Origin of the sequence: Micromonospora sp. CA-269861 (assembly GCF_050948505.1) — a bacterium.
Lineage (GTDB): Bacteria > Actinomycetota > Actinomycetes > Mycobacteriales > Micromonosporaceae > Micromonospora.
Genome location: NZ_CP192014.1, coordinates 5366339 through 5479223, shown reverse-complemented (window position 1 = coordinate 5479223; position 112885 = coordinate 5366339). Strand labels below are relative to the sequence as shown.

The following is a 112885-nucleotide window of genomic DNA, read 5'->3' as shown; positions in this document are numbered from 1 at the left end:
AGCGACAGCAGCAGGATCGCCACCGCGATGGCCAGGTAGCCCGCGGCGTTGCCGGTGACCACTGCGGTGACCAGCACCGCGCCGAGCACCAACCCGAGCGCCTGCGGGATGCCCACCCACCCCGAGACACCTCCGCGCTGCCGTACCGGAACCCGGTCCGGGATGGCGGCGGTGAGGCTGGCCAGCATCGCGTTGAAGCAGACCTGCGCGGCGACCCAGCCGAGGGCGACCCCGAGGATGGTCCGCTGCTGGGCCAGCAGCACCAGGGCCGCCGCGCCGAGCACGGCCCCGCCCGCCGTCCAGACGTGCCGGCGACCGAGTTCGCGGCCGGCGATGCGCAGGCAGGTCCGGTCGGAGAGCGCGCCCGCCAGGGGATTGGCCAGCACCGCGGCCAGCGCACCGAGGCCGGTGACCACGGCCAGCATGTTCTCCTTGTCGCCGGGGGCGATCTGCTCGATCTGCTGCGGCAGCAGCACCTGGATGGGCGTGAAGAACGCCATCCAGACGCCGAGGTTGGCCGCGAAGATCAGACCGATCCAGCCGCGCCGCACCGGCGCCGTCGGCTCGGCGAGCGCCGCCGGCAGCGACGCCGGCGTCGGGTCGAGGGTGGTCACCGCGCCGACCCCGGCCGGCTGGCCGCGATCACGTCTCGCAACCAGGTGTACGACGACTTCGGCGTACGGGTCTGGGTGGGGTAGTCGACGTGCACCAGACCGAAGCGCTTGGTGAACCCCTCGGCCCACTCCCAGTTGTCCAGCAGCGACCAGACGAAGTACCCGCGGACGTCCACCCCGTCGTCGAGGGCCGCCCGGACCGCGCGCAGGTGACCGTCGAGGTACGTGATCCGCTCCGGATCCGCCACCTGGCCGTCGGAGTCGGGTGCGTCGTCGTACGCGCAGCCGCTCTCGGTGATCTCGATGGGCGGCAGCGCGTCGCCGTACGTGTCGCGCAGCCAGCCGAGCAGTTCGCGCAGCCCGTCGGGGGCCACCGGCCAGTCGAAGGCGGTACGCGGGTAGCCGTCCAGCGCGACGAGGTCGAACGGCAGGGGTGAACCCTCCTCCGCAGCCCGTACACCTGTGGGGTTGTAGTAGTTGACCCCGAGCACGTCGATCGGGGCGGCGATCGTGTCGAGGTCGCCGGGGTGGATGACGCTCGGGTCGAAGCCGGGCAGCTCCGGGTAGCCGCGGCCGAGCAGCGGGTCGGTGAAGAGTCTGTTGTGCAGTGCCTCGTACGCCGCCCCGGCGGCCCGGTCGGCGGCACTGTCGCCGAGCACCCGCACGGGCGAGTAGTTGTTGGCGATCGCCACCGGGCTGGCGGTGTGGGCTCGCAGGGCGGCGACCGCGAGCCCGTGCCCGAGCAGTTGGTGGTGGGCGACCGGGAAGGCGTCGAACAGCAGCATCCGGCCGGGGGCGTGCACGCCCATGCCGTAGCCGAGGCTCATGTGGATGAACGGCTCGTTCAGGGTGATCCAGAGCCGGACCCGGTCGCCGAGCCGGGCGGCGGTCTTCTCGGCGTACTCGGCGAACCGGGCGGCGGTGTCGCGGTGCAGCCAGCCGCCGGCGTCCTCGAGGGGTTGCGGCAGGTCCCAGTGGTAGAGGGTGGCGACCGGGTCGACACCGGCGGCCAGCAACTCGTCCACCAGGCGGTCGTAGAAGTCCAGGCCGGCCGCGTTCGCCGGACCGGCGCCGGTGGGCTGGATCCGGGGCCAGGCGATGGAGAACCGGTACGCGGAGACGCCCAGCCCGGCCAGCAGCGCCACGTCCTCGGTGTGCCGGTGGTAGTGGTCGCAGGCCGTCTCGCCGCTGGTGCCGTCGCTGATCCGCCCGAGGGAGTGCGCGAAGGTGTCCCAGATGGACGGACCTCGGCCGTCGGCAGCGGTGGCGCCCTCGATCTGGTGGGCAGATGTGGAGACGCCCCAGCGGAAGCCGGTGGGGAACTGGGGCATCGGTGCGGTCGACATGCGCCCTCCCGGTCAACGTGAAACGTGTTCGGGACTTTAAAGCGCTCTCGATGAATGCGCCATAGGCCGGTCTGGCGCAATACGCAATGGTTGATCGGCGTGTCTTTTTCCGAACCCGTCCGGGTAAGTCCGATTTAGCGCATAGAGTGCCGATATCGTGTGATGTCCTCACCGGAGGAAAGACGGAAATGATCCTCGTGGAACGTAGTGCGCACGTGGCGGCGCCAATTGAAGTGGTCTGGGATGTCGTGCAGCGGGCCGAGCAGTTGCCGGCCTGGCTGGCCGGGGTCCGCGCGGCCGAAGTGCTCTCGGGAGAGGGCTTCGGGCGGCGACAACTGGTCCAGGCGGGGCGCGGCTCGGCGCATGAGGCCGAGGTGATCGCCTACCAGGAGCCGACGCTCATCGGCTGGCGGGAGCGGGCCAAGGGCGCCGGATCTCGGGCGGAGGCGCGCACCGAGATCTACGTCCAGCTCACCGGAGACGAGGAGGAGGGCGGGACCATCGTGCGCCTCATCGTGGTCCGCTGGCCGGCCGGCCCGGTCAAGGCGGCAATGCTGCGCCTCGGACTGCGTCGGGTCGGCGCCGACCTGGAGGACTCGCTGGCCCGGCTCACCGACCTGGCCGCCGTCGGCTGACGAGCGCCCATCCTCCCGGCGTCACCCGCGACGGCGGTGGTCCGGATCCCCGCCAGGGCCCCCGGACCACCGCCACTCCGTACACCGAAAGGGCCCGGCGCGAGTGCGCCGGGCCCTCCTCAGTGGTGCGTGATCAGCTGTCGCCGCCGGTCTCGCCGACCGGGGCGGCGTTGACGTCGTCGATCGCGTACTTCTTGGCGGCCTCGGCCGGCACCGTGGTCGCCACCGCGCCGCTGCGGGCGAGCTGCCGCAGCGTTGCCACCACGATCGACTCAGCGTCGACGTGGAAGTGCCGGCGCAGCGCGTGCCGGGTGTCCGACATGCCGAAACCGTCGGTGCCGAGCGACGTGTAGTCGCCGGGTACCCAGCGGGCGATCAGATCCGGTACCGCGCGCATGAAGTCGCTGACCGCGACCTTCGGCCCGTCCGCGTCGGCCAGCTTCTGCTGGATGTACGGAACCTTCGCCTCGGCGCCCGGGTTCAGCAGGTTGTACTCCTCGGTCTCCACCGCGTCGCGGCGCAGCTCGGTCCAGGAGGTCACCGACCACACGTTGGCGCCGACCCCCCAGTCCTGGGCGAGCAGCTGCTGAGCCTTGAGCGCCCACTGCATCCCGGTACCCGAGGCGAGCAGGTTGGCCTTCGGGCCGTCGACCTGCGGTGCCGGCGAGTAGCGGTAGATGCCCTTGAGCAGGCCCTCCACGTCCACGTCGGCCGGCTCGGCCGGCTGCAGCGTCGGCTCGTTGTAGACCGTCAGGTAGTAGAAGACGTTCTCCTGCGCGTCCCCGTACATCCGGTGCAGACCCTGCTCCAGGATGTGCGCGATCTCGTACGCGAACGCCGGGTCGTACGCGACCACCGCCGGGTTGGTGGCGGCGATCAGCAGCGAGTGCCCGTCCTCGTGCTGCAGGCCCTCACCGTTGAGCGTGGTCCGACCCGCGGTGGCGCCGAGCAGGAAGCCCCGGGCCATCTGGTCGGCCGCGGCCCACAGCCCGTCGGCGGTCCGCTGGAACCCGAACATCGAGTAGAAGATGTACATCGGGATCATCGGCTCGTCGTGCGTGGCGTACGCCGAGCCGGCCGCGGTGAACGAGGCCACCGAACCGGCCTCGTTGATCCCCTCGTGCAGGATCTGCCCGGAGGTCGACTCCTTGTACGACAGGAACAGCTCGCGGTCGACCGAGGTGTAGCGCTGGCCGTGCGGCGAGTAGATCTTCGCGGTCGGGAAGATCGAGTCGAGACCGAAGGTGCGGGCCTCGTCCGGGATGATCGGCACCCAGCGCTTGCCGAACTCCTTGTCCTTCATCACGTCCTTGAGCAGACGGACGAAGGCCTGCGTGGTGGCCACCTTCTGCTTGCCCGAGCCGCGCTTGATGTCGGCGAACCGCTCCGGACCGGGGATGGCCAGCCGCTTCGTGCTGGTCCGCCGGGACGGCAGGTACCCGCCGAGCTGCTCGCGCCGGTCCTTCAGGTACGCCAGCTCCTCGGACTTCTCGCCCGGGTGGAAGTACGGCGGCAGGTAGGGGTTGTCCTCCAGCGCCGAGTCCGGGATGTCCAGGTAGAGCCGGTCGCGGAAGGTCTTCAGGTCCTCCAGCGTCAGCTTCTTCATCTGGTGGGTCGCGTTGCGACCCTCGAAGTGCGAGCCGAGCGTCCAGCCCTTGATCGTCTTCGCCAGGATGACGGTGGGCTGACCGGTGTGCTCGGTGGCCGCCTTGTAGGCCGCGTAGAGCTTGCGGTAGTCGTGCCCACCCCGCTTGAGGTTCCAGATCTCGTCGTCGCTGAGCGGCTCGACCATCTTGCGGGTCCGAGCGTCACGGCCGAAAAAGTGCTCCCGTACGTACGCGCCCGACTCCGCCTTGTAGGTCTGGTAGTCGCCGTCGGTCGTGGTGTTCATCAGGTTGACCAACGCGCCGTCGGTGTCCGCGGCGAGCAGCGGGTCCCACTCGCGGCCCCAGACAACCTTGATCACGTTCCAGCCGGCACCCCGGAAGAACGCCTCCAGCTCCTGCATGACCTTGCCGTTGCCCCGGACCGGGCCGTCCAGCCGCTGCAGGTTGCAGTTGATCACGAAGGTGAGGTTGTCCAGTTCCTCACGGGCGGCGACGCCGATGGCGCCGAGCGTCTCCGGCTCGTCCATCTCGCCGTCGCCGAGGAACGCCCAGACGTGCTGCTGGGAGGTGTCCTTGATGCCGCGGTGCTGCAGGTACCTGTTGAACCGGGCCTGGTAGATCGCGTTCAGACCGCCGAGGCCCATCGAGACGGTGGGGAACTCCCAGAAGTCCGGCATCAGCCGAGGGTGCGGGTACGAGGGCAGCCCACCACCGGGGTGCGACAGCTCCTGGCGGAACCCGTCGAGCTGGTGCTCGCTGAGCCGTCCCTCCAGGAACGCCCGCGCGTACATGCCGGGGGAGGCATGGCCCTGGTAGAAGATCTGGTCGCCACCGCCCGGGTGGTTCTTGCCCCGGAAGAAGTGGTTGAAGCCCACCTCGTAGAGCGACGCCGAGCTGGCGAAGGTGGAGATGTGCCCGCCGACGCCGATCTCCGGGCGCTGCGCCCGGTGCACCAGCATGGCGGCGTTCCACCGGACGTACGCCCGGATCCGCCGCTCGACGTGCTCGTCACCCGGGAACCAGGGCTCGCGTTCGGACGGGATGGTGTTGATGTAATCGGTGGTGGTCAGGGGCGGAACCCCGACCTGGCGCTCACGGGCCCGCTCCAGCAGGCGCAGCATGACGTAGCGGGCGCGTTTGGCGCCGCGTTCGTCGATGACACCGTCAAGCGACTCGACCCATTCGCTTGTCTCTTCAGGGTCGATGTCCGGAAGCTGGCTCGGTAGGCCGTCGCTGATCACCGGGCGCTTGCGTTCCGTAGCCACAGGCGTTCCCTCGGTTGTGTGTGGGATAGGTCTCTAGCGCCATCCTGCCCCCTGGTGGCACCCCTCGTCACGTCTAGGTCCCCCCGACGCGATGCTGAACACAGGTACTCGTCGGTAACTTAGCGCGACGGCCGCGTGGAACCTGAGCGGTTTGACCGCCACTCCTACCGTCAGCACCATGAACAGACGCCATGTCGCGGTCGCCGCGAGCATGATCGTTGTCGGGCTGGTCGGCCTGGTCATCGGCGCGGTCGGCCTCGCCTCCGGCAGCCTGCCGATGGTGGGACTGGTGGCCCTCGGCGCCCTGTTGGCAGTGCTCGGCGCGGGCCTGCTGCGAGACGCGATCCGCGCGGCCCGTCTCGGCGGCCAGGCCGGCCGTCGTCGCCGTCCGGACACGGGCGGCGGGTACGGCCTCTACGCGATGCCCGCCGGGGACGCCGGCAGCGGGCACGTCGGCCGCCAGCGGGACGGCGACCACGACAACCCCGACGGTACGGAACCGGTCGGCGGCAGTGGCGACTCCGGGGGAGGTTGGTCCGGCTGGGGCTGGTCCAGTGGCGACTCCGGCGGAGGCTGGTCCGGCGGTGACTCCGGTGGGGGCTGGTCCGGTGGCGGCGACTCCGGTGGCGGTGGCGGCAGTTCCTGACCTCCCGCTGCGGCAGAATGCGACGTATGCGCAGCGACGTGATCACCGTCCAGACCGGGTCCCGGCCGACCGTCCGCGACATCACCGCGGAGGCCCAGCAGTTCGTCTCAGGCGAGGGCGACGGCCTGCTGCACGTCTTCGTGCCGCACGCCACCGCCGGCCTGGCGATCATCGAAACCGGGTCGGGCTCCGACGACGACCTGCTCAGCGCGCTGAACGACCTGCTCCCCACCGAGGACCGCTGGCGACACCGACACGGCTCACCCGGCCACGGTCGCGACCACGTGGTGCCGGCCTTCATCCCGCCGTACGCCACCCTGCCGGTGCTCGGCGGCCGGCTGGCGCTGGGCACCTGGCAGTCGATCTGCCTCGTCGACACCAACGGCGACAACCCGACCCGCCAGGTCCGCTTCTCCTTCCTCCCCGGCTAACCCCCCACCCCGCGCCCGCGCCTCGCGCCTCGCGCGCGCGCCTAGATCGTGCTCGATCCTGGATGTAGTGGGATCGGGGGCGCGGGAGGCCACTACATCCAGGATTCTGTGCGAGGCGGAGGGCCGTAGCCCGTCTGCCGGCTGATCGCCACCTGGCGCAGCCGTCCCCATGTCAAGATCCGCGCAACTTCCCCGAAACTGCTGCCTGAACTCGTGCTGAGGCAGCAGTTTGCCTGATGTTGGGCTGGGGACCGGTGTGGCCCGTCTGGAGGATTTGCCCGGACCTGATCGCTGAGCTGCCCGAACGGCGTGCTGCGTACGATGTGGTCGTGACGCGGCAGGTGGGTTCCGCAGTGGGCGGGCCGGTGGATCGGGCCGGTCTCGCCGTCGACGTGGTGCGGCGGATGGCGCACGTCACCGACGCTGTGCGACACCGGCAGGGCTCCGCGTTCGCCGAGCTGGGGCTCACCCCGGCGGCGGCCCGGGCGCTGCACGAGTTGGACCCGGACCGCCCGCTGCCGGCGCGGGATCTCGCCGGTCAGCTGGGTTGCGACCGGTCGAACGTGACGGTGCTTGTCGACAAGCTGGAGCAGGCCGGGCTGGTCGAGCGCCGCACCGACCCGACGGATCGGCGGCAGAAGACGCTGCTGGTGACCGAGGAGGGTCGTGTCGTGCGGGCCCGGGTGATCGAGGTGATGTCCGACTCCCGACTCCTGTCCGGGTTGAGCGACGAGGAGCTGGACATCCTTCGTGACCTGGTGTGGAAGGTGTCCGATGGTGGCTGTCCGGAGTCCTTCGGGCCGGAGTGAGCGCACCCCCGCCGGCCGTGTCCCACTGGGCGAGCAGGGCTTCCGTCGGTAATGCTGTCCGACGTGACCACCCCGCAAGATCTCGACGACCGGTTCCGGGAGACGCTGGCGGCGCTGCCTGCCGCCGAGCGGCGGCGTGACCCCGCCGACCCGGTCACCGACGACGCCCCACTGACCGGCGCACAGGTGCTGGACCTGTTCGACGCGCAGGTGACCAGCCGGCAGCTCGACCTGGCCGGCCGTTGGTTGCGCAGCTTCGGGGAGGGTTTCTACACGATCGGCTCGGCCGGGCACGAGGGCAACGCCGCGGTCGCCGCAGCGCTGCGCCCCACCGACCCGGCGCTGCTGCACTACCGCTCCGGCGCCTTCTACTGTCTCCGTGCCGCCCAAGCCGCCGTCGATCCCGCGCTGACCGCCGACCGAGCGCGGTCTGCTGACCCGGCGCTGACCGCCGACCGAGCGCGGTCCGCTGACCGAGCGCAGACCGGCGATTCAGCACTGACCGCCGACCGAGCGCCGGCCGCCGACCCGGCGCTGACCGGCTCTGAGCCGTCCGCCGACGCTGGATCGACTGTCGACGGCGCGTCGACCCGCCCCGAGCCGACCGCCGATCCGCAGATGTCCGAATCGGAGCCGTCCGGGCACGAACCGACCTCGGCAACCGTGGCCGCCAACTGGTTCGCGCCGTACGTCGACGCGGCCCGGGACGTGCTGCGCGGGATGGTCGCGTCCAGCCTTGAGCCGATCGCCGGGGGCCGGCACAAGGTGTTCGGCCGGGCTGACCTGGCGATCGTGCCGACCACCTCCACCATCGCCTCGCACCTGCCCCGCGCGGTCGGGATGGGGCTGGCCGTCGAGCGGTTGCGCCGGCTGGACAGCGCCGGACGGCGTACCGGGGCCGGGGTGCGGGTCGGCAGTGGCGCGGGCGCCGCACACGCCCCCTGGCCGCCGGACGCGATAGTGGTCTGCTCCTTCGGCGACGCCTCCGTCAACCACGCCAGCGCCACCGCCGCCTTCAACACCGCCGGGTGGTACGACCACGCCGGGCTGCGGATCCCGGTGCTGTTCGTCTGCGAGGACAACGGGTTGGGCATCAGCGTCCGTTCGCCGGAGGGCTGGGTCGAGGCGACCCTGCGGGCCAAGCCGGGCATCCGCTACTTCAGCGCGGACGGGGCCGACCCGGTGCAGACGTACGCGGTGGCGGCGGAGGCCGCGGCCTGGGTACGGCGCAACCGGCGGCCGGCCGTGCTGCACCTGCGCACCATCCGGCTGATGGGGCACGCCGGGGCGGACGCGGAGTCGGCGTACCGGAGCCCGGCCGAACTGGCCGAGGACCTGGAGCGGGACCCGGTGGCCGCCACCGCGCGGCTGCTCGTCGACGCCGGCGTGGCGACCGGCGAGGAGTTGCTGGCCCGGTACGACGAGACCGGTTGGCAGGTACGCCGGCTGGCCGAGGAGGTGCTGGGCGAGCCGAAGCTGGCGTCCGCGGCCGACGTGGTGTCGGCGCTGGCGCCTCGCCGTCCGGTGCGGGTGGCGCGGGCGGTGGCCGACGCCGCGGCGCGGGCCAGCGGGCCGGGCGCGGGCGCTCGGGCGGAGGCGTTCGGCGGCAAGCCCCCGGAGCTGGTCGGGCCGATGACGCTGGCACAGAGCATCAACGCCGCGCTGGCTGACGGGATGCTCGACCACCCGCAGATGGCGATCTTCGGTGAGGACGTGGCCGCGAAGGGCGGCGTGTACGGGGTGACGAAGGGGCTGCGCGACAGGTTCGGGGCGGCCCGGGTCTTCGACACCCTGCTCGACGAGACGTCGGTGCTCGGGTTGGGTCTGGGTGCCGGGCTGGCCGGGATGCTGCCGGTGCCGGAGATCCAGTATCTGGCGTACCTGCACAACGCCGAGGACCAGCTGCGCGGTGAGGCGGCCACCATGCGGTTCTTCTCGCAGGGGGCGTTCCGCAACCCGATGGTGGTGCGGGTGGCGGGCCTCGCGTACCAGGAGGGGTTCGGCGGGCACTTCCACAACGACAACTCGGTAGCCGTACTCCGGGATGTGCCAGGTCTTGTGGTCGCGGTGCCGGCGCGGCCGGACGATGCCGCGCCCATGCTGCGGACCTGTCTGGCGAGCGCGGCGGTGGACGGCAGTGTCTGCGTGTTCCTGGAACCGATCGCGCTCTACCACACCCGAGATTTGTACGCGGCTGGTGACGGGGAGTGGTTGGCCGGCTATCCGGAGCCGGGCGGGTGGGTGGCCGGGCACGTGCCGATCGGGCGGGCCCGGGTCTACCGGGTCGGCTCGGCGGACGACCTCACCATCATCACGTTCGGTAACGGGGTGCGGATGTCGCTGCGGGCCGCGGCCGTCCTCGCTGAGGAGGGGGTGGGCACCCGCGTGGTCGATCTGCGCTGGCTGGCCCCGCTGCCGGTGGCTGACATCATCCGCGAGTCCTCGGCGACCGGCCGGGTGCTGGTCGTGGACGAGACGCGCCGCTCCGGCGGGGTCGGCGAGGGCGTGATCGCCGCGCTGGTCGACGCCGGATATGTCGGTGCCGCGCGTCGAGTGGCGGGAGTTGACTCGTTTGTACCATTAGGTCCGGCAGCACGTCACGTACTGGTCTCCGCGGAAGCCATTACCGACGGTGCCCGTACGCTGCTGGCACGGTAAATTCCGTTCCACCCGGTGCGCCACTTGCGCGCAGACCAACAACTGTGTGGACTTTGCCTGACGGCGTCGCACCGACGCCGCGAGCAGGGACGAGATGAGGAGGCACGCGACAGTGAGCGCGACCGCTGGTCAGGCCGCCGACGGGGTACGCAGCCTGGCGGACCGGTTCGGGATCGAACCGGGGATGGTCGTCATGGAGATGGGGTACGACGACGACGTCGACCAGGATCTCCGAGACGCCCTGACCGACCGCTGTGGAGATCTGGTCGACGAGGACACCGACGAGGTGGTCGACGCCGTGCTGGTGTGGTACCGCGACGGCGACGGTGACCTTTTCGAGCTGCTCGTCGATGCCCTCGGCCCGCTGGCCGACAACGGCGTCGTGTGGCTGCTCACCCCGAAGGCGGGGCGTGAGGGGCACGTCGAGCCGAGCGAGGTCGCGGAGTCCGCGCCCACCGCCGGCCTTCAACAGACCTCGACCGTCAACGCCGGCCGGGACTGGAGCGGCGCACGCCTGGTGCTGCGTCGAGGGGCCAAGGCCAAGAAGTAGCCGGCGCCGCTCAGCTCGCCCGACGGTCCGCCCACCGCCGGGTAGCAGGCTGGTGCCGTCCACCCGACTCGACGCCGTCGCCGGCGTGGCCGAGCAGCGAGGAGAGTTCGCATGCCCATCGAGGTTGGTGCCGAAGCGCCGGACTTCGTGCTCAAGGACCAGAACAACCAGGAGGTCCGACTCTCGGACTTCCGGGGCAGGCGCACCGTGCTGCTGGTCTTCTACCCGCTCGCCTTCACCGGCACCTGCCAGGGCGAGCTGGGCGAGGTGCGAGACAACCTCGGCGAGTACGTGAACGACGACGTCCAGGTGCTGACCGTCAGCGTCGACTCGGCCTACAGCCACAAGATCTGGGCCGACCGCGAGGGCTACCAGTTCCCGATGCTCGCCGACTTCTGGCCGCACGGCGCCGTCGCCCAGGCGTACGGGGTCTTCAACGACGTGGCCGGCTTCGCCAACCGGGGCACCTTCGTCATCGACAAGACCGGCGTGGTCCGCTTCGCCGAGATGAACGGCCCGGGCGAGGCCCGCGACCAGCAGGGCTGGCGCAAGGCCATCGCCGAAGCGGCCAGCTGACCGGGGTACGCCGTGCGCCCGGGTCGGTGGCGGGCAGGTAAGCTTGCCAGCCACCGGCCCGCCACACGGGCGATCCGGGCGCGTAGCTCAGTGGGAGAGCACCCGCCTTACAAGCGGGGGGTCGCAGGTTCGAAACCTGCCGCGCCCACCAGCACCAACTCAGCCTGGCCTGCCCCGGCAGGCTTCCGTAACCTCGAACCCCATGACGCACCCGGACGACAACGGTCACCCCGAACCGCCGATTGCGGGCGACGAGACCTCCACCCTGCTGGGCTCCCTGGACCGCCAGCGCGCCACCCTGGCCTGGAAGACCGGTGGGCTCGACGCCGCCGGCCTGCGGGCGACGCTCGGGCCGTCGTCAATCACCCTGGGCGGGCTGCTCAAGCACCTCGCCTTCGTCGAGGACTTCTACTTCTCGCTGAAGCTGTCCGGGCGCTCGCCGGGTCAGCCGTGGGAGACGGTCGACTGGGACGCGAATCCCGGCTGGGACTGGCAGTCGGCCGCCGAGGACACCCCGGAGCAGCTCTACACGCTCTGGCGGGAGGCGGTTGCCCGCTCCCGTGCGACGGTGGCGGAACTGCTGGCCGACGGCGGGCCGGAGCAACTTGCCCGGGGCGATTGGCCGGACGGCGAGGTGCCGAGCCTGCGGCGCATCCTCATCGACCTGATCGAGGAGTACGCCCGGCACGTCGGTCACGCCGACCTCATCCGGGAGTCGGTGGACGGGCTCACCGGCGAGGACCCGCCGCGCTGATCACGCGCCGTGTGTGCACGGGGAGCCCGAAACGCCGCACAGCCGGACACCGCTGTACGGGCCACGGCGGCAGCACCGCCATGATGTGCGGGTGCAGGACACCGTCGCCGTAGCGTTGATCACCTCATTGTCCACCCTGGCCGCCGCGGCCCTGACCGGGTTGGTCGGCGCGCTCAGCACCCGTCGGCAACTGGCCCACCAGCTCACCGTCGCCAGACAGGAGAGTGTCGAGCGCCGGGCCACGCGTCGGGACGAGTTGCGGCGGGACGCGTACGTCGGGTTCCTGAGCGCCTGCGACCAGGCGTACCGACAGTTGGACCGGCGGTGGCTGGACGCCGGCGGGGGTGGGCCGGTGCCCGGCTACGACGAGGCGTACGCGACCATGCGCGCCGTGGACGAGGCGTACAACCTGGTGTTGCTGGAGGGCCCGGCGGAGATCGCGGTGGCCGGCCGGGCCGTGTTGACAAGCCTCACCACGGAGTACGCCGACCAGCGCCGACTCGGTGACGAGCCGGGCGACGGGAGCGCTCCGCTGCGCGACCGGCACCGGGAGGGCTGGCTCGCGGCGATCGAGGTACGGACGAAGCGCCGGATCGCGTTCGTCGACGCGGTGCGCGCCGTGTTGGGTCACGACGGCTGACGAGTCGGTCCCCACCCGACGCGGCCGGTTGAGCAGTACGGCATCGACGGCCTGCCGACCCGGCGGGCACCCAAGATCCGCGCAACATCACGGATCCTGCTGCCTCAACGGCTGGGCAGGCAGCAGGATCACCGAAGTTGCGCGGATCTTGCGAGGTGGGGGAGGGTGGCGGCCGTACCGTCGATGCGGGGAGCGTGGTCGTGGAACTGGCGGGTATTGGCGCGGTGCTGTTCGACATGGATGGCACCCTTGTCGACTCCGACGCCGCCGTGGAGCGGGCCTGGGAGCGGTGGGCCGCCGAGTACGCCGTCGACCCGGCGGCGGCGCTGGCGATCGCGCACGGCAGCCCTGCCGACCGGACCATCCGCCGGCTGCTGCCCGCGCTCGACGACAGCATGGTCGCCACCGCCGCGGCCCGACAACTCGCGTTGCAGTACGACGACCTGTCCGACGTGACGGCCACCCCTGGGGCGTACGACCTGCTGGACGTGCTGGCCCGGCTGGGGTTGCCCTGGGCGGTGGTGACAAGCGCCGACGCGCGGCTCGCCGAGGCCCGGCTCGGTGCCGCCGGCATCAAGCCGCCGGTGCTCGTCACTGTGGAGGACGTCAGCGTCGGCAAGCCGGACCCGGAGGGCTATCTGCGGGGCGCGGAACTGCTGGGCGTACCCGTGGCGCGGTGCCTGGTCGTCGAGGACGCCGAGGTCGGCCTGCGGGCCGGGCGGGCGGCCGGGGCGATGACCGCCGCGTTGAAGGGGCTCGACGGCGACCTGCGTCTGCACGACCTGGCGCAACTGGCACGCCAGTTGGAGCCGACCCCCTGAACCGCCCGCACTGTCAACCGGTGCTCCGTCTGGTCAGGCGGACGGCGGTCAGGGCGATCAGCAGCAGGGTGACGGCGAAGAGCACGGCGTTGAGAACCACTGTGGGATAGCCGAGTCGGGGCACGTCGAGGAACGGGTAGAGATAGCGGTCCTCGGCGCCGCCCATGGCTCCCCGGACCAGGATCACCGTCAGCCACAGCAACGGGTAGCCGAGCAGGCTGACCGCGTACGCCGGACGGAGCGCGACCCGGGGCCGGCTCCTGAGCCACTGGGCGGCGGCCAGCGGCGGCGCCACGGCGTGCAGCAGCAGGTTGCCGGCGTCGGAGACCAGCCCCCGAGCCTCGGGCGTCGCCACCATGGCGTAGCCGCTCCACGGATTGGCCAGCACGAGGGCGAAGACCAGGCCGGTGCCGACGAGGTAGACGGTGAAGGCGGTGCGCAACCGGTCACCGCAACCGACCAGCAGCACCACCAGATAGGCCAGGTTGACCTGCACGGTGAAGTAGAACAGCAGCTCGACGAGGTCCTCACGGGCGGCGACTCCGGCGAGGACCAGCCCGACGGCGACCACCATCGCGGTGCTCATCCGCAGGACCCGGTCGGCCACCGGCGGACGCTACCATCGTCGCATCGATGAACGCCACGACGAGCTGCGCCGCGTACGCCGGATCCTGACCGCCGACGCCGACCGGGAGCCGGATGCGGCGCTCGCGCTGCTCGGCGACAAGCGGTTCCACTTCTCGCCGTCGGGGGCCAGCTTCCTGATGTACGGGGTCTGCGGCCGGTCGTGGATCGCGTTCGGTCCGCCGGTGGGGCCGACCGCCGAGCGGTACGAGCTGCTCGCCGACTTCTGTGCGTCGGCGCGGCGGGCGGGCCGACGCCCTGCGGTGTACCACGTCGGCGATTCGCTCCTGCCCGAACTGCGCCGGTTGGGTCTCGCGGTGCACCCGGTGGGGGAGTCGGCGAGCGTGCCGCTGGCCGACTTCGCCCTGAGCGGGCCGGAACGCGGGGCGTTGCGCCGCAACTGGCGGCGGTTGGCCCGCCGCGCCGACCTGTCGTTCGCGGTACTGCCCGGCGTGGGCCTGCTCGACGAGCTGCGCCCGGTCTCCGACGCCTGGTTGGCCGGTCGACCCGACATGTCGTTCTCCCTCGGCGGGTTCGTCCCCGCCTACCTGGCCGGGTTGCCGGTCGCGGTGCTGCGCCAGCGCGACCGGGTGGTGGCCTTCGCAGCGCTGCTGCCGACGCCCCGCCGGTGGGGTGTGGACCTGCTGCGGTACCACCCGGACGCACCGCCGACGGTGATGGACCATCTCCTCGTCGAGGTGCTGCACGCGGCCCGGGAGCGGGGCCTGGCCAGTGTGGAGCTGGGGTTGGCCCCGCTGTCCGGGCTGACCGGCGCGGACCCGCTCTGCCGCCTGGGTCGGGGGGTGTACACGCACGGCGAACGCTTCTACCGCTTCCGTGGGCTGCGCCGGTTCAAGGCGAAGTTCGCTCCGACCTGGTCTCCGCGTCACCTCGCCGCGCCCCGGGGATGGCAGCTCCCGTTGGTCCTGGCCCAGGTGGGCCGGCTGTCGTCGCGTCCGCTGGGCTGACCGGCGGCAGCGTCGCGTACAGCTTGACCAGCTCGGTCAGGTAACGCTCGGCGGACCAGTTCGCCGCTGCCGCCAGCCCGTCCCGGATCACTGCGGCGCGCAGCTCCCGCTCGGTCAGCAGCCGGGTGAGCAGCGCCCCGAACGCCGCCGGCGTGGGCTCGGCGACCGGCCGGGTGGTGCCGGTGCCGGGCCGCTCGGCGAGCAGAGTGTCCACCATGGCCACCGGCAGTTCGTATGTTTCGGCCTCGGCGAGCACCAGGCCCTGCGTGTCGGTGGTGGAGGTGAACGCGAGCACGTCCGCCGCCCGGTAGAAGGCGCCGACCCGCTGGCGTGGCACCGGCCGGAGCAGGTGCAGCGCGCCGGTGACCCCGTACCGGCGGGCCATCCGGCGGATCGCGAGCCGGTGCCGCCGGGCGCCGAGCAGCACCAGCCGGGCGGCGGGCAACTCGCGGCGGACCTGGGCGAACGCGGCCAGCAGCAGCTCCGGGTTCTTCTCCGGCGTGGCCCGGCCCACCGCGAGCAGCACCGGCGCGTCCGCCGGGATGCCCAGCCGGGCCCGCAGCCGCCGCCGGTCGTCGGCGTCGGCGAGCGGCGCGGCGGCCGGGGTCGGCAGAACCACGATCGGGGTACGCCCCGCCATCGTCGCCATCATCGTCGCGGTCTTCGGCGACGGGGCGATCAGGACCGTGCTGTGGGCCAGCAGGGTGCGCGCGAGCGCCGCCAGCCGGGTTTGTCGACCGGGCCCGGGGCGGGCGAGCGCCCACAGGTCCCGGGCTCGCCACCGCAGGCCCAGCCGCAGCCCGGCGTACGCGGCCCCGATCGGGATCTCCGGGTAGTGCGCGGCGTACGCGACGAGGTCGGTGTGCCAGGTCAGCACGGTCGGTACGCGCCGGGTGGCGGCCCAGCGCAGGCCGGCGACGCCGAGCGGGCCGGTGGTGTGCACGTGCACCACGTCGGCGGGTGCGCTGGGCGGCCGGGGCAGCGCCAGCCGGTACGGCCGGGTCGGCACCGACAGCGAGGGCACCTCGCCCGGTCGGCGGTGACGCCGCAACGGTGGGCCGGGGCAGTACAGCACGACCCGGTGCCCGGCGGCGCGCAGGAGCGCCACCGTGATGCCGACCGAGGTGGCCACCCCCTCCGGGTTGGTGAGGTGGCTGTCGCTGACATGGGCGATCCGCACGGTTCCATCGTCGCTGGGCCGCGCACCCCCGCGCCGTCCCGTCCGGCGCTGGGCGGGGAACCCGTTGGCGTGGCCGGGCCGGTTCTGTTGCACTACCCGCTGGCGACGACGAAGGGGAGGACGCCGTGGAGTTGACGTTGACGCCGATGACGGCTCAGGAGTTGGCCCGCTTGCTGCGGTCACTGGAGCAGGGGTTCGCCGAGGACCTGGTGGCGCACCGGGGAATGACCCCGGAGGCGGCCATCGAGCGGTCGGTCAGCCAGATCCGGGAGTCGCTGCCGGCCGGCACGGCCACCGAGGGGGCGCTGCTACGGGTGGGCCGGGTCGATGACACCGAGGTCGGCTGGATCTGGGTGACACTGCCGACGGCCGCCGCGCCGGACCAGGCGTGGATCCACAACATCGAGGTGCACGAGGAGCACCGGGGACGCGGGTACGCACGCCGGATGATCCAGCTCATCGAGGTCGAACTCGCCCACCGCGACGTACCGGAGCTGGGTCTGAACGTCTTCGGGACGAACGCCGTGGCGATCGGCCTCTACCGCAGCCTGGGCTTCGAGGTCACCGCACAGCAGATGGCGAAGCGGATCAGCCCGGCGGGCTGAGCGGGCGTCGGCGGGCTGGCGACGGGTCCCCTCGGCAGGACTGTTCACCTGCCCAGCGGGAAACCGGCGCGGACCGCACCTGGGGAGGAGCGACGGATGACGCACGGCGCCGGACTGACCATCGGTGTGCTCGGCTCGTACGGCGGGCGAAACCTCGGCGACGAGGCGATCCTCACCGGCCTGCTCACCGATCTTCGCACGCAGGAACCGAACGCCCGGATCATCGTCTTCTCTCGGAACCCGGAGCACACCCGGGCAGCGCACCCGGACGTCGAGGCGGTGCCGTGGGAGGGCGTGAGTCGTACCGACTCGGCCCTGGTGCTGGCCCAGCTCGACCTGCTCATCCTGGGCGGCGGCGGCATCCTCTACGACCGGGAGGCCCGCCGTTACCTGCGGGTGGTCCGGGTCGCCCAGGAGCGGGGCCTGCCGCTGATCACGTACGCGGTGGGGGTCGGGCCGCTCAGCGACGGTGTGGACACCGGCATGGTCCGGGAAACGCTCTCCAGCGCGACCCAGGTGACGGTCCGGGACCAGGAGTCCCGGATGGTGTTGGAGGAGGCTGGCCTGCTGAACCCGATCACGGTCACCGCGGACCCGGCGTTCCTCCTGCAACCGGAGGAGTTCCCGGCCCACCTGCTGGCCGAGGAGGGGGTTCCGGTCGGTAAGCGGTTGGTAGGGATAAGCGTGCGGGAGCCGGGCCGCGCCGCCGAGCGACTCGACGTGGACGGCTACCACCGGCTGCTGGCCCAGATCGGTGACTTCCTGGTGCACCGGATCGACGCGTACGTGCTGTTCGTGCCGATGGAGCGCGACGACATCAGGCACGCCCACGGGGTGCTGTCGCACATGGTCGCCGCCGATCGGGGTCGAATCCTGCACGGCACCTACTCCCCGCAGCAGGTGCTCGGGTTGATGCGCCACTTCGACCTGGCGGTCGGCATGCGCCTGCACTTCCTGATCTTCGCGGCGATGGTCGGTACGCCGTTCCTGCCCCTGCCGTACGCCGGCAAGGTCTTCGACCTGGCCCAACGGCTCGGTGTGCCGGCGCTACGCGGCGTGGAGCGGGAGGTCGAGGGCCCGCTGCTGGCCGAGGTCGACCGGCTGTGGGACGAGCGGGAGCAACGCGCCGAGGCCACCGCACGACGGGTGGCGGAGGTGTGCGATCAGGCGCGGGGCACCTCGGAGGTCACCCGTGGCGTGTTGGAGAGCCTGCGCAGCCAGACCCTCACCCGGGTCTGAGCGGGCTGTCACACCGCCGGGCCGGTCCACCGGTAGCGCCACTCGCGGGCCTCCTCGCGGGCCGTCTCCAACTCGTAGATCTGCGCGTCGGCCAGCCCACCGGAGCCGAGGTGATGGTGGGTCAGCGGCGGGCGGCCGTTGCTGTCCAGTTCGACGGTGATGGTCTGCCCGTCCGCCGTGCCGCCGACGAGGAGGATCTGCACGGATGAAGCCATGCGCCCATCCTGCCCGTCGTAGCGCCGGCCCGCAGCGGATAGCGGGGCAGCGGGGGACCCGGACCGTGGCTAGGGTCGGCGGATGGAGCAGACGATCGATCCCTCGCTCGGTCCGGTGCTCGCCCGCACCGGCGACGAGCGCGCCGTCCTGACCTCGTTCCTCGACTTCCACCGGGCCGTGCTGCTGCGCAAACTGCGCGGTCTCTCCGACGCTGACGCCCGCCGCCGGCTGGTGCCCTCGGCGACCACGCTCGTCGGGCTGGTCAAGCACCTGACCCTTGTCGAGCGGAACTGGTTTCCGACCCTGCTGGCCCCCGAGCCCGGCGACGTCTACCTGACCTCCGAGGAGGACGCGCTCGCCAGCTTCATCCTCGGCGACCAGGAGACCATCGCTGGGCTCGTCGAGGCGTACGAGCGGGCCTGTGCCCGTTCCCGGGAGGTCGCCGCGAGCGTCGACCTCGACCACGTGGTGCCGCACCCGCAGCTCGGCGAGGTGTCGCTGCGCTGGATTCTGGTGCACCTGATCGAGGAGACGGCCCGGCACGTGGGCCATGCCGACATCCTGCGCGAACTGACCGACGGCGAGTCCGGCGCGTTCTGAGCCCCGCCTCGCGGGTGTGCCTCACCCGGTGGGCAACAGGCCAGGCGGATACTCCATCCCGTCCTGCGTGCAGGCCGCGGCGGCAACCCGCGCCGCGTACCGGGCGGCATGCGCCAGTGGCTCGCCGCGCAACCGGCCGGCGATCAGGCCGGCCGCGAAGGCGTCGCCGGCCCCGTTGCTGTCCACCACCGGCCTCCCCGGGGTGGCGGGCGGCACGGGCACCGCAGTGCCGTCGCCCGGGTACAGCTCGGCGCCGTCCGCGCCGCGCGTCACCACCACCGTCCGGGGCGTCAGTGCGCTGGCGAGCGACGCGGCCCTGTCGCCCAGCCGCACCCCGCTCACCAGGACCAGGTCGGCGACCTCGGCGAACGGCTGATGGTAGGTGTTCTCGCCGTCCCAGTCGTGCAGGTCGGTGGAGAGCGCCGCACCCGCAGGAATGGCGGCCCGCACGGCGGGCAGCAGCGGCACCGCCCAATCCATGATCGAAAGGTGTACGTGCCGGGCGTCGCGGACCAGTGCGGCCACCTCCGTGGCGCGGAAGGGTGGATCACCCCGCCATGGGCGCGGGTCGTACAGCGACGTGCGCCGCCCGCCCGGGTCCACCAGGTTCACCGAACGACGGGTGCCGCCCGGGTTCTCGGCCAGCAGTGTCGGCACGTCGGCCCGGGTCAGCGCCGCCCGGACCAGATCACCGGCCGGGTCCGCGCCGAGGGTGTCGACCACCAGTACCCGCAGCCCGAGCGCCCGGGCGGCAAGCGCCACCCCGGCACCGGTGTTGCCGATCCGCAACTCGATCGGCTCGACGGTGTGGGAGTCGGCAGCCGGTAGTGGCAGCGCGGGGACCCGAACCCGCACATCCACCCCGAGGCCGCCAAGAACCAGCAGATCAACCACGCCGCCGACGCTAGCCTGGCGCCGCTCCGATCTCCAGAGCCACGCGATCTTGCACTTTCGGCGGCGACAAAAGTGGGCACTTGTCGCGGATCACCGACACCACGTGCAAGATCGGGCAGGTGGGGGCCGTCGGTCCGGGCCGCGGGGCCGCCTATCCTGGGCGCGGGCGGCGACTAGGGGGAGCAGGTGCTGGTCATCCACGGGCTGTGGTTGCCCGGCGACAGCTCGACGGGCGGCCTCGCCGTCTGGGCCGAGGACAGCGCGGCACCGGTACCCGCCGCGCGCTCGGGCCGGCCGGCCCGGGAACGCCCGCACCCGTTCGCGGCCGGGCACACCGACCTGGCCGCCGTCCTCGCCGACGCCGCCGAGCCGACCCGGCTGGACACCGCGTTGCTCACCCTCCCCACCCTGGCGGGCGCGCCGACCGACTCACCCGAGCTGATCCGGACCACCGTCGCACCCACGGCCCGCGGCCGGCTCACCCTGGCCGGTTGGCGGGTCCCCATCCTGGTGTACGCCCCGGACGACGCCCTGTCCCTGCTGCACGCCCTGGACGACATTCCGGTGGTACCCGGGGCCACCCTGCGGCACCTCGCCGAACTGGCCGACTTCGCCGCCGACCTGGTGACCCGTGGCCGCGTCCTCCCCGGCGTGCGCACGACACCGGGTGATCAGATGCCCGGCGTTGGCACGACGCCGGGTGATCAGACGCCCGGTGCTGGCGTGGCGGGGGCGTCAAATGCTGCCGCGCAGGCGGTCTGGCGTCCGCTGCTCACCGGCACCGACGCCGCCTGGGCGCGGTCGCTGGCGCTGGCCCTGCCCCCCGCCGCCCGGGCCGCCGTCCTGCCGGCCGTTGCCGCCGCGCTGCCGGCACCTACCGCCGCGCTGCCGGCACCTACCGCCGCGCTGCCGGCACCTACCGCCGCGCTGCCGGCGCCCACCGCCGCCGTCGAGCGGCCTTCCGGCGGTGCCGCTGCCGTGACCGTCAGTTCGGGCGGGCATGAACTGACCGCGGCCGTGCTTGTCGCGGATGCGCTCGACGCGTTGACCGACGCCGCCGCGCGGGCCGCCCTGGCGACCACCACGCTGGCCCGGGGGCTGCGACCGGGTGGTCCGGCACCGGCCTGGTTGGCCGCGCTCGCCGGCCCGCAGCGGGACTTCACCATCGACCCAACCGGGCTGGCCACCCTCTCCTCCGAACTGGACGCCTGGCAGCGCGACGCCGCCGGTGGCCCGGTGCGGGCCAGTTTCCGCCTGGTGGAACCGGCCCCCGACGAGGTCACGGAACCGATCCTGGCCACCCGGCCGGTGCCCGCCGACAGCGCGCCGGGGCCGGTGCCCTCCGACAGCGCGCCGGTGCCTGTCGAGTCGACAGGTGGCGGGCGCTGGCGGCTGGAGTTCGGGTTGCAGGCCGCGGACGAGCCCGGCCTGCACGTCGACGCCGGGGAGGTCTGGCGGGCGCCGCAGACGCTCGGTGGCCTGGTTGGCCGTACGACAAGCCCGCAGGAGACGCTGCTCGCCGAGTTGGGCCGGGCCAGCCGGCTCTGGCCGGACCTGGAAGCCGCGCTGCGTACCGCCGCCCCGGAGGCGATGGAACTCGACGTCGAGGGCGCCCACCGGTTCCTCAGTGCGGGCGCCCCGGTGCTGCACGCGGCCGGTTTCGGGGTGCTGCTGCCGTCCTGGTGGCAGCGTCCGTCGGCGCGACTGGGCGCCCGCTTGAAGGCTCGCAGCCGTACCGCGCCGGGCACGGTGGGTGGCGCCGATGCCGGTGTCGGTCTGGACGCCCTGGTCGACTACCGCTGGGAGATCGCGCTGGGTGACCAGCCGCTGTCCGCCGAGGAGTTGGCGGCGCTGGCCGAGATGAAGACCCCGCTGGTACGGCTCCGCGGCCGGTGGGTGGAGCTGGACCCGGCGCGGCTCGCCGCCGGTCTGCGCCTGCTCCGGTCCGCGGGCGAGTTGAGCGTCGCCGACCTGCTCCGGCTCGGGCTAGCCGACGGAGAGGCCACCGGCGCGCTGCCGGTGCTGGAGGTGACCGCCGACGGGGCGTTGGGCGACCTGCTCGCCGGCGCTGTCGAGCGGCGGCTCACTCCGCTGGACCCGCCACCGAGCTTCCAGGGGACGCTGCGGCCGTACCAGCAGCGTGGACTGGCCTGGCTGGCGTTCCTGCGCTCGCTCGGCCTGGGCGGTGTGCTCGCCGACGACATGGGGCTGGGCAAGACGGTGCAACTGCTCGCGCTGCTCGCCGGGGACCCACCGGAGGCCGGGCCGACCCTGCTGGTCTGTCCGATGTCGCTGGTCGGCAACTGGCAGCGGGAGGCGGCGCGGTTCACCCCGGAGCTGCGGGTGCACGTACACCATGGTGCCGAGCGGGCGCGGGGGGCGGAGTTCACAGCGGCCGCGCACGGCGCGGACCTGGTCCTCACCACCTACTCGGTGGCCGCCCGCGACGCCACCGACCTGGCCGGCATCGACTGGCACCGGGTGGTGGTGGACGAGGCGCAGGCGATCAAGAACGCGTCGACCCGGCAGGCCGAGGCGGTTCGCGCGCTGCCCGCCCGGCAGCGGGTGGCGGTGACCGGTACGCCTGTGGAGAACCGCCTCGCTGACCTCTGGTCGATCATGCAGTTCGCCAACCCGGGTCTGCTCGGGCCGGCCGCGACGTTCCGCAAGCGGTTCGCCGAGCCGATCGAGCGGCACGGCGACGCCGAGGCCGCCGAGCGGCTACGCCGGATCACCGGCCCGTTCGTGTTGCGGAGGCTCAAGACCGATTCGTCGATCATCTCGGACCTGCCGGAGAAGCTGGAAATGGAGGTGCTCTGCAACCTCACCGCCGAGCAGGCCGCGTTGTACCGGGTGGTGGTCGACGACATGCTCGCCCGGATCGAGACCAGCGACGGCATCGAGCGACGCGGCCTGGTGCTCGCCACCATGACCCGGCTCAAGCAGGTCTGCAACCACCCCGCCCAGTTGCTGCGCGACGGCTCACCGTTGGAGGGCCGCTCCGGCAAGCTGGCCCGGCTCACCGAGATCCTGGAGGAGGTGCTGGCGGCGGGGGAGAAGGCGCTGCTCTTCACCCAGTACGCCGAGTTCGGTGCGATGTTGCGCGGTCACCTGTCGGCGCGGTTCGGCCGGGAGGTGCTGTTCCTGCACGGCGGCCTCGGCAAGGCCGAGCGGGACGCCCTGGTTCAGCGCTTCCAGTCGGCGGAGGGCCCGCCGCTGTTCGTCCTGTCCCTCAAGGCCGGCGGCACCGGGCTGACCCTGACCGCCGCGAACCACGTGGTGCATGTGGACAGGTGGTGGAACCCGGCGGTCGAGGATCAGGCCACCGACCGGGCGTTCCGGATCGGGCAGCGCCGACGGGTGCAGGTACGCAAGTTCGTCTGCGCCGGCACCGTCGAGGAGAAGGTGGCCGCGATGATCGCCGACAAACGCAGCCTCGCCGAGCGGGTGGTCGGCACCGGTGAGCAGTGGATCACCGAGCTGTCCACCGGCCAGTTGCGGGACCTGTTCGCCCTGGAGGCCGGGGCGGTGGTCGAGTGAGCGAGCAAACCATCAGGCGCAGCAGCGGAGCGCCGGCGTGAGCACCGACAGGTTCGCCGACTACGGGCGTCCCCGCCGGGTCGACGGGGGTCTGCGGGCACGCAGCGCCCGGGGCGCGATCGGCCGGTCCTGGTGGTCGCGGCGCTTCCTGGAGGTGCTGGAGTCGTTCGCGCTCGGCACCCGGCTGACCCGGGGCCGGTCGTACGCGCGGGCCGGTCAGGTGCTCACGCTCGACATCACACCCGGACGCGTCAGCGCGGTGGTGCAGGGCTCCCGGCCGCAGCCGTACCAGGTGTCGATCGCGCTGGAGCCGTTCCCGGCCGCGCTCTGGTCCCGAATCGAGGACGAGCTGGCCGGGCAGGCGTTCTTCAGCGCCCGGCTGCTCGCCGGGGACCTCCCCGACGAGTTGGAGGAGCTGTTCGCCGCCGCCGGCGCGCCGCTCTTTCCGACAGCCGTCGACGAGTTGACCCAGCGCTGCAACTGCCCCGACTTCGCGGTGCCGTGCAAGCACCTCGCGGCGACGTTCTACCTGCTGGCTGAGGCGTTCGACGCGGACCCGTTCGAGCTGCTGCACTGGCGCGGTCGGTCCCGCGCGGAGTTGCTCGACGAACTCCGCGCCCGGCGCGCCGCGGCCACCGGCGCAGCCCTTCCGCTCCCGCCTGTCGAGCCACCGTCCGAACCGGACGATGCGGTGTCGACAGTGGACGTCGTTGCGCCGGTTGGCGCCGCCCGTGCGCTGGCCGGGATGTCGGCGACGCCGCTGGCGGAGGCGGCGGACCGGTTCTGGTCGGCGCCCGTGCCGCTGCCGGACCGGCCGCCCCGACTGGTGACCGGCACCGACCTGCTGCTGCGCCAGCTCGGAGCGCCGGCCCCGGCCATCGGTGGGCCGGGACTGCTCGAACGGTTGCGCCGCGCGTACCGGGCGTTCGGCCCGGCCGACAGGTGAGCCGTCGGTTGAGCGGTCACGTCCAGCGGCGGCGGAACCGCCACATGATCGCGGCGTTGACCACCAGCACCACCGCGCAGATCGCACCGGTCATTCGACCGGCGAACACGGCTATCGCCGGCAGCGACGCCCACAGCACGATGGTCAACAACATCAGGTAGCGGCCCCTGCGGGCCCGGACCCGATGGTCCAGTTTCTTGAAGAATGCCGGGTCACTTTCCCGGAGCTGACGGGTGATCTGGTCGAATCTGCGCTGATCCTCTTTGCTGAGCATGGCGCTGCCTTCCCCTCACGCGTTCAGCGGTTCGGCGGCATACCCGCTGCGGTGGCGGCTCACGCTCACCCGCTGCTGCTACTTTTCCTCCACGCGAGCGCGCTTCATGTCCGGCTTACCTGAACCTTAAGTTTGCCTTTGGTGGTGAACGAGGCCGAAAGTGACGCGTGCGGCGGCGTGGTCCGGTCCGTGCACGGCTGCCGCGCGTACGCCCTGCTGGGAAGGTCTGCGGGTGGGACCACCCCGCCGCCCGCCGCCGCTGTCGCACTGAACGCTGTCTTAAGTGCCCTCACGGGTGTGTTCCGGCCACCTTGAAGGGCCCTGAGGCCTTGGTTACCTTGCCGTAGCAACCCCCTCAGGCAACAGTCGCCGCACCTGCCGCACCTGCCCGGTAGCAGTTTTCGGCGCTCATCAGAAATCGGGATTGGTACATGGCCGACCAGAATGTGCCACCACGTCGACCGCGGGACGACCGCGGTTGGGACGGACGCCAGCACCACAGCGCTGACGGCTACGGCGACCCCAACACGCCCGCGCCCTACGGCTACGACTCGCCCCACCCCTACCAGGGCGGCTACGCCGCGCAGGCCGACCCGCGCGAGCAGTACGCAGACGGGTACGCGCACGCCGGGCAGCCCGCGCCCGCGCCACGCGGTCCACAGTGGGTCGGCCCGGAGGGCCTTGGCCGCCCGGCCCCGGCGCGCCCGGCCGGCACCGGACTGCCCACCATCGACGATGACGACGAGCCGGGTCGCAAGGTCGGCCGACGTAAGGCGATGGTGGCCCTCGGTGGCACCGCCGCCGTCGTCGCCGGTGGCGCGGCGCTCGCCATGACCCCGCAGATCCGTGGCCTCTTCGGCGACGAGGCGGCGGCCGGCGACGCGACCGGCAGCACGGTGACCGACGGCACCGCGGCGCGGCCCAGCGGCCAGCAGCCCAGCACGGTGCGTACCTACACCGAGCAGAACGAGAGCTACATGGGCTCCCGGGCCGGTGAGGCGCTGAAGAAGAACGCGCCGGCCGGCGGGCGGACCTTCTCCGGCCCGGCCGCCGCCGCGGCGGCGACCAAGGTGACAGTGAAGACGGTGCTGGCCAAGGACCCGATCCTGCACCTGGCCCGGCGCGCCACCTTCGGCGCGACGCCCGCTGTGGTCGCCGACATCAAGCGCGAGGGGATCGACGCCTGGATCCGCGCCCAGCTTGACCCGGAGAAGTTGGAGCCGAGCAAGGGTGAGCTGAAGCTCGCCGAGCTGCCGACCCAGAAGCTCTCCGTGCAGCAGCTACGCGACCAGCGCGACAAGCTCAACGAGCAGGACGCCCAGCCGGAGCGGGAGATGGTCGACGCCACCATCGCCCGGCAGATCTGGTCCAAGCGCCAGCTCTTCGAGGTGATGGTCGACTTCTGGAACGACTTCCTGCACGTCGCCGCGGACTTCGACGGCGGCGAGGTGTACCGCAGCTCGTTCGACCAGGACGTCGTGCGCAAGCACGCGCTGGGCAGCTACCCGGAGATGCTCGTCGCCGCGAACAAGCACCCGGCGCTGCTGATCTACCTGAACCAGAAGGACTCCCGCAAGGACGCGATCAACGAGAACCTCGCCCGGGAGAACCTCGAGCTTTACTCGGTCGGCGTCGACGGCGGCTACAAGGAGCCGGACGTCCGGCAGGCCGCCATGTTGCAGACCGGCCGCGGCGTCGACGACAAGGGCAAGTACGTCTTCCGCCCCGAGCAGCACTACGTCGGCAAGGTGAAGATCCTCGGCTTCACCCACGCGAACAACTCGGCCGACCCGAAGAAGGCCGAAGCGGCGATCGACGCGTACATCGCCTACATCGCGACGCACCCGTCGACCGCGAAGTACGTGGCGCAGAGCCTGGCCACCCGGTTCGTCTCGGACACCCCGCCGAAATCCCTCGTGGACCGGCTGGCCAAGTCGTACACCACCAACAAGGGCATGATCAAGCCGGTCCTGATGACCCTGTTCTGCTCCTCGGAGTTCTGGGCCGGTGTGGGCCAGAAGGTACGCCGGCCGATGGAGTACCTGGTCGCCACGTACCGCACCCTGGGCGTCTCGCCGGAGGCGTCGCCGAAGCACAACAACGGCGACAGCAAGCGCACCGCGTACGCCCGGGGGCTGCGCCAGATCCACGACAAGATGCGCGAACTGGGCCAGTCCCCGATGGGTCATCCGACCCCGGACGGCTACCCGGACGTTTACGTCGCCTGGACCTCGGCCGGCACCATGGTCAACGGCTGGAACGAGGCGGGCGAGATCCTCGCCGGCTACCGCACCACCTTCACGTACACGGCGCCGGAGAAGCTGGTCGCCAAGGCGCCGGCGACGGCCGGGGCGTACGTGGATGCTCTCTCCCTGCGGCTGGTGGGCCAGAAGTTGAGCACGCGGGAGAAGAACCTCATCCTCGGCGTGGCCGGTGTGACGGCGACCGCCAAGGTCGACGCCACGTTCAACGGGGCCATCACCGCCGTCGCGCGGGCGATCCTCGCTTCCCCCCAGCACCACCTCCGGTGAGGCACCCGATGGAGAAGACTGTGTACAACTCTTTCCCCCTGCACCCCGAATGCCCCGACGTGCGACGGCTGGCCGACAACCCGGCCGAGGCGTTGCTGCGCGCCGAGGCGGACATCGTCGCCGCCGAGAACGCCGCCGAGTTCGACAGGTACCGCACCCTGGAGGACCTGGAGGAGGCCCAGCAGGACGGTCGCGGCGTGACCCGGCGGACCTTCGTCGCCGGTGCCGCGGCCACCGCCACCGCGCTGGCCACCGCCCAGTTCGTCACCACCTCGGCGTCGTTCGCGGCGACCAAGACCGGCACCCTGATCCACGTCTTCCTCTACGGCGGGCTGGACGGCCTGAGCCTGATCGCGCCGGACAACGACGCGGTGCTCAACAAGGCCCGGCCCGACCTGCTGCTCGGCAACGACTCGCTGGCCCTGGGCCGCGGCTTCAAGCTGACAAGCGCGTTCAAGCCCTTGGAGAAGTGGCTCACGGCCGGTCAGCTGGGCTTCATCCCAGCGGTCTCCGACGAGCGGCTGTCCCGCAGCCACTTCCAGGCCGCCGACGCCTGCAACCTGGGCGGGCTGCCGAACGAGACCGGCGGCCGGGGTTGGCTCGACGGTCTGGTCGACAACCTGGGCAAGGGCACCGCGTTCCGCAGCGTCGGCATCGGCAGCACGCTGCCCCGCTCGCTTGTCGGCAACAACGGCGCGCTGTCGCTGAACAACGTCGGGTCGCTGCGGCTCAACGGTGACGACCGGTTCCGCGCCGCCACCGAGAAGGCCATCAAGGGGCTCTTCACCGGGATCAACCACCCGGTCGAGGAGGCCGTGCAGGAGGGCATGGGCGCGCTGGCCACCGCGCAGAAGCTCGCCGCCAAGCCGTACCAGCCCGCCGAGGGCGTCAAGTACGAGGGCGTCGGCAACGCGTTCCAGCAACTCGCCCAGCTGATCAAGGGCGGCGCCAACGTCCGGGTCGCCACTGTCGGCATGGGTGGCTACGACACCCACGAGAACCAGGGCACCCGTGAGGGCGGCCAGCTGCACCGCCGGCTGAACGAGCTGGCCAGCGCGATGGCCGCCTTCTTCACCGACCTCGGCCCGAAGGCCGCCGACGTGACGATCATGGTGTCCAGCGAGTTCGGCCGTCGGGTCGGCTCCAACAGCGGCGGCACCGACCACGGGCACGGCGGCGTGGTCACCCTGCTCTCCGGCAAGAAGCTCGCCGGTTCGCTGCTCGGCACCTGGAACGGCCTGGACAAGCTGGACTCCGGCGACGTGCCGGAGTACAACAACATGTTCAACGTCTACGGCGCGGTGGCGCAGGGCCGGTTCGGGCTCACCAACGCGGAGGTCGACAAGGTCTTCCCCCGCCAGAAGTACGCCCCGATGAAGCTGTACGCGTGACGCATTCGCACACCCACGCCGCCGGCCGTCGTACCGGGACCTCGTCCCGGCACGGCGGCCGGTCGGCTGCGCCCGTACCCCCGCAGATCCCGGCCCGGCGCGGACCCGGCGGCCGACGGCTGCTGGGCGTGCTGCTCCTGGTCGGCCTGCTCGCCAGCGTGCTGCCCTGGTGGTTGGGCACCCCCGCCGGTTCGCTGCCCAGCACCGCGACCACAGTCACCGCGGCCGGCCGGATCACCGGCCTGGTCGCCGGCTACCTGCTGCTGGTGCAGGTGCTGATGATGAGCCGACTTCCGGTGCTGGAACGGTGGATCGGCGGCGAGCACATGGCCCGCTGGCACCGGGACATCGGTGCCACCCTGCTGGTCACCGTGCTGGCGCACATGTCGCTGATCCTGGTCGGCTACGCCGACCTGCGGAACGAGTCGATCCTCGCCGAGGTCGGCACGCTGCTCGGCGACTACGAGGACATGGTCTCGGCGTTCGTCGCCACCGGCATCATGATGCTTGTCGGCTTCAGCAGCATCCGGGCGATCCGGCGGGCGTTGCCCTACGAGATGTGGCACCTGCTGCACCTGTCCAGCTACCTGATCCTGCTGCTCGGCTTCGGTCACCAGTTCGCCCACGGCGCGCAGTTGTACAAGCCCGGTCCGGTGCGCACCGGCTGGATCGCGCTCTACCTGCTGGTGGTCGCCGCCCTGCTCTGGGGCCGCGTGATCACGCCGCTGGCGTTCAACCTGCGCTACAAGCTGCGGGTCGCCGACGTGGTCGCCGAGAGCACCGACACCATCTCCATCTACCTCACCGGGGAGCGGCTCGGCCGGCTGGCGATGCTCGGCGGCCAGCACTTCCGCTGGCGGTTCCTCACCCGGGGCTGCTGGTGGCAGTCGCACCCGTTCTCCGTCTCCGCCGCCGCCAACGGCCGCTGGCTGCGGGTCACCGTCAAGGTGGTCGGCACCCACACCGCCGACCTGCGCGACCTGGAGCCGGGCACCCGGGTCTGGGCCGAGGGCCCGTCGGGCACCTTCACCGCCGCGCACCGACTGCGCGAACGGGCGCTGCTGATCGCCGGCGGCAGTGGCATCACCCCGATCCGGGCGATGCTGGAGGAGTTGCCACCGGGCGCCGCGCTGATCTACCGGGCCCGCACCCCGGCCGACGTGCTGCTCAGCCGCGAGCTGGACTGGCTGGCCCAGGAACGCGACACCTCCGTCTGGTACGTCATCGGCTCCCGCGACGACCCCGGCCCGCGCCAGCTCATGAGCCCGGACGGGCTGCGTCAACTGGTGCCCGACGTCGCCCGACGCGACGTCTACCTGTGCGGGCCGCCCGGGTTGGTGGAACAGTCGGTGCGTGCGCTGCGGCGGGCCGGCGTACCCCGGCGGCAGATCCACCTGGCCACGTTCGAGCTGTAGGAAGGGCATCCCCATGCGTCGCGCGCTCCTCGCGATCACCGGCCTGGCCGCCAGCACCACCGCGCTGGTGGTGTTCAAGGGCTCCCCGGCCACCAACCAGGTCGCCCAGAACCTGCCAACCGCCCAACCGGTCAACCCCACCCCGCAGGATGTCGAGCCGAGCGCCGACCCGTCGGGCGTGGCGCCGAAGCCGTCGGCGACCGCCGACGCGCCCACGTCGCCCAAGCCGACCAAGAGCACCGCCCGCCCGTCCGGCACCCGCACCACCACGAAGGCCGCACCCCGGACCACCACCAAGGCACCCCAGTCGAGCACCCGCCGGGTCAACGGCACCGGCTTCCAGAACGAGTACGGGTTCGTGCAGGTGCAGATCGTCGTCTCGGGCAACAAGATCGTCGACGCCGTCGCGCTGTCGCTGCCCAGCGGGGGTGAGTCCGACATCCACAGCGGCGACGTCCGGACCAAGTACGACGGCCCCGGCGGGGAGGTGGTGGCAAAGCAGAGCGCCAACCTCAACACCACGAGCAATGCCACCGAGACCAGCAACTCCTACAAGCAGTCGCTGCGGTCCGCCATCGAGCAGGCGTTCTGACGTGCGGGCCACGCTGACCCGACCCGGGCTGTGCCGGGTCGAACAGATCATGGGTACGGCCATCACCCTGGACCTCGCCGACGATCTGCCACCGGCGGCCCTGCGCGAGCTGGCGGACGAGATCTTCGCCTGGATGCACGAGGTGGACGCGCGGTTCAGCACCTACAAGTCGGACAGCGAGGTGTGCCGCTTCGACAGGGGTGAGGTGCTGCTCTCCGAGGCGTCCGCGGACCTGCGGTTCGTGCTGGAGACCTGCGCCGACCTGTGGGGCGCCACCGACGGGTTCTTCGACGCGTACGCCACCGGTCGGCTCGACCCGTCCGGCTTCGTCAAGGGCTGGGCGGCCCAGGTCGCCTCGGACCGTCTCGTCGCCGCCGGTGCCGTCAACCACTGCGTGAACGCTGGCGGCGACGTACGGGTGCGGGGCCTCTCGCCGTCGGGGGAGCCGTGGCGCATCGGCATTCGGCACCCGTGGGACGCGATGGCCGCCTGCCTGGTGCTCAGCGGGACCGACCTGGCCGTGGCCACGTCCGGTGTGTACGAGCGGGGCCGGCACGTGCTGGACCCACGCCGGGGCGCGCCGGCCAGCGGGCTGCGCTCGGTGACAGTGGTCGGCACCGACCTCGGGGTGGCCGACGCGTACGCCACCGCCGCCCTCGCCATGGGCACCCCCGGCCTCGGCTGGCTGGCCCGCCTCAACGACCACACCCACGCGGCGATAACCGACAACGCCCGCCAGTACTGCTCCGTCGACCTCCCGCTGACCGACTAACCCGCCCCGCCGTCGTACCCCCGCGATCTTGCACTTTCGGTTGTTGATCTGTTCCCGTTAGTGGAGATTGTCGGGACAGGAAGTGCAAGATCGGCGCGGGCGGGGGTTGGGGCGCGGGGGTTCGGGCGCGAGGGTTGGGGCTTAGCGGACGGGGCGGTGGGTTCCGGCTGGGCGGGAGCCGGTGGGGCGGGGGCGACCGGGGCGGGAGCCGGACGGTCGGGTGCCGGCCCAGCGGTGTCGTGGGTGGCTGCGCCGGGGCGGCTCGGTGCCGCCGGGGTGAGGCGCTCTGTCGTTGGTGGACATCGTTCCCCCGTTCGTGGCGCGCGTTCGCGCTCTTCCCCTGTCAACGAGGACCGGCGTCCCGGCGACGCTGTCGGGCACCGGATCGAATCGGCGGGCGGGCAGGCCTCACATGCCTCGTCGGGGCAGCGGCAGGTGACCGGGGAGCAGGTCGGGGGCGAGTGTGACCCCGGCGGCGCGCAGCGCCCCGATCAACGTGTTCTGTACGAGGTACGAATCCGGTAGTTGCCAGCGGGCCTGCTCCGGTGCGACCGCCCACCGGACCGTGCCCTCCGGCAGCCGGGTGGGCGGTGCGGGAATCCACGAGCCGGGCCCGTGCCGCACCACGTGGAAGCAGTGCTCCAACTCCGGTCGGAGCGGATCGCCGGGGCGGACCAGGAACATCCACCGCCCGGTGGGCGTGACCAGCACCGGCCCGCGTACGCCGGTGCCGGCCGGGTGGATCTGGACCGCGTCGAGCACGTGCCGGCCGAGGTGGGCGGGCACCTCCAGCACGTCGAAGGCCCGGCCGGTGGGCAGCAGTACCCCGTGCGGTCGGCTCCGCCACCAGGTCGCCACCCGGGCCGGGTCGGCGCTGGCGGCCAGTTCCCAGTTCTCCAGCGCGGGATGGCAGCCCACAGTGGGACAGCCGGCACGGCCGCAGACGAAGCGGCTGCGGGCCAGGCAGGCGCCCGGGGTGACCTCCCAGCCGTGTACGGCGTACCGGATGGCGACCCGGCGCAGCCGGACCCGTTCCAGCGGCGACAGTTCGGCAACGCGTGGTCCGACATTCCCCCACATGTGCGTCAGCTCCTCTCGTCGGGCCCGGCGTTCGCCAGGTCGCATGTCGAGCACCGTCACTGCCGTAACCCACGATCGTTGAGGTTGACGAACGGCTCGTGCAACTTGCACGAAAAGTACGAGGACTAGCTGTACGGCTGACGCACATCCTGTGCGACCAGCTAAAACCTGAAAGTGAACGGCAGTCGCCGCACTCGCGGACATCGCCCCGACTCGATTGGTCGTCGGTGGCAGGGGAGGATGGGGAGATGGACGAGCTACCCATAGGACGGCGAGTGGCCTACTGGCGGGGGCGGCGCAAGATGTCGCAGCAGGTCTTCGCGGACCGGCTGGGCAAGTCCAAGAGTTGGGTGGACAAGGTCGAACGCGGCGTCCGCCGGTTGGACAAGTTCTCCGTCCTCTACGAGATCGCCGACATCCTCCAGATGGACGTGCAGCTGCTGATGGGCAAGGACCCGGAGCGGCGCGCCGACGCCCTCAACTGCATCGACCAGGTCGAGGTGCAGGAGATCCGGGCGGCGCTGGAGCGCTACGACTCGATGAGCGCGTACTTCGACGCGGCGCCGTACCCGCCGCCGATGGACGACATGCGCAAGGCCGTCAACCACGCCTGGCTCACCTACCAGTACGGCCGCTACGGGATGCTCACCCGGGCCCTGCCCAAGCTGCTGCGCGACGCCCAGGCTGCCGACGCCGCCTACAACGGTGACCAGGCCGCCGAGGCGGCCCACCTGCTCGGGCAGGTCTACCAGATCGCCTCCTCGGTGCTGCGCAAGCTCGGCGAGTGCGAGCTGGCCTGGCTGGCCGCCGACAGGTCGATGGCGGTGGCCCAGCGGGCCGACGACCCGCTGCTCGCCGGGATCGCCACCACCCGGGTGTGCAACGCCCTGGTCGCGATGGGGCGGGCCCGTCCCGCGCTGGAGCTGAACGTCCAGATCGCCAACCGGCTGGCACCGGGCGGGAGCAACGAGGTCTCCCCGGCCCGCCTCTCCGTCTACGGGATGCTGCTGCTCCAGGGCGCGATGGCCGCGTCCCGCATCGGCGACTCGGCAAGCGTCGACGACCTGATCAACTGCGCCCAGGAGGCCGCCACCCTGCTCGGCGGCGACCACAACCACTACTGGACGTCGTTCGGCCCGACAAACGTCGAACTGCACCGGGCCGCCGCCGCCGTGGAGCTGGGCGACGGCGGGCGGGCCGTGGAGGTGCACCAGCTCCGCATCACGGAGCCCTCCTTCAACGCGCTGCTGCCCGAGCGCCGCGCCCACCACCTGCTCGACATCGCCCGCGGCTACGCCCAGATCGGTGACGTGGCGAACGCCGGCGAGATGCTGCTGCTCGGTGATCGGCTCGCCCCGTCGGAGATCCGCTGCCGGCCGATCGCGCACGAGGTGATGTCCGACATCCTCCGTCGCACACGTGGTGCGCCGCCTTCTCCGGTAGCGGAGTTGGCTGAGCACATGGGAGTAGGGGTATGAGCGCGGAGCCGGTGTGATGGCCGGTGCAGCGCGCAGCAGCGGGCACCGTGAGGTGCTCTACGTCATCGCCTGCGGTTCGCCGCTGGCCCGACATGTCGGTCGTCTGGTCGACCTCGCCCAACGGGACAGTTGGGACGTCTGCGTGGTCACCACGCCGGACGGCGCGAAGTTCGTCGACCAGTCGGCCCTGATTCGGCAGACCGGCCACCCGGTGCGGACGCACTACAAGAATCCCGGTGACCCGGACGTGTTACCGCCCGCCGACGCCATGATCGTCTGCCCGGCCACCGTCAACACGGTCAACAAGTGGGCGGCCGGGATCACCGACACCCTGGCGCTCGGGCTGCTGGTCGAGGCCCAGGGCAAGGGCGTCCCCATCGTGGCGGTGCCGTACACCAACGCGGCGATGGCCTGCCACCCGGCGTTTCGTGCCGGGGTGGCCCGGTTGGCCGAGTGGGGCGTCACTGTGCTCTTCGGCGACGACGTGATCGCTCTGCATCCGCCCGGAACGGGGGAACAGCACCTGCACGCCTTCCCCTGGGCGATGCCGCTGGCAGCCCTGCAGACCGTCTCCTGGACCGCCGCCTAGCGCGTCCGGCAGATCTTCCGCCCGACGCGCTGGGCGGCGGGCCGGGTGTCACCGCCCGGTGGCCTCCACGCCGGTAAGCTGGCCCGCCGTGAGCACAAGCGGATCCGCCCCCACAGTCGGCGACGTGGTGGCCGAGCTGGAACGGCGCTTTCCGCCGGTCTGGGCGGAGGAGTGGGACCGGGTGGGCCTGGTGCTCGGCGAGCCGGCCGCCCCGGTCCGCCGGGTGCTCTGCGTTGTCGACGTGGTGCCCGAGACGGTCGACGAAGCCCTCGCCGCCGACGCGGACCTGATCGTCTCGCATCACCCGCTGCTGCTGCGCGGGGTGTCGTCGGTCGCGGCGACGACCTTCAAGGGGCGGATCATCCACCGGTTGATCCGGGCCGGGGTGGCGCTCTACGCGGCGCACACCAACGCCGACGTGGCCTCCCCGGGCGTCTCCGACGCCCTCGCCGCCCGTTTCGGGCTCACCGGTCTGCGCCCACTTCAGCGGCCCGCGCCCGGCTCGCCCGCCCACGGCGACGACAGGGGTTTCGGTCGGATCGGCGAGCTGCCCCGGCCGATGACCCTCGCCGAACTGACCCGGCACGCCGCCGCGGTGCTCCCCGTCACGTCCTGGGGAGTTCGCGCGGCGGGGGATCCCGGGCGTATGGTTCGTACCCTCGCCGTCAGCGGCGGGTCGGGGGACAGCTTCCTCGGCGCCGCGACCGCCGCCGGGGTGGACGCGTTCCTCACCGCCGACCTGCGGCACCACCCGGCCGGCGAGCACCTCGCCGCCGATGGTCCCGCCCTGATCGACGCCGCCCACTGGGCGACCGAACGACCGTGGCTGGACGACCTGGCCGCCTTCCTCCGGGAGGCGCTGGACGTCGAGACGCTGGTGTCCGACCTGGACACCGACCCGTGGACCGTGCACGCCGCCGCACCCGTTGTGGACGACAAGGAGCCCGACCGTGAAGGCTGACCCTCAGGTGCAGCGCCGCCTGCTCGACCTCCAGGCGATCGACACCAACCTCGCCCAGCTCGCCCACCGTCGGCGAACGCTTGCCGAGCGGGCCGAGCTGGAGTCGCTGGCCCGCGAGCTGTCGTCGATGGAGGACGAGCGGGTGCGCGCCCAGGTGGCGGTCGACGACCTGGACCGGGACATCGCCCGGTTGGAGAAGGACGTCGAGCAGGTCCGGGCCCGTAAGGAGAAGGACGAGAACCGACTGGCCGCCGGCACCGGTCCCGCCCGTGAGCTGGAGGCGCTCCAGCACGAGCTGGTCTCGCTGAAGCGCCGCCAGGGCGACCTGGAGGACGCCGAGCTGGAGCTGATGGAGCAGCGGGAGACCGCGCAGGGCGTGCTGGACGGCGTGGAGCAGCGGCTGGCCGAGACCCGGGACAAGCGGGCCGCTACCGAGCAGCGCCGCGACGAGGCGCTGGCCGAGATCGCCAAGGAGGAGGAGTTCAAGCGGGGCGCCCGTCAGCCGCTCGCCGGCGACCTCCCGAGCGATCTGGTCAACCTCTACGACAAGATCCGCGAGGACACCGGGCTGGGCGCCGCGCTGCTCACCGCGGGCCGCTGCGGCGGGTGCCGCCTGGACCTGTCCGGTGCCGACCTGGCCCGGATCCGCAAGGCCGCCCCCGACGACGTGGTCCGCTGCGAGGACTGCCGACGGATCATGGTCCGCACCAACGAGTCGGGCCTGTAGGTCGTGGCGCCGCGCGTGGTCTCCATCGAGGCCGACGGTGGGTCCCGGGGCAACCCCGGCCCCGCCGGCTACGGCGCGGTGGTACGCGACCCGGAGACCGGCGAGGTGCTCGCCGAGCGCTCCGAGTCGCTCGGCACGGCCACCAACAACGTCGCCGAGTACCAGGGCCTGATCGCCGGGTTGACCGCCGCCGCCGAGCTGGGCGCCGCCGAGGTGGACGTCCGGATGGACTCCAAGCTGGTGGTCGAGCAGATGTGCGGCCGGTGGCAGATCAAGCACCCCGGCCTGCGTCCCCTCGCCGCCCAGGCCGCCGCGCTGGTGGGCCGGTTCACCGCGGTCCGGTTCAGCTGGATTCCGCGCGAACAGAACCGGCACGCCGACGCCCTCGCCAACGCCGCCATGGACGCCGCCGCGGGCCGCCCCCCGGCGACGCCGACTGCCGGCAAGCCCTCGACGACGCCCGCCGCCCCGATCATCGGCAGTGACCCGGCGACCGCGCCGGCCTCCTGGGAGCCGCGGCCGAGCTTCACCGCAACCCGGCTGATCCTGGTCCGGCACGGCGAGACCGCGTACACCGAGCAGCGGCGCTACTCCGGGCGCGGCGACGTGCCGCTCTCCGAGCGTGGCCGGGCCCAGGCCCGGGCCACCGGCGCCCGGGTGGCCGAGCTGGCCCCGTCCGTCGCGGCCGTGCTCAGCTCACCGTTGTCCCGGTGTACGGCCACCGCGGCGTCGATCGCCGGGGCGCTCGGTGACGTGCCGGTGCGCACCGAGGACGACCTGATCGAGTGCGACTTCGGCCAGTGGGAGGGACGCACCTTCGCCGAGGTGCGCCAGCAGTGGCCGGGGGAGATGGACGCCTGGCTCGCCTCACCCCGGATCGCGCCGCCCGGCGGGGAGTCGTTCACCCACGTCGCCGAACGCGCGCACCGCGTCATCACCGGGCTTCTCACCGCGTACCCCGGTGAGACGGTGGTGGTCGTCTCGCACGTCTCGCCGATCAAGCTGGTGCTGCGCGACGCCCTCGCGGCCGGCGACGGTTTCCTGCACCGGCTCTTCCTGGACGCGGCCGGCATCTCGGTGCTCGACATGTGGCCCGACGGCGGCGTGGCCGTGCGTACGGTCAACGACACCGCACACCTCGCCAAGATCGACTAATTCCCATCTGTCGGGAGGGTTTTGGCGTACGGGCCCGAACCTGTGGGGGAGCTGTTGACAGTGGACGTACCCCGAACCAAGATCGGTTCGTGCGAAGCGTTCACCTGACGAAGCGGGGTCACATCGACCTCCTGCGCGTCGCCAGCGCTGCCTGTCGACGCTCCATCTGACGCCGGGTTCCTCCCTCCCTCTCGCACGCTGCAGGCGTCTCCCATCCCCGCTGGTCTCCGGCCCCGCGGCGCGTCCGCCTGCGCGTACCCCTCCGACAGGAGATCCGTTCATGCTGTCCGCACGACGTTTACGCCGGCTCGCCGCGACCGCGGTGAGCACCACCCTGCTCGCGACAGTGGTCCTGACCGGACCGGCGTCCGCCACCTCGCTGCCCACCGTGCCGCCGACCCCCGTCGACCTCTCCGACGTGCGGGGCTACCCCCGGCAGAGCACCCTCCCGGTCTGGCCGGACAACCCGGCCGACGCGTCCATCCCGATCGGTGTCATTCCGTACGACGAGATCGCGCCGAAGCTGAACGCGCTCCAGCGGGCCAGCGACCGGGTCTCCGCCCGGGTCGCCGGGAAGTCCGCCGGCGGCTACGACCTGTACGCGGTCACCGTTACCGCGCCGGAGAGTCGTACCGAGGCACGGCAGCAGGAGACCTGGAAGCGGCTGATCGAGGACGAGCCCGCCCGGGCGCAGCGGGACCGTAAGCTGCTCAGCGGCTACAAGACCCCGCTGTTCGTCAACGCCAACATCCACGGCAACGAGTGGGAGGGCACCGACGCGGCGCTGCGGGTCATCGAGGAGTTCGCCACCGACCGCAGCCCTGAGGTCGCCGAACTGCTGCGACGCAACCGGCTGGTCTTCAACATCACCTCGAACCCGGACGGCCGAGTCGCCGGCACCCGGGCCAACTCGGCCGGCTACGACCTCAACCGCGACCTGACCATCGTCGCGCAGCCGGAGACCAACCTCATCCGCAACCTGATCATCGACACCAAGCCGATCATCACGCTGGACCTGCACGGGTACGTCAACCCGACCCTGCTGCACCCCAGCACCCCGCCGCACAACGTCAACAACGAGTACGACCTGTACATCAAGCACGGCCTGCCCAACGCGTTGGCGATCGAGGAGGACCTGCGCGGCCTCGGGTACGCCGAGACCCAACGGGCCCGGATCCCGTTCCGCGACGACGAACCGGGCGTGTGGGACGACTTCCCGCCGATCTACGTGCCGTCCTTCGCCATGTTGCAGAGCAGCATCCCGTACACCATCGAGGCGCCGCTCAACCCGCGCGGCAGCTCGCTCACCCCGGAAGAGCGGGTACGCCGCTCCGGCATCAACACCGACGTGCACGAGGTGGCGATCCGTACCTCGCTGCGCTACATTCAGGAGCACCGGGCCGAGGTGCTGCACGACCAGGCCGAGGTCTACCGCCGGGGCCTGGCCGGTGAGCCGTTGCGCGACCTCCCCGACGGCTACGTGCCGGGCTGGGGGCCGGAGGACAACTACCACACCACCTTCCCCCGGGCGTACGTCATCCCCAGCGGCACCGGGCAGCGCTCCGAGCCGGCCGCGGCCCGCCTGGTCGACCTGCTGATCAGCAGCGGTGGCCGGGTCTGGAAGGCGAAGCAGGCGTTCACCGCCGGCGGAAACCGCTACCAGGCCGGCTCGTACGTCGTCGACCTGCACCAACCCAAGCGCGGCCTGGTCAACTCGCTGCTCGAACCGGGCGCTGACATCACCGACCGGGTGAACGACCTCTACGCCGGCCCGGCCGCCTGGAGCCAGGGGCTCACCTGGGGCGCCACAGTGGACACCGTGTGGGACACCCTGCCCCGGGTGCGGCTGGAGCGGACCTACGACGGTCGCGCCGAAGGCACGCTGCCCGCCGGTCGGTCCGACCTACGCCTGGATCTGCGGGACGCCGCCGATCTGCTCGCGGTGAACTCACTGCTCGCCAAGGGCGTCGAGGTCCACCGGCTCGCGGACGGGTCGGTGGTCGTTCCCGGCACCCCGGCCAACCGTAGGCTGGCCGCCGCCGAGGTCCGCGCCCACGCGGTCAGCTTCGAGCGCGCGCCGGCTGGCTGGCGGGGCACCCGACTGGATCGGGTCGTCGTCGGCTACCTCGGTTCGGTGGAGGAGCGCGACACCCTCGCCGACCTCGGCTTCGAGGCGCGGGCGCTGACCGCCGCGACGTTGACCGGCACGTTGACCGAGGACGTGGACGTCCTGCTGGTCGCCGACAACGTCAACCTGGCGAACCTGACCGCCGAGAACCGGGCGGCACTGGACCGCTTCCTCGCCCGGGGCGGCGGCGTGGTCGGCCTGGGCACCGCCGGGGCGTCCTTCAGCAACGCCGCCGCGCTGCTGACCGTGACCGCCACCGCCGCGCCGAGCCTGGCCAGCGGGGTCGCCAACATCGTCAACAACGGGGGACCGGTCACCACATCCGCCATCCCGCACGCGTTCATCAGCCAGCCCGTCTGGTTCACCGGCCTGGGCGCGGGCGTCGAGGTCGAGCAGTCGTACGCCGCCGACCCGCTGCTCGCCGGATGGTGGGCCACCGACGGGGCCAACGGGCAGGCCGCGGCGGCCAACCAGGCAAGCATCGTGCGGGGTGTCTCCGCCGCCGACAACGGCGTGGTGCTGTTCGGCACCGACCCGACGTTCCGACTGCACCCGAAGGGCCAGCAGTCGCAGCTCGGCCGGGCCCTGCTCTGGGCGGCGCAGCGCTGACCCCTGCTGGGTGAGCCAGCGATCAGCCGATGTGGGGCCCGGGTGCGAACCGCACCCGGGCCCCACTCCGTCGACGGCCAGCCGCACCTGCTCATCCGTCAGGCGAGCCGGGCGCGCCGTTCGGCGCAGCCGGCCAGCCGTTCAGCGCAGCACTCTCTGGACGGGCAAGGTGACCGCCATCACAGGGTCGTAGCCTCCGGCCGTTACATCGAATGCCTCGACTCCCCGGAGGTGTGTCAGATGGCTGCACCCGAACCGGAGGCGCCCACCACGGCGCCGGCCAGGGCGAAGGACCACAGCCCCTGGAACTGGTTGCTCTTCATCCCCATCGTGGTGCCGCTGATCCCGGTCCTCTTCAATGGCGACTCGCCCCGGATCTTCGGCTTCCCGCGCTTCTACTGGCTGCAACTGGCCTTCATCCTGCTCGGCGTCGGCACCACCACGTTGGTCTACCAGATGACCAAGAAGCGGGGAGACCGATGAGCGCGAGGAGTGAGCCGGGTTTGCGAGCCCCGCAGTCGCGAACGAAGGAGGTCCAGTGATGTGGCGTGACCATCTCACCGAGATCATCGTCTTTACCCTGCTGTTCCTCCTGGTCAGCGCGATGGGCTTCGTGGCCGCCCGCTGGCGGGCACCGAAGGACATGGCCCACCTGGACGAGTGGGGGCTGGGCGGGCGCAGCTTCGGCGGCTGGATCACCTGGTTCCTGATCGGCGGCGACCTCTACACCGCGTACACCTTCGTGGCGGTGCCGGCGTTGATGTTCGGTGCCGGCGCGGCCGGGTTCTTCGCCGTGCCGTACACCATCGTCATCTACCCGCTGGTCTTCCTGGTGCTGGTGCGGCTCTGGTCGGTGTCGCACCGGCACGGGTTCGTCACGCCCGCCGACTTCGTCCGCACCCGGTTCGACTCGCCGGTGCTGGCGCTGCTGATCGCCATCACCGGCATCGTCGCCACCATGCCGTACATCGCGTTGCAGCTGGTCGGCATCGAGGCGGTGCTCAAGACGATGGGCGTCACCGGCGACAACGCGCTGGCCCGGCACCTGCCGATCATCATCGCGTTCGCCATCCTGGCCGCCTACACGTACCAGTCGGGGCTGCGCGCGCCAGCGTTGATCGCGTTCGTCAAGGACAGCCTGATCTACATCGTGATCCTGGTGGCGGTCATCTACCTGCCGTACAAGCTGGGCGGCTGGGGCGACATCTTCGCCGCCGCCGACGCGAAGTTCGACGCCTCGCCCAATCCGAACGACGGCATCCTGCTCAACGGCAACAACCAGCTCCAGTACGTGACGCTGGCGCTCGGCTCGGCGTTGGCGCTCTTCCTCTACCCGCACAGCATCACCGGTGTGCTGGCCAGCAAGAACCGCGACGTGATCAAGCGGAACATGTCGGCGCTGCCCGCGTACAGCCTGCTGCTCGGGTTGATCGCGTTGCTCGGCTACATGGCCATCGCGGCAGGTGTGAAGCCGCTGCCCGGTGCCAAGGAGGGCACTGTCGACAGCAACACCGTCGTGCCGTTGCTGTTCGACCAGCAGTTCCCGGACTGGTTCGCCGGAGTCGCGTACGCGGCGATCGGCATCGGCGCGCTGGTGCCCGCGGCGATCATGTCGATCGCGGCGGCGAACCTGTTCACCCGCAACATCTACAAGGAGTACCTGAAGCGGGACGCCTCCCCGGCCCAGGAGGCGAACGTCTCGAAGATCACCTCACTGGTGGTCAAGGTCGGCGCGGTGGCCTGCATCGTGTTCCTCGACCCGCAGTTCTCCATCGACCTTCAGCTGATCGGTGGCGTGATCATCCTGCAGACGCTGCCGGCTGTGGCGCTGGGCCTCTACACCCGCTGGTTCCACCGCACCGGCCTGATCGTCGGCTGGGCGGCCGGCATGGGCCTGGGCATGTGGATGCTCTACCAGGTCGCCAGCCCGACCCGGAAGCACTTCGGCGGCTCGGCGTTCCCGCTGTCGGAGTTCGGGTTCGACACCACCCGGACGATCTACGTCGGCATCGTGGCGGTGGCGGTCAACCTGGCCGTGGCGGCGCTGGTGACGCTCGCTCTGCGGGCCGCAAAGGTCGAGGAAGGAGCCGACGGCACCGAGCCGGACGACTACTTCGCCGACGAGGGCGACCCCCGCGTCACCCCGGGCACCGACCGCGACGCCGACTCGGCCCGCGAACCAGTCGCCTGACCTGAGGTACGCCCGGGCACCGACGAAGGTCGGCGCTCGGGCGTTCCCGTCTCCCGCGATCCCCGCGCCCCCCGCGTCGATCTTGCAGTTATGGTGCCCGGTTGGTGGTGTTTAGCGGTGGTTTGTCGCCGCCGAAACTGCAAGATCGACGAAGGCGGGGTGGGGCGGGGTGGGTTAGCGGGGGCGGTTGCGGTTTATCAGGGCCTGGTTGAGGCGGCCCAGCAGGGCTGCCAGGGCGGAGCGGTCCTCGGCGCTCCAGTCGGCGAGCATGTCGCCGTAGAGCCGGGTGCGCGCGGCCTGCACGGCGGCCATCCGCTGGAGGCCGGCGGGGGTGGGGGAGATGACAGTGCCGCGGCCGTCGGACGGGTCCGGGGTGCGGGTGATCAGGCCGTCCCGCTGAAGCGCTGACACCTGCCGGGTGACTGTCGAGCCGTCCAGGTTGAGCCGGGCGGCGAGTGCCGAGACGTTCTGCGGGCCGGCGTCGGCCAGGTGGCGCAGGATGACGTACGCCGCGCGGTCCAGCACCCGGTGCTCGGCGGTGCCGGTGGCCCGCCGGGTGGCCTCGCCGAAGCGCATCAGCAGGGCCACCTCGGTCTCGATCCGGCCGAGGGTGCTCTCGTCATGGTCGTCGCTCATAGCTGTAGGATACAGAATAAGTACCTGTACGATACAGCTATTTGAGGAGTCGGAGTGGATCGGCGTTCCGAACCGAACCGCAGTGCCATCTACGCCACCACGCTGGTGGCCTTCCTCGCCATCGCCGGCATCGCCGTCGTCGACCCGATCCTGCCGGCCATCGGCGAGGCGATCGGCGTCACCGCCTGGCAGGTCGAGTTGCTGTTCACCGCGTACATCGCGGTCATGGCCCTTGGCATGATCCCCGCGACGTTGGCCAGCGGCCGGTTCGGCTTCAAGCCGGTGCTCATCACCGGCGTCTCCGTGGTCGGCCTCGCCGCGATCCTCGCCTCGTTCAGCGACAACATCGTGCAGTTGTCCGTGCTGCGCGGCGTCTGGGGGCTCGGCAACGCGATGTTCTTCGCCACCGCCATGGTGGTGCTCGTCAACCTGGCCGTCGACCGCGAATGGGTGGTGGGCCTCTTCGAGACGGCCCTCGGTCTCGGCTTCGCCGTCGGACCGCTCATCGGCGGCCTGCTCGGCGAGATCAGCTGGCGGCTGCCGTTCTTCGTCTGCGGTGTCTTCATGGTTCTCGCCCTCGGCGTGGCCTCCCGCAAACTCCGCGAACCCACCAACCGGCAGGCCCCGGTACGCGTCGGCCAGATCTTCGCCACCTACCGCCGGCCGGCGTTCATCGCCCTCTGCGTGGTCACCGCCGCGTACAACTTCGTGTTCTTCGTGGTGCTCGGCTACACGCCGCTCTTCCTCGGCCTGGACATCATCCCGCTGGGGCTCGCCTTCACCGGCTGGGGTCTCGGCCTGGCCACCGGCATCCTGGTGATCGGTCACCGGCTGGCCCACCGCATCGGCGCGGTACAGACCGTCGGCGTGGCCATCGCCGGGCTGCTGGTCTGCATGGTCCTCTTCGCCACCTCCACCAGCACCGCCGAGGCGCTCGTGGTGCTGGTGCTCGCCGGTCTCTGCATGGGCCTGGCCAACGCCAACCTCACCGACCTGGCGCTCGGCCTCGGCTCCAGCGACAGGCGCGTCGCCACGGGCGCGTTCAACCTGGTCCGCTGGGGTGCCGCCGCGCCGGCCCCGATCATCTCCGGCAAGCTCGCCGAGCAGTCGCTGTCGCTGCCGTTCTGGGTCGGCTTCGGGGTGCTCGCCGTCGGGGTGCTCGTCTACCTGGCCTTCGCGCACCTGATGGCCGCCGGCTACGGCGAACGGGTCCTCTGGTCCCGCTGGAACCGCGCCGCCGCCGACACCGAACACGAGCCCGTCGGCGAGACGTACTGACCCGTCGGCCCGTCTTCAAGATCCGCGCACCTTCGGGGAAACTGCTGCCTCAACGCTGACGGAGGCAGCACTATCCCTGAAGTTGCGCGGATCTTGGCTTTGGCGCCACTCAGGTCAGGGCGCGCCAGAGCAGGTAGAGGCCGATCGTCGTACCGAACACCACGATCACCGTCTTGAGCACCACCGGCGGCAGCCGGCGGACGAGCCGGGCGCCCGCGTACCCCCCAATCAGGGTGGCCGGCGCGACCACCGCGACCGCCGCCCAGTTCAAGGGGCCGAACAGGGCGAACACCACGAGCGTCGTGAACCCCACCACCGCCGACAGCAGATTCTTGATCGCGCTCACCCGCGCCAGGGTCGCGTCCAGCACCAGGGCCAGCCCCGCCACCAGCATCACGCCGAGGGCCGCGCCGAAGTACCCGCCGTACACCGCACCGAGCGCGACCATCGTCTGCACCGCGACCGTCCGCTGGCGTGGCGACAGGTCCCGGGGGTGACCGACCAGCCGGCGCAGCGGGTCCTGGAAGGCCAGGACCGCTGTCGCGCCGAGGACCAGAAAGGGTACGACCAGCTCGAACGCGCGGGCCGGAGTGGCCAGCAACAGCAACGCCCCGACAATCGTGCCGGCGATGGTGGTAGGCACCAGCGTGGCCAGCGCGCGAGGGCGCGGCAGGTCCTGCCGACTGCCCGCCACGCTGGCCAGATACCCGGGGAAGACGGCGACCGAGTTGCTGACGTTCGCCGGCACCGGGGGCAACCCGATCGCGATCATCGCCGGAAAGGTGATCAGCGAACCACCACCGGCCACCGCGTTGACCGTGCCAGCAGCGAGACCGGCGGCGAGCAGCAGCGCGGCGTGGGAGAGATCCATAGACCCACGAGGCTAGCCGTCGCCTCGCGGGGCAGATTCGCCGGACCGACCGTGAGCTGCGCGATCATGGCCAGGCGGGGCGGCAATACCGGCAGCACGCTCGTCGTTAGGATGAGAGCGCGACGGACGAGTCGACCGGGCGGCCGCGTCGGCGGGCTTCGGCCCGCCGCCGAGGAACGTCCGGACTCCACAGGGCAGGGTGGTTGTTAACGGCAACCCGGGGCGACCCGCGGGACAGTGCCACAGAAAACAGACCGCCGACCCCAACGGGGACGGTAAGGGTGAAACGGTGGGGTAAGAGCCCACCAGCACCCCGGGTGACCGGGGTGGCTCGGTAAACCCCACCCGGAGCAAGGCCAAGCAAGGGCCGTCACCGCAAGATGACGACCCGGCGCAGACGCTCGAGGGCTGCCCGCCCGATGTCTGCGGGTAGGCCGCTGGAGCCTGCCGGCAACGGCAGGCCGAGATGGATGGCCGCCGCCGGCGCAAACCCCTCGGGGTACGCGCCGCGCACAGAATCCGGCGTACAGGTCGACTCGTCCGTCGCCCACCAGCTCAGAGACCTGATCAAGGATCTGAGCTGGCCGTCTATTGGGCGCCGTTGGTTGACCTTGGTCATCGTTGGGCGGCGTTTGACGGCCAGCGAGGGACGTACCCGGCGCGCGATTGATGAACTGTTCGCGGCATCGTAGAGCCCGGAAATCTTCGGTACCGACCTCGATCCCGAGTCCGCGTTGCCGAGGCCGGCTGCGGTGCGGTGCGTCGTCAAGGAGTTCCGGGATGAGTCCGATGCGTGGTCGGTGCCGCTGGTCCTGGTCTCGACCGAGCCTGACAGCGTAGCGGCCGAGGACGGAACGGCCGTCTTCCTCGTGTCCCCGGACCTCTTAGGCCCGACGGCGGCCAGGTAGTGGCGGTGCGATCCCGCCGGCTTGTGTCCGAGCGGTTTGCCATCGTCGAGGCCCCCTGATTTCTCCAGACGCCCTGGCGACGCCCTGAGCAGGTGTCAGGCGAACGAACCGCCTGCTCAGGGAATGTTTCACCTTCATAATCCGGCATAGAGGTCGACTCGTCCGTCCCAATAGGTCGGCCGCCATGACGCGGGCCGACCTACTGTTCCTCCAGACGCTGCTGGTCGTCATCGGTCGGCGCGAGACGACCCGGTGACGGCCCAGACGTCCCATGGACGGCCGCGCGTTGCCGATTTCAAATAGTTGACACATGCCTGGGGAGTCGGTGGATCATCTGGCGTGCTTGATCAAACAGGACAGGGCCAAGCGGAGGTGCGGGCAGCGGCCCGCGCCTATCGGCAGGTGCCAGCGACTGTGCGTCGCGACGTCATCCGGTACTCCAACGAGAGACGCTCCCACCCAGATCCTCAGGTCGCCGCAGCCGCCGAACGGTGGGCGCGGGCGGTTCTGCGGCCCGCCTGGTGGAACCGGATCCCACCCTTCGTGTTACCGCTGTTGAGCGTGGTGCTCATGGCCGGCGGATTCGTCTCCGGGAGCTTCTTCCTTGCATGGTGGTGCGGGGTAGGGGGTTTCGTAGCTCTCGTTCTGGGCCTCCTGTCGTGGAATCAACGGCAGGCGGCCAAGCAGATACTCGAGTCGTCGATTGACGTTACGCAGCCCTGAGCGGCAGCCCTGGTCGTGTCGACCAGAGCGCGACGGCGTCGACGTCCGGTTGGACTGTCGCCGAAGAAGTGCCACCTGATCGACCCCGGACGACCGGCTGTCGCCAGTTGGTCCGGAGCCGCCGAGATTTCTTCGGATCGACGGCAACCTGCGGACCGTGGATCGCATGTACCCGGATGTAAGCCAAGACAGCCACGATCCGGAGGACCTGAGATGTCTGCGCGTCTACGTTCGCTGTTGCCCGCCACCACCATCCTGTTTGGACTTGCTGCCTGTAGTTCCACGCCGTCTCCTGCTCCGCCCGCCGCTGCTCCGGCTTCCGCTGCGTCGACTCCCACTTCGGCTGCTCCCGCTGATGGTGCCCCAGCCACTTCGCCCGCTGTGGCTGCCCCCGCGTCGGACCGTACGGCCGGGAGCGTCACGTGTCCCTCGGCGAAGGACCTCGAGAAACTGGTAGCACTGCCGAAGGGCTGGTATTTCGTTCCGTCGAGCGTGGAGTGCTGGAAGGGGTGGGCGACGGCCGAGCCGGACGGTCCGGCCACCGGTGACGGCGTCTACCTGTTCCAGTACAAGACCGGCACGGGCTGGCGGTACCACAGCCAGGGCAGCGCCTACGACTGTAAGAATCTCGGCATCAACGAGCCTGCGCCGTTCTGCCAGTACCCCTAGCCGTGGTGACCGAGGGTAGCGCGCTGGTTCGTACCGACGACGGTATACGGCATAGTCAGCCCGGGCCGCATCGACGGACAGCGCCGGCCGAACGAATTTCGGCACACGGGGGGCACGAGCGGAGTATGTCGAACTCCATAGACGAACTTTTCTGCGAGTTCGTTCGGACCCGGTCGCCCGCGTTGCTGCGGACGGCGTTTCTGCTCACCGGTGACCGGCACCTCGCCGAGGATCTGGTGCAGGATGCGCTGGCCCGCACCCATCGGGGCCGAAACCGGCTGGACGATCTCGGGCACTTCGAGGCCTACACCCGCACGGCGATGTACCACCAGCATGTGAGCTGGTGGCGACGCCGCAAGGTAGCCGAGTCCATGCCGGGCGATCTCGCCGACGTGGTGCAGCCCGGCAGTGACCACGCCCGGCGTACCGATCTCAAGCTCGCGCTGCACGAGGCCCTTGCCCAACTCACCCGGAGGCAACGCGCCGTGCTGGTGTTGCGGTTCTTCGAGGACCGCAGCGAGGCCGAGGCCGCGGATCTGCTGAACTGCTCGGTTGGCACGATCAAGAGCCAGACCAGCAAGGCGCTGGCCCGCATGCGAGAGATGGCACCCAACCTCCTCTCGGCCGTGATGGAGGAAGCCTGATGACCGACAACCTCGGGCCGCTGCGTCAGGCCATGTCCGATCTGGCCGAGCACGGCGGCAGCACCGACATGTACGAGCGCGCACTGCGCAAGTCGCGGCAGTCGCAACGGCGTACCGCGTTCACCACCGCGGCCGCAGCGGTGGTGCTCGCCATCGGCGCCCCAGTCGCCTTCGCCACCGTCAACCGGCCGGGACCGTCGACTCCGGTCGCGACCCAGCCGCCAACACCCAGCGTCGCACCGACCTCCGCGACGCCCAGCACGACGCCGTCGTCGACGCCGAGCACGACGCCGCCGTCGTCGACGCCCTCATCCCAGCGGACCAGTAACCGACCCCAGTATCCCGACTGTCCCTCGGCGAAGACCCTCGAAAAACTGGTGAAGCTGCCGAAGGATTGGTATTTCGTACCGTCGAGTGTCAGTTGCTGGCGGGCCTGGGCGACGGCCGAACCGGATGGCCCGATCACCGGTGACGGCGTCTACCTGTTCCAATACAAGGCCGGCACGGGCTGGCGGTACCACAGCCAGGGCAGCGCCTTCCACTGCGAAGACCTCGGGATCACCTCCGGCAACCCGCCGTTCTGCGAGATGGACTGAAACGCATTGCGTCCTGGCTGCGTAGGTCGGCTCACTGTTCGTCAGGTCGTCGAGGCGCTGGCACGTGTATCACCGAGCAGCAGGCGGGCGCCCTGGCGGATACCGTCCCAGTCAGTCTCGGGTGTGCGCTTGAGGTTCTCGGCGAGCCAATGCGGGCGGTCCTCGTGGTCCCGCCGTAGTCCGGCGAGGTCAAGGTCCACGCCGGCAGGCCGCCACGGCATTCCAACTCCTCGACCCGCTGCAGCATTGCCGTCATCAACCCTTTGTCGAGGGCGTGTACGGCCTCGATGTACGCGGCGGTCGGGACGCTCAATTGAAAGGCAGGACCGGCAGTGAAGCCGATCTTGCCGTTGTCCACGTGCCGCCAGTCCACGGCGATCTCGTCGCGATCGCCGTGGACGGTGCGCCAGAATCGGAGGCTCGGAGGATTCCGCAGATAACCGAGGTCCAGGTAGTGCCCGCTGTGCCAGCTCGCGGCCGTGACCACCGGGTGGTCGGGCGCGTCCGGGTCGATGTCCCCGAAGCCGTCCTCGTCGCCGGCGGTGAGGGAGGGGTCAGACGCGCGCCCAGGCGGCGGCGCGTGCGGCCCGTCTCGGGCCGCCTTGAAGACGTACAGAAACTTTGAACGGGGAACGGGAGCACAAAGCCTGGACCGTGGTGATCTCGGGACAGCGACTCGATGGTGCTTATATCAGGCTCGACGGCAACAGCCTTGACTACTGCCTACGCCATGCGGTCACTGCGCTTCGTGAGCGCTTTCCGGACGAGGTCGCTCTGGGCTGAGCTCCGACCGCGGAGCGCTGTCCCGCCGTCGGACGCGACGTGTTCGGAACTGTTCGGAACAGCTCAAACCCTTCCCCGCCTCACCAACCGCAGGTCAGGCTCATCATCAGATCGATGTAGCCGCGCAGGGCGATCTCCCTTTCGCAGGCCCACAGCGGGGCAAGGGAAGAAGCGTCCTCACGGGGGGCCGTAAAGCATCGGCAGACCAGTTGGTTCGACAGAAGGGCATTGATGATGCGGGTTGTCAAACAAGGTGGAGCGGTGCTCGGCCTAGCCGTCGCGCTGGCTGTCGGTGGCGTCGCCACTCCGGCGAGTGCCGAGTCGAACGCTCCGGTCGCCAAGAGCACGGTTGGCAATGGTGCCGACAGCGGCGCGTCCGCACAGGCCACCTGGCACTTCTACGCCGCCTACCCGGCCTGGACCAGCGCCTGCACGGCGGCCGGGGTGAACGGCTACAACCGCGGTTGGTGGTATGACTTCGACTGCGTGCTTCAACGCGGTAGCGACGGTGTACTCAAGAATTTCCTGTACATCGACTCCTGAGGGCTTCGCCTGCCTGCGGTGGACGGGGCCCATCGCAGGCAGGCGTCCTCCGGTGACGCCCTACAGCGGCCGGCAAGGCATGCCCGAACACCGCAACGCCCGGCATCGCCGGCATGCCATTGGCTCCCGTCGACTGATGTTTGACACGCGTTCGCCAGGTGTTCCCGACGTTGGCGGTTGCCGGCACTCCGGGGCGCGGAGGCTTTCGTGTGTCTGGCGCGGGTTACGAGCGTTCGGCGAGCTGGGCGACGAACGCCCGCCAGGCCGCCGGACCGAAGGTCAGGGCCGGGCCGGCGGGGTCCTTGCTGTCCCGGACGCCGATGACGCCGGGCAGGTTGTCAGCGACCTCGACGCAGTTCCCGCCACTTGCGCCGCTGCGGGTGGACTTGCGCCACCGGGCGTTACTGAGGTCCATGATGGCTCTCAACTTCCTTCAGCAGGTCGATGGACTGCCGGCGCGGTAGAGCCTCGTTCCGGACGCTCTCCCACCTTGCCTGAAGCGTAGCTACATCATCGTCCTTGTCGATGACGTCCCCGCCAAGCTGGTTTTCGAGGTGGCCAACCCACACGCCCTCGCTGGACCGCGCCAGGGCGAACGGTCCGGACAGCCCGATGTGCAGGCCGCTGGCGATCGGAATGACGTGGACGTGAACGTGCGGAAGCTCGGCGATCGCGACCAGGTGGGCGACCTGCTGGGCCATGATCCCGCCCAGACCATCACCCGTACGCCGGATCGCGGCTTCGTCCAGCACGGCGACGACCTGTGGCCGGCGCTCCCCGGTCAGGATCGCTTGCCTGCTCATGCGCCCCTGCACACGCTGCTCGACCTCGTCATCGGTGAGGCTTTCGACTGTTCGCAGGACGGTGCGGGCGTAGTGCTCCACCTGTAGTGGTCCGGGGATCAGGTTGGGCTCGAAGTAGCGAAGCTGTGTCGCTCCGCGCTCAGCGTCCAGCCAGGGTAGGAACCACGACGGTGCGCCGAACTTCGTTGCCAGGCGTTCGAAGAGTCCGCCGCTGTTCAGCGCCCGATCGGCGCCCTTGATGAAGTCGATCGTCAGTGCTCGCGTGCCGCTCTCCACGGCGCTGACGTGTGAGGCGCTGAAGCCCGCTGCCCGACCGAATGACTCTTGTGTCATGCCGGAGGCCCCTCGGGCGCGGCGGATCTCGCCAACGATGAACGCCGACAACGGGCCTGGTACGTCAGCCATACAACGCCCCTCAACTCAAAGATCCACTACCCGAGGTGCCACACGTCGAGGCCCTGTTAGGCCAGGTCACCCCGGTCGCCGGAAGCACCTTCCGAGCGTAATGGCCTCCACAGCAGAGTGTCACCAGGCGGCGCGGCTGGCAGGCCCACGAGATCCGGCGGTCGCGTTCGTAGCGGGGCCGCTCCCGACGGGCGAGCACTCACGGGAGCGGCCCCTTCCCAACGGCACCAAGGGGAGACCGTGCCCGACGACAAGCCCGAGAAGATCGGGAAGATGAAGGCCGGCGACGTGGTCTATCTGGCCACCGCGGCGAGCGTGCAGTTCCTGCGCCCGATCTTCGTGCGCGTCATCCGTGAGCTGCCCGAGCGGCACACGTACGACGGCTGGGTCTGGATTGAGGGTTACCAGCTGAACGCGGCGGGCGACGCGGTGGCGCACCGCGAGCTGTACGTGATGCGGGCGGGCGTGCGGTTGCAAGCCCTGCCCGTCATACCGACCAGGCCGGCCAAACGCCGCCGAAGCCCGGCGCGAGTCGGATGACCCCGCACCTGCCGATGCGCCCGGCGTGGCTGTGCCGCAACTGCGCCGCGCCCTGGCCGTGTGGCCCGGCTCAGCTCGCGCTCGTGACCGAGTTCTACGGTCATTCGATCGCGCTGGCGTTCTACCTGGCCGCGTCGATGCAGGAGGCGATCGACGACGTGTACGGCCTGGGGCTGCGCCCGGACCCGGCCGCGATGCACGCCAGGTTCCTCGGCTGGTTGTCAGTGGCCCGCCGACCTCGCCGAAACTGAAAACACACCGGCCGGGTGGGTCGCCCCCACCCGGCCGGCGTCCGGATCCCTAAACTTCAGTGCTTCTTGAACACCGGCATGGTGTCCAGCGTGGTGGTGATGTTCTGTGTGGTGCCGCCCCGGTACGTCTTCCCGGTGAAGATGTCCGTCCAGCTGTTGCCGGGCGGGAACCACACCGACGTCGTGGCGGTGTTGCCCGGCGATGTCACGGGTGCCACCAGGTAGTCCGGGCCGTAGAGGTACTGGGAACCGGCGGTGGCGTAGGCGGCCTGCTCATTCGGGTACGCCAGGTACATCGACCGGACGATGGGCGTACCCGTGCGGGTGGCCTCCTTGGCGGCGGCGTAGGTGTACGGCTGCAGTTCCTTGCGCAGGTTCAGGAACTTCTTGGCCGACGCGTTCGCCTCCGGGCCGTACTGCCAGGGCAGCCGGTCGCTGTGGTTGGAGTGCAGCCGGTCGATCGGCTGGAACGTGCCGAACTGGACCCACCGGGCGTAGAGGTCGTCGGGCAGCTTCGTGCTGCCCGGTTCGGTGCCCGGCTCCTGAAGGCCGCCGGTGTGCCCGCCGATGTCGTGGCTGACCGCGGCCAGCCCGGTCGCGGCCGACTCGCCAGGCGTGTAGCCGACCTCCATCTGGAGTGTCTGCCAGTTGGAGGTGGTGTCGCCGGTGAAGTGCAGCGTGGTGCGCTTGTCGGCCCATGGTCCGGTCGACACCGGCGTCGGGCTGCTGTAGCCGCCGGCCTGCAACGAGCCGTACGCCCGGGAGAAGGCGAAGCCGGTCTTGTCGGCGTACTGCTGGTTGATCCACGCGTCGGCGGTCACCCCGGCGAGCGAGGACTTGGTGTTGTCGCAGCACCAGTCCAGCCACCAGAGGTCCGGGCCCTTGCTGCCCTTGGGCAGCATCCCGTCGTGGAGCTGCATGTACGCCTTGAGCTGGTCCGGGTCGCCGAAGTCGAACGCGTAGCAGTCGGGACCGCCGTTGCAGCCGACGCGCTGGAGCTTGCCCTTCGCAGTGGCCTGCGCCTGCGCGAACTTCGGGTCCGAGCCGAGGATGCTCGGGTGGATGTTGATGCCGGTGTGCAGGCCCTGCTTCCTGGCCCAGTCGAAGAACGCCTTCGGGTCGGGGATCCGGGTGGGGTCGATGCTCCAGCCGTTCCACTTGTCCGGCGCCTTGACGTCGGTGTCGAGGACGAGCACGTCCAACGGCACACCCTCGGCCTTGGCCCGGGTCACCAGGTTCTGGAATTCGGTGGCGGTGCGGTCGTAGTACTCGGAGTACCACACGCCGTACGCCCACTTGGGCAGCAGCTTCGTGGGCCCGGTCAGTGTCGACAGGTCCTTCAGGGCACTGGTGAAGTCCTGCCCGTACGCGAAGACGTAGCCGTCCTGCTCGGCGGCGGGCCGAGGCTTGGTGGTGCTCAGGGCCGAGGCCGAGTCGTCGAGCAGGTACCAGCCGTCCTGGTAGAGAAGACCCGGAGCGGTGAGCGCGGAACCGGACACGCCGTCCAGGCCCCGGCGGTAGCCGCCGAGCGGCGCGTGCGGGGCGAGCAGCGGAGATACCTTGCTCGTGACGGCGACCGTGTCGACGTTGACGTTGCAACTGGCGTCCGTGGGGCAGGCCAGCGTCACGGTGTTGGTGCCACTGTCGAGGTGGACCGGGACGGAGACGGTGTTCCAGTAGTCCCATCCGCTCGTCGGCGGAAGGGTCGCCGTGACCGGCGCCGCCGTTCCGGCCGTGACCGACATGGTGCGCGTCTGGCTCGGCTGGGCGCCGGCCTGGCCGTTGGCGTAGCGGATCTGCACCTGGTAGTCACCCGCGGACGGAACATCCGTCACGGTGAGCGCGACGGCGGACGAGGTGCTCTCCAGGCCGGCCAGGAATCCCGTACCGGAAGCGCCGTTGTGGTCGTTCGCGGGCCGTGCGCCGCCGGCCAGCGCGCCGGTCTCGGCCTCTGCCAGCGCGCCGAACCGCACTGGCTGCGGCTCCGGTGCGGCAGGCGCCGGGAACGAATCGCCAGGGTTGACCATCGCGAGGCTGTCGACGTTCACATTGCCGGAGTCGGTGGGACCCCGCACGACCCTGACCTCGTGCCGGCCCGCGGTGAGATCAACGGGCACGCTGGCCAGGCCCCAGGTGTCCCAGTTCGCGGTGGGCGGCAGCGTCAGCGTGCGGCCGGCGTCGCCGTCGACCTGCACCGTCAGGGTGCGATCCACGTTCTGGCCGTCGCCGCCGGTGCTGTTGGCGTAGCGGACCGTGAGCTGCTTCGTGCCGCCTGCTGGCGCGTCGAGCGCGAACGTGACCGAGTCGCCGGACGAGGCGAAGCCGGCCGCGAAGCCGCGCCCGGTGAATCCCTGGTGGTCGGTGGCCACGCCGGGACCGCTCAGCTGCAACGACTCGGCCTCGCAGAGCGCGCCGAACGCGCAGGCCGGGGCGGTGTGGCCGGCCCAGGGCTGGCCCTGCACGACCTGCTTGCCGGCCTTGAGCTGCACGGTGAGGTTGTCGGCGGTGAACGCGCCCGAGCCGACCCGGTACCGCAACGTCATCGCGCCGGTGTCGATGGTGAGCCAGCCGTGGTCGACGCGCTTCGTGAAACGCGTACGGGCGAAGTCGTCGCGCCCGATGGCGTTGAACGTGGCGGCGTCGGTGAACCTGCCGTCCTTCTGGTACTCGGTGCGGATCAGGGTCGGGGACAGCACCTCGAAACGTGCGCCACCCGACCGTACGGCTTCGTCCTGCGCCCGGTGGTGGCTGGCCTGAGCCGGCGCGGACGGAGCGAGTGCCAGCCCCGTGATGAGAATGCCGGCTGCGGCGGCTGCTGTCGCGCGGCGACGCTGTGAGTTCCGATAGAGCAAGATGCGCTCCTCGTCTCATATGGAGGAAATGAGTCGATGACAACGCTGTCACTCACCCGAAACGCCTGTCAACGGATCTTGGAGGGTGTCCCTTCTCTCTTTCGTCAACAGCCGCGCACGACTACCAGCCCCGCACGACTACCGGTTCAGACGTACGGGGTCCAGGGCTCGGGCTGTTCGGCGTCCCAGCCCAGCTCCTCGAGTGCACGCAGTACCGCCCGTGCGCGGGGGGGTCCAGAAGAGCAGGACCTGGTCGCGCTCCTCGACCTCGAAGGCGACGGCGGTCGCCGGCAGCGGGAACCGTCGGGAGAACGGATGGTGCGCCACCGCGGCGACGTAGAAGTGTTCCAGGGTGTCCGATCCGGTACGCGACGTGAAGGTCAGCGTGCTGTCGTCGGCGTGCAGCTTCACCGTCGGCCAAGCCATACGTCGGACAGCGCGGAGGGAGCTGCCGCGGGTGAAGTCGAGGCGGTGAACGTAGGTGAGTCCGCCCCGCGCATCGAAGGTCTCCGAGATCATCGTCGGATGGTACGGCGATCGCGAGGGGTCGAGGCGCGGCGGTGGGAGCTACCAGATGTGCGCGCGCTCGTCGATGAATCGAGGCGGCTCGCCGAGGAAAGTGTCGGCCGGAACAGCGCCGTGTGCCAGGTTGAGCGTGTCTAAACGGTATGTCGTGGCGCCGCCATTCATCCCGGCAAAACGGTAGTTGATGTGCCAGCGCAGCCATTCGCCACGGGCGAGTCGCACCGTGGGAGGCCGGCGGTGACGGCGCGGCACACCCCAGGCTGCCGCTATCAGTTCGACTTGAAGGCTGCCGTCCACCGGCTTGAGACGCACCTCGCTTCGGTACGGCGGTCGTGTCAGACCCTCGCGAGGCTCGAACCCATCGGCCTCCGTCATCTCGATCTCCTGAGCGAACGGCACTGCTCGTGCCGGCAGGATGAACGACACCGGTACGGCGTTGCGCCGAGTCGCCTCAGCTCCGCCGCGTGAACGCCTGGTCCAGGACGTGTGAACCCACTGCACCACAGCATCCACCCGGCGATACTCGGTCGCTACCTGCCCTGACGCAACCCGGATTCACTCATTCAGCGGATCTGGTGGTCGTTCGCGAAGAGTTCCAAGTCCAACGAATTCACGCGATCCTCGTCTGTGGATCCCCCTGCGATGATCTCGTGCATGACTCGACGGCGCGCGGACAGGCTGGCGAACGTGGTCGGCCTCGTAACGCTTGGTTTCGGTGTGGTGTTGACGGCCGTTCCGCGACGCAGCGCGGCGGCCCTCGGGTTGGGTGATCGCCCTGCCCTGGCCCGAGCGGTCGGTCTGACTGATCTCGTCGTCGGTTCCGGCGTCCTGTACGGGCGCCCCCGTTGGCCGTGGATGGCGGCGCGGGCGACCGTGAATCTCGTGCTGACCGGCTGCTACGCAGCGGAGGCCAGCCGCCCGCACGGGGACCGGCGGGCTCGTGCCGGAGCGATTGCCATGGCATCACTCACCGTGGTGGATGCCACGTTGGCCGCTGCGCTGGCGACCCAGCGTCGCATTCAGGACACCCGCCGATAGCCACGTGCTGCTCTGCGGAGCCGAATCGATGAGTCAGCAGCGGGGGCGGTCGAGTGGAGCGGCGGCACCGGCGAGCGCTTCGACCGTCGCCGTCGGCGCGACCGACTCTGTCGGGGTCGGCGAGGGCGCGATGGTGGGGCTCGGCGGGGCCGCGGGTGAGCTGCTGGGCGTGGGGGAGGCGCTGGCGAGGGTGGCCGTGCTGCGTTGCACCTGCTTCGTGACCATGCGGATGCTGGTGGCTGTCGCCTGGCGTCCGTACACGTCGGTGACCCTGATGCTGTAGGGCCCGGGGCCGATCCCACCCTCGATGGTCCAGTGGTTGTCGCTCTGCCGGGCGGCCTTGCGGAAGCCGCCGCCCGGCCCCTTCGCCTCGACCGAGCGGATCGGGTTGCCGTGGTTGCCGACCTGCACGGCGAACCAATATTTCGAGGCGCCGCCCTTCATCCGGAAGGTGAGCCCTCCGTCGAGCGGCGGGTTCACCACCGCCCGGTACGTGACGGAGGCGATGCCCTGCGACCGGTCGGCGATCCTGGTGAACGCCTCGGTGGACAGGTCGATCTTGCTGGGTCCGCAGCCGCCGCACTGGTCCATCACCATGACCCGGACCTTGCCCTTCGGGCCGGTCACCTCCAGAAAGCTGCCGCAGGCCGCCGACCCGGCGTACTGGGAGGATCCGAGGGCGACGTAGAGCCGGTCCGCCGGAGGGCCCGGGAAGGAGCAGTTGCCGCCCGAGCGGCCCGCGTCGTAGAAGCTGGCCTTTCCCTTGTGTACGGCGTTGCCCGTCGGTGGTGCGGCGCAGGCGGGGGTGGCGCCGCCGCGGACGGCGAGGGTGATGCCGAGTACGGCGGCCAGGGCGGTGACCCCGGCACCGGCCAACCAGTGCCGGCCCCGTCGACTCAACCGGGGCGTGCTGGCCGGGATGTCGTTGTCGGGGGCCGTGCCTGGTGCCGTCACGGCACCTGATGTTGCCGCACCATGCTGTGGCAGCGCAAAGCCGTCCCAGCGATCGTCACTCGCCGGATCGGCGGGGGCGCAATCCGTTGAGTACGGTGGTGACGACCAGGTCGGCGGAAAGGGGCACGAGGTGAAGCCCTCGATCTCCGACGTGCAGGAGTACCTCTCACTGGAGCCGCTGACCACGCGGATCCAGACGCATCAGCGCTACAGCGAAGTCCCGGACGACGTCGAGGGCACGGTCCGGCAGGCGGTGTCGCTGTCCAGGGACGCGAACCTGCTCGATGTCGGCTGCGGCACCGGAGCCTTTCTCCGCAATCTCGCGGAGCGGGGCCATCGCGGCCGGCTCGTGGGGCTGGACACCTCACCTGCGGCTGGACGCGCGCTCCGGGACGTCGCAGGCGTGTCGGCGCAACTCGGCAACGCGATGGACCTGCCGTACGACGCGGAGGTTTTCGATGTCGTCACGGCGCGCCACATGCTCTACCACGTTCCGGACGTGCGGCGGGCGTTGGCCGAGTGTCGGCGGGTGCTCAGGTCGGAGGGAGTCTTCGCAGCCGTGGTCAACACCCCCGGCGCGACGCCTCGTGTGTCGGCGCTCGTCGCCGAGCTGGTTTCGGCGGCGGGGATCGACGTTCCGATCGTGCCCAACTCGCGGGTCCACAGCGACAATCTGCCCGAGATGATCGAGTCGACCTTCGGCGCGGTCGCGGTACACCGATACGACAACGCTCTCGTCTTCGACAGTCCGGAGCCGGTCATCGCGTTCGCGGCGGCCCAACTGTCGTTCTACGGCGTCGAGCCGGACTCGGCCCTCCGCCCGGAGTTGACGCGAGCCATCGGCGCCAAGGTACGCGCCTGGTTCGCCTCCGAGGTGGGGCCGTGGCGCGATCCCAAGGGCTACGTGATCTGCACGGCGCGTCAGGGCCGGCAGAGCTAGTCACTCGCCGGATCGGCGGGGGCGCAGGCCGTTGAGGGCGGTGGCGATGACGAGGTCGGCGTACTCGGCGGTGAGCGGCCCGCTGCGGTGCAGCCAGCGGTTGAGTACCGGCCCCCAGATCATGTCCACCGCCACATCCAGGTCGACGTCCTCGGCGATCTGACCCGCCCGCTGGGCGCTGCGCAGGCGCTGCCGCTTGGCCTCCTTCAACGGCCCGTCCAACCGTTCGGCGTACGCGGCGGCCAGCTCGGGGTCGAGCGCGATCTCGGTGGCCAGCGCGCGCATCGGTTGCTCGTAGCGGGGGTCGTTCATCTCCTCGACCGTCGCGCGCAGCACCAGGGTCAGGTCCGCCGCGAGGTCGCCGGTGTCCGGCAGCGTCGGCGGCCCACCCTCGGTGGCCTCGCTGAGCATGAGGAAGGCGTCGAAGATGACAGCGCCCTTCGACGGCCACCAGCGGTAGATGGTCTGTTTGCCGACGCCGGCCCGCGCGGCGATGCCCTCGATGCTGAGCTTCGCGTACCCCACCTCCTGGATCAGGTCGAAGGCCGCGGTGAGGATGGCGCGTCGCGAGGTCTCTTTCCGGCGGGCCGTGTTGGGCGTCATGGGGTAGCACGATACCAGCGGACGAGACGAACCGTCTCGTCTTGACGACGGCATCGCCGCAGGTCTAATCTCCTCTTCACAACGAGACGGACCGTCTCGTCTCGCGTTACCTGAAGTGGAGATCCAACATGCGTACCTGGTTCATCACCGGCGCCAGCCGTGGCCTGGGCCGTGCCTTCGCCGACGCTGCCCTCGACCGCGGTGACCGGGTGGTCGCCGCCGCCCGGACCATCACCGCTGAGGACTTCGACGAGAAGCACGCGGACCGGCTGCTGACAGTGACCCTCGACGTGACCGACCGCGCGGCCGTCATCGCCGCCGTCAACACCGCTGTCGAGCACTTCGGCAGGCTCGACATCGTCGTCAACAACGCCGGCACCCTGTCCATGGGCATGATCGAAGAGTTCACCGAGGCCGAGGCGCGCGCCCAGTTCGAGGTCAATCTCTTCGGCGCGCTCTGGGTCAGTCAGGCCGTGCTGCCACACCTGCGCGCTCAACGGTCCGGCCACATCGTGCAGGTGTCCAGCATCGCCGCACTCGGTGGCTTTCCGAGCACCGGCATGTACAGCGCGAGCAAGTTCGCCCTGGAGGGCATGAGTGAGGCGCTGGCGATGGAGGCGGCGGCCTTCGGCATCACTGTCAGCATCGTGCAGCCGGGCGGCTACTGGACCGACCTCTACACCAGTCTGAGCGCCACCACCCCGATGGAGGCGTACGCGCCACTGCGCGGCGAACTGGAGCGTCAGTGGGCCGAAGGCTCGATCGACAGCGAACCCCGGCTGGCCGCCGACGCACTGCTGCAACTGGTCGACAGCGACGACCCGCCGCTGCGGCTCCTGCTCGGCAGCATGGTGTACGACCTGGCGTTCGACATCGCCCGCCGACGGATGGACACCTGGGCGGGCTGGGAGCAGGTCAGCCGAGCCGCCGAGAAAGCAGTCGCGGCGCCTGGGCCGACGCACTGACGAGCCGTATCGCCACGGGCCCGGGGTGCGGCGTTCTAGGCTCCGAGATATGGCGGCGGCGTGCCCAACTCTTTGGCACATAAGTCCGGGCAGAGCCCTCACCCCATGATTTCTCCTCGCGAGGCGCAAACCTAGACGGAGAGGAAACACGCATGGCTGTCAAAACCAAGACTCGTCCGGGCACCACGGAGATTCGGCCGTTCTCGGTCGACATTCCGCAGGCCGACCTCGATGACCTGAAGAGGCGCATCAAGGCCACCCGCTGGCCGGACAAGGAAACGGTGAACGACCAGTCGCAGGGCGTGCCACTCGCCACGATTCAGGCCGTCGCCCGCTATTGGGAGAAGGAATACGACTGGCGCAAGGTCGAGGCGCGGCTGAATTCCGTACCGCAGTTCATGACCACCATCGACGGGGTGGACATCCACTTCATCCACGTGCGCTCGGAGCACGAGGACGCGATGCCGCTCATCGTCACCCACGGGTGGCCGGGGTCGATCATCGAGCAGATGAAGATCATCGAGCCGCTCACCGATCCCACGGCGCACGGCGGGAGCGCGGCGGACGCCTTCCACCTGGTGATCCCGTCGCTGCCCGGCCACGGCTTCTCCGGCAAGCCGACCGAGCCGGGATGGAACCCGCAGAAGATCGCGACCGCCTGGACCGAGCTGATGAAGCGGCTGGGCTACAACCGCTTCGTCGCGCAGGGCGGCGACTGGGGCGCGGTCATCGTCGACCAGATGGGCCTCCAGGCACCTCCGGAACTGCTCGGCATCCACACCAACATGCCCGGCGCGATCCCACCCGAGATCGACCTGTTGTTCCAGGGCGACACCACCGGCGCGAACAACGCCATGGGCTCGCTGCCGTCCGGTCTCTCCGACGACGAAATGCGTGCCGCCGAGGAAGCCAACTTCGTCTGGAAGCACGTCGCGTACGCCCTCATGATGGCGACTCGTCCGCAGACGCTGACCGGGTTGGCGGATTCGCCGGTCGGCCTGGCGTCGTTCCTGCTCGACCACGACGCGAAGAGTCTGGCCCTGATCGCGCAGGTCTTCGACGGGGCAAAAGCGGGCCTCACCCGCGACGACATCCTGGACAACATCTCGCTCTACTGGTTGACGAACACCGCGGTCTCCGCGTCCCGTCTGTACGCGGAGAACAAGCTCTCGTTCTTCGCCGCCAAGGGCGTCAAAATCCCGGTCGCAGTGAGCGTCTTCCCCGACGAGTTGTACGAGGCGCCGCAGAGCTGGGCCGAGCAGGCGTACTCCAACCTCATCTACTACAACAAGCTCGACGTGGGCGGGCACTTCGCGGCCTGGGAACAGCCGAAGATCTTCTCTGAGGAGCTTCGCACCGCCTTCCGGTCGCTGCGCTAGATGGCCGTGCACCTGCCCCCGCTGAACGGGGCGGCCGAGTGGCTCAACTCCGAGCCACTCGGCCCCGCCGACCTGGGCGGGCGCGTCGTCCTGGTCAACTTCTGGACGCTGACCTGCATCAACTGGCTGCGTCAGGAGCCGTACGTGCGTGCCTGGTCGCAGGCCTACCGCGACGACGGGCTTGTCGTCATCGGGGTGCACACCCCGGAGTTCGGATTCGAGCACGACGTCGACTGGGTGCGGCGGGCGGTGGCGGCCCGGTCGATCGACTACCCGGTGGCGGTCGACAACGACTACGCGATCTGGCAAGCCTTCGACAACCACTACTGGCCGGCGCTCTACTTCGTCGACGCCGACGGCGTCATCCGCGACGACCACTTCGGCGAGGGACGCTACGAGCAGTCCGAGCGGGTGCTCCAGCAACTGCTCGGCATCGAGCGCGCCCCCGTACCCGTCACGGGGGTCGGCCCGGAGGCGGAAGCCGACTGGGACAACCTGCGGACGCCCGAGACGTACCTCGGTTTCAGTCGCGGAGAACACTTCGCGTCGCCGAACGGCCCCGCGCTCGACGAACGCCGCGCCTACCAGGTGCCGGAGAGCCTCGGCCTCAACCAGTGGGCCCTGGCGGGGGAGTGGACGATCGGGTCGGAGAAGGTCGCGCTCGACCGCGCCGGCGGCGGCATCGCCTTCCGGTTCCACGCCCGCGACGCGCATCTCGTGCTGGCCCCCGGGGCGGGACCGCCGATCCCGTTCCGCGTGCTGCTCGACGGCGCGGCTCCCGGCCCGTCCCACGGTGTCGACGTCGACGAAGACGGCAACGGTGTACTCCAGGACGGCCGCCTCTACCAGCTCGTCCGCCAGGACGGCGCGGTCCGTGAGCGGACCCTGGAAATCACGTTCGGCGAGCCCGGCGCCGAGGCCTACGCCTTCACCTTCGGGTAGGGCGTGTGTCGAATCCCTGGCCGGGGCTCCGACACACGCCGGGGCCGCTCAGCGGCGCAGGTCGACCATGCTGACGGTGCCGGAGACCGGCGAGACGCTCTCCACCCGGGATCCGGGACGGAGTCGGGCGTCGCTGGCGTACCGGTCGGCGAGAACCTTCTCCGCGGCCTCGTCGCCGTCGTCGGCGGCGAGCAGCAACGCGGCGATCTCGTCCACGAGAGTGAGGTCGGCGGTGGCGACGTCGTCGGTCATCGCGTCGAGGCTGTCCCAGAGCAGCAACTCGTCCTTCTGCCGGTGGGCCAGCTCCAGCAGGACATAGTCGTGGATGAACCAGTCGCCTCGGATCGGCAGCTCCGGGCTCACGCCGTACACCTCGGGGTCGATCGTCCCGGCCCGGTACGCCGACCACACCCGCGCCGCCGAGTCGAAGAGGCCGGCCTTCGGGTCGATGTCGTAGCCGTCGAACCCCCAGTCGCCGGCCGGGTCGACCTCCGGGTCGGCCCAGACCCAGCGGTCGCCGTTCCAGTACTCCACCAGCACGTGGTCGTGGTGCCAGCCGGGCACGAAGTACGAGGCGAACCCGACCCGGCTGCGGCTGGGAACGCCGTGCTGACGGAGCGCCGCCACCGCGAGCAGCGTGTGGTCCCGACAGCAGCCGGCCACCCGGTCGACGGCCGGACGCTCGGCGGCCAGGGGCAGCGGGAATCGGGACTGGTCGGTGTCGAGGATGCGGTCCACCCAGCGGCAGTTGACCTCCTCCAGCCGGTCGGGGGGCAACTCGACGCCGCCGGCGCGGTAATGAACGATCACGTTGCGGACGGTCGCCGCCACCGAGGCGAGGTCAGCCGGTACCGCGTCCAGCAGCGTGGCGTGCCGACCGGGATCGCTGTACGGGGAGTGCTGCCGGTAGTCATCGACGTTCATGAGACGAGTCTGCCTCTTGGCGTCGGGCCCGTGGGGTGGCGTCGGCCTGCAATATTGTTGGCTTCCATGACGACCCCCGAGATCACCATCGCCACCCCAGCGGACCGTGACGCGGTGGTCGGCTCCCTGGTTGCCGCGTTCGTCAAGGATCCCGTCCTGCGGTACCTGTTCCCCGACGAGGACACCTACCCGCGGTACGCCGCTGCCTTCTTCGGGCACCTCTTCGACAAACGGGTGCACCGGTCGTCGATCTGGACGATCGGGGGCGGTGCCTCCGTGGCGATCTGGGAACCGCCGGCTGACGCGTCGGCCGCCGGGCACGCGTCGGCCGCCGGGCACGCGTCGGCCGCCGGGCACGCGCGGGCCGCCGGGCACGCGCCGCCGGAGGAAGCGCGGTACCCCGCCGACGTGCTGGCCCGGGTGCAGGGCTACGACAAGACAGTGCACGCCGCCCTGCCGACGTTCCCGTTCTGGTACCTCGGTGTTCTGGGCACCCACCCGGACAGCGCCGGACGCGGTTGGGGCCGCGCCGTCATGCGGGCCGGGCTGGATCGCGCCGCCGCCGACGGCCTGCCGGCGATCCTGGAGACCAGCAACCCGGGCAACGTCGAGCTGTACCGCCGGGCCGGCTGGGAGGTGGTGGGCTCCCTGTCGGAGCCCGTGCCCACCTGGATCATGCAGCAGCCACCGAGCTGAGCACCGCGATTCCGCACCTCCTACGATCGGCGGCGTGCACACCACCCCCTCCAGCCCCATCGACGTGGCGCAGGTCTTTCCCCCGGTTGCCCCGTTGGCGCGGACGACCGTCCGGTTGCATCCCCGGCCGGGTTCGCCGACAGCGGAGCAGAGTTCGGTAGGCGGACCGCTGCTGTGGCCGGTCGACGAAGCCTGGCCGATGTGTGACGGACCGGAGCCCGGCGACCATTACCGCGACGGTCCGGGCGAGCCGGCGGCACCGCTGGTGCCGGTCGTGCAGTTGCTGGCCGAGGACGTGCCAGAGGTGCCGTTCCCGGCGGGTACGGACATGCTGCAGGTCCTGTGGTGCCCATTCGACCATGACCCGTGGACGACACCTCGCCCTGCGCTGCGGTGGCGTCGTCGCGCCGACATCGGTGCCCTGCTTCACGAAATGCCCGCACCGGACGTGGAGTCAGATCCAGCGCACGTCCCCAACCCGTGCGTGCTCGACCCGGAGCGGGTCACCGAGTACCCGGGCTGGGACCTCCCGGATGACGTGTGGCCGCAGATCGAGGGCACGATGAGGCAGGTGGCGCAGGAAACCGGTTGGGAGTACGAAACCGATCTGGCGGTCGCCTCGGGGATCAAGGTCGGCGGTTACCCCGGCTGGACCCAGTTCCCGGACTGGCCGGTCTGCGAGTGCGGCTCGTCCATGGACCATCTGCTGACGGTCGCCAGCTGGGAGTTCAGCCGCGGTGACGAAAAACGGTGGATTCCGGTAGAGGATCGTCCGGCGATGGCCGGTTGGGGATGGGACACCGACGACGATCACCCGTGGCGGACGATCCAGAACCCCAGCGGGCTCATGCTGGGCGACGTCGGCGGGATCTACCTGTTCGTCTGCACCGCCTGCCCCACCAGGCCGTTCGACTACCGCTTCGACTGTTCCTGACGAGTCCGGATGGTCACTGGCAGGCTCACATCCCCGGCTACCGCCGAATCTTGGACAGTTTCCGTTAGCTGGTAACGGAAACTGTCCAAGATCTACGCGTGGCCGTCGGCGACGTGCGGTCAGCAGGCGACGAAGATGCGGGCGTAGATCTCGGCGGGGCTGAGAAGCATCCGGTGCCCGTGCCACCAGGGGCTACGACGCAACGACAGGTGCCGGAGGCACCCGACCGATGCGGGCAGCACATGTCGGGTGGTCGACCATCCCCGCGACCTAGCGTCAGTGCTCGAAAGGGAAGGAGGCCCGGGTGCTGGATCGGCTCAACGAGGCCATGGCGTACATCGAGCGGCACCTCGACCAGAAGATCGAGGTGGCCGAGCTGGCGCGGATCGCGCTGACGTCGGAGTACCACTTCCGACGGCTGTTCTCCGCACTGGCCGGAATGCCGCTGTCGGAGTACATCCGTCGGCGTCGGCTCACCGTCGCCGGCGCGGACGTGCTGGCGGGGGAGCGGACGTTGCTCGACGTCGCTGTGCACTACGGCTACGGCTCGGCGGAGGCGTTCGCCCGGGCGTTCCACGCCGTGCACGGCGTGGGGCCCGGAGAAGCTCGGCGTACGGGGGCAGCGCTGCGCGCCCAGCCCCGGATGTCCTTCCGACTCACCGTCGAAGGGAGCGGCAGCATGGAGTACCGAATCGTCGACAAGGACGCGTTCGCGCTGGTGGGGCGCAAGGCCCGGGTTCCGCTGGTGCACGAGGGGATGAACCCGGCGATCGTCGCGTTCATCAGGAGCATCGACAAGGAGACGACCGGGAGGATCGAGGCGCTCTCCGATCAGGAGCCGAAGGGGATCGTCAACGTCAGTGACAACCTCGCCGACAGCCGGCAGGAGGGCACCGAGTTGGACTACTGGCACGGCGTGGTGACCGGTGCCGTACCGCCGGAGGACCTGGACGCGCTGCCGGTGCCGGCCGGGTCGTGGGCGGTGTTCACCACGTCCGGTGCGTTTCCGCAGGCGGTGCAGTACCTGTGGCGCGACGTGTTCACCCAGTGGTTCCCGTCCAACCCGTACCGCAGCCGACCTGGACCGGAGATCTCCCGGGTGCGGGTGTCCGCGGACGGCACCGAGGCGGACGCCGAGCTGTGGATCCCGGTCGAACGGGTACCCACCCCTATGTAGAGTTCCGATACAGTGGCCGGATGCGGATGACCATTCCGGTCGCGAAGGTGCTCGCGGCGCTGCTCGCCGAGCCCGACGAGCAGCGCTACGGGCTCGACCTGATGCGATTGACCGGCCTGCCCAGCGGCACCCTCTATCCGGTGCTGCACCGGTTGCAGGGAGCCGGCTGGCTGGCCGCCGACTGGGAGGCGATCGATCCCGTCGCGGTCGGCCGGCCGGCCCGCCGCTACTACCGGCTCACTGCCGTCGGGGTGTCGCAGGCCCGTCAGGCGCTCGCCGACCTGCGGGCCGCGATCCCCGAGGGTCGTCCCTCGTGGGGCGGCACCGGGCCCGCCGGGGCGCCGGCATGGTGACCCGCCGGGTCGCCGAGTGGCTGTTGGGGCTGGCCGCGCGTCGCTGGCCGGTCGACGTCCGCGACGACCTGCGCCGCGAGTGGGCCGCCGAGCTGCACGTACTCGCCGAGAGCGGCCGGCGGACGAGGATGGTCGGCTTCGCGGTGAGCCTCGCCGTCAGTCGCGCCGGTGCCCCGCTCGTCGACCGCAGCCTGCTGCACCGGCGAGCCCGCCGCACCGTGGCCGCGCTGCTGCTGGCCCCGCTCGCCTGCGCCGCGATCGTGTTCGCCAGCGCGGTGCTGATGAACGTGGTCCTGAACTGGCTACTGCTGCGGCCGCAGTTCCAGCTACCGCTCTGGTCGTTGTCGACCGCCGGGCTGGCGGTGCTCCTGGCGGTGTACGCCGCACGCTGGGCCCGGCACACCGCGCTCGGCGGCCCGCTGCGCATCGCGCTCGGGGTGGTGCTCCCCATCGGTGCGGTCATGGCTCTGGCCGGGTACACCCTCGACACCGGCGGAATGGTCGGCGCCGTGCCCGGTCTGCTGCTCTGGTTGGCGGGAATGACACTGGTCCTCTGGGCCGCGGCGACCCTCAGCGTGCGGGGGCGGGTCCGGGCGGCCTGGTGGCTGGGCGTCCTCGGCGCGCTCGTCGTCGCCGACGTCGCCGTGATCCTCTTCGTGGTCGGGAACATTCCCGGCTCCGGCGTCGTGGTCGAGGGTACGGCGGGGGACAGCGTCGACCGGATCTCGGCACCGCTGTGGCTCTTCGCCTGCTGGACCGACTGGAACTTCGGCCTGCCCCGGCCCACCCGTTGGGAGATCTTCCTGATCACCGACGAGGTGCTGGTGGAACCGTTGTTCTACCTGGCCTGCACGCCGTACGCGCTCGCGTACGCGATCCGGGCGGCCCGGTCCGCGCCGGCCGCACCGGTCGTCCTCGCCGCGACCCCGGTGTGAACCTCAGTCGGGTACGTCGTCCCAGGTCGTACCCGGCTCCAGGTAACCGGTCAACTGGTTCTCGCGCAGCGCGTACGCGAGAACCAGCAGGGCGTGCTTGTCCAGCTCGGGCAGCCGATCCAACGGGAACCACCGCACGGCCAGCGACTCGTCGTCGTTGACCCGGGCGGTGCCGGCCACCAGCCGACACAAAAACCCCAGGTTCAGGTATTCGCAGCGGTCCCCGTTCGGGTAGGTGTGCGGGTGCGAGACGGCGCTTGTCATCCGCACCGGTGCGACGTCCAGCCCGGTCTCCTCGCGCACCTCGCGGACCAGCGCGGTGGCCGGCTGCTCGCCCGGCTCGACGAAACCGCTGATCACCGACCAGCGTCCGTTGTCGGCGCGCTGGCCGAGCAACAGCTCACCGACGTCGTTGCGGACCACCGCGCTGACGCTCGGCAGCGAGAGCAGGTCGTGACCGACGTGCTTGCGCAACCCCACTATGTAGTCCGGTATCGCCATCCGGCGATCATAGATGCGACCGCAGTGGGGCTCACCTGCGCATCTTCTGAAGTTCCAGTCCCACGCGTTTCGCCGTTTCGGCCCGACGAACGCCATGCATATCTACTGTGGAGATCGTCGGCGACTTGTGCGATCCGGTGGCGGCCGGCCGGTTCGCGGTGCACAGTGATTCCCATGAGCGACAGCGGACGTGGTGGGCAGTTCTACTGGTGCACCCGGCATCACCGGGTCGAGACGGACGCGAACGTGTGTCCGGCGAAGCACGTTCTCGGCCCGTACGACTCGGCGGCCGACGCGGAGAACGCCCTGCAACGAGTGCAGGAGCGGAACGAGGCGTGGGATGCCGAGGACGCTCGTTGGGCCGGGGAAGACAGATAGGCGGCGCGGGACGGCTCGCGCCGAAGCATTTCGTGCTCCGCGAGGACGCACGCGAGAGCACGTCCCCCGAGGAGGGAACCACGATGGCCGAAGCACAGCAGGCCACCAAGCGCCCGGCCGCCCGACGCACCACGGCGAAGAAGACCGCCGCGGCGGAGCGGAACACGGCGGCGAGCCGGACCACCCCCGTGCGCAAGTCCACCACTGGGGCCGCGAAGGCACCGGCCCGCAAGGCCGCCGGCGGGGCGGGCCGCGCCCCGGCCAAGAAGACCACCACGGCGGCGAAGAAGGCCCCCGCGAAGAAGGCAACGACCAAGACCACCGCCGCGGCCAAGAAGGCCCCTGCGAAGACCTCGACCGCCACCCGCAAGACGACCGCCACCGCCAAGCGGGCTCCGGCGTCCACGGCGCGGAAGACCACCACCGCCGCGAAGAGGACCACGGGTACGGCGAAGAAGACGGTGAGCGCGGCCAAGAAGACCACCGCCTCGGCGGCGAAGAAGACCACGGCCGCAGCGAAGGCCCCGGCGCGCAAGACCGCGACCGCGGCTCCCGCGCGCAAGACCGCGACTGCGGCATCGGCGCGGAAGACCGCGACCGCAGCCCCGGCGCGGAAGACCGCGACTGCGGCACCGGCGCGGAAGACCGCGACCAAGGCGTCCGCCGTCAAGAAGACGGCGGCGAAAAAGACCGGCGCGACGAAGAAGGCAGTCGCCAAGAAGGCGCCGGCGAAGAAGACGGCGTCCACCCGCCCCAGCGGCGGTGCCCGCAAGGCTCCGGCCAAGAAGGCGCCGGCCGCGAAGGTGACGGGCACGTCGTCGACCACCGCCCGCAAGGCGGCGGCGAAGAAGGCCCCGGCGAAGAAGACAGTCGCGGCCAAGGCGCCGGCCCGCAAGGTGACGGCCCGCAAGTCGCCGGCCCGCCCGGTCGCCGCACGGGCCACCGCCCCGAGGGGTGCCCGCAGCGCTGCTCGGAAGGCGACCGGCTGAGAGCGGGCCACCCCTCGCCGGGCGGATTTCTCGGCCGGTCACCGGAAGCGGATCACCCGTGGCGCTGTCAGGATTGACCCGTGGTCATCCGACGCGTACTCGCGCCCCGCATCGACTTCGGCGCGTTGCGCCGCGAACTCGGCCTGCCCGAGGAGTTTCCGGCAGACGCCCAGCGTGAAGCGGACGAGGCGGCTGCGGCACCGCCGCAGCCGCCCGTCGACCGCACCGACATACCGTTCGTCACCGTCGACCCCGCCACCTCGCGGGACCTGGACCAGGCAATGCACCTCGCCCGCCGCCCCGGTGGGGGCTACCGGGTGCGGTACGCGATCGCCGACGTCGCCGCGCACGTCACCCCGGGTGGCGCGTTGGAGGCGGAGACCTGGCGGCGGGGGCAGACCATCTACCTGCCCGACGGGAACGTGCCGCTGCACCCGCGCACCCTCAGCGAGGGTGCCGCCAGCCTGCTGCCCGACGACGACCGGGCCGCTGTGGTCTGGACCATCGACCTGGACGCCGACGGTGGCACCGTGGCCGTCGAGCTGGAACGCGCCCTGGTCCGCAGCCGGGCCAAGCTCGACTACACAGGGGTGCAGGCGGCAGCCGACGCCGGGCGGCTGCCCGACCCGATCGCGCTGCTGCCGGAGATCGGCGACCGACTGACCGCGCGTGGGTTGCGGCGCGGCGCCATCAACCTGCCCCTGCCCGAGCAGGACCTGGAGCCCGACGGCGAGGGCTGGCGGCTGGTGCTGCGCGCCCCGGCGCCGATGGAGGAGTACAACGCGCAGATCTCCCTGCTGACCGGGATGGCGGCCGCCGACATCATGCTTGCCGGCCGGATCGGCCTGCTGCGGACGATGCCAGCGCCCAAACCGGAGGCGGTGCAACGGCTCCGGGCCGCCGCCGCGCCGCTGGGCGTGCACTGGCCGGACGACGTGGGCCCGGGTCAGGTCATCGCCGGTCTGGACGCCGCCCAGCCGCGCGCCGCCGCGTTCATCGACCAGGCGGCCGAGCTGATGCGCGGTGCCGCGTACACCGCCTTCGACGGGGAACTGCCGGAGCAGCCGGAGCATGGCGGCGTGGCGGCCGCGTACGCCCACGTGACTGCGCCGCTGCGGCGGCTGGCCGACAGGTACGCCACCGAGGTCTGCCTGGCCCTGCACACGGGCAAGCCGGTGCCCGACTGGGCCCGCGCGGCGCTGCCCCGGCTGCCCGAGGTGATGGCGAGCACCGACCGGGTCGCCTCGGCGGCCGCCCGTGGCGCCGTCGAGCTGGCCGAGGCGGCGGTGCTGGAACACCGGGTCGGCGAGACCTTCGACGCGGCAGTCCTCGACGTCGACGCCCCGCCCAACGGCAAGTCCCGGCCCCGACCCCCTGGTGGCACCGTCGCGCTGGACGCCCCGCCGGTACGCGCCCGCTGCCTCGGCCAACTGCCACTCGGCGAACGGGTCCGGGTCCGTCTGGTCACTGCCGACCCGGCGGCCCGTACCGTCCTGTTCGAGCTGGCGTGACCGCGCTGCCGGCCCTGGCCTGGTCCCCGTCGGCGCGGTCGCCAGTGGCAGCGGGGATTCTCACAGCGCTCGACGCTGCTGACCTACCGAGCGGTTTGCGAGGATGAGGCCATGGCATACGACGCGAGCACGCTGCCCGACGTGTCCGGGCTGACGGTCGGCATCATCGGCGGCACCGGCGACCAGGGGCGGGGCCTCGCCTACCGGTTCGCGCGGGCCGGCCAGACGGTGCTGATCGGGTCCCGGTCGGCCAAGCGGGCCGCCGAGTCCGCCGCCGAGATCGCCGCCCTGCCCGGGGTGCCGGCCAGCGGAAGCGTCACCGGCGCCGCCAACGACGAGGTGGCCCGACAGAGCGACGTGGTGATCATCGCGGTGCCGTGGGACGGGCACGCCGCCACCGTCGCCGCCCTCGCCGAGCCGCTCGCCGGGCGGATCGTCGTCGACTGCGTCAACCCGCTCGGTTTCGACAAGCAGGGCCCGTACGCGCTGACCGTCGCCGAGGGCAGCGCCGTGCAGCAGGCCGCCGCGTTGCTGCCCGACTCCCGGGTCTGCGCCGCGTTCAACCACGTCAGCGCACCACTGCTCGCCGACCCCGAGGTCGACCGGATCGATCTGGACGTGCTGATCTGCACCGAGGACCGTGAGCTGGTCGACATCGTCGGCGCGCTCGCCGCCCGGATCCCCGGCATGCGGGGCATCTACGCCGGCCGGTTGCGCAACGCCCACCAGATCGAGGCGTTCACCGCCAACCTGATCGCCATCAACAAGCGCTACAAGGCGCACGCCGGCATCCGCGTCACCGACCTCTGACCAGGCCGCCGGCATCGGGGTGTCCCCGGCGTGGGGGCACCCCGAGCCTCGCCGGTGCTAGAAGGTGTGTTCGGCGGCGGGGAACTCGCCGCCGCGGACCTCGTCGGCGAAACGGCGGGTGGCGTCGGTGAGAGCCCCGGCCAGGTCCGCGTACCGCTTGACGAAGCGGGGGGCCTTACCGGTCCGCAGCCCGGCCATGTCCTGCCAGACCAGCACCTGCGCGTCGGTGTCCGGGCCAGCGCCGATGCCCACCGTGGGGATCGGCAGTTCGTGGGTGATCCGCTTGGCCACCTCGCCGGGCACCATCTCCAGCACCACAGCGAACGCGCCCGCCTCCGCCACCGCCCGCGCGTCGGCCAGCACCTCGTCGGCGGCGTCGCCCCGACCCTGCACGCGGTAGCCGCCCAGGGTGTGCTCGCTCTGCGGCGTGAAGCCGATGTGCGCCATCACCGGAATGCCCGCGCCGACGATCGCGGCGATCTGCGCGGCGTTGCGACGGCCACCCTCCAACTTCACCGCGTGACAGCCACCCTCCTTCATGAACCGGACGGCGGTCCGCAGCGCCTGGGCCGGACCCTCCTCGTACGAGCCGAACGGCAGGTCACCGACGACCAGTGCCTGCCGGGTCGCCCGCACCACGGCCCGGACCAGCGGAAGCAGCTCGTCGGCGGTGATCGGCAGGGTCGTCTCGTAGCCGAACACGTTGTTGGCGGCCGAGTCGCCGACCAGCAGCACCGGGACACCTGCCTGGTCGAAGATCGACGCCGTGTACTGGTCGTACGAGGTGAGCATCGGCCACCGCTCGCCGCGCTCCTTGGCGGCGAGCAGGTCGCGGGTGCGGACCCGTCGGGTGGCCGGGCCGCCGTACAACGCGGTCACCTCGGGTCCAGTGGACTCCACCATCTCTGTCTCCCTTCCTCGAGGCCGCCTGCGCGGTCCCCGGGTTCTGTCGCGATCGTCGCACCGCGAGACGGGATGACGGCAGGGCCCAGTGCAAGATGTCACTCCACCAGCGCGGGGCCGCCCCGCTGAGGCCGCGCGGCCGCCCGGGACCGCGCCGCGAGGTCACCGCTCGGCGGCGCCGGGCCGCGCCACCGACCCGGCACCCCCAGGAGTACGGCTCAGCCGTGCTCGCGCCACCTGTTGGTGATCGGCAGACGGCGGTCCCGACCGAACGCCTTCATGGAGATCTTCGTGCCCGGCGCCGACTGCCGTCGCTTGTACTCGGCGGTATCCACCAGCCGCAGCACCTTGTCCACGATCGCCGGGTCGTGGCCCGACTCGATGAGCCCGTCGCGGCCGAGGTCGCCGTCGACGTAGCCGATCAGGATCGGGTCCAGGACGTCGTAGTCGGGCAGGCTGTCGCTGTCGAGCTGGCCCGGGCTCAGCTCGGCGCTCGGCGGCTTGCCGATCGAGTTCTCCGGGATCGGGGCGGTCTCACCGCGCCGGGCCGCGTCCCTGTTGCGCCACTTCGCGAGCCGCCAGATCAGCGTCTTCCAGACGTCCTTGACCGGGTTGAAGCCGCCCACCGAGTCGCCGTACAGGGTGGAGTAGCCGACCGCCAGCTCACTCTTGTTGCCGGTGGTCAGCACCAGGTGGCCCTCCTGGTTCGACAGCGCCATCAGGATCACGCCACGGACCCGGGCCTGCAGGTTCTCCACTGCCACGCCGGACAGTGACAGGTTGGCCAGGAAGCCGTCGACCATCGGCTGGATCGGCTCGACGCGGTAGTCCAGGCCGGTGCGCTTGGCCAGGTCGGCGGCGTCCTCCCGGGAGTGCTCCGAGGAGTGCTGGCTGGGCAGCGACACCCCGACCACCCGGTCCGGGCCCAGAGCGTCGACGGCGAGCGCGGCCACCACCGCCGAGTCGATGCCGCCGGAGAGACCGAGCACCACCGACGGGAACCGGTTCTTGTTGACGTAGTCGCGCAGACCCAGCACCAGCGCCTGCCACACCTCCGCCTCGTCGGCCACCGGCTCGATCAGCCCGCCGGTGGCGGCCGGGCCGGACGGCGTGGGCGGAATGCCGTCCACCGTGCTGTAGACGATCCGCATGCCGTCCGCCACCGTCTCGGTGGTCGGCGGGGTGGCCGAGGCCGGCACCTCGACGTCGTGCACGAGCAGGTGTTCGACGAACTGCGGGGCCCGGGTGAGCAACTCACCGTCGGCGCTCACGATCATCGAGTCGCCCTCGAAGACCAGCTCGTCCTGGCCGCCGGTCATGTTGACGTACGCGATGGCGGCGCCCGCCTCGGCGGCCCGGCGGCGCACCAGCGGCAGCCGGATGTCGTCCTTGTTCAGCTCGTACGGCGAGCCGTTGATGTTGACGACCAGCCCGACGCCGGCCCGCCGGGCGGCGGCGAACGGACCGCCGGCCTGCCACAGGTCCTCGCAGATGGTCAGCGCGACGTCCACGCCGCCGATCCGCACCACCGTCAGCGCGTCACCGGAGACGAAGTACCGGTCCTCGTCGAAGACCCCGTAGTTGGGCAGGTGGTGCTTGAAGTAGCGGGCGGCCACGACGCCCCGGTGCAGCAGCGCGGCGGCGTTGCGGGCACCTCGGCCCGGTTCGGCGTCCCCGCTGACCTGCGGCGGCCCGTCGGCGTCCAGGTAGCCGACCACGACCGGCACCTCGCCGAGACCGTCGGCGGCCAGGTCGGCGGCCAGCCGCTCCACGGCGGCCCGGGACGCGGCGACGAAGGAACGCCGGAAGACCAGGTCCTCGACCGGATAGCCGGTCAGCATCATCTCCGGGAAGAGCACCAGCTGGGCACCGGCATCGGAGGCCTGGCGAGTCCAGCTGCGGACCAGGTCAGCGTTTCCGGCGAGGTCGCCGACGCTCGGGTTGACCTGGGACAGGGCGAGACGCAGGGTGGGCATGTCCTCATCTTGCCCCAGCCCCCGCACGTCCATCCGTAGCCTCGGACGAGATTGCCGCCACCCGCCAGGGCCGGCGCTCGCCGGGCGGGACACGAGGGGACGGCCGGCGGCAGTTCGCGTAACGTCTGCGTAACCAGGCCCGGGAACACTGGGCGATCAGGTCGGGTGCAGCCCGACCAAGGCGGACAAAAGAGTGTCGCGAGGGGTTGGGGAAGTGGACCGTCAGCAGGAGTTCGTCCTCCGCACGCTGGAAGAGCGGGACATCCGGTTCGTCCGGCTGTGGTTCACCGACGTTCTGGGCACGCTCAAGAGCGTTTCGGTGGCACCCGCCGAGCTGGAGGCGGCCTTCGAGGAGGGCATCGGCTTCGACGGCTCGGCGATCGAGGGCTTCGCCCGGGTCTTCGAATCGGACATGGTGGCCATGCCCGACCCGACCACCTTCCAGGTCTTCCCCTTCGAAGGCGGGGTCAGCGGCGAGAGCGCCCGGATGTTCTGCGACATCCTGCTGCCCGACGGCGGGCCGTCCTGGGCCGACCCCCGGCACGTGCTGCGCCGCGCGCTGTCCAAGGCAGCCGAGAAGGGCTTCACCTTCTACACCCACCCCGAGATCGAGTTCTTCCTGCTGGAGAACGGTCCGCAGGACGGCTCGGTGCCCACCCCTGTCGACACCGGCGGCTACTTCGAGCACACCACCCACGCCGTGGCCCGGGACTTCCGCCGCCAGGGCGTGCTGGCGCTGGAACGGATCGGCATCTCGGTGGAGTTCAGCCACCACGAGGTCGCGCCCGGCCAGCAGGAGATCGACCTGCGCTACGCCGACGCGCTGACCACCGCCGACAACATCATGACCTTCCGGCACGTGGTCAAGGAGGTCGCGCTCTCCACGGGTGTGCAGGCCAGCTTCATGCCGAAGCCGTTCACCGACCAGCCGGGCAGCGGGATGCACACCCACCTGTCGCTGTTCGAGGGGGAGCGCAACGCCTTCCACGACAGCGGCGACCCGATGAAGCTGTCCAAGGTGGCGAAGTCGTTCATCGCCGGCCTGCTGGTGCACGCCCGGGAGTACACGGCGGTCACCAACCAGTGGGTCAACTCGTACAAGCGGCTCTTCCCGCAGCACCTGCCGGACCGGATCACCGAGAGCCCCGCGTACGTCTGCTGGGGTCACCTCAACCGGTCCGCTCTGGTCCGGGTTCCCGCGTACGGCAAGCCCAACTCGGCCCGGGTCGAGGTCCGCTCCCTGGACTCGGCGGCCAACCCGTACCTCGCCTTCGCGGTGCTGCTCGGCGCCGGCCTGAAGGGCATCGAGGAGGGCTACGAGCTGCCGCCGGGCGCCGAGGACGACGTCTGGTCGCTGACCAGCGCGGAGCGACGCGCCATGGGCTACGAAGCGCTGCCGGAGAACCTCGCCGAGGCGATCGACGTGATGGCCGGCTCCGAGCTGGTCGCCGAGGTGCTCGGCGAGCACGTCTTCGACTTCTTCCTGCGCAACAAGCGGGCCGAGTGGGAGCAGTACCGCCGCGAGGTCACCCCGTACGAGCGGCAGCGCTACCTGGCGCTGTAGTCGCAGGGGCTGACGCGATTGCGCGCTGGCGCTATCGTCTCGATCACCGCGCCGGTACCCCTCCGGGCGGAGAGTCGGGAGGCAAGTCGGTGCTGGAGGATCTGCTCAGCGGTGCCTGGCAGAGCGTCGTGTTCGGGCTCGTCGGCGTCGGGCTCATGGCCGCCGGCTTCGGGCTCGTCGACCTGCTCACCCCGGGCCGGCTACGAGACCTGATCTGGGTCGAGCGCAACGCCAACGCGGGGTTGCTGCTCGCCGCCAACCAGCTCGGCATCGCCGGGATCGTCTTCACCGCGATCCTCACCAGCTACAGCGACTTCGGCAAGGGGCTCGCCTCCACCGTGGTCTTCGGGCTGGTCGGGTTGGCGATCATGGCGTTGGCCTTCGTGGTGCTGGACCTGCTCACCCCCGGCAAGCTCGGCGAGGTCATCTGCTCGCCCGAGCCGCACCCGGCCGCCCGGGTCAGCGCCGCCACCCACTTCGGAGCCGCGCTGATCGTCTGCGCCTGCATCGCCTGAGGCTGCTGCCCGCGCCGCAGTGCGAGCGGTCGCCGGAGGGCGTCGTACCCCGGTCGTAGCGTGCCGGGCATGAACCGCACGGATCGCCTCTACGCGCTGGTCGAGGAGCTGCGGGCGGTGTCACCACGCCCGCGCAGCGCCCGCTGGCTGGCCGCGCGCTTCGAGGTGAGCAGCCGGACCATCGAACGGGACCTCGGCGCGTTGCAGCAGGCCGGGGTGCCGATCTGGGCCGAGCCCGGTCGCACCGGCGGCTACGTCCTGGACCGCGCCCACACCCTGCCGCCGGTCAACCTGACCGCCGCCGAGGCGGTGGCCATGGCCGTGGCGCTGCACCGGCTCGCCGGCACACCGTTCGCCGGGCCGGCCGCCACCGCGCTGCGCAAGCTGGTGGCGGTGCTGCCGGCCGCCGACGCCGCCGAGGCACACCGGCTCGCCGGCCGGGTGCACCTGATCGGCGACGGGCCGGCCACACCCGTCCCGGCCACCGTCGCCAACGCGGTCGCCGCGCGGCGGGTGCTGCGCATCCGGTACGCCGACCGCTCCGGCGCCGACTCGACCCGCGACGTCGAGCCACTCGGCTACCTCGGCAACCCCCGACACTGGTACCTGGTGGCCTGGTGCCGTCTGCGCGACGAGCTGCGGTGCTTCCGTACCGACCGGATCCGGAGCGTCTGGGCGCTGCCCGACGTGGTGGCCCGGGAGCTACGCCTGACCGACCTCGACATCCCGCACGAACGGGTCCGCCCGCTGAGCCTGGTCTGAGATCCAACGGCCTCGGGTGGCAGTGTCGGTGCAGAACCCCGCCGGAGTGATCCGGAAACACCGACAGGACGTTGTCGCGAACGGCCCCGAGACTGCTCCAGACGACGGCCGAACGGCCGGCACGGAAACTCTGGAGGCAGTAGATGTCCAGGTCCACGACGCCCATCACCTGGTTCGAGATCGGCACCGACCGGCCCGAGGATGCGGAGCGGTTCTACGGAGAGCTGTTCGGCTGGACCTTCGAGGAGCAGGGCTCGACCGGCGGTGGGTCCTACCGCGTGACCGGGGCCGGCGGCGACAGCGGGATCGGCGGGGCGATCCGGGCGATCGACGGGGCGTCACCGAACTACGCGATCTTCTATGCCGAAGTCGCCGACGTCGGGGAGACCTGCCGTCAGGCCGAAGCGGCCGGAGGTCGGGTGCTGGTGCCGGCGCGTACGGCACCGAGTGGTCTCACGTTGGCCCACCTACTCGACCCGGCGGGCAATCACCTGGGCGTCTTCACGCCCCCGCCCTCGCAGCCCTGACGCTGTCCAGCGCCGGGCCGGTGATCGACTCGACTTTCATGATGTCGGGGTGTCCGAGCGCGTCGGATACCGCGACGTCACGGAAGCCGAGTCGATCAAGCCGCGGGGCCGGCCCCGGCCTGCCAGTGCCTGCCGGGGCCGGCCCCAGCCTGCCAGTGCCTGCCGGGGCTGGCCCTAGCCCTGCCACTGCCTGCCAGGGCCGGCCCCAGCCCTGCCAGTGCTTGCCGGGGCCGGGCCTGTCGGACTACTTGCCGGGCATGCCTGCGTGGCCGCCTGGACCGCGGTGGCCGCCCGGGCCGGGGAAGACGCCGGCCTCGACGGCCTTGGTGATGGCGTCGGCCTGCTCCTGGGTGAGCTTGCCGTCCTTGACGGCCTGGTCCAGGCGCTGCTTCAGCGCGGCCTGCCGGTCCTCGGTTGACGGGCGCTGCGGGCGGTCGGCCGGGCGGTGCTGCTCGCGGATCTTCTCCAGTGCGGCGGTCACCTTGTCGGTGGGCACGCCCAACTCCTTGGCGAGCTCCTCGGCGAACTTGCCCTGCCGGTCAGCCTTCGCGCCGGGAGCAGTGCCCGGAGCCGCGTCGGGAGCCGAGCTGGCGCTGGGTGCCGGGGTCGGAGTGTCGGCGGCGAACGCGATCGTCGGGGCCGCGATCCCGACGCCGAGGACGCCGGCGGTGGCCAGGCCGGCCAGCAGGTGCTTCCTACGGATGGTGCGGGACATGCTGTCCTCCAGAGGTTCGGTCATCGTGCGCTGTCGTCACCGACAGTGACCGGGCAGTCTGGGCGGAAGCCGTGGCGACCCTGTCAGCGAGCTGATAATCCTGGCCGACGGCAGGCGAAATCGGTTGTGTGGTCGCTGGCTGAGCGGTCAGGGTGGACGATCCACCGACGGAAGGACACTGCGGCATGACCGTCGAGATTCGGGAGATTCCACTCGTCGAGCCGGGCGCCGGGCCGTACGGCATCACGCCTGGCCCGGACGGCGCGCTGTGGCTGACGCTGGCCCATGCCGGCGGGATCGCCCGTCTGTCGCCCGACGGCGAGGTCCGCACCTACCCGCTGGATCCGGCCGGCGGTCGCCCGTTGATCATCACGACCGGGTCGGACGGGGCGCTCTGGTTCACCCGCTCGGGGGACGACCGGATCGGTCGGATCACGGTCGACGGCGAGCAGCGCACCATCGCCCTGCCGGCCGGCACCGGGCCGGGCGGCATAGCGTCCGGGCCCGATGGTGCGCTCTGGTACGCCGGGATGACCTCCGACACGATCGGCCGGGTCGAGACCGACGGCACCCACAGCGCGTTCCCGCTGCCGGTGACCGGCGGATTCGCCTCGATGATCACTGCTGGTGCGGACCAGGCTCTCTGGTTCACCCTCAACCAGGCGAACGCGATAGGCCGGATCGACCTCGACGGCAGGGTGACGCTCCACCCGTTGCCCACCGCGCAGGCGGGCCCGGTCGGCATCGCCCGCGGCGACGACGGCGTCATCTGGTTCGTGGAGATCGCCGCCGGGCAAATCGGTCGGATCGACAGGGATGGCGAGATCGTCGAGTTTCCGCTGCCGGACCGGGAGGCCCGTCCGCACGCGATCGTGGCCGACCCGGACGGCGGGGCGTGGTTCACCGAGTGGGGTGCCAACCGGATCGGTCACATCGATCCCGCTGGGCGGATCGACGGCCACGCCCTACCCACCCCCGACGCCGAACCCCACGGCATCACCCTCACCCCCACCGGCATCTGGGCAGCCCTGGAAAAAGGCGCAATAGCCCACCTCACCCCACCCACCCCTGACCCCCCACCCCACTAACCCGCGACGATCATGAAGTTATTGCCGCGACACGCCGTGGCAAGTGACAACAACTTCATGATCAACGGTGCCCGGAGCGTTACTGGACTGCGGGGGTTGCGGTGAGGGTGGCGGTGGTGGTGTCGAGGGTTGCGGTTGTGCCGATGGGGACTGTCAGTTGGTTGGGGCCGTGGCCGATGGGGAGGCCGCCGAGGACAGGTACGCCCAGGTCGCCGAGGCGTTCGCTGAGTACGTCGACGATCGTGGTGTCCCAGCCGTCGCCGCAGTCGGTGAACTGCCCGACCGCCACCCCGGCCAGTCCGTCCAGCGCGCCGGCCCGGCGCAGGTGGGTGAGCATCCGGTCGACCTTGTACGGGGGCTCCTGCACGTCCTCGATCAACAGCACCGCGCCGGTCAGGTCGGGCAGGTCAGGTGTGCCGATCGACGCGGTGATCATGCACAGGTTGCCGCCGAGCAGGGTGCCGGTGGCGCGACCCGGGACGCGTACGCCGAAGGTCTCCTCGGTGGGGACCGCGCTGATCGACACCGGTTCGGTGGTCATCAGCGCCGCGTGCAGGGACTCGGCGGAGCGCAGCGGCGTCCGCTCGTCGCGCCAGGCCGCCCCGGGGCCGTGCACCCCGGCCAGCCGGGCGCCCCGCCACAGCGCGAACTGCAGGGCGGTGATGTCCGAGAAGCCGGCCACCACCTTCGGATCGCGGCGGACGGCGGCCATGTCGATGGCGTCCACGATCCGTTGGGCGCCGTAGCCGCCGCGAGTGCAGATCACCCCGCGTACGTGCGGGTCGGCGAAGGCCGCGTTCAGGTCGGCGGCGCGCAGGTCGTCGGTGCCGGCGAGGTAGCCGTGGCGGGCGTACGCGTTCGGTGCGGGCACCGGGCGCAGGCCCCAGCCGGTGAGCAACTCCATGCCCCGGGCCACCCGCTCCGGCGAGGTCGGCCCAGACGGCGACACCAGCAGCACCGTGTCACCCGGGCGCAGCACGGGCGGGCGTACGACGGCGGTTGCCTCGCGGTGGTCGGGCGCGGCGGCAGAGCTTACGGGCACAGCGGCAGAGCTTAGCCTCGCTGGCGAGTCACTGGTCGGTGTACCGCTCGGCCCAGTCCGGTGCCGGCGGAATGGGTGTGATCACGTCGATCAGAACGCCCGCGGGGTCGGCGAGGATGAAGTGTCGCTGCCCGAAGTCCTCGTCGCGCAGCGTCAGCTCCGGGTGGAGCCCGCCGTGGACGACCAGCCGCTCCCACTCCGCGTCGACGTCGGTGACCTCAAGGTTCAGCAGCAGCCCCTGCACCGGCTTCCGGTAGGCCGCCGGGACCGTCGGGTGCCGGTGGTCGAGCAGCGCCAGTTCGTACGCCGGAGGGCCGGGGCGGCGCAGGCTCACGTACCAGTCCGCCTCGAAGGTCGTCTCGAACCCGAGGAAGTGCTGATAGAAGTCGCGGCACTCGGCCAACCTGGTCGTGCAGATGACCGGATAGAAGCTGGTGAGATTCATCTGGGCTCCTTCGCGTACCGTCGGTATGTCAACTACCGTATTTCGCATACCGTTGGTATGTCAATTGGGGGCGTGATGAGTCAGGGAGTGCGCGAGGAACAGCGGGAGCAGACCCGGCGGTCCCTGTTGCTGCGGAGCCGGCAACTCTTCGCCACCCGCGGCTATCAGGGGGTCGGCCTGGCCGAGATCGTGAGCGCCGCCGGGGTGACCAAGGGCGCTCTCTACCACCACTTCGCGAGCAAGGTCGAGCTGTTCCAGGCGGTGCTGACCCAGGTGCAGCAGGAGGTGGGGGACCGGGTCGCCGCCATCGCCGACGCCCAACCGGACCCCTGGTCCCGGCTCACCGCCGGCTGCCAGGCGTTCCTCACGGCCAGCGCCGACCCTGAGTTCCAACGGATCATGCTGATCGACGGGCCCGCTGTGCTCGGCTGGCACGAGTGGCGGGCCCTGGACGAGGCCGCCTCGGGTCGGCACCTGGCCGACGCGCTCGCCGACCTCATCGCGGCGGGCATGATCGCCCCGCAGCCGGTGGCGCCCCTGTCCCACCTGCTCTCCGGCGCGATGAACGAGGCGGCACTCTGGCTGGCCGGATCGACAGACCCGGCCGACCTGGCCGCCACCCAGGTGGCGCTGTCCCGGTTGATCGACGCGCTGCGGGTCAGCTGAGCCGCGACAGGTCCGCTCAGCGCCATCATGTGCCGGGGCGTGGCGTCGTGCGGCGTACCGGCTAGCCTCGACGGGTGGCAACCGCGCTGGTGATCGAGAACGACCCGACGGACGACGCGCGCCGGCTGGGCGAGTGGCTGACCGAGGCTGGGCTGGAGCTGTGGGTGGTTCGCCCGCACGCCGGCGACGAGCTCCCCGCCGACCTGGAGGGGTATGCGGCGCTTGTGGTGCTCGGCGGCGACCAACAGGCGTACCCGTTGCCGGACGGCTCGCCCGGAGCGCAGTGGTTTCCCGCGGTGGAGGGCCTGCTGCGCAAGGCGGTCCGGTACCGGGTGCCGACCCTGGCGGTCTGCCTGGGCGCGCAACTGCTCGCCACCGCGCACGCCGGCCTGGTGGAGCGCAGCCCCTCCGGGCCGGAGATCGGCCCCGGCGTGGTCGGCCGGCGCGACGCCGCCGAGGGTGACCCGTTGTTCCGGTACGTGCCATTGATCCCGGACGTGCTCCAGTGGCACTCCGACGAGATCACCGAGCTGCCTCGGGGCGCGACCCTGCTGGCCGCCTCCACCCGCTATCCGCATCAGGCGTTCCGGCTCGGTGACCGGGCGTGGGGGTTGCAGTTCCACATCGAGTGCGACGCCGCGATGATCGCTGACTGGGCCACCGACTCGGCCCAACTCGCCGAGCTGGGCTACGACCCGGAGCTGGTGGTCGCGGCCTGCGCCTCGGTGCTGGCCGACGTCGAGGAGGTCTGGCAACCGTTCGCCGCCCGGTTCGCCGCGCTGGCCCTCGGCGAGCTGGACGACAGCACGACGCGGCGCGGTCTGCCGTTGCTCGGGCACTGATGAGCCGGCCGACCAGGGCACCGGGCCGGCTCGCCCGGTACGGCTTCGGCACCGCCGATGGCGACGGCGGCGCGCGCGCCGCGGACCTGCTCGGCCCGGAGGGGCTGCGGCTGTGGCGGCCGGTCGAGCAGGAGCCGGTCGACGAGGCCGCCGCGGAGCTGCTCGCCGCGCTGTCCCGGGCCGCCGACCCGGACCTGGCGCTGCGCCAGTTGCACCGCATCGTGGAGGCCGAAAGCCGCGCTACCGAGGGCAGCGCTGAAAGCAGCGCCGGATCGCCGCTGCTCGCGGACGTGCACAACGACCCCGGACTGCGGCGGCGACTGATCGCGGTGCTCGGCGCGTCGGCGGCGCTCGGCGACCACCTGGTGGCCCACCCCGAGCACCACCAGGCGCTGCGGACCGCCCCGGACGGGCTCGCCCCGGCCGCCGAGGGGCTGCTGGAGCCGGCCGACGGCGGCAACGCGGTGGCGGCGCTGCGGACCGCGTACCGGTTGGCGTTGTTGCGGATCGCGGCGGCCGACCTGACCGGCGGTCGCGGCCTGGAGCAGACGATGGCCGCGCTCTCCGCGCTGGCCGACGCGACGCTGTCCGCGGCGTACGAGATCGCGGTCGCGGAGCTGGCGGAGGGCACCGAGCGGCCCCGGCTGGCGGTCGTGGCGATGGGCAAGTGCGGCGGCGGTGAGCTGAACTACGTCTCCGACGTGGACGTCATCTTCGTGGCCGCCGAGGACGCCGACCTGTCCGCCGCGACCCTGGTGGCGACCCGGCTGATCTACATCTGCGGGCTGGTCGCCTGGCCGGTGGACGCCGCGCTGCGCCCCGAGGGCAGCCGGGGCCCGCTGGTGCGGACCCTCGCCAGCCACCTGGCCTACTACCGGCGGTGGGCGCGTACCTGGGAGTTCCAGGCGCTGCTCAAGGCCCGTCCGGCCGCGGGTGACCTGCCACTGGCCCAGGAGTGGATCGACCAGCTCGCGCCGCTGGTCTGGCGGGCGGCCGAGCGGCCCGAGGCGGTCGAGGACGTCCGCGCCATGCGCCGCCGGATCATCGACCACATCCCCCCGAAGGAGCTGGAGCGCGAGATCAAGCGCGGTCCCGGCGGGCTGCGCGACATCGAGTTCGCCGTCCAGTTGCTGCAACTCGTGCACGGTCGCGGCGACGAGACGCTGCGCCCGCCCGGCACCATCCCGGCGTTGCGCGCGCTCGTCGCCGGCGGCTACGTCGGTCGGGCCGACGGCGAGGCCCTGCTGCGCGGCTACCGCTTCCTGCGCAGCGTCGAGCACCGGCTGCAACTCCAGGGCCTGCGTCGTACGCACACCGTGCCCGCCGAGCCGGGCGCGCTGCGCTGGCTGGCCGCCGCGCTGGGTTTCACTGCCGCGCCGGGGCGCAGCGCCGTGGAGAGCTTCCGGGCCGAGTGGGTCACCCACGCCACCGAGGTACGCCGGCTGCACGCCAAACTGCTCTACCGGCCGCTGCTGGAGTCGGTGGCCCGGGTGCCGGCCGACGGGCTGCGACTCACCCCGGAGGCGGCCAGGAACCGCCTGGAGATCCTCGGCTTCGCCGACCCGGCCGGGGCGTTGCGCCACCTCCAGGCGCTCACCGGCGGGGTGAGCCGCACGGCGGCCATCCAGCGCACGTTGCTGCCGGTGCTGCTCAGCGAGTTCGCCGACGCGCCGGAGCCGGACCGGGGGCTGCTCAACTACCGGAAGGTCTCCGACAAGCTGGGCAGCACCCCCTGGTACCTGCGGCTGCTGCGCGACGGCGGCCCGGTCGCCCGGAGACTGGCCCGGGTCCTCGCCCTGTCCCGGTACGTCGCCGACCTGCTCGCCCGTGACCCGGAGGCGCTGCGGCTGCTGGCCGAGGAGAACGAGCTGGCGCCACGCCCGCCGGAGGTGCTGCGGGAGGGGTTCCTCGCGGCGGCGGCCCGGCACACCGACCCGGTCGAGGCCACCAGCGCGGTGCGCGCGCTGCGGCGTCGCGAGCTGGTCCGGGTGGCCTGCGCCGACGTGCTCTGCCGGGCGGGCGCGCTCGCACCCAGCCCCACCCGGCCGGACGGCGCGAACCGGCCGGCCGTCGGGCTGTCCGACATCACCGCTGTCGGTACGGCCCTCGCCGACGTCACCGACGCCACCCTGGCCGCCGCGTTGCGGGCCGCCCAGGCCAGCCAGCCGGCACCGGAGGGGCTGCGGTTCGCGGTGATCGGCATGGGCCGGCTCGGCGGGTACGAGTCGAACTACCTCTCCGACGCCGACGTCCTCTTCGTCTACGACCCGCCGCCGGGCAGCAGCGAGAGCGCCGCCAGCGCCGCCGCGCACGCCGTCGCCGAGGAACTGCGCCGCCTGCTCGGCGTACCCGCCCCCGACCCGCCGCTGGGCGTCGACGCCGACCTGCGGCCGGAGGGCCGCCAGGGTCCGCTGGTACGCAGCCTCGCCGCGTACGCGCAGTACTACGCCCGCTGGTCGCGGGTGTGGGAGGCGCAGGCACTGCTGCGCGCCCGGTTCGTCTGTGGTGACGCCGACCTGGGCGCCGAGTTCGAGGCGATGGTCGATCCGGTGCGCTACCCGGCCGACGGGCTGACCCGCGAGCAGGTCGTCGAGATCCGGCGGATCAAGGCCCGGGTGGAGACGGAGCGGCTGCCCCGGGGCGCCGACCCGGCCACCCACACCAAGCTCGGTCGCGGGGGGCTCGCCGACGTGGAGTGGGCCGTCCAACTCGTTCAGCTCCGGCACGCCGGCGCGAATCCGGCGCTGCGCGGCACGCGTACCCTCGACGCCCTCGCGGCGGCCGAGCGGGCCGGCCTGATCGACCCGACGGACGCCGCGGAGATGGCCGCCGGTTGGGCCCTGGCCGCGCAGGTCCGCAACGCGTTGATGCTGGTCCGGGGTCGGGCCGGCGACCAGTTGCCCCGGCACGGCGTCGAGTTGGCCGGCGTGGCCAGACTGCTCGGCCGCGACGACCCGGGGGAGTTTCTCGACGAGTACCTGCGCACCGGCCGCCGCTCCCGCGCCGCTGCCGCACGGGTCCTCGATGCCTGACGCGTCGCCGCGCCCCACCGGGCGGCGCATCGCGGGCACCGGCTGGGCGGCGGCGACCGGGGCCGCTGTGGTGCTCGCCGTCGCGTTCCTGCTCGCGCCGCCGATGGGCACCGACCTCGCCGCTCAGGTCGCCCGTGCCGGGTTCACCGAACGGTTCGGGGCCGCGCCCGTCGACTTCGGCTGGTACGGCGGCGTCAACCAGTACGGCTACAGCCTCTTCACGGCCAGGTTGGGCGCGCTGATCGGGGTGCGTCCGCTGGGAGCGGTCGCCGCAGTGGTCGGCGCGGCCGCGCTGGGTTGGCTGTTCACCCGCAACCGGGCCCGCCGGCCGCTGCTGGCCGGCGTCCTCGGCGCTGTGGTGCTGGTTGGCAACCTGGCGAGTGGTCGGATCACCTTCGCGGTCGGGTTGGCGTTCGGGCTGCTGGCGCTCTGCGCGGTCAGCGCGGAACGCCCACCGCGCTGGCTCCGGTTGACGCTCGCCGCCGCCTGCGCCGCCCTCGCGACGGCGGCCAGCCCGGTCGCCGGCCTGTTCACCGGGCTGGCCGGCGCGGCGCTGCTGCTGGCCGCCCTGCGGACCGGTGACGGGCCGGGCCGCCCGCTGCCCGGCGGCTGGCGGGCCGAGCGACCACTGGCCGAGGGGTTCGTCCTGGCCGTGGCGCCCGCTGTCACACTCGCCCCGATGGCGTTCGTCTTCGGCAACGGCGGCACCCAGCCGTACTCGGCCGAGTCGATGCGCATCAACGTCGCGCTCGCTGTGCTGGTGGCGGTCGTGCTGCCGCGTCGCCGCCGGGTGCTGCGCATCGGCGCGGTGCTCACGGTGCTGCTCCTGGTCGGGGCGTACTACCTGCCCAGCCCGATCGGGTCCAACGCGCTACGACTCCCGATGCTGTTCGCAGTGCCCGTGCTGGCCGGGTACGCCGCGTTGCCGGGGCCGTGGCTGGCCGGGCTGCTCGCCGCGACCGTGTGGTGGCAGTCCCCGGTGATGCTGAGCGACGTGACCCGGGCCGGCGCCCCGGAGAGCGCCGCGAGCTTCTACCAACCGCTCGTCGCCGAACTCGACAGGCGGCAGCCGGCCGGGCGGGTCGAGGTGGTGCCGCTGCGCGACCACTGGGAGTCCGCGTACCTGCCGCCGACAGTGCCACTGGCCCGGGGCTGGGAACGCCAGGTCGACAGCGACCGTAACGCGCTGTTCTACGACGGCAGCCTCAGCGCGCAGACGTACGAGCAGTGGCTACGGCACGAGGCGGTGACCTACGTGGTGCTCGCCCCGGACGCACCCGCCGACAAGTGGGGCCGCGACGAGGCAGCGCTGATCCGCGCCGGCCTGCCGTACCTGCGCGAGGTCTGGAGTGACCCGACCTGGCGGATGTACGCCGTGGTCGACCCGACCCCGCTGGTCGGTGCCCCGGGTCACCTCGTCGCCGCCGGGCGCGGCGCGGTCCGGCTGACCACCACGCCTGGGGACGTACCGGTCCGGGTGCGCTGGTCGCGCTGGCTCTCGCTGAGCGGCCCGGACGGCTGCCTGCGACCGGGCGCGGACGGGTGGACCGAGGTGCGGGCCCGCGCCGCGGGCGACTACACGATCTCCAGTGGGCTGACGCCGGCCCGCCACTGCTGACCGTCCGGGTGCCTGCCGTCGGCACCCCGCCGTGATGCTGGCAGCATGTCCGGCGTGCCTTCCCACCTCGCGCGCTGGACCGGCCTGGCCGGCTCGATGCTGCTCGCGCTCTCCGCTTTCCTCGGCGGCGCGTTCCCCAGTGGCCCCCTGCGCAGCACCCCGGTCAGCATCTGGCAGGGGCCCAACGGCCCGCTGATCCTCGCCGCCTGGGCGGTCGGCACCGGCCTGATGGCGTACGCCTGGTGGGCACTGCGCGACGGGGGACCCTCGACCCGATGGGCGGTGGTCACCGTCGGGCTCTGGCTGCTTCCGTTGCTTGTCGCACCGCCCTTCGGCAGCCGGGACGTGTACGCGTACGCCTGCCAGGGCGCCAGCTTCGTCGGCGGCATCAGCCCGTACGAGCAGGGCGTCTCCGCGCTGCCCTGCCCCTGGCTGGACACGGTCTCGGTCATCTGGCGCGACACCCCGGCGCCGTACGGGCCGCTGTTCGTGCTCATCGCGGGCGCCGTCGTGAAGGCCACCGGTTCGCTGACCGCCAGCATCGTGGTGTTCCGGGCGCTGTCGCTGGTCGGCGTGGTCCTCACCGCGTGGGCCCTACCAGCGCTGGCGCGTCGGGCCGGCGTGCCGGCGAAGCGGGCGGTGTGGCTGGCGTTGGGTTCCCCGCTGGTCGCCGCGCACCTGATCGGTGGTCCCCACAACGACGTGCTGATGCTCGCCGCGTTGGTCGGTGGGCTCGCAGTGGTGGCGGCGCACCCGGGCCGGCGCGGAATGCTGCTGGTCGGCGGACTGCTCCTCGGAGTCGCGGTGGCGATCAAGGTGACCGCCGTGGTGGTGGTGCCGTTCGCCGCGCTGGCGGCCACCGTCGGGCCGTACCGGATCCGCACGCTGATCAGCGACGGCGGCTGGGTGGTCGGCGGCGCGGCCGCCACAGTGGTCGGCGTGACAGTCGCCGGTGGGCTGGACTTCGGGTGGATCAGCGGGCTGTCCCAGGGCGGTGCCGCCATCGCCTGGACCTCCCCGCCGACAGCCGTCGGGCAGACGATCGGGTACGTCGCGGCGCTGTTCGGCGCTCACATCGACGCGTTGCCGGTCACCCGCGGGATCGCCGTGGTCCTCCTGGCCGTCCTGCTCGTCTGGCTCTGGTGGCGCGCCCGCACCCGTGACCCGCTGTACCACGCCGGCCTCGCGCTCGCCCTCACCGTCGCGCTCGCCCCCGTCGTGCACCCCTGGTACTGGACCTGGCCGCTGTTCGTGCTGGCCGCCACCGCCCAGCGGACCAGGTGGTTCACAGTTGTCGCCCTGGTCGCGTCGTTCCTGGTGCTGCCCGACGGCACCGGGCTGCCCCGGTACACCAAGACGGTCGGGGCGCCACTGATGACGCTGTTGGTGATTGTGCTGGTCATCCGATTGGTACGGTCGGCTCGGGCGGCCCGTCAGCCGGTCGCCGCCGACTGAGGGAAGGTGCGCCGGTGACCGCTCCCGGCCCGCCCGTCCCGCCGTTCTCCGTATCGTTGTCGGCCTCGGGTGCCCGGTATGCCGGCCTGGCCGGGGCGGTCCTGCTCGCCGTGGCCGGATACCTCGGCGGGGCGCTGCCCGACGCCCCGCTGGGCGTGACACCCGCGTCGATCTGGCGAGCCCCGGACGGCCCGGCCACGCTCACCTGCTGGCTGCTCGGGACCGTCCTGCTGGTCGGGGCGTGGTGGTCGCTGCGCGAGGGCCCGCCGTCGACCCGTTGGGCGTACGTCACCGCTGGGCTGTGGGCACTACCGCTGCTGGTCGCGCCACCGCTGGGCAGCCGGGACGTCTACTCGTACGCCTGCCAGGGCTGGACGTACGCGCACGGCGTCGACCCGTACACCGTCGGGGTCGCGGCGGCGGGCTGTCCCTGGCTGGACACCGTGGCGCCGATCTGGCGGGACACCCCGGCACCGTACGGGCCGGTGTTCGTCCTGCTCGCGGCGTTCGCGGTCGGCGTCGGCGGCGGGCTCACCGGCACGATCGTGGCGCTGCGCGTGATCGCCGTGGCGGGGCTGCTGCTGGCCGCCCTCTGCCTGCCCGGTCTGGCGCGGGCAACCGGGGTGCCGGCCGAGCGGGGCCCGGTTGTGTCGGCCGGACGGGGGCCGGGGGAGCCGGCCAGGCGGAGGCGGGGGCTCCGGCCGAGCGGCTAGCCGGGGTGCCGGCCGAGCGGGGCCCGGTTGTGTCGACCGGACGGGGGCCGGGGATGCCGACCGGGCGGATGCCGGGGAGCCGGCCGGGTGGGCGGCCCCGGTGCCGGCCCGGCGGGTGGCCTGGTTGGCGCTGGCCGGTCCGCTGGTCGGCGTACACCTGGTGGCCGGTGCGCACAACGACGCCGTGATGCTGGGCCTGCTGCTGTGTGGGCTGCTGATCGCGGTCCGCCGGCCGGGTCGACCGGCGGCGTTGCTGCTGGCCGGAGCGCTGCTCGGACTGGCGGTCACGGTGAAGGCCAGTGCCGTGGTGGTGGTGCCCTTCGCCGTGCTGGCCGCGATGCCTGGCCGGTACACCGTACGGGCGTTGCTGCGCCACTGTGGTTGGCTGGCCGGTGGGTTGCTCGCCGCGCTGCTGGTCACCTCGGCGGTGTCCGGCCTCGGGTTCGGCTGGGTGGGCGGGCTGACCCACAGTGGCGACTCGGAGCAGTGGACGTCACCACCCACCGCCGTGGGCTTCGTGGTGGACTACGCCGGCGCGCTTGTCGGCCGGGATCCGCAGGCGGTGCCGGTAGTCCGGGCGGTCGCGCTGCTGCTGCTCGTCGGGGTGCTGGTGGTGCTCTGGTGGCGGACCTGGCAGGTGCTGCGCGGGTTCGACGACACGGCGGATCCCGAGGATGCGGTGGCGCGGTCCCGGGTGGCGCTGCACGGTGCGGCACTGGCTCTCGTCGCCACAGTCGTCCTGTCCCCGGTCTTCCACCCCTGGTACGCGACCTGGCCACTGGCGCTGCTCGCGCTCACCGCCGCCCGTACGACGTGGTTCGTGCTGCCCGCCGCAGGGGCAGCCTTCCTCGCCCTGCCCGACGGCACCAACCTGGCCCGCTTCACGAAGGCCCCCGGCGCCCTGGCGATGACAGCCCTGCTGCTGACCGTCCTCCTGCGCACCATCGCCCGCCGCCAGCCCCGTTGATCATGAGGTTGGCGGGCGACAATCCGGACGGAACGCCTCGCCAACCTCATGATCATCGTCACGGTGCGGTCAAGATCGTGCTCGAACATGGATGTAGTGGCTTCTTGGGCGCCGGACACCACTAGAACCAGGATCAAGCGCGATCTCACTTCGGGCCCGGCCCAAGATCTGCGCAACTTCGGGGAAAGTGCTGCTTCCGGCGCGTCGGAGGCAGCACTTTCCCCGAAGTTGCGCAGATCTTCGCGCGGGGCGGCGCGGGGCGGGGCGGGGCGGCGAGGCGGGGCGGGGCGGGGCGGCGAGGTGGGGGCGGTGCAGAGCGAGCCGGGCCGGCTCCGCGGTGAGCGGAGCCGGCCCGGCCGGTGTTCCAGCGACTGCTCGGCAGTCGTCGTGCAGTGGACTGCTCAGCAGTCGTAGTACATGGCGAACTAACCGCGCATGGTGGCTGACCTGGGGGAGCGCGGTCGATCAAGGCGCTGAGCGGGCCATACGCCGTATATCAACTTCCATCGTTATGCACTGTTTCCAGGCGGCATCTGTACCCCTCGTGTACCTAATGATCATGGCGTGGGGTTGTGTGCGAGCGATTCCGATGGTGACCGGTGCGGCATCCCGTCGCGCAGGCTCCGCCCTGCCGGGCCGCGCCGACCTGGTCCAGGTGGAGCGCCCCACTGGACGTACGACCTGGACCAGGTCGGCGCGGTCTGGTGGCCTCCGGTGTGCGACGGGTCCCCGGTCGCGGCCGGGGCATCCCAGAGTCGCCGAGGGTCCGGGGCGAGTAGCCCCGGCCGCCGGAGGCCATCCCCGGGTCGTAGGGCCGGAGGCCCTACCCGCCGGAGGCGTCGCCCTGGCTGGCGTCCTTGAAACGTGGCAGCGGCCAAACAGGGGTGAACGCATCGTCTTGCCAGCCCGGTCCCAGCGCTCGGCTGACGTTGATGTACACCGGTCCGTAGGACGTCTCCAGTCGCCAGTTGTCCCACTGGTCCAGGTCGTGCTCAGCAAACCGCGCCAACAGGCGGAACATGGTTGCCACTTCGGAATCGGCGAGCGGGCCTCCTGGGTGTTCTTCCATCTCGGCAGGGTGCCATCGGCGGGCTGATAGCACCAAGCCGAAGCCCGCGTCTGCTGTACCTCGGTGGACGCGGGCTTCGTCGTGCCCGCCGGAGTTCGCGTGCCGCCGGGGTCGCCGCGCCGGTAGCGAAGCGGCAAGGCGCGGCGTGCCCCGAGTGGCACGCAGCGGCCCGTAGGGCCGCCTTGAAGACGTATGGAAAGTTCTCACCGGCTAGAAGGCGGCCGAACCGTCCTCCGTCAACTGATGCGCGAGGCTCGTCCGTCAATTGACTCGCGACACAGTCGGCGCGCGGTAGGCGGCAGAAGCGCGTACCTGCTCCTCGCCGCCCGTGCGACCCCGCTCGCCTAGCTGCAGGCCCTGGTGCCCGCCTCAACTCGGATGGAACTCGCGGAGTTTGGCTGTGTCCCCGCGCGAGCTGGCGGCGTAGCCTCACACTGCAGCCTCACACTGGTCCCGCGGGAGTTGTCGTCACCCATGCCGAATGGTCTAAGCGGAAGTTCGGAGCGGTACCTGTACGAACGGCTCCACGAGAAGCGCTTCCAGCAGTTGGTCAGCGCTCTGCTGGCGTTGCAGCATCCCGGCGTTACGTGCTTCCCGGTCGGCCAGAGGGACGGCGGGCGAGATGCCGTGCTGAAGAGTGAGGGCAAGCCCGCCGTCATCTATCAGGTCAAATGGGCGAAGGAGTCGGCCAAGAACCCGATCACTTGGCTTACCTCGACCATCAACGAGGAGAAGGACAACATCAAGCGCCTCGTGGCCGATGGCGCCCAGTCCTACGTGCTAATAACGTGCATCGCGGGAACGAGCGCGCCTGCCACGGGCAGCATGGACAAGCTCGATGTGAAATTGGACGAGTACTCGAGGCAGTTTGGCATTCCGATGACGTGCTGGTGGCGTGCGGACCTCGATGCACGTGTCGACAGCGCGCCTCGGCAGCTGCTCTGGTCATACCCCGAGATGCTCGCCGGCCAGGACGCAGTCCGGTATGTCATCGAAGCTGACAATGTTGCCGCCAAAGAGCAAGGGCTTCGTAAACTACTGCTTCAGGTGATCGCGACCCAATGGGAAGAGGACGCGAAAGTCAAATTCCGGCAGGTCGAGCTGGATACCTACAATTTGCTGGACCTTTTCGTCGATGTGGAGGCTACTCGGATCGCCGCGCCCGACGAAAGGATTCGCTACAGCCTGCGAGGAGCGCCACACCGGGCTCCATCGCGGCCTGCGCCGGCCAGTCTCCCGGACTCAGCGCAAGCTTTGAAGGAGGAGACGAGGCTCGGCGGGGCGGCCCAGTATCTTCTCAGCACTGCCCAGCCGCTGACTCTGGTACGTGGCGAACCCGGGCAGGGCAAGTCGACCCTCGCGCAATATCTGTGCCAACTTCATCGCGGTGCCTTTCTCCCTGAGGGCCGGTATTTCGCCGGACCACGACCGGCGCTGACTGTGGAAACCCCCAGGCTGCCATTGCGGGTCGACCTGCGCGACTACGCCCGATGGCGGGCAGGAGAGGACCCGTTCGCGGAGGACGAGGCACCGCCGGTCCGCCAGCGACGTCTATGGCCGTCGCTCGAGAAGTTCCTCGCGCATCTGATGACCTCTCGAGGCCCGGGCATCGAGGTCTCCGTCGACCTCGTCACCGACGTGATCAATCGGTTTCCGATGCTCATCGTTCTCGACGGTCTGGATGAGGTGGCCCATCAGGAAACCAGAGCACGTGTGGTAAAGGAGATCAACGAGCTCGCCGCGCGCATGAGCACCGGCACCACGACATCGCAGCTGATCGTGACCACACGTCCGAACGCCTCGGGACTGGCGGAGCCGTCTGCGGACAAGTTCGAGACGATCGCGCTGATCCCCCTCAGCCCCGCGCTCCGCACCGCATATCTCCGGAAGTGGGCGGACGCCCGCGGTCTGCGAGGTGCGCCTCGTCGTGCCTTGGAAGGCACGTTCCGCCAGCGATCGATCGAGCCGCACATTGAGCATCTTGCCGATAACCCAATGCAGCTGACGATTCTGCTGTATCTAATTCAGAAGCGCGGTGACTCAGTCCCGGATGGGCGGACCCAGCTCTTCAAGGCGTACATGGAGACCTTCCTCGACCGGGAGTCGGAGAAGAGCCCTTCGGTCCACGAGCACCGTGACGACCTCGAAGAGGTCACGGCCTTCCTCGGCTGGTATCTGCAGGCGAATGCTGAGACGGATGCTGCGGCCGGCCGAGTGCCGACAAGGACTCTCCGTAAGGCGATCCTCAACTATCTCGACGATGTCGAGAAGGACACGACTCTCGTCGACGATCTCTTTACCGCTGTGACTGAACGTGTGTGGGCGCTGACCAGCAAAGTGCAAGGCACATTTGAGTTCGACATCCAAACAATGCGAGAATTTTTCGCCGCCGCCTATCTTTGGGGCTTCGCCGGCGCCGACCTGCGGACCTTCGATAAGTCGACCATCCTGGGGGAACTTGCTCGGCGATCCTACTGGTTAAATACCTGCCGATTCTTCGCCGGTTTTGCCGATCCGAACGAGTTGTCAGGGCTGGTAGACGTTCTGGAAGAGGAGTTCGAAAGCCATTCGCGTCCGATGCAGGTCCGGCTCGCCGCTTGGACGCTGTTGTCCGACGGTGTTTTCACCCGGCAGAAACGAGCGCTGAAGCGAGCTACGCAGTTGTTCGTCGATGCACTTAGCGTGCGCCTCATCCTGGACGAGCTCGACCGAGGACAAGGGACCCCGTTACACGCGCGGGCCGCCCGGCCGCTGACCCACGACCGCGGGGCGGACCACCTGGTCTCAGTCCTGCTGCAGAGAGTCGAGGCAGCGCCAGGCGACAGCATGAGCCGGGAGCGTCTCAACCTTGCCCTGCAACTCGACGGCGTCTCGGCCGATTGGTGGGCACCGAGGATGGCCGCTGCAGCGGGCACTGGAGATGAGATGGCATGGCTTCGCCTCGGCGTGCCGCTTCGGGGCGGGGCCGCGATGGAAATGGATCAGACCGAAAGGCTCAAGATCGGCTGCGGGGAAGCCGCTGAGCTGGCATTGAGCGCAGGCGTGAAGGCGACTCCGGGGTCGGCACTCGAACGACAGATGGTCCAAGCTGTACTCGACGGACAGTGCTCCGACGCGAGGCTGGGCGCGGTTAGCGGCATTGCGGGCGACTTGATTCAGGTGCTTAATCCGAGGCGGTTCCTGGCCAAGGCGGTTAGGGATACCTGGGATCCGTCGGCCCCGAGTAGGCTGCAGGCGCCCGATGGACAGAAACGCGACCGTACGCGCAGGGAGGCGCAGCGGCGCCTTCTGGAGCGCGATCCCCGTTTCGCTCGGATCCTCGAAGCGATGCGACTCGGCCGTGGTCAGACCGGCACAACGTCAATTTGGAGCGACACCGCAAGGGAGATCGCCGCTCTGTACGGCCCCTGCTGGCTCGGCGCCGAGCTCGCCGTTATCGGCGCAGCCATCTCGGATAAGCGTTGGACAACCGGCGGCACCTTTACCAAAGGGGCAGAACCCTTCGGCCCCAACCCTGATTACGGCACGTTGCTCCAAGCGATCCGATTCGGTCGCTCGGACGCCGGTTGGTGGGAGTGGCACTTCGACGCACACGCAGATCCACTGTCGCGAGCAACCTGGTGCCTCGCCCTGATCTGCGTTGGCAACAGCAACGTTGTCCTTGCTAACATTGACCGGCTTGACGCCGCCGTACGCACCCTGCCAGCAGCCCTGCAGCGGGCTCTCAGCAGCAGCTCCAGTCGTATCGGTCTCTCAGGGCTCGCCCGGCGGCTTCCTGCTGGCTTCCTGTACCAGACAGGACCTGATGACGTGGACGAGCGGACTGCCGCGGAGGACCTGTCCACGGCCCAAGGGGGGCGGACCCTTGATGCCCGGGGGGCGCTGCCCGGTGACAACCCGGACGGGTTTGAGCCCTACGACACCCTTACGGCGCTACTTATCGCCCATCACCAGCACGATGACGATGGCCAACTGGCAGGCATACCTGACGAGCAACTCGCAGACATGGGGCGATTCGGTCGCGCTGGCTGGCCCGGACTTCACGGGCTGACCTTCCGCATGCTGGAGCGCCCCTCGGCGGCACTTCTTGACGGCATCCGCGCCTACGGACCCGACGTTGCCATCGCATTGCGCGACGACATGCTCGACCGCATTCCCCCGCGGCTACTCAAAACAATCTTAGATGACGCCGGCAAGTATCCGCTTGGCTGGGTCATCGCAGCCGAGAAAGCCATTTCGCGGATGCACCGCGATGAACCACTTAGCCAGGTAGCCCAATCCAGGAGCTGGTTTCTAGGAACAGGCTAAGAAGCATGTGATGTAGGCGGTCCCCGCCATCGTGAACCTGCCTGGCGCAATTCGTGCAGGACGGAGGCACCCCGCCTCCCGGAGAGTGGCCGGGGCCGGAGCCAACTCGGATCGGCTGATCGTCCTTGGGCCCCCGGGGCCCTCAGCCGAATCAATGCCACCCAGGCGCGCCACAGCATTCGAACGGGAGAAGCGGTGACCGGTACAGCGGACATGTTCTCGGCACCAACCTTAAGGCAGCGCCTGCGGGGGACTAGGTCAGCAGTAGTAAAGGGGATCTCGGAGCTTGGGAATCCGCGGCTCGACGGAGGGTTGCACCTCCTCCTTCCTGTCGCGGCTATGGCTGCCGTCGTCTTGTTCGTTACGTTTTTCTTATTTCTTTGGACTACTGTCGCCATCCTCTCTGGATTCAAGGCCCCGAATGATAAAACTCTGCCAGCCGTTTTGACGGCTGCAGTTAGTCTGACAGCTCTCACTGGAGCGTCACTTGGCGCTGTCTATGCATTCCGAAAGCAGGTTCTAGCGGAACGCGAAGGACTCCGCGCTGACCAGCAGGTATATTCGGACCGATATGTAAAAGCCGCCGAGCTGTTGTCCCATGAGCGGCCCTCCGCCCGCCTCGCCGGCTTGCACTCCATGGCGGTCCTTGCTGATGACTGGTTCGAAGGGCGAACGCCCTGCGTCATGGCCATTTGCTCATACCTGCGGCTACCTACGCTCGATTTGAAATCAGATACTCCAGATCTCGGCGAGAGTGAGGTTCGTCGAACCGCCTGGAAAGCGGTTCGCGCCCGCTTGCTGGACCCAGGCAGCAGGGGCGCCTGGCACTCGCAAGAGCTCGACTTCTCTGGAGGGCACTTTGACAATGTGGATTTGGATCAGGTCAAGCTCGAAGGAGTCCGCCTTCAATTCCGAAATTGCGTCTTCCGAAATGGTGAATTGAGGCTTAGGGCGGCAACACTCCAGGATGCTGTCTTGGACTTCACTGGATCAAGCTTCCACAGCTTCAAGATTATGATGCAAGGCACCGAACTCGGGGGAGAAAGCGTGGTTTGCTTCGACGAGACGACAGTCACCGAATCCTCCTTTGAGCTAGACCGCATGAGAGTCGGGTCTAGCAGTCACCTCCTGCTGAGACAGGCCGAGGTCTCGGACTCGGCGCTGAAGTTTGACGCGGATAGCGAAGTGTTCTTCTTCCAGCAGCGGCACTCGGTGATTGATGGAGAAGTGGATCTTTCAGAGAGTCGACTGTCCCGCACACGACTCTCCATGCATGCCTATAAGCTAACGGGCCGCCTTGTTCTGAATGACGTTACGACTCAAGACACAGAAATCTCGGTGCCCTCTCAGATATCGGGCGATTCATACGTAAACCTTGATGTTAAAGCGGACGGTCCGACAGAGATTCGAATTGGTCCGGGGAAGTTCACCGGAAGAGATCTGCGTATCAGGCCGTCAGGAGACACCCCCGGCATGCTTGAAGTAAGCTTCAATACCTTTCACCTGGCGGGCGGGGAAGTGCTCATCAACCCTATGGTTCCATGCTGGAAGAGCTTTAGGTTTGACATGATTCACAAGCAGGAGGGGAAGTTGGTGATTGGTGGCGATTTCGATACGGGTGTGGAGGTTGACATTGACCGCTTCGCTGAGATCGAGACCTACTGACCCTCAAGGCACGCCTTCGGTTGTGGCCAAGAAACCCTAAGTCGGGGGCAGCATATTAGTCGCTATGCGTAGATCGTCCATGCCCTCCACGTGGCTGCGGCATGCACCCCGCCACTCAACCGGTGCGTACGTGCGTTGAACGTCCAACGCGGGCAGAATGTCGAACGTGACGAACCCTGACCTCGACGCGGAGTGGTGGACGACCTCGGACGTCGCCGCATACCTCGGGGTGCGGGTCGGCACGGTGGCGACGTACCGGAAGCGGGGGCAAATGCCCGCGCCCGACCTCACCGTTGGACGGACGCACGTGTGGCGGCCGGCGCACATCGTCAGCTGGCATGAGGCGCGACCGCGACCCGGTGTCGGCGGCAGGTCGCGGGCGGAGCTTCAATCGCCTTCGGGCGACGACGCTGAACGCTAGGCGCTCGGTGCGGTCTTGACTGCCCGCAGCTCGTCTGCGAAGTCCCGCGTCTCTGGCGCGTCCGGGTACTGCTTCGTCAGCACTGACGATAGGTCCGTGGCCACCATGGCGAGCGATGGCAGCGACCGCCGGTTCCCGCTGAGCGCCTGGCGGCCGAGGTCGACGGCACGATCCAAGTTGCCGGCTCGTGCGGCCACGACCCCAAGGGTGATCTGTGCTTCCGCCACTCTCATCGGCTTGCGTACGATGCCGCTGCTGTCAGTGGATGAGCGGATCACCTCGTCCGCGTAGACCTCGGCAAGCCCGTTCTCGCCGACGATCCGGTAGCAGTCCATCGCGTAGAAGTCGAACTTGGCCGGGTCGACCACGAAGTGGTGATCCAGGTTCTCCGGGTACGGCAGCCCTTCAAGGATGCGGCGGCCTTGGTCTAGGGCAAGCTCGACTTGACGCCGGTCCCCCATTCGCGCCCACGCTTTCGCCCGCTGGGCGGCTAGTTGGACTGCCACGCTGTGGTGCGGCGCGGCTGCCTCGCCTGCTTCGGCGGCGGCGACTACGCCGCGAAAGTCACCTGCGGTTAGCGCGTACCACGCTCGCATCTCCTGCGCCCAACCGATGACGTTCACGTCCCCGGACTCTTCTCCGAGCTGCAACGCTGCCCTGCGGGTCGCCTCGGCTTCGGTGCGTCGACCCATGTCGTACTCAACGCAACCCACCAGAAGGGCGACCGTTCCCGCCAAGGTAAGCAGCTCCCTGTGCTGGGCGAGCGTGAGGCGCGCGTCGAGAAGTGCCGTCATGCGCCGCAGCCACGCGTGTCCCTCAATGCGCAAGTCTGCCGAGTCGGCATAGGGATACTCGCTGCACAGTCTGTCGGCGGTAATGCGTAGCCCTTCTAGGGTCGCTTGGGACAGGTCGGACGCACGCATCCGGGTCACGATTTCGAGGGTGTCCAAGCCGGTGCCGGCGATCAGGGTCTTGTCGATGTCATCGCGGCCACGTCGGGGGAAGGACGCAGCGGTGACAGTGCCGAACGTCGCCGCGATGAGGGTCTTGTAGAAGTCGTCCGGCTCAGCGTCGCCCGACTCCCAGCGCTTCCAGTTGCGGAGCAGGCTGCCGTTTGACGGCAGCTCGGACGAGGCGTGCGCCCGAAGGGCTTCAACCGCCTCGGCTTGCGACCACCCTCGGGCGGCCCGTTCATTCCGGATGCGCCGAGCCCACAGAGGCCGGCCCTCGCCCGCGCTGCCCGTGTCTCCCATAAGCCCAGTATGGCCCCGCCACCGGGGTGACAGGGAAGGGGACAGTGGCCTGACCCCGCAGTGACACCTGTCGTTGGCTGAATAGCTGAGCGATCGTCATATCTACAAGTTCCGTTGTCCGAAGATCACTGACCCGTTGGGGCTGGCGATCAACGGCGCGGTGTCGTAACGTCCGGAGTACTAACTCGGTTAGTAATTTGGACCACCGAGGGGAGTCGAGGCATGGCAGGAAGGTTGTTCGGTGAGCGCCCGGTGGGCGCGGTGACGCTGGTGGAGACGCCGGTGTCGCGGTCGTACGCGCAGAAGGCTCGGGTGGCGTTCCTCGTCGTGGCGGCGTCCGTCGCCCTGGTGGTGGCCGCTACCGCGTCGGTGGCGCTGCCGCTGGTGCTCGCGGTGGTGGTCGGGCTGTTGTCCGGCGGGGTGTGCGGTCTGGTGGTCGCGTCCGTGGTCCGGGTGTGGCCGGCGCTGCGGGCGCTGTGGTGGTGGGCGTTCGAGATCGTCACTGCGGTCACGGTTTTCGTGGGCATGGCGTACCTGTCTCGGGCGACGCATCCGGCGGTGCCGCTGGTGCTCCTGGCCGTGGCACTGGCCGTGGTCTTCGGTGTCGGCCGGCTTCGTCGGCGGGTGTCGGCGTGGGTGTGGTGCGTGGTGGTGCGGCACCGGCTGCGGTTGTGCTTCGCGGAGTTCATCCGCTCCGCGTCGCGGCTGCACCCGGGTCGGCTGCCGCTGATCCTGTGGGCGCGGCCGACCCCGGCCGGTGAGCGGGTGTGGGTGTGGCTGCGACCGGGCCTGGACCTGACGGACCTGGACGGCAAGGCGGACAAGCTCGCGGTGGCCTGCTGGGCGGGCGAGGCGCGGATGGTCCGCGCGTCGGCCAAGCATGCCGCCCTGGTGCGGGTCGACATCACCCGTCGTGACCCGCTGACCGGTCTGGTGGCGTCGCCGCTGTCGGCCTGGGTGGCGTGGATGCGCGACGAGGACGCCCCGGTATCGCCGGCTATGCCGCCGTTGGGCCTGGACCTGCTCGACGTGCCGGAGCCGGCACCGGAGCAGCGCAATCCGCGCCGCTGAAATCAAGACTCACACGCCCTGACCGGGGTGTGTGCGGTGACCGCCAACAGGGGGGTTCACCTCCATCAATCTCGGAGGAGATCGCAATGGCAAACGACACGACCGTGACGGTGGTCGGCAACCTGACCGCCGACCCGGAGCTGCGGTTCACCCCGGCCGGGGTGGCGCTGGTGAAGTTCACCGTGGCGTCCACGCCTCGGGTGTTCGACCGCAACTCGGGCGAGTACCGCGACGGTGACCCGCTGTTCCTGACCTGCACCGCGTGGCGGGACCTGGCGGAGCACATCGCCGAGTCCCTTGCCAAGGGCACCCGCGTGGTGGTGGCCGGGCGGCTGCGGCTGTCGCGGTGGGAGAACGAGGAGGGCGAGAAGCGCTCCGCGTACGGCCTGGACGTCGACGAGGTCGGACCGTCGCTGCGGTTCGCCACGGCGACGGTGAAGAAGATGGCCCGCACCCGCAACGGGGACGGGTTCACTCCGGAGACGCCGGCGGATGACCCGTGGTCGACCGCCGCGACGGCGTCGGCGGCCTGAGCGGCGGTGCGCTGATGTCGACGCTGACCGTGCCCGCCGTACCGGGTGGCATGCCCGCTGACCCGGCCGTGTCGATCTTCGACCCGGTGCATGTCGGGGTGGACGAGTTCGGCCACCCGGTGCGGGTCCCGCTGATCTACCGCAACTTGTTGATCGGTGGGGAACCGGGCGGCGGCAAGTCGACCCTGCTGAACCTGATCGTGGCTCACGCGGCCCTATCCCTGGACTGTCGGCTGTGCCTGCTGGATGGCAAGCAGGTGGAGTTGGGTCAGTGGAAGAGCTGCGCGGACGTGTTCGTCGGCCCGGACATCACGCATGCCCTGGCCACGCTGCGGCGGATGCAGATCGTGATGGACAACCGGTACGCCTACCTGGAAGTGGAGGGCCGCCGGAAGACCCAACGCGATGACGTGTTCAGCCCGATCCTGGTCGCCATCGATGAGATCGCCTACTTCTCGGCCACCGTCGGGGACAAGAAGACCCGGGAGGACTTCGCGGGTCTGCTGCGGGACCTGGTGGCTCGGGGCCGGGCGGTCGGCATCATCGTCGTCGCGGCGACGCAACGCCCTTCGTCGGACATCATCCCGACGAGCCTGCGGGACCTGTTCGCCTGGCGGTGCGCCTTCCGGTGCACCACCAACGTGTCCTCCGACATCGTTCTGGGGCACGGGTGGGCAGACCGTGGCTGGTCGTCGAACACGATCAGCCCGACCAACCCCGGGGTGGGCTTGCTCATCGCCGAGGGCGGCACCCCGCAACTGATCAAAGCCGCGTACCTGGATGACGAGGCCTGCGCCCGGATCGCGACCTATGCCGCCCGGATGCGGGCCGGCCTTCGTCGGGAGCGTGCCGCATGAGTATCCGTATTCGACCCCGGCCGGCCACGTCTCCGACCTGGCCTGCCGCCGATGACCACCTGACGCATCCGGAGTGGTGCGCCCGAGGGCACGCCTGCGGCCTGGGCGAGCACCGGGCACAGCCGGTGACCCTGCGGGTTCCCGGTCGCGGTGTGGTGGTCCTGACCCGGGTGCTGGCCGCCGACGGCAGCCAGCACGCCGAGATCCGCACCCGCATCAGCCTCGTGGCCGGCGACACCAACGCCCGGGCGCACCTGATGCGGATCGTCACCGAGTTCGACGCGGCCCTGCGGCGGATGGTCCGCCCCCAGCGCCGAACCCGATAGAAACGGGCCGGCAGCACCGGGATCAGCCCTGAGAAAGCACCCCGGAGACAGCCGACCCGCCCCATCAACAGCCCGGAAGGAGCTGCCGTCATGCACGCTACCCAAAACACGGTTACCGAGCAGGTGACCACCCCGGCCCGCACGCTGCGGGACGCCGCCCTGTACCTGTCCCGCCACGGCTGGACGCAGGGCGCCTACTACGACGCCACGTCGGGGTCGTTCACGCCCCCGGCCTGTCTGGTCGGCGCGGTCGGCATGGTCTGCTACGGCGGACCTGTCGACGCCCCGGCTCAGATGTTCGACGCCCCGGAGTTCGCTGACTTCGCTGCCGCGTTGACCTACCTCGACTGGTACTTGGCCCTCCGATTCGGCGACAGCCAGTACTACGAGAGGCTGGACAACGCCTACGACTTCAACGACGCCAGGGGCCAGACCGCCGACGCTGTCATCGCCGCGCTGAACGCGGCGGCCGATGCGTGGGACCGCACCAACACTGGTGCGGCATGAACAAGAACACCGTCAAGCCCGGCTTGACGCGCACCCGTACCAAGCGCGCCAAGCGGTCGGTGGAAACCACCGAGTTCGACGCGTTCGTGCGGCGCATCCTGCGGGCGTATGCCCGTCGGGTCGCTGCCGGCGACATCGAGGCGCTGCGGTCACTCGCGGCGCTGTCCACCGATGTGGACGCCATGACCCGGCTCGCTGTCACCGGTCTGCGGCAGCCTCCGTACCGGTACTCCTGGGCGGAGATCGCCGACCGGCTGGGCGTGTCTCGGCAGGCGGTGCAGATGCGCTACGGCGATCGCGCCGACCGGATCGCCCTGGACGAGCGGCTTGTCCGCGCCGGCCTCGGCGTCACGGTGGCGATCCTCGCGCAGGTGTTCGCCGATCACCACCCCGGTAGCCCGGCACGGTCACTGTGTCCGGGCTGCGGCTTCCGCTACCCCGACGGGGTGACGGACTGCCCGACCAACGCCACCGTCCGCCCGCTGCTCTACCGGCGACGTGGCGAGGACAAGCAGGCGCTCAGCATCCTGACGCCTGACCAGTTCGCCGACCTGCACAACCTCAAGACCGCCCGGTCCAACCGGACGGCATCCCGCAGGGCGGCCCAACCCACGTCGCTGCCTTCCGCCGACGAGCCGGCTTTGTTCGGCCTCGCTGATGGGAGGGCCACGGCGTGACCACCAACCCGAATCCAACCTCTACCCGGCTGGTGGCCGGTGAGCCCCGGTTGGCGTCGATCGCCTCGTGGGCGGTCCTGGCCGCGTCGTTCGGCCTGTCCGCCTCCACCTGGATCGCGCTGGCCGAACTCGCCGGCTTCACCGCCCGCATCACGATCCCCGGCACCTCGGTCAGCCTCGCCCTGGCCTGGCTGATGCCCATCGCGGTCGACGGCTACGTGGTCGTCGCCCTGGTGCTGTGGATGGCTCCCGTGCCCGCACGGGTCGCCGCATTCGCCAAGAAGAACACCTACGGTGCGGCCGGCATCGGCATCGCTGCCCAGTCGGCCTACCACCTGCTAGACACCATGTCCACCAACGTCGAACCCTGGCGCGTGGTCCTGGCCGCGATCGTCGGCGCACTGCCCCCGGCCGTCGCCGGACTGGCCGTGCACATGCGCGCTCTGCTCCGCCGGGAAAGCGGCCGAACCCTGACCGCCACCACCGGCACCGTCCCGGCACCCGCCGAGACGCCAACCCCAACCATGACCGTTCCCGCCGCCCCGGCACCGCCGCCCGGCCGGCCCAAGCTGCCCATCATGCCGACCATCGACATGGCTGAACCGGCACTGACGCCGGCCCAGCCCGAGATCCCGACCCCGGCCCAGTTAGCCACCCGGATCACCGCACCGCGACCGGCCCCCACCCCGGAGCCGTCGACGTCCGCACTCGATGTGACTGCCCGCCTCGCCCGTCCCCGACCGAGCAAGCCCGAGACCGCCCCGGCACCGACGTTGGCACCGTCCACCACTGACACTCCTGTCACCGCGTCTGACGCTGCCCAACTTCCCCTGCCGATCGTGGCCCCGGACCTGCTCGCCCGAGCGACCCGCGTCGCGAAGCAGTACCGCACCGAGCACGGCACGCCGATCACCCCGGGCCAACTGGCCGTCCGCCTCAAGGTGACCTCCGATGAGGCCACGCAAGCCCTCGCGGTCCTGGACCTCGACCCCAACACCGACAACCGACCCGTCCGATCCGCCAACGGACGCGCCGTGAAGGCGACCCGTTGACCGTCTCGACGCTGACCGTCGTACCCGAAGCACCTGCTTCGGGTACGGCCCCGTGCGCCGAGCCGACCGCCCCACCCTGGTACGCCACCTCCGCCGACATCAGACTGCAAGCCGCCGCCCGGCTAACCCAACCCGACCTTGCCGAATGGCTTCGCCACGTCCGCCCGGCCGCCGGCTGCACCCGCCCGGTCCGCCTGGTCGGCACGATGGCCACCGTGGAGGTCGCCACCGGCCGCCTCCTGTCCGAGCGGTCAACGGCCGACATGCCCGACGGCGTCATCTACAAGCCGTGCGGCAACCGACGCGCCGCCGTGTGCCCGACCTGCTCCAGGCTCTACCAACGCGACGCCTACCAGGTCGTGCGCGCCGGCCTCGTCGGCGGCAAGGGCGTACCGGAGCAGGTGGCGCACCATCCGGCGGTGTTCCCGACCTTCACCGCCCCGTCGTTCGGCGAGGTGCACACCCGCTACGTCAAGCGGCACACCTGCACCCGCCGCAGCTCGTGCGACTGCCGGCCGGAGCCCTGCCACGCTCGCCGGGAGTTGACGGTCTGCCCGCACGGCGTGCGGCTGGTCTGCTTCGCTCGCCACGAGGAGACGGACGCCCGGTTGGGCACGCCGCTGTGCCTGGACTGCTACGACCACGACGCCCAAGCGGTCTGGAACCTCTCGGCCGGGGAGCTGTGGCGGCGCACCACCATCGCCATCAACCGCTACATGCACCGCCTGGCGAAGGCTCGCGGCATCCCCAATGTCCCGGTCGTCTCCGAATGCGCCGGCAAGACCCGGTGGGTGTCCCCAGTGCGGCTGTCGTTCGGCAAAGCCGCCGAGATGCAACGACGCGGCGTCGTGCACTTCCACGCCATCATCCGCCTCGACGGCCGCGACCCCGACGACCCGGACGCCATCGTCCCGGCCCCGCCGCAGCTCGACGCCGACGACCTGGTGGCCGCCGTCGACCACGCCGCCGCCACCGTCGGCTTCACCACCCCCGACCATCCCGCCCACCCCGGTGGCTGGCAGATCGCCTGGGGCACTCAGGTGCTCACCAAGGTAATCACCGTGGCCGGGCGGGGTGAGGTGACCGACGCCCAGGTCGCCGCGTACCTGGCCAAGTACGCCACCAAGTCGACCGAGGTAACCGGCCACGCCTCGAATCGGCTGACCAGCGACACCATCGACATATTCGCCGACCCGGCCGGCACCCACACCGAACGACTGGTTGACGCGTGCTGGATGCTCGGCATTCCCCGGGACTGGCGGCGGCTGCGCCGCTGGGCGCACATGCTCGGCTTCGGCGGCCACTTCCTCACCAAGTCCCGCCGCTACTCGATCACCTTCGCCCTGCTGCGCAACCAACGCGTCGTGTTCCGCCGCGCCCAGAGCAGCGGGCCGCAGGAAGCCGCGGCCGACACCGAGCCGACGACGCTGGTGGTCAACTTCCTGCAATTCGTGGGCGCCGGCTGGCACACCACCGCTGACGCGCTGCTCGCCAACGCCTCCGCCGCGATGGCCCGAGAGCACCAAGACGCGGCACGTGAGTACCTGCAGGCCCTCGTCGCCTGACGCGCGATTCAGCGTCAAGCCCACCTTGACACCAAATCGGCCGACAGTCGGCCATCGCAGTCGTTGATTGGAGCACTGGACCGATGAGCACGCAGAGGCAGACAAGCGCTGTCGACCGGCTGTGGACGGTGGAGGATGTCTCCGCCTTCCTGGGCGTGCCGGTCGGCACGCTGTACCAGTGGCGGCACCGCCGTTTCGGGCCACCGGCGGCCAAGGTCGGACGGCATCTGAGGTACGACCCGCAGGATGTGCGGTCTTGGGTAGCGGAGCAGGCGGCGTAGGCCATGCCCGTCGATGACCTGTGGTACCTGAACGGGCGGGCGGCTGACGGTTCGCGGCTGCCGTCGAAACGGCACGGTCGGGGCAAGCGGTGGCGGGTCCGCTGGACGGACAACCTCGGCGAGGCGCGTACGCAGTTGTTCGAGCGGAAGGTGGATGCCGACCGCCACGACGCCAACGTGCGCGCCGACCTGAGCCGGGGCCAGTACATCGATGACCGGGCGGGCCGCATCACCGTCGCGGCCCTCGCCTCGCTGTGGCGGGACGCCCAACTCCACACGGACAGCACAACCGTCCGGGTAGAGCACGCTGTCCGGCTCCACGTGCTGCCGGGACTGGGCGCGCAGCAGATCAAGGATGTCCGCCCGAGCCACATCCAGGGATGGGTTCGGGATCGGTCGACGGTCCTTGCTCCGACCACGCTGCGGGTGGTCTACAGCTACCTCAGCTCGATGTTCGCGATGGCGGTGCGTGACCGGCTGATCTCGGCCAGCCCGTGCGACAAGGGCATTCGGCTTCCGCCGGTCGGCCGGGGAAGCCGGGTCCTTCCCACGGCGGAGCAGGTGCACGACCTGGCGCGTCTGCTGCCGGCCCGGTTGGCCGCGACGGTCTATCTCGCGGCCGGTTGCGGGCTGCGCCTGGGTGAAATCCTCGGCTTGGATGTGGAAGACGTCGACTTCGGCGTGCGGGAGGTGCACGTCCGACGCCAACTGAAGGTGCTCAAGGGCCGTCAGCCGTTCCTCGGACCAGTCAAGACCAGCACCAGCGCCCGCACCGTCGAGCTGCCTGATGTCGTGGCGGTGGCGCTGCGTCAGCACCTGGCCGACGGGTGCGACGCGGTCGAGGTCGACGACGACACGGACCGTCGCCGGCCGGTCCGCCGGGCCGCACGCCTGCTGTTCAAGGGTGTCGGCGGCGAGCCCGTCAACGCGGCGACCTTCTCGCGGACGTGGGCGAGCGCCCGGGAAGCGGTCGGCCTGCCGGCGCGGTGGGGGATTCACGGACTACGGCACTACTACGCGACGGTCCTGATCCACGCGGGCGCGTCGGTGAAGACGGTGCAGCTCGCGTTGGGCACAGCACGCCGACCATCACGCTCAACACCTACGTGCACGAGTGGCCGGACGTGCTCGACCGGACCCGGCTGCTCATCGACGGTGCGCTCGGCCAACACGAAACGGCGGCCACGCCGGCTGTGAGCCGGGCATGACCGCCGTCCGTGAGGTTGTACCCAACCTGTACCCAAGATCAGTAGTGATCCTGTTGGTGCAGGTCAGAGCCTTGATCAGGCTCAGCAGTCGTAGTACATGGCGAACTCGTGCGGGGTCGGGCGCAGGCGCACCGGGTCGACCTCGTTGGCGCGCTTCCAGTCGACCCAGGTGGAGATCAGGTCGGGGGTGAAGACGCCGCCGTCGAGCAGGTAGTCGTGGTCGGCCTCGAGCGAGTCGAGCACGGCCGAGAGCGAGCCCGGCACCTGCTTGACGTCGCCCCACTCCTCCGGCGGGAGGTCGTAGAGGTCCTTGTCGATCGGCGTCGGCGGCTCGATCTTGCTCTTGATGCCGTCCAGGCCGGCCATCATCATGGCCGAGAAGGCCAGGTAGACGTTTGCCGACGGGTCCGGGACCCGGAACTCGACGCGCTTGGCCTTCGGGTTGCTGCCGGTCACCGGGATGCGGGTGCAGGCGGAGCGGTTGCGCTGCGAGTAGACCAGGTTGACCGGCGCCTCGAAGCCCGGCACCAGGCGACGGTACGAGTTGATCGTCGGGTTGGTGAAGGCCAGCAGCGACGGCGCGTGGTGCAGCAGGCCGCCGATGTACCAGCGGGCCATGTCGGACAGGCCGGCGTAGCCGGTCTCGTCGTAGAACAGCGGCTCACCGTTGAGCCAGAGGCTCTGGTGGGTGTGCATGCCGGAGCCGTTGTCACCGAACAGCGGCTTGGGCATGAAGGTCGCGGTCTTGCCGTTGGCCCAGGCCTCGTTCTTCACGATGTACTTGAAGAGCTGGAGCTGGTCACCGGCGTGCAGCAGCGTCGAGAACCGGTAGTTGATCTCGGACTGGCCGGCGGTGCCCACCTCGTGGTGCGAGCGCTCCACGTTGAAGCCGGTGTCGACGAGGCGGCGCACGATCGAGTCACGCAGGTCGGCGTAGTGGTCCACCGGCGGGACGGGGAAGTAACCGCCCTTGTACGCGGTCTTGTAGCCGCGGTTGCCGCCCGGCTCTTCGCGGCCGGTGTTCCAGGCGCCCTCGATCGAGTCGATGTAGTAGAACGACTGGTGCGCCGAGGTCTCGTGGCGGATCGAGTCGAAGATGTAGAACTCCGCCTCGGCGCCGAAGTAGGCGGTGTCGGCGATGCCGCTCGCCGCCAGGTACGCCTCGGCCTTCTTCGCCACGTTGCGCGGGTCCCGGCTGTAGGCCTCGCGGGTGAACGGGTCGTGGATGAAGAAGTTGAGCGCGAGAGTCTTCTGCGCGCGGAACGGGTCGATGAACGCGGTGGCGACATCCGGGAGCAGGAGCATGTCCGACTCGTGGATCGCCTGGAAACCGCGGATCGACGAACCGTCGAACGCGAGGCCGTCGGTGAAGAGGTCGTCGTTGACGGACTCGACCGGCAGGTTGAAGTGCTGCATCACGCCGGGCAGGTCACAGAAACGAACGTCGACGAACTTCACGTCCTCGTTCTTGAGGTATCGCAGCAGTTCCTCGGGATTGGCGAACACACATCCTCCTGGCACGTCCACGGGGTGGCTAGGCTTCTGGCGACGCTAGGGCCGGGCGGTTGCCCTGCCGTGTCTCCGTTGTTTCTGCCGTGTTACGTCCCTCGCGGAGCGTCAGCGACACCCCTGCCACGCCTGCGGCCCGCCAGGAACGCCGTACCGACTGTGCCAGTGTAATGACATCTGATGCCTTTGGCCTGAATCGGCACACAGTGGCGGCGGGACCTGGCAGGCTCTCATCCCGGCGCGGATACCCTTGACCGCTGTGACCAATCCGCACCCTCCGGCAGCGCCGGCCACCGACCCCACCTTCACCGCGCCGAGCCTCGGTCGGCGGTTCGGTGCGTTGATCATCGACTGGGTGCTGTGTCTGCTGGTGTCCAACTTCTTCGCCGACCCGATCCGCGACGGCTGGGCGCCGGTGCTGGTGCTGGTGCTGGTGTACGGCATCTTCCTCGGCCTGTTCGCCCAGACACCGGGCATGTACATCACCAAGATCCGCTGTGTGAACTGGCACGACGGTGGCCGGATCGGCGTGCTCCGGGGGCTGATCCGTGGCCTCCTGCTGGCCCTCGTCATCCCCGCGCTGATCATGGACGAGCACCGGCGCGGCCTGCACGACCGACTCGCCGACTCGGTGATCGTCAACGCCCCCCGCGGCTGACCCGACCCCTAAGGCCGACCCAGAAGGCCGTGCGCGCCCCGCGCCCGCGCCTCGCAAGATCGCACTCGATCCAGGATGTAGTGGCATCCGCCGCGCACAAGCCCACTACATCAAGGATCGAGCACGATCTTGGCGGGGGCCGGGAGGGTGTACGCGAAGGAGCCGGACCCGTGGGGGTCCGGCTCCTTCTTACGCGTACGTCTGGGGGGGTCAGCGGCCCCGCGACTGGCGGAAGGCGCCCGGCGGCCGCATGTTCTTCGGGATCGCGCCCTTGGGCATCTGCGGCCGGGCGGTGAGCGCCTTGAGGCGCTTGTCCAGCGAGTTGACGTCCTTGCCGGAGAGGGCGCGGGGCAGACGCAGCAGCGTCGTGCGGAGCTTGCGGATCGGCAGCTCGCCCTCCTCCTGCCCGATCACGTAGTCGTGCAGGGGAGCGGAGCCGATCACCTTGGACAGCCGTCGCTTCTCCTGGCCGAGCAGGCCGCGCACCCGCTGGGGGTTGCCCTCGGCCAGCAGGATCACGCCCGGGCGGCCGATCACCAGGTGGACCATGTCCATCTGGGTGGTCGAGCTGACCGCCGGGGTGACCCGCCAGTCGCCGCGCATGTTCTCCATGATCTGCGCCGCCGCGCCGGGTTGCCCCTCGGCGGCGTTCATCATCGCCTTGTTGGACCGCAGGTTGAGCACGATCAGCACCGCGAGCAGGATGAACAGGATGCCCAGCGGCAGCCAGATCCAGCCCCAGAAGATCACCGCGACCACGGTGAGCGCGAGCGGGAGCAGCACCGCCGCGGCGACCAACGGCGCGAACCACCGGTCCTGCTTGGCGGTGAACTGGAACACCATCCCGATCTGCTTCAGCCGCTGGCCGAACGAGACCTTCTCCTGGGGCTTTGCCATGCCGCAGAGTCTAGTGGTCGCCGCCGGCCCCGTTGATCCGCGTCCGGGTGCCGGGGCAGCTGAGTACCTTACGTCGCCGTACGCGTCCGGAACGGCCGGGTAAGGAGGCTGTGGGCCGGGAAGATGAGGCACTGTGCCCATGCCCGGGTGGGGCCTTCGCGCGAAGAGTTGTCAGCAGAAGACGACGACGCCCCGAAGGAGCCCGACATGTTCGGCAACGACGCAGATTTCCTGCTCACCCTGCACCGTACCCACGCCGCCGAGCTGCGCGCCGACGCGGCGGCGGACCGGCTCGCCCGGTCGCTGTCCCGTCCCGTCAGTCGCGGGTGGTTGGGCCGGCGCAGGCAGGCCGGTCGCGCCAGCGACGCCCGCCGGTGACCGCGCCCAGCGCGGCTGCCGCGTCCACGGCGTCCGCCGGGCCGGCCGCTCGATCCGATCCGACCCCGCCGCCCGGCCGCCGGCCGATCGGCGGGGCCGGCGGAGCGGGCCGTCATGGCATGCTCGAACACGTGACCGTACGCGCCGCAAGCTCCGTCCTCGTCGGGCGCCACCGCGAGATCGCGGCACTGCGGGAAGCGCTGGGCCGGGCGCGGGCCGGGGAGCCGACCACCGTGCTCGTCGGCGGCGAGGCGGGCGTGGGTAAGACCCGGCTGCTGGAGGAGTTCGCCGGCTGGGCCACCGACGGCGCGGCGCGGGTGCTCGTGGGCCAGTGCCTGGAGTTGGGCGAGGCGGGTCTGCCGTTCGCTCCGTTCGCTGCCGCGTTGCGCGCGGTGCTCCGCGCCGACGGTCCCGAGGTCTTCGCCGGCTACGAGGCGGAGTTCGCCCCGCTCCTGCCGGAGCTGGGCCGCGCCTCCGCGACGCTGGCCGCACCGCGTGCCGCCGCACTCAGCGACGCCCCGCGCGGCTACCTGTTCGACCTGGTCGCCGAGCTGTTCCAGCGGCTGGCCGATGCTCGCCCGCTGGTCCTGATCATCGAGGACCTGCACTGGGCCGACCGCTCCACCCGTGACCTCATCGGGTTCCTCGTCCGGGCGGCGAGGCCGGGTCGGCTGCTGCTGGTCTGCACCTACCGCACTGACGAGTTGCAGCGCGGGCACCCGCTGCGCCCGTTCCTCGCCGAACTGGACCGGGCCCGGGGTGTGGAGCGGATCGAGCTGGGTCGCCTGGACCGCGACGGCACCGCCGCGATCCTCGCCGACCTGCTCGGCGCCGAGCCGCCCGCCCGTGCCGTCGACGACGTCCACAACCGAACCCAGGGCAACCCCTTCTTCATTGAGGAGTTGGCCGTCGCCGGTGACCCGATCGGTTGCGCGGCGCTCCCCGAGACGCTGCGTGACCTGCTGCTGGCCCGGGTGGACCGGCTCCCCGAGCCGGCTCAGCGAGTCTTGCGGATCGCGGCCGCCGGCGGCACCCGTTTCGCCCACGACCTGCTCGCCGAGGTCGCCGGGCTGCCCGATGCCGAGCTGGAGGACGCGCTGCGCGCCGCCGTCGCCGCCCAGTTGGTGGTGGCCGACCGGGACGGGGACTACGAGTTCCGGCACGCGCTGGTCCGCGAGGCCGTGCACGACGAGTTGCTGCCCGGTGAGCACGCCCGGCTGCACGCCCGCTTCGCCGCCGCCATCGAGGCCCAGCCGCACCTGGTCGCCGCCGGCCGGGCCCCGGCCGAGATCGCCCACCACTGGTACGCCGCCCACGACCACCCGCGTGCCCTCGTGGCCTCGCGGGCCGCGGCGTGCGCCGCCGCCGACCGGTACGCGTACGCCGAGCAGCGCCGACTGCTGGAGCGGGCGCTGGAGTTGTGGGAGCTGGTGCCGGACGCCGCCGACCTGCTCGACATGGACCATCTGGCGCTGCTGGAGCAGACCCTGGACGCCGCGGTCACCGCCGGCGACTTCAGCCGGGCCATCACCCTGACCCGGGCCGGGCTGGCCGAGGTGGACGCCGACGCCGCGCCGCTGCGCGCCGCCCGTCTGCTGGACCAGCGGGGTCGACTGCTGTCCCTGCTCGGCAAGAGCGACGGCAGCCGTGAGCTGGATGAGGCGTACCGGCTGGCGGCCGGTGGCCCGCCCGGCGTGGAGCGGGTCCGGCTGCTCGCCGACATCGCCACCCACCTGGTCAAGATCGACCCGCAGAAGGCGGCCCGGGTGGCGGCCGAGGCCGCAACGGACGCCGAGTCGCTCGGCGAGCGCGTGGCACTGCTGTCGACGCGGATCGCGTTGCTCTGCCACGGCGAGCGGGACCTGATCGGAGGGCTGGCCGAGCTGGGCCAGGCGGCTGCCGCCGCCCGCGCGGCGGGGGACGCGCCGACCCTGGTGCTCGCCATGGTGTTCGAGTCGGACATGCTCTGCGAGTTGGGCCGCTACGCCGAGTCCGCGCAGGCCGCCGAGTCCGGCGTGGCCGAGGCGCGACGGGTGGGGATCAGCCGTTCCACCGGGGCGTACCTGCTCTCCAACCGGGCCGAGGCGCTCATCGCGCTGGGTCGGTGGGACGAGGCCGAGGCGGTCTGTGCGGAGGCCGCCCGGATCGACCTGTCCGGTGTCACCGGGCTGCACTGGCTCCAGCTGGGCGCCGGGCTGCGGCTGGCCCGCGCCCATCCGGGCGCCGACGAGCTGGTCGACCGGGCGCTCACCTTCCTCAACCGGCCGTACCTGTGGCCGAACCACCGCCTGCCCCTGCACGAACTGGCGATCGAGGCGGCGCTGGCCGCTGACGACAAGGTCGAGGCGGTACGGGCGGCCCGCGTCGCGGTCGCCGACGAGAGCCTGCCGCAGCTTCCCCGCGAGGGTTGGCCGGTGCTCAGCGCCGTCGCGCGTACCGCAGCCCGGGTGAGTGACAGCGAGCTGGCAGCCGCCGTGGCGGCGCTCGCCACCGACCTGCCGGCGCGGCACCCGGCGGCCCGTGCGCACGCCGCCCAGGTCACCGCACTGCTCGCGGTCGGTGACCAGGCGCTGCCGGCGTGGCGTGCGGCGGTCGACGCGTGGCGGGCCGACGGGCAGCCGTACCCGCTGGGCCGGGCACTGCTGGCGCTGGCCGAGGCGACCGCCGCGGCCGGGGAACGCGACGAGACGGCGGCGGCGGTCACCGA

General features: G+C 70.8%; 104 protein-coding genes, 1 tRNA gene, 1 other RNA gene and 3 pseudogenes (2 of these 109 cut by a window edge). 79 read left to right on the top strand and 30 right to left on the bottom strand.

The annotated features are described in order from the left end of the window. Together ACQP0U_RS25000 and ACQP0U_RS24995 are read right to left on the bottom strand one after the other, a co-directional pair. Nucleotides 1-614, bottom strand: partial view of an MFS transporter gene (locus ACQP0U_RS25000; protein ID WP_433311472.1) — the 5' portion only. 664 nt of this gene lie to the left of the window's left edge; 614 of the gene's 1278 nt are visible here — the first part of the coding sequence; it begins with the start codon at nucleotides 612-614; its stop codon lies beyond the left edge, outside the window. After that, nucleotides 611-1960 carry a GH1 family beta-glucosidase gene (locus ACQP0U_RS24995; RefSeq protein WP_433311469.1) on the bottom strand — a complete coding sequence of 450 codons (1350 nt, stop codon included), beginning with the start codon at nucleotides 1958-1960 and terminating at the stop codon, nucleotides 611-613. Before ACQP0U_RS24995 ends, ACQP0U_RS25000 begins: the two co-directional genes overlap by 4 nt. Before the next feature lie 188 nt (nucleotides 1961-2148). Here ACQP0U_RS24995 and ACQP0U_RS24990 point away from each other — a divergent pair, with 188 nt between their 5' ends. After that, nucleotides 2149-2595 carry an SRPBCC family protein gene (locus ACQP0U_RS24990; protein WP_210783445.1) on the top strand — a complete coding sequence of 149 codons (447 nt, stop codon included), beginning with the start codon at nucleotides 2149-2151 and terminating at the stop codon, nucleotides 2593-2595. 133 nt (nucleotides 2596-2728) lie between these two features. Here ACQP0U_RS24990 and aceE read toward each other — a convergent pair whose 3' ends face one another. Further along, entirely contained in the window at nucleotides 2729-5467 is a 2739-nt protein-coding gene (gene aceE, locus ACQP0U_RS24985) for a pyruvate dehydrogenase (acetyl-transferring), homodimeric type (RefSeq protein ID WP_433311466.1), read from the bottom strand. Between the two features lie 178 nt (nucleotides 5468-5645). Between aceE and ACQP0U_RS24980 the strand changes: the two genes are divergently transcribed. The 10 genes from ACQP0U_RS24980 (at nucleotide 5646) to ACQP0U_RS24935 (ending at nucleotide 13352) form a co-directional block, all read left to right on the top strand. Further along, on the top strand, nucleotides 5646-6113 hold the full coding sequence (locus ACQP0U_RS24980; protein WP_433311464.1) for a hypothetical protein: 468 nt from the start codon (nucleotides 5646-5648) through the stop codon (nucleotides 6111-6113). Between the two features lie 26 nt (nucleotides 6114-6139). Next, nucleotides 6140-6544 carry a YjbQ family protein gene (locus ACQP0U_RS24975; protein ID WP_433311461.1) on the top strand — a complete coding sequence of 135 codons (405 nt, stop codon included), beginning with the start codon at nucleotides 6140-6142 and terminating at the stop codon, nucleotides 6542-6544. A gap of 404 nt (nucleotides 6545-6948) precedes the next feature. Then, entirely contained in the window at nucleotides 6949-7353 is a 405-nt protein-coding gene (locus ACQP0U_RS24970) for a MarR family winged helix-turn-helix transcriptional regulator (RefSeq protein WP_433321103.1), read from the top strand. Nucleotides 7354-7404: 51 nt separating this feature from the next. Next, nucleotides 7405-10011, top strand: coding sequence for a thiamine pyrophosphate-dependent enzyme (locus ACQP0U_RS24965; protein WP_433311458.1), 2607 nt, complete (start codon nucleotides 7405-7407; stop codon nucleotides 10009-10011). Nucleotides 10012-10123: 112 nt separating this feature from the next. Next, on the top strand, nucleotides 10124-10561 hold the full coding sequence (locus tag ACQP0U_RS24960) for a DUF3052 domain-containing protein (protein WP_030330240.1): 438 nt from the start codon (nucleotides 10124-10126) through the stop codon (nucleotides 10559-10561). A gap of 111 nt (nucleotides 10562-10672) precedes the next feature. Then, nucleotides 10673-11137, top strand: coding sequence for a peroxiredoxin (locus ACQP0U_RS24955; RefSeq protein WP_433311455.1), 465 nt, complete (start codon nucleotides 10673-10675; stop codon nucleotides 11135-11137). Between the two features lie 76 nt (nucleotides 11138-11213). Continuing rightward, a tRNA-Val gene (locus ACQP0U_RS24950) sits at nucleotides 11214-11288 on the top strand. A 51-nt stretch (nucleotides 11289-11339) separates the two neighbouring features. Then, entirely contained in the window at nucleotides 11340-11891 is a 552-nt protein-coding gene (locus tag ACQP0U_RS24945) for a DinB family protein (protein WP_433311452.1), read from the top strand. A 91-nt stretch (nucleotides 11892-11982) separates the two neighbouring features. Then, nucleotides 11983-12531: a hypothetical protein gene (locus tag ACQP0U_RS24940; RefSeq protein ID WP_433311449.1), complete on the top strand. Its 549-nt coding sequence runs from the start codon at nucleotides 11983-11985 to the stop codon at nucleotides 12529-12531. A gap of 200 nt (nucleotides 12532-12731) precedes the next feature. After that, a complete protein-coding gene (locus ACQP0U_RS24935; RefSeq protein WP_433311447.1) occupies nucleotides 12732-13352 on the top strand; it encodes an HAD-IA family hydrolase in 621 nt (206 codons plus the stop codon). A 13-nt stretch (nucleotides 13353-13365) separates the two neighbouring features. Here ACQP0U_RS24935 and ACQP0U_RS24930 read toward each other — a convergent pair whose 3' ends face one another. Further along, a complete protein-coding gene (locus ACQP0U_RS24930; protein WP_433311444.1) occupies nucleotides 13366-13959 on the bottom strand; it encodes a Pr6Pr family membrane protein in 594 nt (197 codons plus the stop codon). On the opposite strand from ACQP0U_RS24930, the gene ACQP0U_RS24925 reads away from it, so the two are divergent. Further along, the gene (locus ACQP0U_RS24925; protein WP_433311441.1) at nucleotides 13931-14944 is read left to right on the top strand and encodes a phosphatidylglycerol lysyltransferase domain-containing protein; all 1014 of its coding nucleotides are present in this window, start codon (nucleotides 13931-13933) and stop codon (nucleotides 14942-14944) included. The two genes, ACQP0U_RS24930 and ACQP0U_RS24925, sit on opposite strands and share 29 nt — an antisense overlap. Here ACQP0U_RS24925 and ACQP0U_RS24920 read toward each other — a convergent pair. Then, nucleotides 14829-16124 (bottom strand): glycosyltransferase, encoded by a 1296-nt coding sequence (locus ACQP0U_RS24920; RefSeq protein WP_433311439.1) that lies wholly within the window; start codon nucleotides 16122-16124, stop codon nucleotides 14829-14831. The two genes, ACQP0U_RS24925 and ACQP0U_RS24920, sit on opposite strands and share 116 nt — an antisense overlap. A 125-nt stretch (nucleotides 16125-16249) precedes the next feature. Here ACQP0U_RS24920 and ACQP0U_RS24915 point away from each other — a divergent pair, with 125 nt between their 5' ends. Together ACQP0U_RS24915 and ACQP0U_RS24910 are read left to right on the top strand one after the other, a co-directional pair. Continuing rightward, nucleotides 16250-16729, top strand: a complete 480-nt coding sequence (locus ACQP0U_RS24915) for a GNAT family N-acetyltransferase (RefSeq protein ID WP_433311436.1) — start codon at nucleotides 16250-16252, stop codon at nucleotides 16727-16729. Nucleotides 16730-16825: 96 nt separating this feature from the next. Then, complete coding sequence (locus tag ACQP0U_RS24910) at nucleotides 16826-17968, top strand: polysaccharide pyruvyl transferase family protein (RefSeq protein ID WP_327034505.1); 1143 nt, start codon at nucleotides 16826-16828, stop codon at nucleotides 17966-17968. 8 nt (nucleotides 17969-17976) lie between these two features. Here the strand turns inward: ACQP0U_RS24910 and ACQP0U_RS24905 are convergent, their stop codons facing one another. Then, nucleotides 17977-18183, bottom strand: coding sequence for a hypothetical protein (locus ACQP0U_RS24905; RefSeq protein WP_030488784.1), 207 nt, complete (start codon nucleotides 18181-18183; stop codon nucleotides 17977-17979). Between the two features lie 82 nt (nucleotides 18184-18265). On the opposite strand from ACQP0U_RS24905, the gene ACQP0U_RS24900 reads away from it, so the two are divergent. Then, nucleotides 18266-18784 (top strand): DinB family protein, encoded by a 519-nt coding sequence (locus tag ACQP0U_RS24900; RefSeq protein ID WP_433311431.1) that lies wholly within the window; start codon nucleotides 18266-18268, stop codon nucleotides 18782-18784. Between the two features lie 21 nt (nucleotides 18785-18805). On the opposite strand, the gene ACQP0U_RS24895 is transcribed toward ACQP0U_RS24900, so the two are convergent. After that, nucleotides 18806-19678 carry a carbohydrate kinase family protein gene (locus ACQP0U_RS24895; protein ID WP_433311428.1) on the bottom strand — a complete coding sequence of 291 codons (873 nt, stop codon included), beginning with the start codon at nucleotides 19676-19678 and terminating at the stop codon, nucleotides 18806-18808. Between the two features lie 186 nt (nucleotides 19679-19864). Between ACQP0U_RS24895 and ACQP0U_RS24890 the strand changes: the two genes are divergently transcribed. Both ACQP0U_RS24890 and ACQP0U_RS24885 read left to right on the top strand, forming a co-directional pair. After that, the gene (locus tag ACQP0U_RS24890; protein ID WP_433311425.1) at nucleotides 19865-23218 is read left to right on the top strand and encodes an SNF2-related protein; all 3354 of its coding nucleotides are present in this window, start codon (nucleotides 19865-19867) and stop codon (nucleotides 23216-23218) included. A gap of 37 nt (nucleotides 23219-23255) precedes the next feature. Then, a complete protein-coding gene (locus tag ACQP0U_RS24885; RefSeq protein ID WP_433311423.1) occupies nucleotides 23256-24164 on the top strand; it encodes an SWIM zinc finger family protein in 909 nt (302 codons plus the stop codon). A 16-nt stretch (nucleotides 24165-24180) separates the two neighbouring features. On the opposite strand, the gene ACQP0U_RS24880 is transcribed toward ACQP0U_RS24885, so the two are convergent. Further along, nucleotides 24181-24438 carry a DUF3040 domain-containing protein gene (locus tag ACQP0U_RS24880; protein WP_433311420.1) on the bottom strand — a complete coding sequence of 86 codons (258 nt, stop codon included), beginning with the start codon at nucleotides 24436-24438 and terminating at the stop codon, nucleotides 24181-24183. 431 nt (nucleotides 24439-24869) lie between these two features. On the opposite strand from ACQP0U_RS24880, the gene ACQP0U_RS24875 reads away from it, so the two are divergent. From ACQP0U_RS24875 to ACQP0U_RS24855, 5 genes are read left to right on the top strand one after another with little or no spacing between them, the layout of a single operon-like run. Continuing rightward, nucleotides 24870-26969, top strand: a complete 2100-nt coding sequence (locus ACQP0U_RS24875; RefSeq protein WP_433311417.1) for a DUF1800 domain-containing protein — start codon at nucleotides 24870-24872, stop codon at nucleotides 26967-26969. 8 nt (nucleotides 26970-26977) lie between these two features. Continuing rightward, nucleotides 26978-28360 carry a DUF1501 domain-containing protein gene (locus tag ACQP0U_RS24870; RefSeq protein WP_433311414.1) on the top strand — a complete coding sequence of 461 codons (1383 nt, stop codon included), beginning with the start codon at nucleotides 26978-26980 and terminating at the stop codon, nucleotides 28358-28360. Continuing rightward, the gene (locus tag ACQP0U_RS24865) at nucleotides 28357-29775 is read left to right on the top strand and encodes a ferredoxin reductase family protein (protein WP_433311411.1); all 1419 of its coding nucleotides are present in this window, start codon (nucleotides 28357-28359) and stop codon (nucleotides 29773-29775) included. Before ACQP0U_RS24870 ends, ACQP0U_RS24865 begins: the two co-directional genes overlap by 4 nt. A gap of 13 nt (nucleotides 29776-29788) precedes the next feature. Next, a complete protein-coding gene (locus tag ACQP0U_RS24860) occupies nucleotides 29789-30367 on the top strand; it encodes an FMN-binding protein (protein WP_433311409.1) in 579 nt (192 codons plus the stop codon). Between the two features lie 49 nt (nucleotides 30368-30416). Next, nucleotides 30417-31139 carry an FAD:protein FMN transferase gene (locus ACQP0U_RS24855; RefSeq protein ID WP_433321100.1) on the top strand — a complete coding sequence of 241 codons (723 nt, stop codon included), beginning with the start codon at nucleotides 30417-30419 and terminating at the stop codon, nucleotides 31137-31139. A gap of 408 nt (nucleotides 31140-31547) precedes the next feature. Here ACQP0U_RS24855 and ACQP0U_RS24850 read toward each other — a convergent pair whose 3' ends face one another. Beyond that, nucleotides 31548-32219, bottom strand: coding sequence for a bifunctional DNA primase/polymerase (locus ACQP0U_RS24850; protein WP_354972126.1), 672 nt, complete (start codon nucleotides 32217-32219; stop codon nucleotides 31548-31550). A gap of 248 nt (nucleotides 32220-32467) precedes the next feature. On the opposite strand from ACQP0U_RS24850, the gene ACQP0U_RS24845 reads away from it, so the two are divergent. From ACQP0U_RS24845 to mctP, 9 genes are all read left to right on the top strand, one after another. Continuing rightward, complete coding sequence (locus tag ACQP0U_RS24845; RefSeq protein WP_433311406.1) at nucleotides 32468-33697, top strand: helix-turn-helix domain-containing protein; 1230 nt, start codon at nucleotides 32468-32470, stop codon at nucleotides 33695-33697. A 16-nt stretch (nucleotides 33698-33713) separates the two neighbouring features. After that, complete coding sequence (locus tag ACQP0U_RS24840) at nucleotides 33714-34286, top strand: flavoprotein (protein ID WP_433311403.1); 573 nt, start codon at nucleotides 33714-33716, stop codon at nucleotides 34284-34286. A 124-nt stretch (nucleotides 34287-34410) separates the two neighbouring features. Further along, entirely contained in the window at nucleotides 34411-35247 is an 837-nt protein-coding gene (locus ACQP0U_RS24835; protein ID WP_433321097.1) for a Nif3-like dinuclear metal center hexameric protein, read from the top strand. Beyond that, a complete protein-coding gene (locus ACQP0U_RS24830; RefSeq protein ID WP_433311401.1) occupies nucleotides 35237-35974 on the top strand; it encodes a zinc ribbon domain-containing protein in 738 nt (245 codons plus the stop codon). The genes ACQP0U_RS24835 and ACQP0U_RS24830 overlap by 11 nt, the downstream gene beginning before the upstream one ends. Nucleotides 35975-35977: 3 nt before the next feature. Beyond that, entirely contained in the window at nucleotides 35978-37129 is a 1152-nt protein-coding gene (locus ACQP0U_RS24825) for a bifunctional RNase H/acid phosphatase (protein ID WP_433311399.1), read from the top strand. Next, nucleotides 37063-37299: a putative leader peptide gene (locus ACQP0U_RS24820; RefSeq protein ID WP_433311396.1), complete on the top strand. Its 237-nt coding sequence runs from the start codon at nucleotides 37063-37065 to the stop codon at nucleotides 37297-37299. Before ACQP0U_RS24825 ends, ACQP0U_RS24820 begins: the two co-directional genes overlap by 67 nt. A gap of 110 nt (nucleotides 37300-37409) precedes the next feature. Then, nucleotides 37410-39866 (top strand): M14 family zinc carboxypeptidase, encoded by a 2457-nt coding sequence (locus tag ACQP0U_RS24815; RefSeq protein WP_433311393.1) that lies wholly within the window; start codon nucleotides 37410-37412, stop codon nucleotides 39864-39866. A gap of 240 nt (nucleotides 39867-40106) precedes the next feature. After that, nucleotides 40107-40349, top strand: coding sequence for a DUF3311 domain-containing protein (locus tag ACQP0U_RS24810; protein ID WP_433311390.1), 243 nt, complete (start codon nucleotides 40107-40109; stop codon nucleotides 40347-40349). Between the two features lie 58 nt (nucleotides 40350-40407). Next, the gene (mctP, locus tag ACQP0U_RS24805) at nucleotides 40408-42057 is read left to right on the top strand and encodes a monocarboxylate uptake permease MctP (protein WP_433311387.1); all 1650 of its coding nucleotides are present in this window, start codon (nucleotides 40408-40410) and stop codon (nucleotides 42055-42057) included. A gap of 174 nt (nucleotides 42058-42231) precedes the next feature. On the opposite strand, the gene ACQP0U_RS24800 is transcribed toward mctP, so the two are convergent. Continuing rightward, the gene (locus ACQP0U_RS24800) at nucleotides 42232-42693 is read right to left on the bottom strand and encodes a MarR family winged helix-turn-helix transcriptional regulator (RefSeq protein WP_433311384.1); all 462 of its coding nucleotides are present in this window, start codon (nucleotides 42691-42693) and stop codon (nucleotides 42232-42234) included. Between the two features lie 54 nt (nucleotides 42694-42747). Here ACQP0U_RS24800 and ACQP0U_RS24795 point away from each other — a divergent pair, with 54 nt between their 5' ends. Beyond that, nucleotides 42748-43971: an MFS transporter gene (locus ACQP0U_RS24795; protein ID WP_433311381.1), complete on the top strand. Its 1224-nt coding sequence runs from the start codon at nucleotides 42748-42750 to the stop codon at nucleotides 43969-43971. Between the two features lie 109 nt (nucleotides 43972-44080). On the opposite strand, the gene ACQP0U_RS24790 is transcribed toward ACQP0U_RS24795, so the two are convergent. Then, nucleotides 44081-44842, bottom strand: coding sequence for a sulfite exporter TauE/SafE family protein (locus tag ACQP0U_RS24790; protein WP_433311378.1), 762 nt, complete (start codon nucleotides 44840-44842; stop codon nucleotides 44081-44083). Nucleotides 44843-44969: 127 nt separating this feature from the next. Here ACQP0U_RS24790 and rnpB point away from each other — a divergent pair. From rnpB to ACQP0U_RS24770, 4 genes are all read left to right on the top strand, one after another. Continuing rightward, nucleotides 44970-45385, top strand: an RNA gene (rnpB, locus tag ACQP0U_RS24785) — RNase P RNA component class A. A 1580-nt stretch (nucleotides 45386-46965) separates the two neighbouring features. Next, complete coding sequence (locus tag ACQP0U_RS24780; RefSeq protein WP_433311375.1) at nucleotides 46966-47142, top strand: hypothetical protein; 177 nt, start codon at nucleotides 46966-46968, stop codon at nucleotides 47140-47142. Nucleotides 47143-47267: 125 nt separating this feature from the next. Then, nucleotides 47268-47786 carry a SigE family RNA polymerase sigma factor gene (locus ACQP0U_RS24775; RefSeq protein WP_433311372.1) on the top strand — a complete coding sequence of 173 codons (519 nt, stop codon included), beginning with the start codon at nucleotides 47268-47270 and terminating at the stop codon, nucleotides 47784-47786. Next, nucleotides 47786-48382 (top strand): hypothetical protein, encoded by a 597-nt coding sequence (locus tag ACQP0U_RS24770; protein WP_433311369.1) that lies wholly within the window; start codon nucleotides 47786-47788, stop codon nucleotides 48380-48382. The genes ACQP0U_RS24775 and ACQP0U_RS24770 overlap by 1 nt, the downstream gene beginning before the upstream one ends. Nucleotides 48383-48423: 41 nt before the next feature. Here the strand turns inward: ACQP0U_RS24770 and ACQP0U_RS24765 are convergent. Beyond that, a pseudogene (locus tag ACQP0U_RS24765) lies at nucleotides 48424-48869 on the bottom strand (DUF5984 family protein). 557 nt (nucleotides 48870-49426) lie between these two features. On the opposite strand from ACQP0U_RS24765, the gene ACQP0U_RS24760 reads away from it, so the two are divergent. After that, on the top strand, nucleotides 49427-49708 hold the full coding sequence (locus tag ACQP0U_RS24760; RefSeq protein WP_433311367.1) for a hypothetical protein: 282 nt from the start codon (nucleotides 49427-49429) through the stop codon (nucleotides 49706-49708). A gap of 223 nt (nucleotides 49709-49931) precedes the next feature. Here the strand turns inward: ACQP0U_RS24760 and ACQP0U_RS24755 are convergent, their stop codons facing one another. Together ACQP0U_RS24755 and ACQP0U_RS24750 are read right to left on the bottom strand one after the other, a co-directional pair. After that, nucleotides 49932-50123 (bottom strand): DUF397 domain-containing protein, encoded by a 192-nt coding sequence (locus ACQP0U_RS24755; RefSeq protein WP_433311364.1) that lies wholly within the window; start codon nucleotides 50121-50123, stop codon nucleotides 49932-49934. Further along, nucleotides 50110-50916 carry a helix-turn-helix domain-containing protein gene (locus ACQP0U_RS24750; RefSeq protein WP_433311361.1) on the bottom strand — a complete coding sequence of 269 codons (807 nt, stop codon included), beginning with the start codon at nucleotides 50914-50916 and terminating at the stop codon, nucleotides 50110-50112. Before ACQP0U_RS24750 ends, ACQP0U_RS24755 begins: the two co-directional genes overlap by 14 nt. Before the next feature lie 240 nt (nucleotides 50917-51156). Here ACQP0U_RS24750 and ACQP0U_RS24745 point away from each other — a divergent pair, with 240 nt between their 5' ends. After that, complete coding sequence (locus ACQP0U_RS24745) at nucleotides 51157-51456, top strand: hypothetical protein (protein WP_433311358.1); 300 nt, start codon at nucleotides 51157-51159, stop codon at nucleotides 51454-51456. Continuing rightward, nucleotides 51453-51707: a hypothetical protein gene (locus ACQP0U_RS24740; RefSeq protein WP_433311356.1), complete on the top strand. Its 255-nt coding sequence runs from the start codon at nucleotides 51453-51455 to the stop codon at nucleotides 51705-51707. The genes ACQP0U_RS24745 and ACQP0U_RS24740 overlap by 4 nt, the downstream gene beginning before the upstream one ends. A gap of 56 nt (nucleotides 51708-51763) precedes the next feature. Here ACQP0U_RS24740 and ACQP0U_RS24735 read toward each other — a convergent pair whose 3' ends face one another. From ACQP0U_RS24735 to ACQP0U_RS24720, 4 genes are all read right to left on the bottom strand, one after another. Further along, entirely contained in the window at nucleotides 51764-54559 is a 2796-nt protein-coding gene (locus tag ACQP0U_RS24735) for a TIM-barrel domain-containing protein (RefSeq protein WP_433311354.1), read from the bottom strand. 138 nt (nucleotides 54560-54697) lie between these two features. Continuing rightward, nucleotides 54698-55078, bottom strand: a complete 381-nt coding sequence (locus ACQP0U_RS24730; RefSeq protein ID WP_433311352.1) for a hypothetical protein — start codon at nucleotides 55076-55078, stop codon at nucleotides 54698-54700. Between the two features lie 48 nt (nucleotides 55079-55126). Then, a complete protein-coding gene (locus ACQP0U_RS24725) occupies nucleotides 55127-55510 on the bottom strand; it encodes a hypothetical protein (RefSeq protein WP_433311349.1) in 384 nt (127 codons plus the stop codon). A gap of 645 nt (nucleotides 55511-56155) precedes the next feature. Continuing rightward, nucleotides 56156-57076: an expansin EXLX1 family cellulose-binding protein gene (locus ACQP0U_RS24720; protein ID WP_433311346.1), complete on the bottom strand. Its 921-nt coding sequence runs from the start codon at nucleotides 57074-57076 to the stop codon at nucleotides 56156-56158. Nucleotides 57077-57206: 130 nt separating this feature from the next. Between ACQP0U_RS24720 and ACQP0U_RS24715 the strand changes: the two genes are divergently transcribed. Further along, the gene (locus ACQP0U_RS24715) at nucleotides 57207-58016 is read left to right on the top strand and encodes a class I SAM-dependent methyltransferase (protein ID WP_433311343.1); all 810 of its coding nucleotides are present in this window, start codon (nucleotides 57207-57209) and stop codon (nucleotides 58014-58016) included. Here ACQP0U_RS24715 and ACQP0U_RS24710 read toward each other — a convergent pair whose 3' ends face one another. Next, complete coding sequence (locus ACQP0U_RS24710; protein WP_433311340.1) at nucleotides 58017-58619, bottom strand: TetR/AcrR family transcriptional regulator; 603 nt, start codon at nucleotides 58617-58619, stop codon at nucleotides 58017-58019. A 128-nt stretch (nucleotides 58620-58747) separates the two neighbouring features. Between ACQP0U_RS24710 and ACQP0U_RS24705 the strand changes: the two genes are divergently transcribed. From ACQP0U_RS24705 to ACQP0U_RS24695, 3 genes are all read left to right on the top strand, one after another. Further along, on the top strand, nucleotides 58748-59584 hold the full coding sequence (locus ACQP0U_RS24705; protein ID WP_433311337.1) for an SDR family oxidoreductase: 837 nt from the start codon (nucleotides 58748-58750) through the stop codon (nucleotides 59582-59584). A gap of 152 nt (nucleotides 59585-59736) precedes the next feature. Further along, nucleotides 59737-60963, top strand: coding sequence for an epoxide hydrolase family protein (locus tag ACQP0U_RS24700; protein ID WP_433311334.1), 1227 nt, complete (start codon nucleotides 59737-59739; stop codon nucleotides 60961-60963). Further along, entirely contained in the window at nucleotides 60964-61905 is a 942-nt protein-coding gene (locus tag ACQP0U_RS24695; protein WP_433311331.1) for a redoxin family protein, read from the top strand. It abuts the gene before it with no gap. 48 nt (nucleotides 61906-61953) lie between these two features. Here the strand turns inward: ACQP0U_RS24695 and ACQP0U_RS24690 are convergent, their stop codons facing one another. Continuing rightward, the gene (locus tag ACQP0U_RS24690) at nucleotides 61954-62829 is read right to left on the bottom strand and encodes a transglutaminase domain-containing protein (protein WP_433311329.1); all 876 of its coding nucleotides are present in this window, start codon (nucleotides 62827-62829) and stop codon (nucleotides 61954-61956) included. A 66-nt stretch (nucleotides 62830-62895) separates the two neighbouring features. Between ACQP0U_RS24690 and ACQP0U_RS24685 the strand changes: the two genes are divergently transcribed. The 5 genes from ACQP0U_RS24685 to ACQP0U_RS24665 all read left to right on the top strand — a co-directional run bounded on the left by ACQP0U_RS24685 (nucleotide 62896) and on the right by ACQP0U_RS24665 (nucleotide 66924). Further along, nucleotides 62896-63525 carry a GNAT family N-acetyltransferase gene (locus ACQP0U_RS24685; protein WP_433311326.1) on the top strand — a complete coding sequence of 210 codons (630 nt, stop codon included), beginning with the start codon at nucleotides 62896-62898 and terminating at the stop codon, nucleotides 63523-63525. 34 nt (nucleotides 63526-63559) lie between these two features. Continuing rightward, nucleotides 63560-64459: a hypothetical protein gene (locus ACQP0U_RS24680; RefSeq protein ID WP_433311323.1), complete on the top strand. Its 900-nt coding sequence runs from the start codon at nucleotides 63560-63562 to the stop codon at nucleotides 64457-64459. Between the two features lie 304 nt (nucleotides 64460-64763). Next, nucleotides 64764-65636, top strand: a complete 873-nt coding sequence (locus ACQP0U_RS24675; RefSeq protein ID WP_433311321.1) for a GyrI-like domain-containing protein — start codon at nucleotides 64764-64766, stop codon at nucleotides 65634-65636. 20 nt (nucleotides 65637-65656) lie between these two features. After that, nucleotides 65657-65989, top strand: coding sequence for a PadR family transcriptional regulator (locus ACQP0U_RS24670; protein ID WP_433311318.1), 333 nt, complete (start codon nucleotides 65657-65659; stop codon nucleotides 65987-65989). Beyond that, nucleotides 65950-66924, top strand: a complete 975-nt coding sequence (locus ACQP0U_RS24665; protein WP_433311316.1) for a hypothetical protein — start codon at nucleotides 65950-65952, stop codon at nucleotides 66922-66924. Before ACQP0U_RS24670 ends, ACQP0U_RS24665 begins: the two co-directional genes overlap by 40 nt. A gap of 3 nt (nucleotides 66925-66927) precedes the next feature. Here the strand turns inward: ACQP0U_RS24665 and ACQP0U_RS24660 are convergent, their stop codons facing one another. Further along, nucleotides 66928-67425 carry an NUDIX hydrolase gene (locus ACQP0U_RS24660; protein ID WP_433311314.1) on the bottom strand — a complete coding sequence of 166 codons (498 nt, stop codon included), beginning with the start codon at nucleotides 67423-67425 and terminating at the stop codon, nucleotides 66928-66930. Nucleotides 67426-67599: 174 nt separating this feature from the next. Here ACQP0U_RS24660 and ACQP0U_RS24655 point away from each other — a divergent pair, with 174 nt between their 5' ends. The 4 genes from ACQP0U_RS24655 to npdG all read left to right on the top strand — a co-directional run bounded on the left by ACQP0U_RS24655 (nucleotide 67600) and on the right by npdG (nucleotide 71113). Next, entirely contained in the window at nucleotides 67600-67803 is a 204-nt protein-coding gene (locus tag ACQP0U_RS24655) for a hypothetical protein (protein WP_130403226.1), read from the top strand. Nucleotides 67804-67886: 83 nt separating this feature from the next. Beyond that, on the top strand, nucleotides 67887-68792 hold the full coding sequence (locus ACQP0U_RS24650; protein WP_433311311.1) for a histone: 906 nt from the start codon (nucleotides 67887-67889) through the stop codon (nucleotides 68790-68792). 80 nt (nucleotides 68793-68872) lie between these two features. Beyond that, a complete protein-coding gene (locus ACQP0U_RS24645; protein WP_433311309.1) occupies nucleotides 68873-70303 on the top strand; it encodes an RNB domain-containing ribonuclease in 1431 nt (476 codons plus the stop codon). Between the two features lie 111 nt (nucleotides 70304-70414). Then, nucleotides 70415-71113, top strand: a complete 699-nt coding sequence (gene npdG / locus ACQP0U_RS24640) for an NADPH-dependent F420 reductase (protein WP_433311306.1) — start codon at nucleotides 70415-70417, stop codon at nucleotides 71111-71113. Between the two features lie 57 nt (nucleotides 71114-71170). On the opposite strand, the gene panB is transcribed toward npdG, so the two are convergent. Together panB and ACQP0U_RS24630 are read right to left on the bottom strand one after the other, a co-directional pair. Next, nucleotides 71171-72016 (bottom strand): 3-methyl-2-oxobutanoate hydroxymethyltransferase, encoded by an 846-nt coding sequence (gene panB, locus ACQP0U_RS24635; RefSeq protein WP_433311304.1) that lies wholly within the window; start codon nucleotides 72014-72016, stop codon nucleotides 71171-71173. A gap of 218 nt (nucleotides 72017-72234) precedes the next feature. Continuing rightward, a complete protein-coding gene (locus ACQP0U_RS24630) occupies nucleotides 72235-73992 on the bottom strand; it encodes an NAD+ synthase (protein WP_433311301.1) in 1758 nt (585 codons plus the stop codon). Between the two features lie 214 nt (nucleotides 73993-74206). Here ACQP0U_RS24630 and glnA (ACQP0U_RS24625) point away from each other — a divergent pair, with 214 nt between their 5' ends. From glnA (ACQP0U_RS24625) to ACQP0U_RS24610, 4 genes are all read left to right on the top strand, one after another. Then, on the top strand, nucleotides 74207-75556 hold the full coding sequence (glnA, locus tag ACQP0U_RS24625) for a type I glutamate--ammonia ligase (RefSeq protein ID WP_091409557.1): 1350 nt from the start codon (nucleotides 74207-74209) through the stop codon (nucleotides 75554-75556). Nucleotides 75557-75645: 89 nt separating this feature from the next. Next, complete coding sequence (locus ACQP0U_RS24620) at nucleotides 75646-76071, top strand: DUF350 domain-containing protein (protein WP_433311298.1); 426 nt, start codon at nucleotides 75646-75648, stop codon at nucleotides 76069-76071. 69 nt (nucleotides 76072-76140) lie between these two features. Then, a complete protein-coding gene (locus tag ACQP0U_RS24615; RefSeq protein ID WP_433311295.1) occupies nucleotides 76141-76833 on the top strand; it encodes a helix-turn-helix transcriptional regulator in 693 nt (230 codons plus the stop codon). Between the two features lie 143 nt (nucleotides 76834-76976). Continuing rightward, nucleotides 76977-77360 (top strand): VOC family protein, encoded by a 384-nt coding sequence (locus tag ACQP0U_RS24610; protein WP_433311292.1) that lies wholly within the window; start codon nucleotides 76977-76979, stop codon nucleotides 77358-77360. Between the two features lie 244 nt (nucleotides 77361-77604). On the opposite strand, the gene ACQP0U_RS24605 is transcribed toward ACQP0U_RS24610, so the two are convergent. Continuing rightward, nucleotides 77605-78075 (bottom strand): hypothetical protein, encoded by a 471-nt coding sequence (locus ACQP0U_RS24605; protein WP_433321095.1) that lies wholly within the window; start codon nucleotides 78073-78075, stop codon nucleotides 77605-77607. Between the two features lie 185 nt (nucleotides 78076-78260). Here ACQP0U_RS24605 and ACQP0U_RS24600 point away from each other — a divergent pair, with 185 nt between their 5' ends. Further along, nucleotides 78261-79163 carry a Vgb family protein gene (locus ACQP0U_RS24600; RefSeq protein WP_433311289.1) on the top strand — a complete coding sequence of 301 codons (903 nt, stop codon included), beginning with the start codon at nucleotides 78261-78263 and terminating at the stop codon, nucleotides 79161-79163. Between the two features lie 79 nt (nucleotides 79164-79242). Here ACQP0U_RS24600 and ACQP0U_RS24595 read toward each other — a convergent pair whose 3' ends face one another. Then, nucleotides 79243-80205, bottom strand: a complete 963-nt coding sequence (locus ACQP0U_RS24595; RefSeq protein WP_433311286.1) for a S66 peptidase family protein — start codon at nucleotides 80203-80205, stop codon at nucleotides 79243-79245. Nucleotides 80206-80233: 28 nt separating this feature from the next. Next, complete coding sequence (locus tag ACQP0U_RS24590; protein WP_433311283.1) at nucleotides 80234-80650, bottom strand: VOC family protein; 417 nt, start codon at nucleotides 80648-80650, stop codon at nucleotides 80234-80236. Between the two features lie 75 nt (nucleotides 80651-80725). Here ACQP0U_RS24590 and ACQP0U_RS24585 point away from each other — a divergent pair, with 75 nt between their 5' ends. The 7 genes and pseudogenes from ACQP0U_RS24585 to mptB (ACQP0U_RS24555) form a co-directional block, all read left to right on the top strand. Continuing rightward, nucleotides 80726-81316, top strand: coding sequence for a TetR/AcrR family transcriptional regulator (locus tag ACQP0U_RS24585; RefSeq protein ID WP_433311280.1), 591 nt, complete (start codon nucleotides 80726-80728; stop codon nucleotides 81314-81316). A 74-nt stretch (nucleotides 81317-81390) separates the two neighbouring features. Continuing rightward, nucleotides 81391-82158: a type 1 glutamine amidotransferase gene (locus tag ACQP0U_RS24580; protein ID WP_433311278.1), complete on the top strand. Its 768-nt coding sequence runs from the start codon at nucleotides 81391-81393 to the stop codon at nucleotides 82156-82158. Beyond that, nucleotides 82158-85190 carry a bifunctional [glutamine synthetase] adenylyltransferase/[glutamine synthetase]-adenylyl-L-tyrosine phosphorylase gene (locus ACQP0U_RS24575; protein ID WP_433311275.1) on the top strand — a complete coding sequence of 1011 codons (3033 nt, stop codon included), beginning with the start codon at nucleotides 82158-82160 and terminating at the stop codon, nucleotides 85188-85190. Before ACQP0U_RS24580 ends, ACQP0U_RS24575 begins: the two co-directional genes overlap by 1 nt. Further along, a complete protein-coding gene (locus tag ACQP0U_RS24570; RefSeq protein WP_433311272.1) occupies nucleotides 85183-86808 on the top strand; it encodes a hypothetical protein in 1626 nt (541 codons plus the stop codon). Before ACQP0U_RS24575 ends, ACQP0U_RS24570 begins: the two co-directional genes overlap by 8 nt. A 54-nt stretch (nucleotides 86809-86862) precedes the next feature. Further along, nucleotides 86863-88263, top strand: a complete 1401-nt coding sequence (mptB, locus tag ACQP0U_RS24565) for a polyprenol phosphomannose-dependent alpha 1,6 mannosyltransferase MptB (RefSeq protein WP_433311270.1) — start codon at nucleotides 86863-86865, stop codon at nucleotides 88261-88263. 14 nt (nucleotides 88264-88277) lie between these two features. Further along, nucleotides 88278-88887, top strand: a pseudogene (gene mptB, locus ACQP0U_RS24560) (polyprenol phosphomannose-dependent alpha 1,6 mannosyltransferase MptB); the annotation flags it as partial. Between the two features lie 189 nt (nucleotides 88888-89076). After that, nucleotides 89077-89943, top strand: a pseudogene (gene mptB, locus ACQP0U_RS24555) (polyprenol phosphomannose-dependent alpha 1,6 mannosyltransferase MptB); the annotation flags it as partial. Between the two features lie 823 nt (nucleotides 89944-90766). Here the strand turns inward: mptB (ACQP0U_RS24555) and ACQP0U_RS24550 are convergent. After that, on the bottom strand, nucleotides 90767-91012 hold the full coding sequence (locus ACQP0U_RS24550; RefSeq protein WP_433311267.1) for a hypothetical protein: 246 nt from the start codon (nucleotides 91010-91012) through the stop codon (nucleotides 90767-90769). Nucleotides 91013-91639: 627 nt separating this feature from the next. Here ACQP0U_RS24550 and ACQP0U_RS24545 point away from each other — a divergent pair. Both ACQP0U_RS24545 and ACQP0U_RS24540 read left to right on the top strand, forming a co-directional pair. Next, the gene (locus ACQP0U_RS24545) at nucleotides 91640-95320 is read left to right on the top strand and encodes an NACHT domain-containing protein (protein ID WP_433311264.1); all 3681 of its coding nucleotides are present in this window, start codon (nucleotides 91640-91642) and stop codon (nucleotides 95318-95320) included. A 195-nt stretch (nucleotides 95321-95515) separates the two neighbouring features. Next, a complete protein-coding gene (locus ACQP0U_RS24540) occupies nucleotides 95516-96985 on the top strand; it encodes a hypothetical protein (protein ID WP_433311262.1) in 1470 nt (489 codons plus the stop codon). Between the two features lie 417 nt (nucleotides 96986-97402). On the opposite strand, the gene ACQP0U_RS24535 is transcribed toward ACQP0U_RS24540, so the two are convergent. Continuing rightward, nucleotides 97403-98659 carry a helix-turn-helix domain-containing protein gene (locus ACQP0U_RS24535; RefSeq protein WP_433311259.1) on the bottom strand — a complete coding sequence of 419 codons (1257 nt, stop codon included), beginning with the start codon at nucleotides 98657-98659 and terminating at the stop codon, nucleotides 97403-97405. A 222-nt stretch (nucleotides 98660-98881) separates the two neighbouring features. On the opposite strand from ACQP0U_RS24535, the gene ACQP0U_RS24530 reads away from it, so the two are divergent. The 10 genes from ACQP0U_RS24530 to ACQP0U_RS24485 all read left to right on the top strand — a co-directional run bounded on the left by ACQP0U_RS24530 (nucleotide 98882) and on the right by ACQP0U_RS24485 (nucleotide 106725). Continuing rightward, on the top strand, nucleotides 98882-99730 hold the full coding sequence (locus tag ACQP0U_RS24530) for a hypothetical protein (protein ID WP_433311257.1): 849 nt from the start codon (nucleotides 98882-98884) through the stop codon (nucleotides 99728-99730). Between the two features lie 68 nt (nucleotides 99731-99798). Continuing rightward, nucleotides 99799-100263 carry a single-stranded DNA-binding protein gene (locus ACQP0U_RS24525; protein ID WP_433321092.1) on the top strand — a complete coding sequence of 155 codons (465 nt, stop codon included), beginning with the start codon at nucleotides 99799-99801 and terminating at the stop codon, nucleotides 100261-100263. 50 nt (nucleotides 100264-100313) lie between these two features. Next, complete coding sequence (locus ACQP0U_RS24520) at nucleotides 100314-101120, top strand: FtsK/SpoIIIE domain-containing protein (protein ID WP_433321089.1); 807 nt, start codon at nucleotides 100314-100316, stop codon at nucleotides 101118-101120. Beyond that, nucleotides 101117-101446 (top strand): hypothetical protein, encoded by a 330-nt coding sequence (locus tag ACQP0U_RS24515; protein ID WP_433311254.1) that lies wholly within the window; start codon nucleotides 101117-101119, stop codon nucleotides 101444-101446. The genes ACQP0U_RS24520 and ACQP0U_RS24515 overlap by 4 nt, the downstream gene beginning before the upstream one ends. Nucleotides 101447-101536: 90 nt before the next feature. After that, nucleotides 101537-101953: a DUF6197 family protein gene (locus ACQP0U_RS24510; protein WP_433311251.1), complete on the top strand. Its 417-nt coding sequence runs from the start codon at nucleotides 101537-101539 to the stop codon at nucleotides 101951-101953. Beyond that, the gene (locus ACQP0U_RS24505; protein ID WP_433311248.1) at nucleotides 101950-102630 is read left to right on the top strand and encodes a hypothetical protein; all 681 of its coding nucleotides are present in this window, start codon (nucleotides 101950-101952) and stop codon (nucleotides 102628-102630) included. Before ACQP0U_RS24510 ends, ACQP0U_RS24505 begins: the two co-directional genes overlap by 4 nt. Further along, nucleotides 102627-103682 (top strand): hypothetical protein, encoded by a 1056-nt coding sequence (locus ACQP0U_RS24500; RefSeq protein ID WP_433311246.1) that lies wholly within the window; start codon nucleotides 102627-102629, stop codon nucleotides 103680-103682. Before ACQP0U_RS24505 ends, ACQP0U_RS24500 begins: the two co-directional genes overlap by 4 nt. Beyond that, the gene (locus ACQP0U_RS24495) at nucleotides 103679-105247 is read left to right on the top strand and encodes a replication initiator (RefSeq protein ID WP_433311243.1); all 1569 of its coding nucleotides are present in this window, start codon (nucleotides 103679-103681) and stop codon (nucleotides 105245-105247) included. Before ACQP0U_RS24500 ends, ACQP0U_RS24495 begins: the two co-directional genes overlap by 4 nt. An 83-nt stretch (nucleotides 105248-105330) precedes the next feature. Further along, nucleotides 105331-105528 carry a helix-turn-helix domain-containing protein gene (locus tag ACQP0U_RS24490; protein ID WP_110565749.1) on the top strand — a complete coding sequence of 66 codons (198 nt, stop codon included), beginning with the start codon at nucleotides 105331-105333 and terminating at the stop codon, nucleotides 105526-105528. A 3-nt stretch (nucleotides 105529-105531) separates the two neighbouring features. Beyond that, on the top strand, nucleotides 105532-106725 hold the full coding sequence (locus tag ACQP0U_RS24485; protein ID WP_433311240.1) for a tyrosine-type recombinase/integrase: 1194 nt from the start codon (nucleotides 105532-105534) through the stop codon (nucleotides 106723-106725). Nucleotides 106726-106817: 92 nt separating this feature from the next. Here the strand turns inward: ACQP0U_RS24485 and glnA (ACQP0U_RS24480) are convergent, their stop codons facing one another. Next, entirely contained in the window at nucleotides 106818-108242 is a 1425-nt protein-coding gene (gene glnA / locus ACQP0U_RS24480; protein ID WP_088949494.1) for a type I glutamate--ammonia ligase, read from the bottom strand. A gap of 262 nt (nucleotides 108243-108504) precedes the next feature. Between glnA (ACQP0U_RS24480) and ACQP0U_RS24475 the strand changes: the two genes are divergently transcribed. Continuing rightward, nucleotides 108505-108903: an RDD family protein gene (locus ACQP0U_RS24475; RefSeq protein WP_433311237.1), complete on the top strand. Its 399-nt coding sequence runs from the start codon at nucleotides 108505-108507 to the stop codon at nucleotides 108901-108903. A gap of 210 nt (nucleotides 108904-109113) precedes the next feature. Here the strand turns inward: ACQP0U_RS24475 and ACQP0U_RS24470 are convergent, their stop codons facing one another. Beyond that, nucleotides 109114-109800, bottom strand: a complete 687-nt coding sequence (locus tag ACQP0U_RS24470; protein ID WP_354974722.1) for a DUF4191 domain-containing protein — start codon at nucleotides 109798-109800, stop codon at nucleotides 109114-109116. Between the two features lie 207 nt (nucleotides 109801-110007). Between ACQP0U_RS24470 and ACQP0U_RS24465 the strand changes: the two genes are divergently transcribed. Together ACQP0U_RS24465 and ACQP0U_RS24460 are read left to right on the top strand one after the other, a co-directional pair. Next, nucleotides 110008-110178: a hypothetical protein gene (locus tag ACQP0U_RS24465; RefSeq protein WP_196925298.1), complete on the top strand. Its 171-nt coding sequence runs from the start codon at nucleotides 110008-110010 to the stop codon at nucleotides 110176-110178. Nucleotides 110179-110309: 131 nt separating this feature from the next. Beyond that, on the top strand, nucleotides 110310-112885 hold the 5' portion of the coding sequence (locus ACQP0U_RS24460) for a helix-turn-helix transcriptional regulator (RefSeq protein ID WP_433311233.1). It continues 322 nt past the right edge of the window; 2576 of the gene's 2898 nt are visible here — the first part of the coding sequence; its start codon is at nucleotides 110310-110312; its stop codon lies beyond the right edge, outside the window.

Excerpts from the sequence above, each read along its gene's own strand:
- ACQP0U_RS24590 (WP_433311283.1), bottom strand. The coding sequence starts at position 80,650 with ATGAATCTCACCAGCTTCTATCCGGTCATCTGCACGACCAGGTTGGCC.
- ACQP0U_RS24585 (WP_433311280.1), top strand. The coding sequence starts at position 80,726 with ATGAGTCAGGGAGTGCGCGAGGAACAGCGGGAGCAGACCCGGCGGTCC.
- ACQP0U_RS24470 (WP_354974722.1), bottom strand. The coding sequence starts at position 109,800 with ATGGCAAAGCCCCAGGAGAAGGTCTCGTTCGGCCAGCGGCTGAAGCAG.
- ACQP0U_RS24505 (WP_433311248.1), top strand. The coding sequence starts at position 101,950 with ATGAACAAGAACACCGTCAAGCCCGGCTTGACGCGCACCCGTACCAAG.
- ACQP0U_RS24845 (WP_433311406.1), top strand. The coding sequence starts at position 32,468 with ATGGACGAGCTACCCATAGGACGGCGAGTGGCCTACTGGCGGGGGCGG.
- ACQP0U_RS24515 (WP_433311254.1), top strand. The coding sequence starts at position 101,117 with ATGAGTATCCGTATTCGACCCCGGCCGGCCACGTCTCCGACCTGGCCT.
- ACQP0U_RS24685 (WP_433311326.1), top strand. The coding sequence starts at position 62,896 with ATGACGACCCCCGAGATCACCATCGCCACCCCAGCGGACCGTGACGCG.
- ACQP0U_RS24855 (WP_433321100.1), top strand. The coding sequence starts at position 30,417 with ATGGGTACGGCCATCACCCTGGACCTCGCCGACGATCTGCCACCGGCG.
- ACQP0U_RS24605 (WP_433321095.1), bottom strand. The coding sequence starts at position 78,075 with ATGTCCCGCACCATCCGTAGGAAGCACCTGCTGGCCGGCCTGGCCACC.
- ACQP0U_RS24980 (WP_433311464.1), top strand. The coding sequence starts at position 5,646 with ATGAACAGACGCCATGTCGCGGTCGCCGCGAGCATGATCGTTGTCGGG.
- ACQP0U_RS24750 (WP_433311361.1), bottom strand. The coding sequence starts at position 50,916 with ATGGCTGACGTACCAGGCCCGTTGTCGGCGTTCATCGTTGGCGAGATC.
- ACQP0U_RS24530 (WP_433311257.1), top strand. The coding sequence starts at position 98,882 with ATGGCAGGAAGGTTGTTCGGTGAGCGCCCGGTGGGCGCGGTGACGCTG.
- ACQP0U_RS24800 (WP_433311384.1), bottom strand. The coding sequence starts at position 42,693 with ATGAGCGACGACCATGACGAGAGCACCCTCGGCCGGATCGAGACCGAG.
- ACQP0U_RS24660 (WP_433311314.1), bottom strand. The coding sequence starts at position 67,425 with ATGGCGATACCGGACTACATAGTGGGGTTGCGCAAGCACGTCGGTCAC.
- ACQP0U_RS24705 (WP_433311337.1), top strand. The coding sequence starts at position 58,748 with ATGCGTACCTGGTTCATCACCGGCGCCAGCCGTGGCCTGGGCCGTGCC.
- ACQP0U_RS24700 (WP_433311334.1), top strand. The coding sequence starts at position 59,737 with ATGGCTGTCAAAACCAAGACTCGTCCGGGCACCACGGAGATTCGGCCG.
- ACQP0U_RS24790 (WP_433311378.1), bottom strand. The coding sequence starts at position 44,842 with ATGGATCTCTCCCACGCCGCGCTGCTGCTCGCCGCCGGTCTCGCTGCT.
- ACQP0U_RS24755 (WP_433311364.1), bottom strand. The coding sequence starts at position 50,123 with ATGGACCTCAGTAACGCCCGGTGGCGCAAGTCCACCCGCAGCGGCGCA.
- ACQP0U_RS24535 (WP_433311259.1), bottom strand. The coding sequence starts at position 98,659 with ATGGGAGACACGGGCAGCGCGGGCGAGGGCCGGCCTCTGTGGGCTCGG.
- ACQP0U_RS24650 (WP_433311311.1), top strand. The coding sequence starts at position 67,887 with ATGGCCGAAGCACAGCAGGCCACCAAGCGCCCGGCCGCCCGACGCACC.
- ACQP0U_RS24610 (WP_433311292.1), top strand. The coding sequence starts at position 76,977 with ATGTCCAGGTCCACGACGCCCATCACCTGGTTCGAGATCGGCACCGAC.
- ACQP0U_RS24690 (WP_433311329.1), bottom strand. The coding sequence starts at position 62,829 with ATGAACGTCGATGACTACCGGCAGCACTCCCCGTACAGCGATCCCGGT.
- ACQP0U_RS24995 (WP_433311469.1), bottom strand. The coding sequence starts at position 1,960 with ATGTCGACCGCACCGATGCCCCAGTTCCCCACCGGCTTCCGCTGGGGC.
- ACQP0U_RS24850 (WP_354972126.1), bottom strand. The coding sequence starts at position 32,219 with ATGTGGGGGAATGTCGGACCACGCGTTGCCGAACTGTCGCCGCTGGAA.
- ACQP0U_RS24870 (WP_433311414.1), top strand. The coding sequence starts at position 26,978 with ATGGAGAAGACTGTGTACAACTCTTTCCCCCTGCACCCCGAATGCCCC.
- ACQP0U_RS24575 (WP_433311275.1), top strand. The coding sequence starts at position 82,158 with ATGAGCCGGCCGACCAGGGCACCGGGCCGGCTCGCCCGGTACGGCTTC.
- mctP (WP_433311387.1), top strand. The coding sequence starts at position 40,408 with ATGTGGCGTGACCATCTCACCGAGATCATCGTCTTTACCCTGCTGTTC.
- ACQP0U_RS24810 (WP_433311390.1), top strand. The coding sequence starts at position 40,107 with ATGGCTGCACCCGAACCGGAGGCGCCCACCACGGCGCCGGCCAGGGCG.
- ACQP0U_RS24710 (WP_433311340.1), bottom strand. The coding sequence starts at position 58,619 with ATGACGCCCAACACGGCCCGCCGGAAAGAGACCTCGCGACGCGCCATC.
- ACQP0U_RS24975 (WP_433311461.1), top strand. The coding sequence starts at position 6,140 with ATGCGCAGCGACGTGATCACCGTCCAGACCGGGTCCCGGCCGACCGTC.
- ACQP0U_RS24945 (WP_433311452.1), top strand. The coding sequence starts at position 11,340 with ATGACGCACCCGGACGACAACGGTCACCCCGAACCGCCGATTGCGGGC.
- ACQP0U_RS24965 (WP_433311458.1), top strand. The coding sequence starts at position 7,405 with ATGCTGTCCGACGTGACCACCCCGCAAGATCTCGACGACCGGTTCCGG.
- ACQP0U_RS24770 (WP_433311369.1), top strand. The coding sequence starts at position 47,786 with ATGACCGACAACCTCGGGCCGCTGCGTCAGGCCATGTCCGATCTGGCC.
- ACQP0U_RS24465 (WP_196925298.1), top strand. The coding sequence starts at position 110,008 with ATGTTCGGCAACGACGCAGATTTCCTGCTCACCCTGCACCGTACCCAC.
- ACQP0U_RS24900 (WP_433311431.1), top strand. The coding sequence starts at position 18,266 with ATGGAGCAGACGATCGATCCCTCGCTCGGTCCGGTGCTCGCCCGCACC.
- ACQP0U_RS24815 (WP_433311393.1), top strand. The coding sequence starts at position 37,410 with ATGCTGTCCGCACGACGTTTACGCCGGCTCGCCGCGACCGCGGTGAGC.
- ACQP0U_RS24730 (WP_433311352.1), bottom strand. The coding sequence starts at position 55,078 with ATGATCTCGGAGACCTTCGATGCGCGGGGCGGACTCACCTACGTTCAC.
- panB (WP_433311304.1), bottom strand. The coding sequence starts at position 72,016 with ATGGTGGAGTCCACTGGACCCGAGGTGACCGCGTTGTACGGCGGCCCG.
- ACQP0U_RS24550 (WP_433311267.1), bottom strand. The coding sequence starts at position 91,012 with ATGGAAGAACACCCAGGAGGCCCGCTCGCCGATTCCGAAGTGGCAACC.
- ACQP0U_RS24910 (WP_327034505.1), top strand. The coding sequence starts at position 16,826 with ATGACGCACGGCGCCGGACTGACCATCGGTGTGCTCGGCTCGTACGGC.
- npdG (WP_433311306.1), top strand. The coding sequence starts at position 70,415 with ATGGCATACGACGCGAGCACGCTGCCCGACGTGTCCGGGCTGACGGTC.
- ACQP0U_RS24655 (WP_130403226.1), top strand. The coding sequence starts at position 67,600 with ATGAGCGACAGCGGACGTGGTGGGCAGTTCTACTGGTGCACCCGGCAT.
- ACQP0U_RS24905 (WP_030488784.1), bottom strand. The coding sequence starts at position 18,183 with ATGGCTTCATCCGTGCAGATCCTCCTCGTCGGCGGCACGGCGGACGGG.
- ACQP0U_RS24600 (WP_433311289.1), top strand. The coding sequence starts at position 78,261 with ATGACCGTCGAGATTCGGGAGATTCCACTCGTCGAGCCGGGCGCCGGG.
- ACQP0U_RS24775 (WP_433311372.1), top strand. The coding sequence starts at position 47,268 with ATGTCGAACTCCATAGACGAACTTTTCTGCGAGTTCGTTCGGACCCGG.
- ACQP0U_RS24485 (WP_433311240.1), top strand. The coding sequence starts at position 105,532 with ATGCCCGTCGATGACCTGTGGTACCTGAACGGGCGGGCGGCTGACGGT.
- ACQP0U_RS24490 (WP_110565749.1), top strand. The coding sequence starts at position 105,331 with ATGAGCACGCAGAGGCAGACAAGCGCTGTCGACCGGCTGTGGACGGTG.
- ACQP0U_RS24695 (WP_433311331.1), top strand. The coding sequence starts at position 60,964 with ATGGCCGTGCACCTGCCCCCGCTGAACGGGGCGGCCGAGTGGCTCAAC.
- ACQP0U_RS24520 (WP_433321089.1), top strand. The coding sequence starts at position 100,314 with ATGCCCGCTGACCCGGCCGTGTCGATCTTCGACCCGGTGCATGTCGGG.
- ACQP0U_RS24840 (WP_433311403.1), top strand. The coding sequence starts at position 33,714 with ATGGCCGGTGCAGCGCGCAGCAGCGGGCACCGTGAGGTGCTCTACGTC.
- ACQP0U_RS24860 (WP_433311409.1), top strand. The coding sequence starts at position 29,789 with ATGCGTCGCGCGCTCCTCGCGATCACCGGCCTGGCCGCCAGCACCACC.
- ACQP0U_RS24670 (WP_433311318.1), top strand. The coding sequence starts at position 65,657 with ATGCGGATGACCATTCCGGTCGCGAAGGTGCTCGCGGCGCTGCTCGCC.
- ACQP0U_RS24570 (WP_433311272.1), top strand. The coding sequence starts at position 85,183 with ATGCCTGACGCGTCGCCGCGCCCCACCGGGCGGCGCATCGCGGGCACC.
- ACQP0U_RS24740 (WP_433311356.1), top strand. The coding sequence starts at position 51,453 with ATGACCCCGCACCTGCCGATGCGCCCGGCGTGGCTGTGCCGCAACTGC.
- ACQP0U_RS24510 (WP_433311251.1), top strand. The coding sequence starts at position 101,537 with ATGCACGCTACCCAAAACACGGTTACCGAGCAGGTGACCACCCCGGCC.
- ACQP0U_RS24615 (WP_433311295.1), top strand. The coding sequence starts at position 76,141 with ATGAACCGCACGGATCGCCTCTACGCGCTGGTCGAGGAGCTGCGGGCG.
- ACQP0U_RS24875 (WP_433311417.1), top strand. The coding sequence starts at position 24,870 with ATGGCCGACCAGAATGTGCCACCACGTCGACCGCGGGACGACCGCGGT.
- ACQP0U_RS24970 (WP_433321103.1), top strand. The coding sequence starts at position 6,949 with ATGGCGCACGTCACCGACGCTGTGCGACACCGGCAGGGCTCCGCGTTC.
- ACQP0U_RS24630 (WP_433311301.1), bottom strand. The coding sequence starts at position 73,992 with ATGCCCACCCTGCGTCTCGCCCTGTCCCAGGTCAACCCGAGCGTCGGC.
- ACQP0U_RS24880 (WP_433311420.1), bottom strand. The coding sequence starts at position 24,438 with ATGCTCAGCAAAGAGGATCAGCGCAGATTCGACCAGATCACCCGTCAG.
- ACQP0U_RS24955 (WP_433311455.1), top strand. The coding sequence starts at position 10,673 with ATGCCCATCGAGGTTGGTGCCGAAGCGCCGGACTTCGTGCTCAAGGAC.
- ACQP0U_RS24990 (WP_210783445.1), top strand. The coding sequence starts at position 2,149 with ATGATCCTCGTGGAACGTAGTGCGCACGTGGCGGCGCCAATTGAAGTG.